Source organism: Pseudomonadota bacterium, assembly GCA_018817425.1.
Taxonomy (GTDB): Bacteria; Desulfobacterota; Desulfobacteria; order Desulfobacterales; family RPRI01; genus RPRI01.
In genome coordinates, this window is sequence record JAHITX010000014.1 from 57,672 (window position 1) to 171,804 (window position 114,133).

The 114,133-nt window shown below is 40.0% G+C and carries 109 protein-coding genes and 1 tRNA gene (1 of these 110 running past the window's edge); 33 read left to right on the forward strand and 77 right to left on the reverse strand.

The genetic code is table 11. From position 1 onward, the window contains the following. From KKC46_03300 to KKC46_03345, 10 genes are all read left to right on the forward strand, one after another. Nucleotides 1-149: the final stretch of a sigma-54 dependent transcriptional regulator gene (locus tag KKC46_03300; GenBank protein MBU1052842.1), read on the forward strand. 1,201 nt of this gene lie to the left of the window's left edge; only the last 149 of its 1,350 coding nucleotides appear in the window; the start codon falls outside the window, past its left edge; its stop codon occupies nucleotides 147-149. A gap of 96 nt (nucleotides 150-245) precedes the next feature. After that, entirely contained in the window at nucleotides 246-653 is a 408-nt protein-coding gene (flgB, locus tag KKC46_03305) for a flagellar basal body rod protein FlgB (GenBank protein MBU1052843.1), read from the forward strand. Between the two features lies 1 nt (nucleotide 654). Beyond that, on the forward strand, nucleotides 655-1,077 hold the full coding sequence (flgC, locus tag KKC46_03310; GenBank protein ID MBU1052844.1) for a flagellar basal body rod protein FlgC: 423 nt from the start codon (nucleotides 655-657) through the stop codon (nucleotides 1,075-1,077). Between the two features lie 3 nt (nucleotides 1,078-1,080). Next, on the forward strand, nucleotides 1,081-1,371 hold the full coding sequence (gene fliE / locus KKC46_03315; protein ID MBU1052845.1) for a flagellar hook-basal body complex protein FliE: 291 nt from the start codon (nucleotides 1,081-1,083) through the stop codon (nucleotides 1,369-1,371). A gap of 92 nt (nucleotides 1,372-1,463) precedes the next feature. Then, nucleotides 1,464-3,026: a flagellar M-ring protein FliF gene (gene fliF / locus KKC46_03320; protein MBU1052846.1), complete on the forward strand. Its 1,563-nt coding sequence runs from the start codon at nucleotides 1,464-1,466 to the stop codon at nucleotides 3,024-3,026. Between the two features lie 3 nt (nucleotides 3,027-3,029). Further along, a complete protein-coding gene (gene fliG / locus KKC46_03325) occupies nucleotides 3,030-4,052 on the forward strand; it encodes a flagellar motor switch protein FliG (GenBank protein MBU1052847.1) in 1,023 nt (340 codons plus the stop codon). Between the two features lie 53 nt (nucleotides 4,053-4,105). Then, nucleotides 4,106-4,843 (forward strand): hypothetical protein, encoded by a 738-nt coding sequence (locus KKC46_03330; protein ID MBU1052848.1) that lies wholly within the window; start codon nucleotides 4,106-4,108, stop codon nucleotides 4,841-4,843. 31 nt (nucleotides 4,844-4,874) lie between these two features. After that, entirely contained in the window at nucleotides 4,875-6,167 is a 1,293-nt protein-coding gene (locus KKC46_03335) for a FliI/YscN family ATPase (GenBank protein MBU1052849.1), read from the forward strand. 1 nt (nucleotide 6,168) lies between these two features. Next, a complete protein-coding gene (locus tag KKC46_03340; GenBank protein MBU1052850.1) occupies nucleotides 6,169-6,615 on the forward strand; it encodes a hypothetical protein in 447 nt (148 codons plus the stop codon). After that, nucleotides 6,612-7,154 carry a hypothetical protein gene (locus KKC46_03345; protein MBU1052851.1) on the forward strand — a complete coding sequence of 181 codons (543 nt, stop codon included), beginning with the start codon at nucleotides 6,612-6,614 and terminating at the stop codon, nucleotides 7,152-7,154. The genes KKC46_03340 and KKC46_03345 overlap by 4 nt, the downstream gene beginning before the upstream one ends. A gap of 502 nt (nucleotides 7,155-7,656) precedes the next feature. On the opposite strand, the gene KKC46_03350 is transcribed toward KKC46_03345, so the two are convergent. From KKC46_03350 to KKC46_03395, 10 genes are all read right to left on the reverse strand, one after another. Then, on the reverse strand, nucleotides 7,657-8,628 hold the full coding sequence (locus KKC46_03350) for a S49 family peptidase (GenBank protein ID MBU1052852.1): 972 nt from the start codon (nucleotides 8,626-8,628) through the stop codon (nucleotides 7,657-7,659). Beyond that, nucleotides 8,621-8,803, reverse strand: a complete 183-nt coding sequence (locus tag KKC46_03355) for a hypothetical protein (protein ID MBU1052853.1) — start codon at nucleotides 8,801-8,803, stop codon at nucleotides 8,621-8,623. Before KKC46_03355 ends, KKC46_03350 begins: the two co-directional genes overlap by 8 nt. 78 nt (nucleotides 8,804-8,881) lie before the next feature. Then, nucleotides 8,882-9,598 carry a hypothetical protein gene (locus KKC46_03360; protein MBU1052854.1) on the reverse strand — a complete coding sequence of 239 codons (717 nt, stop codon included), beginning with the start codon at nucleotides 9,596-9,598 and terminating at the stop codon, nucleotides 8,882-8,884. A gap of 171 nt (nucleotides 9,599-9,769) precedes the next feature. Next, nucleotides 9,770-12,475 (reverse strand): DEAD/DEAH box helicase family protein, encoded by a 2,706-nt coding sequence (locus KKC46_03365; GenBank protein ID MBU1052855.1) that lies wholly within the window; start codon nucleotides 12,473-12,475, stop codon nucleotides 9,770-9,772. Then, complete coding sequence (locus tag KKC46_03370) at nucleotides 12,472-13,524, reverse strand: macro domain-containing protein (protein MBU1052856.1); 1,053 nt, start codon at nucleotides 13,522-13,524, stop codon at nucleotides 12,472-12,474. The genes KKC46_03365 and KKC46_03370 overlap by 4 nt, the downstream gene beginning before the upstream one ends. A gap of 18 nt (nucleotides 13,525-13,542) precedes the next feature. Further along, nucleotides 13,543-14,193: a DUF4433 domain-containing protein gene (locus KKC46_03375; GenBank protein ID MBU1052857.1), complete on the reverse strand. Its 651-nt coding sequence runs from the start codon at nucleotides 14,191-14,193 to the stop codon at nucleotides 13,543-13,545. An 11-nt stretch (nucleotides 14,194-14,204) separates the two neighbouring features. Beyond that, entirely contained in the window at nucleotides 14,205-17,216 is a 3,012-nt protein-coding gene (locus KKC46_03380) for a DUF1156 domain-containing protein (GenBank protein MBU1052858.1), read from the reverse strand. Continuing rightward, nucleotides 17,213-17,791 (reverse strand): DUF3780 domain-containing protein, encoded by a 579-nt coding sequence (locus KKC46_03385; GenBank protein ID MBU1052859.1) that lies wholly within the window; start codon nucleotides 17,789-17,791, stop codon nucleotides 17,213-17,215. The genes KKC46_03380 and KKC46_03385 overlap by 4 nt, the downstream gene beginning before the upstream one ends. Continuing rightward, the gene (locus KKC46_03390) at nucleotides 17,788-20,871 is read right to left on the reverse strand and encodes a DUF499 domain-containing protein (GenBank protein MBU1052860.1); all 3,084 of its coding nucleotides are present in this window, start codon (nucleotides 20,869-20,871) and stop codon (nucleotides 17,788-17,790) included. The genes KKC46_03385 and KKC46_03390 overlap by 4 nt, the downstream gene beginning before the upstream one ends. Before the next feature lie 581 nt (nucleotides 20,872-21,452). Then, nucleotides 21,453-21,701 carry a DUF4062 domain-containing protein gene (locus tag KKC46_03395; protein MBU1052861.1) on the reverse strand — a complete coding sequence of 83 codons (249 nt, stop codon included), beginning with the start codon at nucleotides 21,699-21,701 and terminating at the stop codon, nucleotides 21,453-21,455. A gap of 126 nt (nucleotides 21,702-21,827) precedes the next feature. On the opposite strand from KKC46_03395, the gene KKC46_03400 reads away from it, so the two are divergent. Then, a complete protein-coding gene (locus KKC46_03400) occupies nucleotides 21,828-22,517 on the forward strand; it encodes a DUF1722 domain-containing protein (GenBank protein ID MBU1052862.1) in 690 nt (229 codons plus the stop codon). 14 nt (nucleotides 22,518-22,531) lie between these two features. On the opposite strand, the gene KKC46_03405 is transcribed toward KKC46_03400, so the two are convergent. The 34 genes from KKC46_03405 to KKC46_03570 form a co-directional block, all read right to left on the reverse strand. Beyond that, complete coding sequence (locus KKC46_03405; GenBank protein ID MBU1052863.1) at nucleotides 22,532-22,987, reverse strand: flagellar assembly protein FliW; 456 nt, start codon at nucleotides 22,985-22,987, stop codon at nucleotides 22,532-22,534. Then, a complete protein-coding gene (gene csrA, locus KKC46_03410; GenBank protein ID MBU1052864.1) occupies nucleotides 22,984-23,235 on the reverse strand; it encodes a carbon storage regulator CsrA in 252 nt (83 codons plus the stop codon). Before csrA ends, KKC46_03405 begins: the two co-directional genes overlap by 4 nt. A 28-nt stretch (nucleotides 23,236-23,263) precedes the next feature. Next, nucleotides 23,264-24,130, reverse strand: a complete 867-nt coding sequence (flgL, locus tag KKC46_03415) for a flagellar hook-associated protein FlgL (GenBank protein ID MBU1052865.1) — start codon at nucleotides 24,128-24,130, stop codon at nucleotides 23,264-23,266. A gap of 18 nt (nucleotides 24,131-24,148) precedes the next feature. Beyond that, nucleotides 24,149-25,903 carry a flagellar hook-associated protein FlgK gene (gene flgK / locus KKC46_03420; protein MBU1052866.1) on the reverse strand — a complete coding sequence of 585 codons (1,755 nt, stop codon included), beginning with the start codon at nucleotides 25,901-25,903 and terminating at the stop codon, nucleotides 24,149-24,151. Between the two features lie 2 nt (nucleotides 25,904-25,905). Further along, on the reverse strand, nucleotides 25,906-26,433 hold the full coding sequence (locus KKC46_03425) for a flagellar protein FlgN (GenBank protein MBU1052867.1): 528 nt from the start codon (nucleotides 26,431-26,433) through the stop codon (nucleotides 25,906-25,908). 150 nt (nucleotides 26,434-26,583) lie between these two features. After that, nucleotides 26,584-26,862 (reverse strand): rod-binding protein, encoded by a 279-nt coding sequence (locus KKC46_03430; GenBank protein ID MBU1052868.1) that lies wholly within the window; start codon nucleotides 26,860-26,862, stop codon nucleotides 26,584-26,586. Nucleotides 26,863-26,877: 15 nt separating this feature from the next. Then, entirely contained in the window at nucleotides 26,878-28,047 is a 1,170-nt protein-coding gene (locus tag KKC46_03435; GenBank protein ID MBU1052869.1) for a flagellar basal body P-ring protein FlgI, read from the reverse strand. After that, complete coding sequence (locus KKC46_03440) at nucleotides 28,031-28,747, reverse strand: flagellar basal body L-ring protein FlgH (protein MBU1052870.1); 717 nt, start codon at nucleotides 28,745-28,747, stop codon at nucleotides 28,031-28,033. The genes KKC46_03435 and KKC46_03440 overlap by 17 nt, the downstream gene beginning before the upstream one ends. Before the next feature lie 7 nt (nucleotides 28,748-28,754). Beyond that, nucleotides 28,755-29,510 carry a flagellar basal body P-ring formation chaperone FlgA gene (gene flgA, locus KKC46_03445; protein MBU1052871.1) on the reverse strand — a complete coding sequence of 252 codons (756 nt, stop codon included), beginning with the start codon at nucleotides 29,508-29,510 and terminating at the stop codon, nucleotides 28,755-28,757. A 5-nt stretch (nucleotides 29,511-29,515) separates the two neighbouring features. Further along, nucleotides 29,516-30,298: a flagellar basal-body rod protein FlgG gene (flgG, locus tag KKC46_03450; GenBank protein MBU1052872.1), complete on the reverse strand. Its 783-nt coding sequence runs from the start codon at nucleotides 30,296-30,298 to the stop codon at nucleotides 29,516-29,518. A 17-nt stretch (nucleotides 30,299-30,315) separates the two neighbouring features. After that, nucleotides 30,316-30,996 carry a flagellar hook-basal body protein gene (locus tag KKC46_03455; protein ID MBU1052873.1) on the reverse strand — a complete coding sequence of 227 codons (681 nt, stop codon included), beginning with the start codon at nucleotides 30,994-30,996 and terminating at the stop codon, nucleotides 30,316-30,318. 324 nt (nucleotides 30,997-31,320) lie between these two features. Next, complete coding sequence (locus KKC46_03460) at nucleotides 31,321-31,599, reverse strand: EscU/YscU/HrcU family type III secretion system export apparatus switch protein (protein MBU1052874.1); 279 nt, start codon at nucleotides 31,597-31,599, stop codon at nucleotides 31,321-31,323. Then, nucleotides 31,600-32,676: a flagellar hook-length control protein FliK gene (locus KKC46_03465; GenBank protein MBU1052875.1), complete on the reverse strand. Its 1,077-nt coding sequence runs from the start codon at nucleotides 32,674-32,676 to the stop codon at nucleotides 31,600-31,602. A gap of 66 nt (nucleotides 32,677-32,742) precedes the next feature. Then, complete coding sequence (locus tag KKC46_03470; protein MBU1052876.1) at nucleotides 32,743-33,222, reverse strand: hypothetical protein; 480 nt, start codon at nucleotides 33,220-33,222, stop codon at nucleotides 32,743-32,745. A 2-nt stretch (nucleotides 33,223-33,224) separates the two neighbouring features. Further along, the gene (locus KKC46_03475; protein ID MBU1052877.1) at nucleotides 33,225-33,527 is read right to left on the reverse strand and encodes a hypothetical protein; all 303 of its coding nucleotides are present in this window, start codon (nucleotides 33,525-33,527) and stop codon (nucleotides 33,225-33,227) included. 105 nt (nucleotides 33,528-33,632) lie between these two features. Then, a complete protein-coding gene (locus KKC46_03480; GenBank protein MBU1052878.1) occupies nucleotides 33,633-34,484 on the reverse strand; it encodes a hypothetical protein in 852 nt (283 codons plus the stop codon). A gap of 2 nt (nucleotides 34,485-34,486) precedes the next feature. After that, nucleotides 34,487-35,254 carry a FliA/WhiG family RNA polymerase sigma factor gene (locus KKC46_03485; GenBank protein ID MBU1052879.1) on the reverse strand — a complete coding sequence of 256 codons (768 nt, stop codon included), beginning with the start codon at nucleotides 35,252-35,254 and terminating at the stop codon, nucleotides 34,487-34,489. Beyond that, the gene (locus tag KKC46_03490; protein MBU1052880.1) at nucleotides 35,235-36,161 is read right to left on the reverse strand and encodes a MinD/ParA family protein; all 927 of its coding nucleotides are present in this window, start codon (nucleotides 36,159-36,161) and stop codon (nucleotides 35,235-35,237) included. Before KKC46_03490 ends, KKC46_03485 begins: the two co-directional genes overlap by 20 nt. Nucleotides 36,162-36,246: 85 nt before the next feature. Beyond that, complete coding sequence (locus KKC46_03495) at nucleotides 36,247-37,302, reverse strand: hypothetical protein (protein ID MBU1052881.1); 1,056 nt, start codon at nucleotides 37,300-37,302, stop codon at nucleotides 36,247-36,249. Beyond that, complete coding sequence (gene flhA, locus KKC46_03500) at nucleotides 37,289-39,379, reverse strand: flagellar biosynthesis protein FlhA (protein MBU1052882.1); 2,091 nt, start codon at nucleotides 39,377-39,379, stop codon at nucleotides 37,289-37,291. Before flhA ends, KKC46_03495 begins: the two co-directional genes overlap by 14 nt. Nucleotides 39,380-39,403: 24 nt before the next feature. After that, nucleotides 39,404-40,474 (reverse strand): flagellar biosynthesis protein FlhB, encoded by a 1,071-nt coding sequence (gene flhB / locus KKC46_03505; protein MBU1052883.1) that lies wholly within the window; start codon nucleotides 40,472-40,474, stop codon nucleotides 39,404-39,406. Between the two features lie 16 nt (nucleotides 40,475-40,490). Further along, entirely contained in the window at nucleotides 40,491-41,273 is a 783-nt protein-coding gene (gene fliR, locus KKC46_03510) for a flagellar biosynthetic protein FliR (GenBank protein MBU1052884.1), read from the reverse strand. Between the two features lie 8 nt (nucleotides 41,274-41,281). Next, the gene (fliQ, locus tag KKC46_03515; GenBank protein ID MBU1052885.1) at nucleotides 41,282-41,551 is read right to left on the reverse strand and encodes a flagellar biosynthesis protein FliQ; all 270 of its coding nucleotides are present in this window, start codon (nucleotides 41,549-41,551) and stop codon (nucleotides 41,282-41,284) included. A gap of 12 nt (nucleotides 41,552-41,563) precedes the next feature. Then, nucleotides 41,564-42,373 carry a flagellar type III secretion system pore protein FliP gene (gene fliP / locus KKC46_03520; protein MBU1052886.1) on the reverse strand — a complete coding sequence of 270 codons (810 nt, stop codon included), beginning with the start codon at nucleotides 42,371-42,373 and terminating at the stop codon, nucleotides 41,564-41,566. Further along, a complete protein-coding gene (fliO, locus tag KKC46_03525) occupies nucleotides 42,363-42,656 on the reverse strand; it encodes a flagellar biosynthetic protein FliO (protein ID MBU1052887.1) in 294 nt (97 codons plus the stop codon). The genes fliP and fliO overlap by 11 nt, the downstream gene beginning before the upstream one ends. 10 nt (nucleotides 42,657-42,666) lie before the next feature. Next, on the reverse strand, nucleotides 42,667-43,002 hold the full coding sequence (gene fliN / locus KKC46_03530; GenBank protein ID MBU1052888.1) for a flagellar motor switch protein FliN: 336 nt from the start codon (nucleotides 43,000-43,002) through the stop codon (nucleotides 42,667-42,669). Between the two features lie 3 nt (nucleotides 43,003-43,005). Then, complete coding sequence (gene fliM, locus KKC46_03535; GenBank protein ID MBU1052889.1) at nucleotides 43,006-43,983, reverse strand: flagellar motor switch protein FliM; 978 nt, start codon at nucleotides 43,981-43,983, stop codon at nucleotides 43,006-43,008. 9 nt (nucleotides 43,984-43,992) lie between these two features. Next, the gene (locus KKC46_03540; protein ID MBU1052890.1) at nucleotides 43,993-44,511 is read right to left on the reverse strand and encodes a flagellar basal body-associated FliL family protein; all 519 of its coding nucleotides are present in this window, start codon (nucleotides 44,509-44,511) and stop codon (nucleotides 43,993-43,995) included. Between the two features lie 3 nt (nucleotides 44,512-44,514). Continuing rightward, nucleotides 44,515-45,174 carry an OmpA family protein gene (locus KKC46_03545; protein ID MBU1052891.1) on the reverse strand — a complete coding sequence of 220 codons (660 nt, stop codon included), beginning with the start codon at nucleotides 45,172-45,174 and terminating at the stop codon, nucleotides 44,515-44,517. Further along, the gene (locus KKC46_03550) at nucleotides 45,164-45,895 is read right to left on the reverse strand and encodes an OmpA family protein (protein ID MBU1052892.1); all 732 of its coding nucleotides are present in this window, start codon (nucleotides 45,893-45,895) and stop codon (nucleotides 45,164-45,166) included. Before KKC46_03550 ends, KKC46_03545 begins: the two co-directional genes overlap by 11 nt. A 10-nt stretch (nucleotides 45,896-45,905) precedes the next feature. Continuing rightward, the gene (locus tag KKC46_03555) at nucleotides 45,906-46,655 is read right to left on the reverse strand and encodes a MotA/TolQ/ExbB proton channel family protein (protein ID MBU1052893.1); all 750 of its coding nucleotides are present in this window, start codon (nucleotides 46,653-46,655) and stop codon (nucleotides 45,906-45,908) included. A gap of 372 nt (nucleotides 46,656-47,027) precedes the next feature. Next, entirely contained in the window at nucleotides 47,028-48,695 is a 1,668-nt protein-coding gene (locus tag KKC46_03560; GenBank protein ID MBU1052894.1) for a flagellar hook-basal body complex protein, read from the reverse strand. An 80-nt stretch (nucleotides 48,696-48,775) separates the two neighbouring features. Continuing rightward, nucleotides 48,776-49,198, reverse strand: coding sequence for a hypothetical protein (locus KKC46_03565; GenBank protein ID MBU1052895.1), 423 nt, complete (start codon nucleotides 49,196-49,198; stop codon nucleotides 48,776-48,778). 104 nt (nucleotides 49,199-49,302) lie between these two features. Continuing rightward, entirely contained in the window at nucleotides 49,303-51,087 is a 1,785-nt protein-coding gene (locus tag KKC46_03570) for a flagellar hook-length control protein FliK (GenBank protein ID MBU1052896.1), read from the reverse strand. A gap of 310 nt (nucleotides 51,088-51,397) precedes the next feature. Between KKC46_03570 and KKC46_03575 the strand changes: the two genes are divergently transcribed. Further along, nucleotides 51,398-52,441, forward strand: a complete 1,044-nt coding sequence (locus tag KKC46_03575) for a hypothetical protein (GenBank protein ID MBU1052897.1) — start codon at nucleotides 51,398-51,400, stop codon at nucleotides 52,439-52,441. Next, complete coding sequence (locus KKC46_03580; GenBank protein ID MBU1052898.1) at nucleotides 52,426-53,313, forward strand: hypothetical protein; 888 nt, start codon at nucleotides 52,426-52,428, stop codon at nucleotides 53,311-53,313. The genes KKC46_03575 and KKC46_03580 overlap by 16 nt, the downstream gene beginning before the upstream one ends. Before the next feature lie 129 nt (nucleotides 53,314-53,442). Here KKC46_03580 and KKC46_03585 read toward each other — a convergent pair whose 3' ends face one another. The 3 genes from KKC46_03585 to nagZ all read right to left on the reverse strand — a co-directional run bounded on the left by KKC46_03585 (nucleotide 53,443) and on the right by nagZ (nucleotide 56,900). After that, entirely contained in the window at nucleotides 53,443-54,936 is a 1,494-nt protein-coding gene (locus tag KKC46_03585; GenBank protein ID MBU1052899.1) for a YdiU family protein, read from the reverse strand. A gap of 87 nt (nucleotides 54,937-55,023) precedes the next feature. Continuing rightward, entirely contained in the window at nucleotides 55,024-55,863 is an 840-nt protein-coding gene (locus KKC46_03590) for an alpha/beta hydrolase (protein ID MBU1052900.1), read from the reverse strand. An 8-nt stretch (nucleotides 55,864-55,871) separates the two neighbouring features. Then, on the reverse strand, nucleotides 55,872-56,900 hold the full coding sequence (gene nagZ, locus KKC46_03595) for a beta-N-acetylhexosaminidase (protein MBU1052901.1): 1,029 nt from the start codon (nucleotides 56,898-56,900) through the stop codon (nucleotides 55,872-55,874). Between the two features lie 304 nt (nucleotides 56,901-57,204). Here nagZ and KKC46_03600 point away from each other — a divergent pair, with 304 nt between their 5' ends. From KKC46_03600 to KKC46_03645, 10 genes are all read left to right on the forward strand, one after another. Next, on the forward strand, nucleotides 57,205-57,744 hold the full coding sequence (locus tag KKC46_03600) for an RsbRD N-terminal domain-containing protein (GenBank protein ID MBU1052902.1): 540 nt from the start codon (nucleotides 57,205-57,207) through the stop codon (nucleotides 57,742-57,744). An 83-nt stretch (nucleotides 57,745-57,827) separates the two neighbouring features. Then, nucleotides 57,828-58,829 (forward strand): sulfate reduction electron transfer complex DsrMKJOP subunit DsrM, encoded by a 1,002-nt coding sequence (dsrM, locus tag KKC46_03605; protein MBU1052903.1) that lies wholly within the window; start codon nucleotides 57,828-57,830, stop codon nucleotides 58,827-58,829. A gap of 3 nt (nucleotides 58,830-58,832) precedes the next feature. Next, on the forward strand, nucleotides 58,833-60,452 hold the full coding sequence (locus KKC46_03610) for a (Fe-S)-binding protein (GenBank protein ID MBU1052904.1): 1,620 nt from the start codon (nucleotides 58,833-58,835) through the stop codon (nucleotides 60,450-60,452). A 28-nt stretch (nucleotides 60,453-60,480) separates the two neighbouring features. After that, nucleotides 60,481-60,870, forward strand: coding sequence for a sulfate reduction electron transfer complex DsrMKJOP subunit DsrJ (dsrJ, locus tag KKC46_03615; GenBank protein ID MBU1052905.1), 390 nt, complete (start codon nucleotides 60,481-60,483; stop codon nucleotides 60,868-60,870). A 2-nt stretch (nucleotides 60,871-60,872) separates the two neighbouring features. Beyond that, nucleotides 60,873-61,661, forward strand: a complete 789-nt coding sequence (locus KKC46_03620; GenBank protein ID MBU1052906.1) for a 4Fe-4S dicluster domain-containing protein — start codon at nucleotides 60,873-60,875, stop codon at nucleotides 61,659-61,661. Between the two features lie 7 nt (nucleotides 61,662-61,668). Then, nucleotides 61,669-62,829 (forward strand): polysulfide reductase NrfD, encoded by a 1,161-nt coding sequence (gene nrfD, locus KKC46_03625; protein ID MBU1052907.1) that lies wholly within the window; start codon nucleotides 61,669-61,671, stop codon nucleotides 62,827-62,829. A 212-nt stretch (nucleotides 62,830-63,041) separates the two neighbouring features. Continuing rightward, nucleotides 63,042-63,893, forward strand: coding sequence for a protein-glutamate O-methyltransferase CheR (locus KKC46_03630; protein MBU1052908.1), 852 nt, complete (start codon nucleotides 63,042-63,044; stop codon nucleotides 63,891-63,893). An 824-nt stretch (nucleotides 63,894-64,717) separates the two neighbouring features. Further along, nucleotides 64,718-64,990 (forward strand): DUF1302 family protein, encoded by a 273-nt coding sequence (locus KKC46_03635; GenBank protein MBU1052909.1) that lies wholly within the window; start codon nucleotides 64,718-64,720, stop codon nucleotides 64,988-64,990. A gap of 14 nt (nucleotides 64,991-65,004) precedes the next feature. After that, on the forward strand, nucleotides 65,005-66,396 hold the full coding sequence (locus KKC46_03640) for a DUF1329 domain-containing protein (protein MBU1052910.1): 1,392 nt from the start codon (nucleotides 65,005-65,007) through the stop codon (nucleotides 66,394-66,396). A 3-nt stretch (nucleotides 66,397-66,399) separates the two neighbouring features. After that, entirely contained in the window at nucleotides 66,400-68,673 is a 2,274-nt protein-coding gene (locus KKC46_03645) for a PAS domain S-box protein (protein MBU1052911.1), read from the forward strand. 197 nt (nucleotides 68,674-68,870) lie between these two features. Here the strand turns inward: KKC46_03645 and KKC46_03650 are convergent, their stop codons facing one another. Then, nucleotides 68,871-69,716: a peptidylprolyl isomerase gene (locus KKC46_03650; protein ID MBU1052912.1), complete on the reverse strand. Its 846-nt coding sequence runs from the start codon at nucleotides 69,714-69,716 to the stop codon at nucleotides 68,871-68,873. Nucleotides 69,717-70,092: 376 nt separating this feature from the next. Between KKC46_03650 and bcmE the strand changes: the two genes are divergently transcribed. From bcmE to KKC46_03675, 5 genes are all read left to right on the forward strand, one after another. Further along, nucleotides 70,093-71,427 (forward strand): thiamine pyridinylase, encoded by a 1,335-nt coding sequence (gene bcmE / locus KKC46_03655; GenBank protein ID MBU1052913.1) that lies wholly within the window; start codon nucleotides 70,093-70,095, stop codon nucleotides 71,425-71,427. A 997-nt stretch (nucleotides 71,428-72,424) separates the two neighbouring features. Further along, nucleotides 72,425-73,666 carry an aminotransferase class I/II-fold pyridoxal phosphate-dependent enzyme gene (locus tag KKC46_03660; protein ID MBU1052914.1) on the forward strand — a complete coding sequence of 414 codons (1,242 nt, stop codon included), beginning with the start codon at nucleotides 72,425-72,427 and terminating at the stop codon, nucleotides 73,664-73,666. Nucleotides 73,667-74,269: 603 nt separating this feature from the next. After that, entirely contained in the window at nucleotides 74,270-76,558 is a 2,289-nt protein-coding gene (locus tag KKC46_03665) for a hypothetical protein (GenBank protein MBU1052915.1), read from the forward strand. Nucleotides 76,559-76,890: 332 nt separating this feature from the next. Beyond that, nucleotides 76,891-77,637, forward strand: a complete 747-nt coding sequence (locus KKC46_03670; GenBank protein ID MBU1052916.1) for a hypothetical protein — start codon at nucleotides 76,891-76,893, stop codon at nucleotides 77,635-77,637. 184 nt (nucleotides 77,638-77,821) lie between these two features. Then, entirely contained in the window at nucleotides 77,822-78,535 is a 714-nt protein-coding gene (locus tag KKC46_03675) for a VPLPA-CTERM sorting domain-containing protein (GenBank protein ID MBU1052917.1), read from the forward strand. A gap of 74 nt (nucleotides 78,536-78,609) precedes the next feature. Here the strand turns inward: KKC46_03675 and KKC46_03680 are convergent, their stop codons facing one another. The 7 genes from KKC46_03680 to KKC46_03710 form a co-directional block, all read right to left on the reverse strand. After that, the gene (locus tag KKC46_03680; GenBank protein MBU1052918.1) at nucleotides 78,610-79,704 is read right to left on the reverse strand and encodes a metallophosphoesterase; all 1,095 of its coding nucleotides are present in this window, start codon (nucleotides 79,702-79,704) and stop codon (nucleotides 78,610-78,612) included. A 48-nt stretch (nucleotides 79,705-79,752) separates the two neighbouring features. Beyond that, entirely contained in the window at nucleotides 79,753-80,373 is a 621-nt protein-coding gene (locus KKC46_03685) for a hypothetical protein (protein ID MBU1052919.1), read from the reverse strand. A 2-nt stretch (nucleotides 80,374-80,375) separates the two neighbouring features. After that, entirely contained in the window at nucleotides 80,376-81,014 is a 639-nt protein-coding gene (locus KKC46_03690) for a L,D-transpeptidase (protein MBU1052920.1), read from the reverse strand. Between the two features lie 4 nt (nucleotides 81,015-81,018). Continuing rightward, nucleotides 81,019-82,116 (reverse strand): L,D-transpeptidase, encoded by a 1,098-nt coding sequence (locus KKC46_03695; protein ID MBU1052921.1) that lies wholly within the window; start codon nucleotides 82,114-82,116, stop codon nucleotides 81,019-81,021. Between the two features lie 177 nt (nucleotides 82,117-82,293). Continuing rightward, on the reverse strand, nucleotides 82,294-82,890 hold the full coding sequence (locus tag KKC46_03700; GenBank protein MBU1052922.1) for a DUF4398 domain-containing protein: 597 nt from the start codon (nucleotides 82,888-82,890) through the stop codon (nucleotides 82,294-82,296). Nucleotides 82,891-83,437: 547 nt separating this feature from the next. Beyond that, complete coding sequence (locus tag KKC46_03705) at nucleotides 83,438-83,644, reverse strand: heavy-metal-associated domain-containing protein (protein MBU1052923.1); 207 nt, start codon at nucleotides 83,642-83,644, stop codon at nucleotides 83,438-83,440. A gap of 15 nt (nucleotides 83,645-83,659) precedes the next feature. Then, the gene (locus KKC46_03710) at nucleotides 83,660-84,616 is read right to left on the reverse strand and encodes an FHA domain-containing protein (GenBank protein MBU1052924.1); all 957 of its coding nucleotides are present in this window, start codon (nucleotides 84,614-84,616) and stop codon (nucleotides 83,660-83,662) included. Nucleotides 84,617-84,954: 338 nt separating this feature from the next. Here KKC46_03710 and thrS point away from each other — a divergent pair, with 338 nt between their 5' ends. Further along, nucleotides 84,955-86,868 carry a threonine--tRNA ligase gene (gene thrS, locus KKC46_03715; protein ID MBU1052925.1) on the forward strand — a complete coding sequence of 638 codons (1,914 nt, stop codon included), beginning with the start codon at nucleotides 84,955-84,957 and terminating at the stop codon, nucleotides 86,866-86,868. 11 nt (nucleotides 86,869-86,879) lie between these two features. Here thrS and KKC46_03720 read toward each other — a convergent pair whose 3' ends face one another. Beyond that, the gene (locus KKC46_03720; GenBank protein ID MBU1052926.1) at nucleotides 86,880-87,104 is read right to left on the reverse strand and encodes a hypothetical protein; all 225 of its coding nucleotides are present in this window, start codon (nucleotides 87,102-87,104) and stop codon (nucleotides 86,880-86,882) included. 741 nt (nucleotides 87,105-87,845) lie between these two features. On the opposite strand from KKC46_03720, the gene KKC46_03725 reads away from it, so the two are divergent. Next, on the forward strand, nucleotides 87,846-88,142 hold the full coding sequence (locus KKC46_03725; GenBank protein MBU1052927.1) for a hypothetical protein: 297 nt from the start codon (nucleotides 87,846-87,848) through the stop codon (nucleotides 88,140-88,142). Continuing rightward, nucleotides 88,090-88,965, forward strand: coding sequence for a hypothetical protein (locus tag KKC46_03730; GenBank protein MBU1052928.1), 876 nt, complete (start codon nucleotides 88,090-88,092; stop codon nucleotides 88,963-88,965). Before KKC46_03725 ends, KKC46_03730 begins: the two co-directional genes overlap by 53 nt. Here the strand turns inward: KKC46_03730 and KKC46_03735 are convergent. The 7 genes from KKC46_03735 to KKC46_03765 all read right to left on the reverse strand — a co-directional run bounded on the left by KKC46_03735 (nucleotide 88,885) and on the right by KKC46_03765 (nucleotide 98,572). Then, nucleotides 88,885-89,229, reverse strand: a complete 345-nt coding sequence (locus tag KKC46_03735; GenBank protein MBU1052929.1) for an SBBP repeat-containing protein — start codon at nucleotides 89,227-89,229, stop codon at nucleotides 88,885-88,887. The two genes, KKC46_03730 and KKC46_03735, sit on opposite strands and share 81 nt — an antisense overlap. 641 nt (nucleotides 89,230-89,870) lie before the next feature. Then, nucleotides 89,871-91,310 carry a two-component system sensor histidine kinase CreC gene (gene creC, locus KKC46_03740; GenBank protein ID MBU1052930.1) on the reverse strand — a complete coding sequence of 480 codons (1,440 nt, stop codon included), beginning with the start codon at nucleotides 91,308-91,310 and terminating at the stop codon, nucleotides 89,871-89,873. Then, nucleotides 91,307-92,005, reverse strand: coding sequence for a two-component system response regulator CreB (creB, locus tag KKC46_03745; protein MBU1052931.1), 699 nt, complete (start codon nucleotides 92,003-92,005; stop codon nucleotides 91,307-91,309). Before creB ends, creC begins: the two co-directional genes overlap by 4 nt. Nucleotides 92,006-92,035: 30 nt before the next feature. Continuing rightward, nucleotides 92,036-92,884, reverse strand: coding sequence for an exosortase K (xrtK, locus tag KKC46_03750; protein MBU1052932.1), 849 nt, complete (start codon nucleotides 92,882-92,884; stop codon nucleotides 92,036-92,038). A gap of 160 nt (nucleotides 92,885-93,044) precedes the next feature. Further along, nucleotides 93,045-95,063, reverse strand: a complete 2,019-nt coding sequence (locus tag KKC46_03755) for a VIT and VWA domain-containing protein (protein MBU1052933.1) — start codon at nucleotides 95,061-95,063, stop codon at nucleotides 93,045-93,047. A gap of 199 nt (nucleotides 95,064-95,262) precedes the next feature. Next, on the reverse strand, nucleotides 95,263-97,935 hold the full coding sequence (locus KKC46_03760; GenBank protein MBU1052934.1) for a PAS domain-containing protein: 2,673 nt from the start codon (nucleotides 97,933-97,935) through the stop codon (nucleotides 95,263-95,265). A 109-nt stretch (nucleotides 97,936-98,044) separates the two neighbouring features. Then, nucleotides 98,045-98,572 (reverse strand): LapA family protein, encoded by a 528-nt coding sequence (locus KKC46_03765; protein MBU1052935.1) that lies wholly within the window; start codon nucleotides 98,570-98,572, stop codon nucleotides 98,045-98,047. Between the two features lie 274 nt (nucleotides 98,573-98,846). On the opposite strand from KKC46_03765, the gene KKC46_03770 reads away from it, so the two are divergent. Together KKC46_03770 and KKC46_03775 are read left to right on the forward strand one after the other, a co-directional pair. Continuing rightward, on the forward strand, nucleotides 98,847-99,338 hold the full coding sequence (locus tag KKC46_03770) for a DoxX family membrane protein (GenBank protein MBU1052936.1): 492 nt from the start codon (nucleotides 98,847-98,849) through the stop codon (nucleotides 99,336-99,338). Further along, on the forward strand, nucleotides 99,335-99,862 hold the full coding sequence (locus tag KKC46_03775) for a rhodanese-like domain-containing protein (GenBank protein MBU1052937.1): 528 nt from the start codon (nucleotides 99,335-99,337) through the stop codon (nucleotides 99,860-99,862). The genes KKC46_03770 and KKC46_03775 overlap by 4 nt, the downstream gene beginning before the upstream one ends. Before the next feature lie 215 nt (nucleotides 99,863-100,077). Here KKC46_03775 and KKC46_03780 read toward each other — a convergent pair whose 3' ends face one another. The 14 genes from KKC46_03780 to KKC46_03845 form a co-directional block, all read right to left on the reverse strand. After that, a complete protein-coding gene (locus tag KKC46_03780; protein MBU1052938.1) occupies nucleotides 100,078-100,455 on the reverse strand; it encodes a NifB/NifX family molybdenum-iron cluster-binding protein in 378 nt (125 codons plus the stop codon). A 23-nt stretch (nucleotides 100,456-100,478) separates the two neighbouring features. Further along, nucleotides 100,479-101,234, reverse strand: coding sequence for an MBL fold metallo-hydrolase (locus KKC46_03785; GenBank protein MBU1052939.1), 756 nt, complete (start codon nucleotides 101,232-101,234; stop codon nucleotides 100,479-100,481). Nucleotides 101,235-101,292: 58 nt separating this feature from the next. After that, nucleotides 101,293-101,751 (reverse strand): dUTP diphosphatase, encoded by a 459-nt coding sequence (gene dut / locus KKC46_03790; protein ID MBU1052940.1) that lies wholly within the window; start codon nucleotides 101,749-101,751, stop codon nucleotides 101,293-101,295. A gap of 2 nt (nucleotides 101,752-101,753) precedes the next feature. Then, nucleotides 101,754-103,019 (reverse strand): insulinase family protein, encoded by a 1,266-nt coding sequence (locus KKC46_03795; GenBank protein ID MBU1052941.1) that lies wholly within the window; start codon nucleotides 103,017-103,019, stop codon nucleotides 101,754-101,756. Next, nucleotides 103,006-105,099 (reverse strand): polyribonucleotide nucleotidyltransferase, encoded by a 2,094-nt coding sequence (gene pnp, locus KKC46_03800; GenBank protein ID MBU1052942.1) that lies wholly within the window; start codon nucleotides 105,097-105,099, stop codon nucleotides 103,006-103,008. Before pnp ends, KKC46_03795 begins: the two co-directional genes overlap by 14 nt. Nucleotides 105,100-105,598: 499 nt before the next feature. Continuing rightward, a complete protein-coding gene (gene rpsO, locus KKC46_03805) occupies nucleotides 105,599-105,868 on the reverse strand; it encodes a 30S ribosomal protein S15 (protein MBU1052943.1) in 270 nt (89 codons plus the stop codon). A 185-nt stretch (nucleotides 105,869-106,053) separates the two neighbouring features. Next, on the reverse strand, nucleotides 106,054-106,956 hold the full coding sequence (gene truB, locus KKC46_03810) for a tRNA pseudouridine(55) synthase TruB (GenBank protein MBU1052944.1): 903 nt from the start codon (nucleotides 106,954-106,956) through the stop codon (nucleotides 106,054-106,056). A 92-nt stretch (nucleotides 106,957-107,048) separates the two neighbouring features. Next, entirely contained in the window at nucleotides 107,049-108,020 is a 972-nt protein-coding gene (locus KKC46_03815; GenBank protein MBU1052945.1) for a bifunctional oligoribonuclease/PAP phosphatase NrnA, read from the reverse strand. A 12-nt stretch (nucleotides 108,021-108,032) separates the two neighbouring features. After that, nucleotides 108,033-108,383 carry a 30S ribosome-binding factor RbfA gene (gene rbfA / locus KKC46_03820; protein MBU1052946.1) on the reverse strand — a complete coding sequence of 117 codons (351 nt, stop codon included), beginning with the start codon at nucleotides 108,381-108,383 and terminating at the stop codon, nucleotides 108,033-108,035. After that, nucleotides 108,380-108,667 (reverse strand): DUF503 domain-containing protein, encoded by a 288-nt coding sequence (locus KKC46_03825; protein ID MBU1052947.1) that lies wholly within the window; start codon nucleotides 108,665-108,667, stop codon nucleotides 108,380-108,382. Before KKC46_03825 ends, rbfA begins: the two co-directional genes overlap by 4 nt. Nucleotides 108,668-108,672: 5 nt before the next feature. Continuing rightward, the gene (infB, locus tag KKC46_03830) at nucleotides 108,673-111,396 is read right to left on the reverse strand and encodes a translation initiation factor IF-2 (protein MBU1052948.1); all 2,724 of its coding nucleotides are present in this window, start codon (nucleotides 111,394-111,396) and stop codon (nucleotides 108,673-108,675) included. A 112-nt stretch (nucleotides 111,397-111,508) separates the two neighbouring features. Continuing rightward, the gene (nusA, locus tag KKC46_03835) at nucleotides 111,509-113,050 is read right to left on the reverse strand and encodes a transcription termination factor NusA (protein MBU1052949.1); all 1,542 of its coding nucleotides are present in this window, start codon (nucleotides 113,048-113,050) and stop codon (nucleotides 111,509-111,511) included. Further along, nucleotides 113,044-113,502: a ribosome maturation factor RimP gene (locus tag KKC46_03840; GenBank protein MBU1052950.1), complete on the reverse strand. Its 459-nt coding sequence runs from the start codon at nucleotides 113,500-113,502 to the stop codon at nucleotides 113,044-113,046. Before KKC46_03840 ends, nusA begins: the two co-directional genes overlap by 7 nt. Nucleotides 113,503-113,786: 284 nt before the next feature. Further along, nucleotides 113,787-113,862: transfer RNA gene (locus KKC46_03845), tRNA-Gly, on the reverse strand. Between the last annotated feature and the right edge of the window lie 271 nt (nucleotides 113,863-114,133).

Here is a 114,133-nt window from a genome sequence, read left to right on the forward strand (position 1 = left end):
CTCTAAGAGAACTGGAAAAAAATTTTATCTTTCAGACTTTAGACAAAACAAAGGGAAACAGAACACATGCAGCTGATATGCTTGGCATCAGTGTTCGAACTTTAAGAAATAAACTTAATGAGTACAAACAAAAAATGTGTGAGCAGTAAAAAGGCACGTAATTTGCTTTAATTTATTATTATGCAACTTATAAGCTTTCTAACCGAATACTAAGCTCTTGATGGCCATTAAAAAGGAGAAATTATATGGCTCTTAATTTATCGTTTGGCAACATAATTAACTTGCTTGAAAACGCAATAGGCGTGGCGCATCAGCGGCAAAACACTATTTCCAGCAATATAAGCAATCTTGAAACACCGGGATACAAGCCGAAGGATATTGATTTTAAAGCTGCCATGGCACAGGCTATAGGGGCAGAATCGCAAATTGGTTTGTCTAAAACAAATGCCGGTCATATTGACCCATATGCCGATTCCGGTCATAAAGTTGAAGCTTTTGAGGAAGAAGCAGATTGGAATGGTGTAAACTACGTGAGTGTCGATAAAATGATAAACAAGATGACAGAAAACAATTTGATATACAAAGCTGCAACGGAAGCAATGTTAAGGAAAATTTCTCTTATAAAAGAAGTAATCAGAGAGGGAGGACGTTAGCATGAATTTTATGGAATCTTTGAAAGTAAGCGCTTCAGGGCTCTACGCTCAGAGAAAACGAATGGATGTTATTGCCGAAAATCTTTCAAATATTGAAACCACACGTACGGAAAATGGAGGTCCCTACAGAAGAAAAATGATCGCCATAGGTGCAAACCCGGTTGATGATTTCAATGAGGTATTAGGTTCGCAAATGGAAGGTGTTAAGGTTGATGCGATTGTTGAAGATAATTCTCCTTTTAAAATTGTTTATAATCCAAGCCATCCTGATGCAGATAAGGATGGGTATCTTAAGAAGCCAAATGTGGATTTGGCGGTTGAAATGGCAAACATGTTGATGGCCCGAAATGCTTTTTCCGCAAATTTGGCAGCTATCAAATCAACACGACAAATGGTTTTAAAAGCTCTTGAAATAGGAAAATAAAAAATGAACGGCATTAATTTTGACAATTTGGATCCGGTTGGTTTTCATAAGAGTAAACAAACAACTCCAAACAGCTCTTCAGGATTTAAAGAAGCCATAAAAACTGCAATCGATAATGTGGATAGCCTGGAAAAAGAAGGAGATAAATCCATTCTTAATCTCATGCAGGGAAAGGAAGAAGTCCACACAACTATGATTGCACTTCAAAAGTCCGATATATCGATGAGAATGCTTCTTTCAGTAAGAAATAAGGCTGTTGAAGCTTACAAAGAAATTATGCGCATGCAGTTTTAAATTTTTATTTCAGATGTACATCCGTTTATGCTGTAATTTATTTGCACATAATATAAATTTAGCAAACAACCAAGATAAGCAGAGCATATTTAATGAATAATTCAGTAGTTCAGTTTACGGAATTTATCAAGTCTCTACCTCCTGCAAAAAAAATCTCTATTGCCATTACTGTTTTACTGTTAATGGGAGCTTTTGCCGGTATTTTTATGATAGCAAGCCAGGTTGATTACCGGGTTCTCTTTAATAATCTTTCTGCCCAGGATGCCGGAGCTATTATAGAAAAACTGGGAGAAAAAAATATTCCGTATAAGATTGAAGGCAGCGGTTCTTTAATACTAGTCCCTTCCGATATGGTATATGAGCTGCGCCTTCAAATGGTAGGAGAAGGACTTCCAAGAGATGGCCAGATCGGATTTGAAATATTCGACAAGACCGACTACAAAACAACCCATTTTGTTCAGAATCTAAATTACCAAAGAGCCTTGCAGGGTGAGCTGGCAAGAACTATAAACTGTTTTGAAGAGGTGAAAACTTCCAGGATATTTATAGTTCTTCCCAAAGAGACTCTATTTGTAGAAGATGCAAAACCAGCTTCAGCTTCAGTACTTCTTGACTTAAAATCAAATTTACCCCCGGAACGTCTTACAGCTATAATCCATCTTGTGGCAAGTGCTGTAGAAGGACTTGTTCCTGAAGAGGTAACTGTTGTTGATACAAAAGGAAGGGTAATCTTTAAAGGTGGCAGCAATAACCAGACGAATACTTTTTTAAATAATTCACAATTGGATTATAAAACAAAAATTGAAAGTGAAATCAGCAGAAATGTTCAGAGTATGCTGGAAGGAATTATCGGATCGGGTAATGCAATTGTAAGAGTTAATGCCAATGTAGATTTTAATAAAATAAGTATGAATGAAGAAGAATATGATCCTGCGGCATCAGTTGTTAGAAGTAAAAGGGATATTGAAGAATCATCTAAATCAGGAAATGCTGCCCAAAACACCGCACCATCTGTAATTAATAAAAGAGCAGGAGTAATTTCGGGAGAATCGGTTGACCAAAACGGAAGAAAGAAAAAAGACACTCTCACAAATTATGAAATCAATAAAGTTACAAGAATAATCTCCAAACCGGCCGGAACAATTAAACGCTTATCTGTTGCCGCAGTTATTGACGGACGATATGAAACGGTTAAGTCGGATGACGGTACCGAAAAAAGAAACTATATTCCGAGAACAAATGAAGAATTAAGAAAGTTTGAAGATATAGTAAAAGGTGCAATGGGCTACGATGAGGATCGCGAAGACCTGGTTTCAGTTAGTTCCATACCTTTTTCCGAAACCTTACCGGCAGAATTTCAACCGGAATCCATAACGTTTGATTTCACGGCACTATTTAGAGAATATAAAAACATACTGATTAATCTTTTATTAATAATCGCTGTATTTTTTGTTCTGGTTAAACCATTGATTAAAATGTTAAAAAGTATCCCAAAAGAACCACTGGTGAATGTAAAGGAGATTCCATCAAATGTGCAGTCAAATGCCCAGATCCCCGGAGTAAACACAAAAGGCCAGATTGAACAAGTTATAGAAATAAGCAAGAGCAATCCTGAAAAAACCGAACAACTCATTAGGGCATGGATGAACGAGTAGAAAATGAATTTAGATACCAATGATGCCAAAAAAACAACCGGAATTCAAAAGACAGCAATTTTTTTGATGGCAATGGGTGAAGAATTTACCGCATCATTTTTCAAAACAATAGATCAAAATAATATTAAGAAAATAGGCAAATATATGTCCAAAATTACATATATTCCTGCCGATGTTTTGAATGCTGTCATGAAAGATTTTTTAACAAACTTTCAAAGTGACAAGGCTATTGGATTATCCGGCAAATCATTTTTAAAGCAGGTGGCGGATAAATCTATGGGAGAATCACCGGTAAAGGAGGTTGTAAAAGCAATAGAAAGGGAAAATGAGAATACCCCTTTTGCTGAGCTTGCTTATCTTCCTGCAGAAAACATAATTAATCTTTTTAAGGGTGAGCATCCGCAAACCATTTCACTTGTGCTATCCACCCTGCCCCAGGACAAGGCAGCCGAAATACTTTGCATGCTGCCAGATGAGAACAAAGCTGATATAGCATATAGAATATTGCACATTGGAGAAGTCAATGATGATGTTATCAGAGACCTTGACGAAATATTAAAAAAAGAAATTACCGAGATGGGGGCTGGTTCAAAAAGAAAATTTGACGGAGTTGAAGCTCTTGCAAACATTTTAAGTGAGGTAAACGGCGAAACCGAAGAATCTATTATGATGCATATAGAAAAAGAAGATATCGAGCTCGCCCAGAAAATACGGCAGAAGATGTTTCTGTTCGAAGACTTGTTAAAAATTGATGACAAAAGTTTCAGGGAGATTTTAAAAAATATAAGTAATGATGTATTTGTAAGGGCTCTTAAAACTGCTTCCGAAGAGATGAAAGAGAAAATATTCAGCAATTTATCGGAAAGAGCTGCCAATATGCTTAAAGAGGATTTTGAAGTGCTTGGCCCGATTCGTATTAAAGAAGTTGAAGATAATCAGCAGGAAATAATAAAGGCAGCAAAAAAGCTGGAAGCTGAAGGCAAAATCGTTATAGGCGGCAAAGGCAAAGATGATGTTTTTGTATAAAATGCTTATATTAACTTTATATTTTATGATTAATTGGGCAACCAGGGTATATAATGCAAATATCTCATAAAACAAACGGGGATGACCTGACACACTATGAAATGAAAGCTTTTGATTCTTTCTATACTTCTGACAAAAAAGAAACGGGGCCATTTGCAGTCATTCAACACCATACAAAAAACAATTCAGTTTTTTATCCTATAGACATTGCCGGTAAGTATCATAAAAATGAAAGCCCGGAAGAAATTATAAAAAAAGCTCAAGAAAAAGCTGTTTTGATAGAGCAGGAAGCATATGAAAAAGGCTTTGAACAGGGCGAAAAGGACGGGTTGGAACTGGGCCAGGCAAAGGCTACGAAAATTGCTGAAAACATCGAAAGTCTTTTGGAAAAAATCAGTCTTCTAAGTTCAAAGATTCTAAATATTCATGAAAGGGAAATTATTACACTTATTTGTGCTGTTGCAGAAAAAGTTATTGGTTATCAGGTAGAACTTAATGATGCTGTAATCAGAAATACAGTCATAAATGCTATAAATATGGCAACGGAAAAACAATCTATCCGTCTGAAGGTAAACCCGGAAGATTTTGAATATATCGACAATTTAAGACCGGAAATATTTCAACGGTTCAATGAATTAGCATCGGTCGAAATAATTTCAAACCCGGCAATAAAACGTGGTGGTTGTCTATTGGAAACACCATGCGGCGATGTGGATGCAAGAATAGAAACACAGCTTTTAATAATTAGTAAATGTCTACAAGAAGTATTTGGGGAAAATAATATTGATTGACATTAGCGTTGATATTAATTGGAACCGTTATATGGAGTCTCTGGATAAATGCCGACCAATGCAGCATCAGGGAAAAATCATTAAGATTTCCGGTATTATTGCTGAAGCAAACGGACCAGGACTTTGTATCGGAAGTCTTTGTGATATCGAAACTGCTCCGGGTCATGCTATTCGTGCCGAGGTTGTAGGCTTCAAAGATCAAAAACTTATACTGATGCCATTTGGAGAGCTAAGAGGTGTTAAGCCGGGCAGTAAAGTTACTGAAATAATCAACCGGGCAACGGTTCCAGTAGGAAACGATTATATTGGAAGAGTAATTGATGGATTTGGGCAACCTTTAGATGGTAAAGGGGAAATAAATTCGGATGCGGAATACCCCGTGTATGGTAATGTTATCAACCCATTGCAAAGAAGAATTATAACTGAAACCATGGATGTCGGTATCAGAGCAATAAATTCTATGGTTACCGTGGGAAAAGGTCAGAGAATTGCTATTATGGCCGGATCGGGAGTAGGGAAAAGCGTGTTAATGGGTATGATGGCAAGAAATACAGCTGCAGATGTTTCAATTATTGCATTAATCGGTGAACGTGGCAGGGAAGTAAAAGAGTTTGTCGAAAAGAAGCTTGGTAAGGATGGAATGAAAAAAGCAATTGTGATTGCATCAACATCAGATACACCGGCACTTATAAGAATAAGAGCTGCCTATTATGCTACCGCACTTGCTGAGTATTTCAGGGATCAGGGATTGGATGTTCTTCTCGTTATTGATTCCATAACCAGAGTTGCCATGTCCTTAAGAGAAGTCGGGCTTGCGGCCGGTGAACCTCCAACAGCAAAAGGATATACACCAAGTGTTTTTACCCAGATGCCGAAGATTCTTGAACGCGCCGGTAATCTTGAGGAAAAGGGCAGTATAACCGGTATCTACAATGTATTAGTTGAGGGAGATGACATGAGCGAACCTGTAGCAGATACCGTTCGCTCCATTGTTGACGGACACATAGTACTTTCCAGAGATATTTCACATAAGGGGCATTATCCTGCAATAGATGTTATGGCAAGCATAAGCAGAGTGATGAAAGATATTGTGACACCAGATCACTTTGATTTGGCGAGAAAAGTAATCAAAACGCTTGCAATATATAAAGATGCGGAAGATCTGATTAACATCGGTGCATATCAAAACGGCAGTGATTCGGAGATAGATTTTGCAAAAAAAATGATCGGGAAGATAAATGCTTTTCTTCAGCAAAAAATTGATGAAAGAACAGATTTTGATAGCAGTCTTTCACAATTGAAACAGTTGATAGGAACCAAATGAAATGAAAAAATTTAACTATAGGCTGGAAAAAGTATTGCGTTATAGAAAGTATCTTGAAAAAAAAGCTCAAAAAAGACTGAGCGATACCATATATGAGTATCAAACCAGAGAAAATTTAATCAAAGATATTGAAAACAAGCAAAAAGAGCTTGCCGGTAATTGCAATAAAGAAAAGCTTAGAGGAATGGATGTTGTGCGGTACCAGAACTATAATCTTTATTCCAGGAAATTATGCGATGATCAGGAAAGAGAACTACTTGCCTTGAAAGAAACAAATGAGTCGGTTCAACTACACAGAAGCTTGCTTCAAAAAGAATTGATAAGAAAAAAACAACTTGAAAAATTAAAAGAAGTTCAAAGAAGCAGATATATGCAATTCGCAGAAAAAGATGCACAGAAGCAATCCGATGAGATGCAAATTACCATAGGTAAAAGGGTAAATTTATGAAGCCATTAACATATATTTCATTTATTTCTTTGCTTGTACTCAAAATAGTATTTATTTCTTTGTTTATTTTCCAGACTGAATCAAGCAATTTATTATTTAACACAAAGGCAATTGCTTCAGAAAATATAACTGACGCTCCTGTAGCAACTAAACCCCTTCCGGAAATTGAGGATGAAAATAATAAAGATAATATGGCTTTTCTGCTAAAACAAAAAGCCGAACTTAAGTCACAGCAAGAAGAACTTGCGGCTATACGAGATGATATCAGCAATAAAATTGAAAAGCTAACCCGGCTAAGAGAAGAAATTAAACTCGATTTAGCAAAAATCGAAACGATTCAAAATAAAAAAACTAAACATCTGATAAAAGCATATTCTGCAATGAAACCCCAAAGCGCCGCTGAATTGGTAGAAAAGCTTGACACTGATTTTGCAGTGGAGTTACTTTCACAAATGAAGGGGGAAGCTGTCGGAACTATTTTGTCAAATTTGGATAAAGATAAAGCGGCAAAAATTACTAAAGGGCTTGTCGGAAAATAACGATTCAATGCCGTTGAATTAAGCCGGTTGTCCGGAGGCTATTTTTTTATCTACAGTTTTGTCATACTTTCATAGACGTTGTTAAGCCATATCTGATCGCATTTGGTTTTATCAAGATCATCCGGATATGAAAGATGCAAAGTATATAGCAATTGTCATAAATCTATTCCGTTTGAGACGTTATTAACTAAACTATATATATTCACCAAAAATATGGAACCACCCATTTCCGTCGTTTTGGCGAAAGCCGGAATCAAGTAAATTCAAGAGAAAAATCCTGCATGATATTCTTCATATCAAAGGTTTGGGTGAAACTGTGATATGTAATAATATCTCAACCGAAAATTTAAGAAAAATAAGCGTGTTATTGCTTGAATTAAAAGAAACTGAATAACTAAAGGGCGTACCGTACAACTCCCCTATGCTGCTACAAACATTTTTGCCCCTAAGGTGAAGTTAAGCCAGAGCGGCCCCTGTTTCCGCGATCGGCTTTAACGACTTTTTAGCCATTTCCTATTAGAGGTGGTTGCAACTGGTTCGGCGGGAGTCCGATCTGCTGATGCTGTGGGGGCCCTGCCATAATTATTTGCTGCGCTTGTAGTATGAAAGCCATACCGTTTTGATTTTCAATGATTTTAAAGGCGGGTGTACTGGAAAGTGTGTGGAAGTAAATATGATGGACAGATAAGACCTTGTCTTGGAGTTCCTGATCTGATTCTAAATCGAACACCTTCAGCCCCATTTCTTTACACTTTTCAGAGGACAAATGCCGATTATGCGCAAGGCTCACAGAGTGGTCACCAAGTTCTCGCATAATGTTGTCAACTACAGAATCCGCATCGGCGAGGCTTCTAAACATATTTCTTTTTAGCCATGCATGAACCAGGCTATTTGACCACTTAACCGCTTTTTCGCATTCTCCTATGAACGCCGGTGCATATTTCGCAATTATTGGTTGCCATACCGGTATTGTGCGCGGGTCGGCAACTATCTCATTATATGCACGTTGAAATTCCTCTATGACCCCATGCGCCGGTATTCCATTAAACTGTGGATCAACCGGCCCAAGTGATGATTGCTTTCCCATCCAGATTTCACGACATGAACAAGCGATCATTGTCCCAGCTGACATTGCCATTTGTGGAACAAAGCATCTAACATCTCCTGAGAATTTGCTCCATAGGTAGTCCACAATGGACTCCGTTGCGGCGGTATCACCACCAGGGGTATGCAGAATTAGATCAAGACCCTTTTTCACATCCACCCCGTTAATGGTTGTCATTAATCCATTCTTGTCTGTGTCATTTACAGCTACCGCTGGACCCAATTCTGGCTTCTGTAGCCACCCACTATAATAGCAAATCACATTTCTCTTCGTATATTGAGATAGGTCAGCGATGTACTTTCGACGAAGAATATCAAAGGGACTTCCGAGTTGTCCTATTTCTCTTACTAATTCTGACCAATTAGGCATTTTGCTCCTCCGTTCTTACTAAAGTACGCTCTCCATTGTTCAAAACCACCGTTTCAACAATAAGGCGGCGTTGTGGTTGGCCCAAAGGAAATTGGTCACTCGCCAACTGCAATAGGTGATTTCGGAGATCATCATTTAACTGAAAACATTCATACTGCTTTGATATGTCATTCATGGTTTTCTCTCCTATTTATTGCATGGCTAAAGTTGCTAATCAGACGCGCATCTTTTTGCGTAGGCTGAATCAGCATTGTTATATTTGTCTGACCGCGTAGTTTTCTGCTTTTTTATATGTATCTTGAAGTGTTTTTGGTAACAAACTCAAAATTGCTTCTTTTAAATAGTTTTTAGCAGCCTCCCCACCCTTGCGGTCACTGAATTGCCATCCATTTGCATTTTCGTTTGTTGCAGAGTATCGAATAATATCCTCGAAAAATGATCGGACGGATGTAAAAGCTTTATCACGATTCATAATTTCAAGATTGCAGACTATCGCACTATTAATATTTAGTTTGTCATCTATAGGCGGGCTTACATCAAGAAGTAGTAACTCATTTTCACCGCTGTACCGCCACGTCGTGGTTTTTTCAAATTCATTTAGCACATAGACAAAAGCTTGATCACTGTAGTACCATGCCATCCCATCAATTGAAGCAACAACCTGCTGATCTTGGTATAGACCTTCTGGCCAAAAGTTTCCGTAACCACAACAGAAGAAATTAATATGCTTACCAGATCTATGATGGAAATAATTCAAGTTTAAAAGGATTTCGTTTTTACAAAAAATAGTATTCGGATTACAGAATATAACACCAATAAAATTATGACGTTTTACTTTTTTATTAATTTCAGCCATAGCATTTCTTGAAACAGGATCGACTGAATCATAAAAAGTTATTCGCATTGAAGCCTTTTTAAGGTCATCATTGACTATATTTAAAATGTGTTGAAAAGAAATTGCTTCAATCACGCAAACCTCATTTTCATAAAATATAACAATATATTGAACAGTTTACTTCCAATGCCAGAAAATTCCAAAACTGACGATATCCAATTATAGCATAATGACAAATCTATTTAATATAATTGAAATTGTCAAACTGGTTCAACATCTATTCTATATTTATTATCTTCTGTCTTCTTACCAAGGGACCGAAAGTCGATCCACAACATCCCTCCGTGCCAAAACCCGTGAGCATAACTCCCAACGATCTTTATCCGGGTCAATAGTTTCCTGATACCTCATTTCAAATACATTGCGAGCTTGTTGGCGAAGATGGATATATTCGTCCATCATTTCCTCCAGCTTTTCAATGCTTTCAATCCAGTCGTCTTCGATAGTGTCCGGCAGGCCGCCAAAGATATCATAGCGGTCTTTCATGCGGCGAGAAATAACCTGGTACACCTTTTCATCCTGGGTCTCGTGATAAACCAGATTGAGCATATCCACTGTGCGCCGCGCCTGACCGAACCGTTTAATACGCCCCAGCCGCTGTTCCAGCCGCGACGGATTCCAAGGCAAATCAATATTTATAAGGGTGCCGAGAGTTTGAAGGTTCAGCCCTTCGCAGGCGGCATCGGTTGCCACGACCAGACGAATTTCACGTTTCTTTACTGCGTTTTTAATTTCCTCTCTTTCGACGGATGCGAACTCGTTTCCGCGAAATATTCCGCTCTTCCCCGTGCCTGCGTAGACACCCACTGGCTCGTCAGACAGAGATTTTGCCAGATCCTCGCCTACAGCGTATACGGTATCGTAGTATTGGCTAAAGACAATACAGCCATGCTCAAGCCAGGTCTTTCCATCTGTGCGATGTTCTGTTAGAAAATACCGAACTGCGGTGAGCTTAGGATCACGGGCTTCGGAACGTGACAGCTCATCCACAATAGTATGAAGATGCATTGCCTCTTCAGCCGTGAGCGCACTCAATGTGTCTGCCACCAACCTCATTTGTTCTTCATCCTCAAAAGTTTCGCATCGCAACATTTTTTCCGCCGTAGATCGACCCGAAGCAAAACTCGAACAAATCCGCTGCAGGAGTAACGTCTTCATGAATCCGGAAGCCTTTGTCCCTTTTTTATTAAGGGCAGCAGTGAAAGCTTCGGCTGCTTTGTAAGCAAGATCAAAGGGAAGGTTTGTCAGAAGACCGAGGCCACTAAATCCCACTCTACTATATGCTGTAGCCGAAGTATCCGGGTCCGGGTAAATATCCACACCGACCTTCTCCAGTAAGCCGGCCTCTTCCAGTGTCTGTCTGCGTCGAAGCACGGTATGACGTACGATGGGATTGTGATCGCGAAGAAAATCGGGCGCAAGAGCTTGACCGACCGCTTGCCGTTCCAGAAAGCCTAAAGATCCGAATCCACGATCCGTAAAAAAAGTATTATCAGATAGACCAAGTTGCAGTCGCAGCGATGCAAACAGTGCATCTTCAGTTACCGGTGGAAGTGGATTTTGAAGCCATTCCCAGGCTTCCTTCTCATCTGCCGGAATCTCCGTGCCTTTTACAATAGGGAGTGCTTTCTCACAATCCAACCAATGACCGAAAGGTTCGCGGCCAAGCACGACATCTGCACCAGCATTGAGAATATGCATAAGATCCCAAAGTTCATGCACCTCTGTCTGAATGGGAGTTGCCGTCCCAAGCAAAAGGTTTTTGGTGCGAGGACCGATCTGTAGCATAAAATCAAGCAGTTTGTTCGGATTATTCTTCTTCTGGCCCAATGTGCCATGACGGCGAGCCTTGTGGGCCTCATCCAGAATAACTGTTCCGTATTTGCGTTCAAGCAGATGCCTACGTTCTTCAGAACCGTGGACGATCAGACCGGTAGATACGATTGCGATGCGAAAAGGGCAGCGTGCGATGTCTTCGGCCCCGCGCGTCTTTATAATATGCCCCTTTGGATCAACCCATACTTTCTTCGTTGACAACCAAACCGCGCTCGGTATGCCGAGTTTATCAGTCAGCTCTACTTGCCATTGCAATGTGAGGGTTGAGGGGCACAGGATAAGCACAGGACCATCTTCCAGGAGTGCAGATAGCATGGCGCTTGCGGCAAGTGACAATGTTTTACCAACACCCACCTCGTCAGCCAGCAGTAAACGGGCTTTGCCGTAAATTTCCCGGTGCTGTAAAAACATAGTTACAAATGAGCGTTGCCAGGGCTGAAGCTGTTCACCACCGCGATAAATGGGACTTTCGGCGAGGGCAGCCGCAGCTAATTCTCCAGATTTTGCCTCCTCGAAGCGGATCTCCACGCGATCGGCAACGCGTTTGATTTCTTCTATAATGGCATCCGGCAGCGGATAACCGTCCTGCCAGAGGGCGGCAAACTCCTCTTCGACCCAGGCAACGCCTTCCGGCGACGGATCTTCCCACAGGATTTCATAGTTCTGATTAAAAGCACTCTTGGTTTCGTTTATGGAGCCAAGAAAACAGGTTTTACTGCCGTCGGATGCTTCGATAACCCCTGCCTTGCCGTGAACAAAAACCCTGTCTTTGGGTACGACTCTGATCTCCACGCGGCCACTGGTCAGCAGCTCATGGAGTCGGCGGTAGCGCTCACGGTGCAATAGAGCCTCAACCTCAGCATGGGCCTCGTTCCAACGCTCCTTGAGCCCTGTTTCGCGCACATGCTTTGACACTGCCACATCGGCCGCGTCAAGCTCACTGTTACAGACAATCTGCACATTAGGGATAGATGCAATCTCTTCGCCAACCAGCTCAAAAATTGAACTGCGGAAATATCCGGCAATGCGCTTATAGGATTTTGCCCCCCGAAGCCGATCAGCAAGAAAGGCATGATCGAGCCGCCGGCGGCGAGAGGAAAAACGGTTGATAGTCATAACGTCTGAGTGTGTTGTAGCCATTCTTTACGTTTCAGGATATCCCAGGCAAGCCTGATATGCTTTTCCTGAAACATTCGCTTGCGGTTATTCCAACTGTATGTTTTGCTGATTGCCTCATCTGCTGTTGCAGCACCTTCGCGATTTGCTACCCAGTGGACAGTAGATAAAAGTTCCATGCCGAATGGTGTTTCAAATCCTGAAATGAGATCCACAACACTTTGAAAATGTTTCAGAGTGGAAGGATGATCTTCAAGAAAACTTTCTGCCTGAGCAAGAACATCGGGAAGCAGATTTATCTGCCGCTCCGGATTATCTTCTGCGTCGCCGTACCCGGTTATGAAGTGTCCTTCCATAAGTGACAATACATGGCGCAGGTTCTGCGCATATGGTCCATAAGGTCCTTTGTTGTACTGAAGTTTTAACCCCTCTCCCGCTTCCTGCATAAAATACATCAATTTGTGGATCTCCAGAAGAGTCACAAAAGGGTTCATGACCGCCGCAAGATAACGACGCATCAAAACAAGCAGTGCTGCCCGACCGACAGTCAAATCCGGTGTCTTTTTGGAATGAGCCATTATTTCAGGAAGAGGCGCTCCTTTAGGTTCATAGAGCAAAACCCGCACATCAGTCAAATCCTTAAAAGCCGCCTCAATTCTGGCCCGCACATCAGCCCAGTGCAAACCGCCAAGACCGCAACCAAGCGGTGGGATGGCAATGGAATGGATACTCCTTTTACGCACCTCGGTCACAAGGGCCTGCAACCCAACTTCTATGTCTTCCATCCGGCTTTTGCCTTTCCAATGGCGTTTGGTTGGGAAGTTGACCACATAACGGGGATTATAAAGCCGGTTGAGATCATAGATGAGCATCTTGCCCGGCTGTAGTTCCTTCTTGTCGCATACCGCCTTATAACGTTTGAAATTATCAGGAAATCTATTCTTGAACTGGAGAGCAATTCCGCGGCCCATGACCCCGACACAGTTAACGGTGTTCACCAGCGCTTGGGCATCAGCCTGTAGTATGTCGCCTTGTGTCAATTCAATCATGTGTGCCTCCTTTTATATCTAAAAATACCATGTTTTTTCAATATCCACAACCGGTTTATGCCGGGCATTTTTGAGAATGGCGTTGACTTGATTGAGAACCTTTTCATTCAATACCCCGACCTTTTCCACCAGATGCCAGGGGCATACATCATGGATCAGGAATTCAGCCTGTTTCCCTTCCTGTATCTGCATATCACGAAAATCTGTTGCCATTACCGCATTCCAGTCAATTTTTTCCAAGTCCGTTAAGTCATTAAAAAAGTCGGCAAGATACCCACCGGCATTCCGGTCGGTAAATGCCCAGCGTACATTATTTTCATTTGCCCATCGTATGCTTGAGAGCATGTCCATCTGCAAATGCAGAATCGGTTCCTGACCGCCACGATAGCTCATATCCGGGTGATTATTCTTGTAAATTATAAATAACATGATTGAACGGGGGCAGAAATAAAACGGTACATATTCACCGACCCTGGTGTGTGGATGACAATGCGCCTCGATCTCAAATAACCGTCTTCGCTTGATATCGGTCATGCCAATAGATGTCTGGTCACCACCCATCCCGATACGTCGGCCATCCGCTTCTATAAAACCGGCCGCTGCAATGGAAGCCAGGTTGTCAACGTGAGTGATATGATAGATTTTCGGTTGGGCCGGTGGTGTTGTCATGCAATCCTCACTTATCCCAATCGCTGATTTTTGACCAGCTCCCTGAGCACCCTTGCGGCGCTGGCTTCTTCCGGACGAAGTTCTTCGAGGCGCTTGGCCAGGTAGTCGGCCAGCTCCACTGCCAAATCGCGCTGGGTCATGTCGCCATAATAGTTTGGAATATTTAAAGTAAGGTGAGACAGAACCTCGCTGCCGTCCATGTTATTCTCCAACTCCATCAAGGCATAGAGCACAGCACGTAACACAGACATATACAGTTCCGAGCCCTCACCCATCTCAGACTTGCCGAAATCCATTGCACTCTTGAGGCGCGCATCGTTTGCCTTATAACTGGCCAGCAGTGGCTTAAAGTCGCGCACTTTGAAGGCCTTAGCAAAATTCTGGTAGTTGTCCAGGGTTTTGGCTCCGCGGGATTCCATGTCTATCATTTTAAGATAGAAGCGTTCTGCTCCGCTGAGCTTGTCCCAGTGGTTCTTGGGAATCCCTTGAGGGACCAGGCACTGGTTGGCGGTATCCACTGCAAAGGCTATAAGGCTATCCACAAAGGTGGTTTCACCCTTTACACGTGGTCGTATCGCCTCGGTGGTCATATCGTGGCCGTCGATCACGGCGTAACGGGTAAGAACGCGCAGTGCCGCTGCGTAACCAGCCATCTGGATATCGGCATCTTCGAAAACATTCTCATCGCGGTAGAGGCCTTTAGCTTCCTGATTAAGACCGGTAAGCGACTGCACCTGTGCTTCAACTTCCTCCTGGATTTCCCAAGCCAGATCATCACGCGTAGTCTTGTGGGAACCCTGGCGTTTTCTGCAGACGAGCAGTACCGTGCCTTTGATATAGTTGGTGTCTTCCTGGATTCGTTTCATTGTTTCTGTCACGACATACCAAGCAGCGGTTACTTGCAGGCCTGAGGCCCAAACGATATTGGCCATATCAGCCCATATAGAGCCAGACTGGTGGGTAAACATGATGACCTGCAGACCGTTTTCGGCCATATTCTCGGTCATGCGCTTGTAGGAGGCTACCATCCTTCGCCTAAATTCCTCGTCCTCACCCTTAATGGCGAGCGAGCGACGACTATCCCAGACCCAGTTTGAAAACTCTGGAGGCGGGTTCTTGCGAAGCCAAGCGATAAAGTACTCAAAGATTTCCTCATACTTCACTGCATCCCCATAGGGTGGATCTGTTATATATATGTCGTTCTCGATTTCAAGCTGATCTGCTGGCAAACAAAGCACTTGGTTTTTTACAGACGAGGCAATTGGAAAGAACTTGTGCTCTGTTTTCAGTAGGTTTGCTGCAGATGCAGAAGCTCTACAGGCATAGTTTAACAATGGGTTGAGCGCTTGGTTGTCAAACACACCAGCTGTTCCACCGCCTCCACCAGCTTGAGGTCGCCATCTCGTCAAACGTGAACAGTTGTTCAGCATCTGGGTGAGTCCAAACTTCAAACCTGCGTCGCTTAGCTGATTAACCAACCCAGCCAATAACAACTGCCGTGGATTAAACATGTGATGCCAGAATGTCCAGCCACGCGTGCGAATTGGCTCGTCTGTTTTGTTGCCAGGCTCGATACGCATATCCGGCACCAAACCTTTGTCCTGCCAATCAGTGAGGTGTTCAGCTATAAAATTTTCGACAACGCTTTCGCGTTTCAAATCGTCGAATGTAACTTCGCGAAACTCGTAGTCATAGCCTTTACCCTTCTTTTTTGGACGCATCCATTGCACACAGTAAAGGCGCTCCTGGAAGATATCTTCTGGCCGTGGCTTGAAGTCGTGCTTCTCCCAAAGGCGCAAGAGGTTGTCGTTAGTGCCATCATTCTTGCGAAAGTCTTTGCGCAGTGTCGAGATCTTTGTACGGTATTTAGTTCCATCGACGGTATGGATTAGGTAAGGATCATGCCCGCGTCCGTCGGTGCGTACGGTGCCTTCCGTAGCATCAGCCAGTTCTTTATCAGTTACCCCAGAATGGATGGCAATGTCATAGCGTTTGTGCTTAGCATCCGGCACCATCTTAGCAACAATACCGTAGGCATTGCTCACAATCAGCGTCGGTAAGAGAGGCACCGTCCAACCGCTCTGCGGGCAGCGGACTTCTACGCAGTATAAAAATACCTTGGCGCGCCAGCCCTTGCCGTCTGTCTCGATGCCAAGCTCGTCCATCTTCAGCTGCACAAGGCTCACGATTGACTGCTGGTCCTTCACTATTTTTTTGCGATTTACTTCAGAACCACCGACAATGTTGAAGGCCCCCCAGGTGAGCATGCACGCCACCGGGTTGAGATCAGAGGCATAGACGTCGCAACCAAGTCGAGCTGCCTCAAAAGGGATCTGGCCAGAGCCGCAGAAGGTGTCAGCCACACGCGGCTTGTGGCCAAAACGCATAATTCCGAGTTGTTCGACTAGATCCTGGAAAGATTGGGCATGTGTGCCGAGGTGTGCGTTAATCGCATCCCAGATATGGTCATGAACTGTCTCCATTACCTCCTCTGGTCGCTGGGCTTGATTTACACGCTCTATGTAGGATGTTCTTGGCAACATCTGCACCTCCAACCGACGGCGATCAAGAATGCTGATGTCATTGCGCCACGAAACTTTTACCTTATCGTAATCCGGATTTGACCAGTCTACCGGTGCAGAATTTGGTAAAATTCCTTCTAAATTAGTAATAAAATAATCGGAGATAGAGGAGATAGATAGAGTACCTATAATTTCCTTTGGCTTGGGTTTGCGCTTCCAACGTACAGAGAATGATTCGTCGTCCATAGCCATCAGTTTCTCAAAGATTTCCAGGTCACGCGCTGCATCATTAGTTGCCGGCAGCAGGCAGCTAAGAATGCAGGCCTTGGCTAAAATGAGCGGTTTCCGACCCTTCCAGTAACCCCCTAAAGATACGAGCGTTTGGCCATGACTTGACATCCTTTCAGCATATACCTCAGCTGAGAGTTTCTGAACAGGCAGTAACCGTTCAATCAAGGCCGGGGCATCTTTCAAAGAAAATGGGATTATAGCTTCTCTCATTTCAAATCCTTGAACAAAGGTAACTCAAACAAATCTTCCTGCCGGGGTCTGGGACGGCGTTTCCTTCCGGAAGCCGGTTTCTCGCCATCGGAAAGAGCATGAAATAACGCACGCCGCCAACCGCGCTGACCATCCTCTGGCAAGCCAGCTTCGGCAACAGTCATGGAAAATAACCACCAGCGCTCCTCGGGACGCAAAGCCGCCCATTTGCTGCAAATAACACGGATCTGCTCAGAATTAGCGGTTTCCGCAGCCCATGCGAGCACACACAATTCCTTGCCGAGAAGCCGGTCCACCAGGTTTGTGCCTGTATGCCAACGACCTACCGAGACTTTCACAGCCTTAAGCCTTGTGTTGAATTCACGACGGGAAATATCGGCAATTGCAGACCAGACCGGACGCTTTAAAACCACCCGCTCCTCATCGCGCGGGATACCGGCCTCCTGGCCTTGGTAGCCGTAATCCTCGACAATCACGACGGACTCATTTTTTGCCGCCGGGATTTCAATGCGAAAGACATGAGCACCGAACTTTTCAGGAGCGCCAAAATCAATAGTTTTGAGCCTTTCGGTCATTGTTCTACATCACCTGGCTTTAGTTCAATACCAAGCTTGGAAGCAAAATTCTTGAGGTCATGCCCGGAGACAAAGTGAGCCTTGCGAAATGTTAATGTCACCGGAGTTTCCGGTGTAAACTTTTCCAGCACTTTATTGAGCAATGCCTCAAGAAACGCTGCATCCACTTCAATCTCTCCAACGTTGACAGCAATCATGTGGTTCCCCTGGCCCACGGTGAGAACGATGCCCTCAAGTGTGGCAGACTTTTCAGCAGCCTGCTTTAAACCCTCAAAGGTCTTGGCGCGCGAGTCCAGTTTGCGTCCGGTTCGGGATATGAGGAAAGCGGGCTTTAACTCGTCAATCTGTATACCCTTTTTCCCTTTGGCAGGGAAGCGGAAATCGGTCTTGGTTTCGATCCCTCCCGCCTCAGCAAATGCGCGCAGCAAAACATCGCCGTCACCGATTGGGATCGGGCCTTCGTAAACCGTTCCCTCACGTGGTTCGCTGCCATCGAGGGTATAATTAATCGTTCCTTTGGGTGCGACAAATAATTCTACATAACGTTTGCTGTCCTTTTCAGAGAGTTTATTACGCAAAACCAGCTTGTTGGACCAGGTTAACGGATCGCCGGTCTCATACTGGCCTGACGGATCACACACCAGAAAGTTCACCTTCAACGCGGCAGTGGTATAAGCCTGGTCTTTAAGTTGCGGACTGGACTCGCTGACCGGTGTGTCTTCGGAAAAGTAAATTTTTGGCGCCGGACCGGCATTCTGCGGATTGATGCGAAGACGAACCTTGCCTTCGTCATCAGGCTCAGTTTCTGCGATAACCTGAACCGAGGTTCGTTTTCTTTTTGGTTTTTTTGTAACATAACCATTTCCGAGGTCTTCCCACAGTCCGCGATTACATGCTATGGATTTGAGAGTATCCAGCCCCTTGGGTGGTAGCCATGACATACCGGCCTGTTCAAAATATCGGTCAGCTGCATCAGTCCAGCGGGTATCATCCTGATTCTCTGGCCAGAGAAGATCCTGAGCCTTGTCTCTGATAGCATCGAATTCCTTTTCTACGTCAAGATAAAGCTTCAGAGGGTTGGACGTAAGTGTCTTTTCAATCTGCTCCTCACCATTAAAGGATTTGGTGGCATCTCGGGTCATATCCAGAGCTTTGGTGGCAAGCTGGGCACATTTACCCGCCCGATGAATTGGGAAGAGCACCTTATCAAACAAGCCGAGGATAGTGGAATTGAAATCCTGTTCATAGGTTTGTTGCTTCCGTTCGAGGTCTTCCCTCTGAGGATGACCTTGGGGAATGCGGCCATCGGCCTTTTGCGCGGCAAAAAGCTGGCGTGCGGCTTTTTCCACACTGCCCATGGCGGTTTTATCACCGGTGAGAACACATAGGTTATTCTTCTGGCTCAGTCCTTCAAAAAATTTCTGGACTTCCTCCGGTGGAATCTTCGAGTCCGGGCTAACCACCAGCAAAACACGCCCTCTACGGACTCTGTCTGCAACATCTTCCAGCTTCGGCAGAGGCAGGACATCTTCGTAACATGTCTTGCGCATTGGTTTGAACATCTCCTTCAAGCGGTGCCGGATGAGTTCTTCGATCTGGTTTTCAGACGCATCGTGAGCAAGGCTTTGAAGAAGTTTAGTGAGGTTTTCCTGCCGGTCAAAGTAATAGCGGCCTTCCGGAGTGTGATGCACATACCAGGCTACTTTTTCTAATTCTTCGAAGGCTGTCAGAAATTCTGACGGTTCCCGTAAAGGCGAAACAAGACATTCAACCATCTCCTCACGGGTAAGACCTTTGACGGCATTAACGGCAGTGGAAAGGCTGGCACTGAGAAGCAGAGCGCCGATCTGGGTGGCTGCTTCCTTGCCGGTCTGGAGGTCTATTATTTGGGCATGAGCCGATTGCTGCGCATCCCAAAGATCTTTTGCTATGACATCACGCATGCCGGAAAATTCGGTCAGCTTGTCGCGAACCTCCTGGATGGAGAGGTCAAAATGCTGGGGACCAATTAGAAACACATCGTTGGCGCTGCGGTCCCAGACCGACCTGAGCAGGCGTGAGACTAGTTCAATCAGACCACGCGTCTGTTTAAATTGCTCATTTTCTTTGAAAAGTGCAATAATATTCTTAAGCCGCGGATGAAAGGGATAGGTTGCCGAGATCTCATCGGATACCGCTTCTGCGCCTCTGCTTGCAGTCTTTGACTTTGCAGCCTCTTCCAGCTTTCGACCGAAGGCCTCTGCAATGTCCCCGATTTCGGCTTCATCAGGAAGAGACTTGAAAAGACGCTTGCGTAAAATATCGTAAATTTCATTGGCGGCGAGGTCGACCGGCGTGATGTTACGTTCCTGGCGGCCAAGTTCGGCACGTGCATCCTGAAGTGCGCGATTGATAAGTTTTCCACCTGTGTCGTAGGCAGCAGTGAGGTCGGAGATAACAACGCAAACATTGTTTTTTTTACCGGCAGCTGTCAACAGGTTAGCGAATGCGCGGGTGGCGATGTCAGCAACCGTGCCGTTTCCTACCTTCTGGGTATCGAGGTAATGGAAGTACGGCGGCATCTCATCAAGTAAAATGAGAACGGGCTGGTCTCCCTCAAAGAGCTTGATCCAGTCCTTTTCGTCAGGGGCCTTGGGACCACTCGTCCAGAAGGCCTTGAATTGATCTCCTTTACCAATTTGGTTGGCTATCTCTCCCCAAAAGAAGCTATCCGGATTATTACGGCCATTAAAGGCCCCAATGCCGGCGGTTTTAAAAGCGGATATGTTCGGAAGCTCTGCACAGTATTTTTTTCGAAGTTCCGAATGCTTGGCAAGAAGACCGAATCCGACCAGAAGGTGGGTTTTACCACCGCCCATGGCTTGCTTTAGGTGAAAGATGGCCTGAGATGATGTCCCTGTCAGCCTGGCAATGCCTTCATTGATCAGGTCCTGCATGCCCTGTGTTATATAGGTCTTTTCGAAAAAAGCCGCACCATTTCCCTCTGCGTTAATCAATTCATCGAGCTGTTCGATCTGGTCGCTGAGCTTAATGGTCAGTGCATTCGGCTGTAGTTGGCAAGCATCACGAACGGTTTTCATTTCAATTGTCCTTATTAGGATTATCTATTATAGCTGGGGGTGGCAGTTCTTTATTAAACGTCCTGTGGAACATCCTTCAATAATTAAATAACTCTAATACTTATTTTACCACAGGCATACTCTCGAAAAAGTCATAAAAAACCCCTGCTATTTGGTTTGAACAACGTGTTTAAATAGCATAGGATCATACAATTCACCTAATATGATGTTTTTATATAAGTTTCGAGTGGAATTCGTATCATGAAAATTATTTTTTTTCCATCTTTTAATGATCGTAAATTTTGATTGGGTCTATTTTTTTTTAAATCGAGTTTCTTAGCAATAGTTTGAATAAAATTATTTTCAGTTATCTATCATAGCGTATCTGATAACTACTAATTTTTTTTCAGATATCTTTCCATAACCACAAGGTATCAACCGCTCAGAAAACCTGTGATATGTCTGTATGTACGAAACAATGAGAATTGAATCTTGCACACTTGTTTATGACCCTGAAATCTATTCGGGATTGATTTTACTGAGCCTGTTTGTCCTCTTTATATCCAGTTTAATGGACATATCCCAAATGTTTCCATGAGGCATTATTGGGGCATTTCCTTTTTACTTCCATAATGATTGCCCAAAATAGCAAGATAGATATCGCACCGCTCAACCTCATTCAGATATATATCGTCGGGCTTGCGGTCTTTGGCAGGAATATCTTCGAACAGAAACACATTGGATATGAACCGGCGAAGAAGAGGATCATGGGCAATGAACTCTTTAACCGCACGGCGTTCCTCTGCGAGTTCTTTTTTAGGATGATTTATTATATTGATTTTTTTTATAATCGGGTATTAGATTTAACACAATATGGCCATTATATAGTTGCAGGCGCTCACTCAATACAGCACGGTCATTAGTAAATAAATTGTTTCTTGACTATCAGCATATAATTTAGCCGGTATATAAAGCAAATGCGAATATGGGATATAAGTCCGGGATATTTAAATAACCAAAGTCTTCTTGGAGAACATCGCGAGCTTCATGCAATCGTTTCTATCATAAGCAATAACAAGAAGGGCTATGCACGTCATCCGGAAACTTTACGCTGGAAATCATTTGGATGGGCGCTTTCAAAGCGGCATTCTCTTTTAGTTTCCGAAATGAGTTTAAGAAATTTTAAGCACCATACTCCGGTTGATCTTCTATCTGCAAAAGACATTTGGCCTGATACTTTTATTGATTCCCCGGGTTCTCAATTTGGTCTTCTAAAAAATAAATACATAGACCGCTCCCCCGGAAGAATACCTCTTCCCCGAAATACAAAAGAGTTATGGGCGCATCATAAATATTCCGTTATGGCCAGAAACCCGGGTTTATATAAATTAATAGGTAAAAAAATATCAAAATTTAAAAAATATGAAGGATTCAATGAGCTTGCTTTAGAATTGACTGAAATACTTCGAATCCGGCCTGCGACCGGAAATCTGAAAAATACTACAGATCATATGTGGGGGTATGTTTCCGGCAATTTGACCAACAGGGGCACAGACTCTATGAGTTTAAATGAAATACTATCGGAAATCCAACGTTTGGCAATTATGTATAAAGAACCGTATTTAATGGCTTCCACGGCGTTGAGCGAATTGAGATCATGGCTATAAACATTAAGAAAAGTTTATTTTGATTCTGAACATCCCTGACCTTTTCCGGCAAGAGGAAATTTATGGGAGTAAGTATTATTTGAAATTACCATCTGGACCGCCTGATTATTTTTTATATTGATCAATATGGGACCAAGTAAATTGGCAGTCATTTCTTCCGGCTTTCCTTTGGGGATATTGGCAACCACATACAACTCAAGATCATCTGTTTTGATATCATCCCAGGACATAGCTTTTGCCGTCTCCTCTGCGTCAACTCCATAAGCAGGCATAAATATAAAAGGACTGGTTATAACAAAGGCAAGTATAGGATCATCTACAGACTGGTACCAGAAGAAAGGAGAGTTTTCTTTATGGCGGAACATAATAAAGCGCTTGTTTTCCGGAAAGCCAAGCATACCGAAAGGCATATGAATTATTTTATCTTTTTTTGCGTTAATTGTCCCGAATCGAGTTGTTTGTATTTTCACTTTGACTCACCATCTGGTTTAATTTTATTTAATATGGATGCAGCTATTGTAAGATCGGATTCATCTACTTCCGCAGCTTTGAGATTCTGCTCTAGTATTTTATCATATATCTCCTGACGATGAATGCTTACGGATTTTGGCGCTTCAATCCCCAGCTTGACTACAGATCCTTTGACTTCAATTATTGTAACAACAATATCATCACCGATTATAATTTTTTCATCTGCTTTTCGTGTAATTATCAGCATGATTTTCCCATGGTACTTTCCTGAGTCATTATTTCAAATAGTCTACAAGGCTTAATTGCATTATTTTGCTGGAAGAACTTAAAGCGGCCTGGTAAGCAACTTCCAATTCCTTAATTTTTATTATTGCGTCCGCTATATCCGCATCTTCGATAACTGAAAGCCGGTCTGTATTAACGATATCCAGATCCTGTAATATCTGCTCTTTAATTTCCATTCTGTTCATCTTTGAACCGATATCGGAAATCGTGTTTGTTGTGTTATTGAAATGTACGGTTAAATCATCGAGACTGCTTTGAATTCCTCCGATATTGTTGTTTAGTAAATCGTTTTTTAAATCGGTTAAATCGGCAAAGATCGTACCAAATACTTCGCTCCCATCTCTTCCCACGTTCATAGTAGTATCCGTACCTATTTTTACGGCAAAAGATTCATTGTTTCCCAAATAGGTTCCGCTCTGGTCAAATGCCTGCGAATCTGTTTTGGTTCCTGAAAATATATATCTTCCACTAACTTCAGTATTGGCCAGCGATAAAATTTCGTCTATTGTATTTTGTATTGTTGTTGCTGCTGAAGCTCTTTCGGAAGCCCCTGATGTACTGGATGCCATTTGAACACACAAGGATTTTGTATCGGAGATCAAATCCTGTACGCTGGTTAATGCGCTCTCTGAGGCGGCAAGCCATGAGTTTCCCAAAGACACATTTCTTCCCAACTGGTCTATGCCGGAAATAGCGGATTTAAGTTTTAACGCCTGGGTAAGACCGACAGGGTCATCCGATAGATCCGTGATTCGTTTTCCCGAAGAAGTAATTTCATTTGCTTTGTTCATTTCTTCAGTTATCTTGCCCAGATTGTATTTAATGGAATCATATACTCCTTTGTTAGTTATCCGCATAATAATGCTTTCCTTAATTTATTTCATACCAAGCAGAGTTTGCAGCATTTCATCCGCAGTGCTTATCAATTTGGCTGCGGCCGAATAAGCATGCTGAAACTTGATAAGGTTTGTCATTTCTTCATCCAATGACACCGCCGATATACTGTCTCTGATATCGCTCATACTGCTATAAATCACCTGGTTAAAGGCTTTAGTGTTTGAGATTCCCGCTGAAACCGTTCCGATTGAACCTACCATTGAATGATAATAATCTTCCAGTGTGCTTGTAGCAGTGCCTTCCGTATTACCATTTATCCGGTCACATGTCCAGTTAGAGATCGATATGGACTGGTTTTGAATATTAGCTATAGAAATTGCATTACCGTTATCGCCGGAAGCAAAAGTACCATCATTTGCAACTGTTGCGGCTGCAATAGTATTAATATCCGAACTGATTGCATTGCTTACAGAAATATCACCAGCAGTCGAACCTGTAAAAAAAGTGTTTACACCAAGAGCAGCCAATACATTGCTTGTGTCTTCGGAAAAGGCAAATGTATAATCTTCGCTATCGGCGCTGATTTTTAAAAAGTTACCGGTAGTAATAGATGCGCTTATATTGTCAACAGAATCAATTGCGCTTTTTAAATTTTCAAGAGTTGTTGTAGCATCTATAGTTATGGCAGTTGCACTTCCGCCTACCACGGTTCCTGAAGAATCATAAACCCATAAGTTGAATTGGCCGGTGCTAATCTTTGAATTAAAATCAAGCCCTGAATCGATAGTAGTCAATTCTTCATTTATATCTGTGACTGCATATGTTCCCGTTACTTCCGATAAAGCACTTAACCCGATACCCTGGCTATGCTGCTGATTTACCGCCCATACGAGTTCTTTGGACATAGAATCCAGATCCAGTTGGTATTTGGTAATGATCTCATCGCGCATAGTCAGCCAACCACCAAGTTTCCCTTTAGTTATATAGTCTGTAATATCGGTGGTTGATCCGCCTGAGCCTTGCCATTTTACATTATCTCCGTTTACACCTCCAAGGGCGAGATCGTTGTTGCTATTTCCGTTAACCAATACGCAACCTCTTGCTGTAACAACCGAAATAGTTCCGTTTTCCTGCTCAAAAGAATTAACATCTATATATTCCGATAACTGCGATAAAAGTTCATTACGCTTATCCCTTAAATCATTGGCTGCACCATCTGCCTCTATGCCTACGCTTTGAGCGTTGATTTTAGCAATTTCACTTGTAATCTGATTTACCTCGCCCAGCCCTGAACTTATGGCGTTAGTCAAATTTATTTCCATCTGATCCATACTGGAATTAACAATATTGAACTGTTCCGTAAGTTGAATGCTGTATTCGCAAATAGCAGTGCGCTCGGAAGAACCTGTCGGGTTGTTTGATATATCCTGCCATAAGTTCCAGTAATCAGATAACATAGCGCTTATGCTGGCATTCGAACTTTCGCTGAATCTCCCTTCAAGAACTTTTATATAGCTTTCCAGTTCTTCAGAAGAAGACAAATTGGAACCCTGACCCATTAGCTGGTTTTCAATAAACTGATCGGATATTCTTCTTATAGCACTTGTATTTACCCCCCGGCCAAGTTGCAGTCCGCCGACCGATGCGGGAAGTTTCGTTTCATAAATCGGGCTTTGCCTTGTATATCCTGGGGTATTAACATTTGCTACATTATGAGAAGTTACCTCAATGCCATAGCGCTGAGCAGCCAAGGCACTGTTTGCAATATCTCCTACCAAACCCAAGCTCGACATTTTCAGACCTCCCTGCTCATAAACATACTGTTTCTTGACTGATTATATCTGCATCTTCCATTGTATATAACTTCCTGATGCGCCTGTCCTGTTATGAGTGATATAATTTCATCAAGGAATTGAAGCGAATGCTCAATTGTATCAGTATTTACTTTGCGCATCATATCAATCTCGCTTTTAATGTTTTGCAGCGTATAATATAATTTCTGAAATCTCGGCCTATCCTTTTCCTGTATTATTTCTGTAATAAGAGCAGGATATTGTGACCATCTGTTAAAATCGGTGACCTGTTCTGATCCGGCAAAATGCTGTATTTCCAATTCAGAACGAATAGCGGAAAAAACTTTTTGCTCTGTGAAATTTATCTTTGCACATACGTTGGTTTTTTCTTTTGATATATCCCAAAGATTATCCAAATCCATATTTGCCAATACTTCTTTTTCCTTTTTAAAACAGGCAAGAAGCTCATCATAAAGAGATATCCCTTCATACAGGCCATTTTCAAGCAGCTCAATTATAGTATTGTCCATAAAGCAAATTCTCCAAATTGGTTATCGGCAAATCCAGTTTTTTTCTTAACAACCTATCTTTATAAAAAGTTATAACTTACAGTATTTATATTATAATAATGTATGTTCTTTCCTGGCTCAAACAGCCGGAAGCAAAAATCTCAAAATTTTTTATTTTCTATCCATAAGCTGCGCAAAAAGCATGTCTGCAAGACCCATCCCACCGCTATCTGCCATCTGTTCACTTAATTTTTCATCAAACATTGCATAAAGCATATTGCTCTCATGGCTCTTTCCTACTGTGCCTGATTCTGTTGCGCTGGATCTCATTGTCTTTAACATATAAGTCAGAAAAATCGATTCGAAGTCCTGGCATGTTTTTTTAAGTTTTTCCGGTGAATTTTTTTGAATATCTGTTGAAACAGGAGCCTGCATAATGTCTTTAATCATATCTCTTTACTCCTTTTAAATAATTTCCAGTTCAGCCTGAAGCGCTCCTGCTGCTTTGATTGTCTGAAGGATAGTAATAAGATCTCTTGGCGTAACCCCGATAGCATTAAGAGCACGGACCAGTTCGCCAACAGTTTTTCCACTATTTATTAATACCAGGCTTGTTTTTTCTTCATCCGCGTTTATTTCAGTATCCGGACTGACAACCGTTGCCCCACCTGGCGCAACTACCGTTCCGTTTGGCATCTGTGCAGGCGCCGCGTTTGCAGAACGTGATACCCCAAACGGCAGAGGTTGCGAAACTTCTTTTGTCTCTTTTATTTGTATATTCAAGTTACCATGAGCAACAGCAACAATTGAAATTGTGACGTTTTCTCCAATAACAACAGTGCCTGTTTTCTCGTTCACTATTACTTTGGCAACATTATCGGGCTTAACATCAAGATTGCCAAGTTTAGCAATCAAGCCGACAACATCATTTTGGTATGCTTCGGGAACCTTGATTTTAAGAGTGCCCGAATCTAACGGTTTAGCCAGATCTTCTCCGAATTGCGCCTTAATTACATCTGCAACCCTTGTTGCGGTTTCAAAATCGGGATTATTTAACATAAGAGTTAGATTGTTTCTATTCTCAAGCGACACCAGAACCTCTTTTTCAACTGTTGCACCATTTACTATTCGTCCAACTGTAGGATGATTCTTTGTTACACCCCCACCAGCTTCTCCTCCTGAGCTGAAGCCGCCAACAACAATAGGCCCCTGAGCAAGCGCATATACTTTGCCGTCAACACCTTTTAAAGGGGTAAGCAAAAGTGTCCCGCCCAGAAGGCTTTTGGCATCACCAATAGATGAAACCGTCACATCCAAATCTTTACCGATCCTGGCAAACGGCGGCAGTTCAGTGCTTACCATCACAGCCGCAACATTGTTTACTTTCATATCATCCTGGCTCACATGTATTCCCATCTTTTCAAGCATGTTGGCAAGAGCCTGAATTGTAAAGGTAGTGCCGCTCTTATCGCCGCTGCCGTTAAGACCGATAATCAAACCATAACCAAAAAGCTGGTTTGAACGGATTCCTTTAATAGAAGACAAATCTTTTATACGGGCAGAAAATCCCCTTGAAGGAATAAACAAGCACAGTAATAATACCAGCAGAAATGCTATCTTAAAACGGCCATACATAATCAATAACCCCCATCAGCCATCCAGGCCTTTGCTTATCCGCTACCGGGCCATTCCCGGAATAAGAGATTTTAGCATCGGCAACATAAGCTGAAGAAACCTCGTTTGCTGTGCTGATATCTTCGGATCTTACTATTCCGGATAGTGTAATATATTGAGTTTCATTGTTTACTTTTACTTCCCGCTTGCCATTTATAAATAAATTGCCGTTTGGAAAAACCTTTAAAACTACAGCAGATACATATGCTTTGACATGGCCGTCTCTGTTGCTGGAACCTTTTCCGTCAAATTTTGTGCCAAAAGTTGCATTTATCAGATCATCGCTTCCCGGATTCTGGGCAAGCCGCGGATTTTTTTCAGCCAGAGCCTTCATATAACCTAAGAATTCCAGTTTTGCGTTCGCAGAAGATGATCTGCTGGAACTAGTGCTGGCACTGAGGTTTGCCTCAGGATCTTCAACAATTCTTACAATAACAATATCACCTACCCGCCGCGCTCTTCTGTCAGGGAAAAGTAATGACCCTTCCGATTCAGACCACAAAGATCCTTCTGATACTTGTGGCGGCTGATAAGCATAGGGGAGCTTGTCAGGACTTTTTATTTCAACCTTTGCAGCCTGTTTAATGTATTGAGAACCAGCCGAACAACCGGTAATCAAACCAAGCAAAATGCATAATGTTGCAATGTTTTTATAAATCATTTTTCCCTCAAAAATTTACAGTAACGATAGAGCCGTTAATAACCTTTGCATAAACGCTCTTTTTGCTCATCGCATTCTGAACTCTGATATAATCACCCTTATAACCTTTTTCCAGAATTCTTCCGGGTGCTGTTACTTTTATGCTTCCATGCTCCGCAAGTATTGTAACCATATCTCCCTTGCTGACAATCGGTGTTTTCTTCAGCATCCAATCTTTAAGGCAAGCATTTTCACTTATATCGTGCTTGGCCATAAGACCGATTGCCTGATCTATATCTTTGAAAGTATCTGATTTAAGACGGGATATGTTTATTCTTTCAAGGTGTATATCTTCTTCAGCAATAATGTCTCCCTTATTTAAATTACTAGAAGCGCACACAACAGAATCGAACACATCAACCCAGCCCGAAAGTTTAACTTCCGTTTTTGGTATGTCATCCACACTGACAATGGCAATCAATCGCACATATCCTTTAAGTTCTTCACTACCTTTCTTGAATAAGTTCAAAGATACTTTTCCGGCTGGCAGCGCTTTGTTGCCGCTTACAGTGAATCTGGACAAAAGAATATCGTCATTTGGTTTTTTAAGGTGGGAACTGATAAACTTATTATAAGCTTTCCTGAATACGGCTTCGGATATAGTCTGGCTGGAATCATTAGAGATCTTTGCCCCCCGGTGATTGCCATTTGACCCGGCTTCAGAAATTGCTCCAAAAGCCAAAAGACATATAATGATAATGGTTGCGCGAACAAAGCTGTTCATTATAACTACCTCTTGATGTTGTTTGCCATCTGCAGCATATTGTCTGCAGTTTGAATCGATTTACTGGACACCTCATAAGCTCTCTGGGCCATAATCATAGCCACCATTTCTTCTACTACATCCACATTCGACATCTCTATAAACCCTTGCGCGATTGTGCCCAATCCTTCCGAACCCGGGGTACCTGATATAGCTTCACCGGAGGCATCGGTTTTTCCATAAAGATTATGTCCCTTGCTGAAAAGACCAGCCGGATTCGCAAAAGAATATAACTCAATCACTCCAACTACATTTCCTGTTCCGGAGGAGTCAAAAGTAGTCACCGTTCCGGTCCCGTCAATACTTATTGATATGGCATCGGTAGGGATTGACATTGCAGGCTGTAATTTTTCTCCGTTAGAAGTGCAAACGTTTCCGTCCTTATCCATTTTGAAATTGCCTGCCCTGGTATAAACTTCTTCGTCATTACTTATAACTTTGAAAAACCCTTTCCCTTCTATGGCCATGTCCAGTTCATTTTTTGATTCCTTGAAATCCCCCTGTATAAACATTTTTTGAACACTGACCGGCATTGTTCCCATACCGACCTGGATGCCTCCTGGGATCTGATCTCCGGAAGCAGTTGTTGATCCGCCCTGACTCATAGTCTGATACATAAGATCCTGAAAATCAGGTCTGCTTTTCTTGAACCCTACGGTATTAACGTTGGCAAGATTATTTGAAATAACATCAATCATCATTTTCTGTGCATCCATTCCGGATGCAGCCGACCACATTCCCCTTAACATAAATACCCCCTGTTTATTTAAAGCAATTCAGAATCATTGACCATTTTGCCTGTTGTCTCATCAGTGCTTTGAATTGCTTTTTGAATGGATTCATAAGTTCTGAAGGTTTCTACCATCCTTACCATCTCTTCAGTCACATTAACATTTGATTTCTCTATATAACCTTGCTTGAGACTGGCTTTCTCCGCACTTTTAATATCTTTTTCGTTTCCTGTATAAATAAAATAATTCATCCCTTCTTTTTTCAGAAGTTTTGAATCCTTAATATCAACTATAAATATTTTATCACCAGGGCTGCCGTCTTCGATAATTCGGCCATCTCCCCCGATGGCAATATCTCTTCCGGTTATAGTTATAGGGCCATTCTCTCCCAAGACCTGATCCCCGTTGCGGTTAACCAGCATCCCGTCTTTGTTAAGACCAAAAGATCCATCTCTTGAATATTTAATGCCGTTAGGCGTCTGGATCTTGAAAAAACCCTGATTCTCCAATGCAACATCTAATGAATTACCTGTGTAAACAACAGGGCCTGAAGATAAATCGATTGCAGATATGTTCTTGGAAAGATTTTGATCAAAAGATACAATATCCTGCTTAAACGCATTTGTATTTATATTGGCAAGATTGTTTGAAAGAGTATCAAATCTGATTTGCTGTATTAAAGAACCTCCAACCAAATTATAATTACTTGATATCATTTTTCACTCCACTCCCATTTGTTCCAACCGCAAAAAGTCTTTTTGCCTGTTTATCATTACTCGAAAGAATTTATTTAATATTAAAAGCAATATCGGTGCCAGAAACATATTGCATCAGGAATATAGTGTTTATTTTTTTGTGAAAATACTTGGTTATTATAAGTAAAAAAACAGGAAGCAGGAAGACATACAACTATGCTGATAATATACGAATTATGTATTTTAAAGTGTTTATGCTTGTTTACCAAATATCAATGACAGGTCGGGTAGTGAAAAAAGATAATAGAGATTAAGCTGTACCCCGTACAACAGGGAATATTTTTCCTACCCTGATAATTTTTTACCGCTTAGTGAATAGACAAATGCAAGGATTTCCGCTACAATCATATATAATTCAGGCGGAATTTCCTGATCCGGTTTAAGTTGTGATAACATCTCAACAAGATCAGGGTCATTGTGAATATGGATATCATTTTCTTTTGCAATCTGGATGATTTTTTCCGCAAGCTTTCCCTTGCCTGTTGCTATAATACGCGGCGCTTTCTCACGATCGGGAGTATATCTTAATGCAACTGCTTTATCGGATTCATTACTTGAAGACATCTATCCTACCAGATTAACATTGTTTTCTGTAGTTTGAATTATATTAAATATGAGTGGTTCATTGATAATTTCCGGCTCTTTAAGCCGGCATTCAATATGCTGTATGTAAAAACCTTTTTCCAAAAGAGTATTTCTGAAAGATTCCATACTATTTTCCAGTATTTCTACGGTTTCGGCAACTGCTGCTCCAAACATTCCGTAAAGTGTTTTGCCTTTTAAAGTAAAATCCGCTTTGATCGGACCGAGGTTTGAAAGTTCAAGAAATAAGGATATCTTCAGGGGGTTTTCATTTTCTTCCGACTCTTCAGGAATATCTTTTAACAGCTTTGGAAGCTTAAACAGCAATTGAGCAGTACAAAAATGACCATCCGGCAATAAAAGCGGCAGAGGAATAAACATTTTTCTTTCCTGTTCAACGCCTGATATATGAAGCAATTGCAAACTCTTTATGACTGATAATAATTGTTTTGCATCCTCATCATCTGTTTCTGAGATCAAGCCCAGAAGCATTCCTTTTATATCGTTTTTTATGAGCTGCCTGATTTGTTCAGGCTCTAAGGGCTTTGGCCCTATCGCCTGTTTTAGTTTCGACTCTAAGAACAAACCGGACCGGTTTATAATCTCTTTGACATATTCAGTTTTGCCGGATTTCAAAAGCTTTTTAGGCAGACTATCGATAATTTGACTATATGAGATTTCCTCAGGCGTCGAACCTTTGACGGTTGAAATTTTATCAAATACAGATTTCCATAAATTATCTTTTAAAGCAGAAAGTATAGCTGAAATATTTGCAGCTTCGGGTTTTACAAATTGAATACCAAGCGCCCTTAATTCCGGAACCGGAGTTAATTTCTCAACTTTAAAGGTCATTTCCGAACCTACTTTCAATGGAACCTGTGTTCTTGCGCTAAAATCGCGCCCTTTTATATTGATAAGCGCAGTATTTGAATCAAGAAGTTTAAGAACTCTTCCTTTAATAATTTCATTTTTAATAAACCTGGCCGTATTTGCCGAGCGCGGTTGATCTGAGTCATAAATCAAAACTCCTGAACTTGGCAGGCCGTTAATTTCTATCACAACAAACTCCTGTTTTATGACCTTTGCTTAGACTTAACGGCGATTAAGCGTTATTCTGAATGACTGCTATTTTAAGCCGGGCAGATTTTTATTCAAATCAAGAATTAATTTTACTTCGCCTTTTGGGACCAAAAGCCTGTTTGCAATTTCTTCCACATCACAGCCTTGACTATCAAGCTTTATTATTTCTTTTTGCTTAAGAAGAATGGACTTTGTATCCTGATTAGACTGGTCATATTTTTTTTCAGTATCAGAAAGGATTATATTCGCCCTGTTCAGCAACACATTAATACTATCTATGCGCTTGTCTAACTGAGCATTGATCTTTTTTATCATATCGTATTTTGCAGTAACCTGCTCAGTGAAACATCCGCTGATCTGACCCGCATCATTTAGCAAAGATTCAAAAAGTTTGATGCCTTCTTCAAATCTTTCTGCTTTTGGCATAGATCGTATTTTTCCGATCAGATATATGCAGGCAATAATCGCAAAGATATCAATGCTTATTAAGAGAATTACCAGACCTTTAATGTCAAACATCGCCATATTTACACCGTAATATCGATAATGTGTTCATCATCAAAAGGTATTGATTCATTGTCTGCCATATCTTTATCCTTTTGTTTCTGATTTTGACGTTTCTGATTTTTTCTTTCATTTTCATTCCCGATTTCCACATTCCCGCCGGCATTAGATTCCAGAACCTTTTCTTTATTTTCTTTTTTCTGAATTTCAGAATGCTGTGCAACGTATTGCTGGTTTAATTCCAGATTATCTTTCCTGACATTTTGTATTTCCTTAATAGCTGTTCCCTGGCTTAATATACTATTAATGTTTGAAGAGCTGCTCATTTTATTTATCCATTAACGGATATAATTTCCGTATGGCCTCCTTAAAACTAGTTTTAATGAAACCTCATATTCATTCTTCATCCAATGTGATTTTATGTTCCTATTTTATAAAGCATGATATTTCGTTATAAATACTTCCTGTATCCTTCCATTTTCAAGCACCGTATTAATTGCCGATTTGATATCATTCTTTATCTCAGCCACGGGTGGAAGAGACTTGACGCCTTTAATCTTATCCAGCATCTTGTCATATATTATTTTTCTAAGTTTGTTTTGTTTTCCGGTCATTTCCTCGCGCAATTTTTTTTCCTGAATATCAAAAGAAATATCAAGCAGCATGTATGTGTAATACTTGTTTTGTTCAAAAGGAACTATAAATGTATCAAATACTAATGCATAATTATCATTTCTAACTGATGTTTTCTCTATTGGTATCGGCTTATTTTCAACTTGTGGCTGCCTTATGATAAAAAAATATAAAGTTGTTGTTATAAAACATAGCATAATAACTATTGCGGATATTTTATGGACAATCGTAATTTTCTTTATCTTAAATAATGATAGTATTGCATCTACCGAAAATAATATTTTCTTTCTTTTGGAAGAACTGTTATCTAGCGGTTCTTTGTCTATTATACTATCCGGCTTTTCAGCTTCTGCCTGGATCTTTTGGATATCAGCTTTCGAGTTGTCAAGTTCATTTCCTGTTAAGCTCCCGTTACTTTGAATTTCATCAAGCTCGCTTCCAGAGAAGTTTTCGTCACTTAGAGTTTCATCAAGCTCGTTTCCAGAGAAGTTTTCATCACTTTGTGTTTCATCCAGTTCATTTCCGGCAAATTGTTCGTCGCTTTGTACTTCATCGAGTTCGTTCCCGCTAAACTTTTCATCGCTTTGCACTTCATCGAGTTCATTTCCGGTGAATTGTTCTTCATTAATATCACTTTTATTCGGATCCATGCTTAACCTTCAAAATATGCCTTCAGCTTCGTTCTTAATATGATGATAGCCTTTGAGTGTATTTGGGATATCCGTGATTCAGTCAATCCCATTATTTCTGCAATTTCTTTCAAGGTCAACTCGTCAAAATAATACAGCGAAACAACCAATTGTACCTTTTCAGGCAAATTTTCCAAAGAAGCCGCAATTACTTTTTTAAGCTCACTTTTTTTGATTTTATCAAACGGTGATGGAGTATCTGATTCCATTTTACTAACCGGTGTAATCGATGTGTTCAAAGAAGGCTCATCAAGGCTTAAAAGGTGTACATTATTCGTCCTGTTTGCCATTTTATAGTAAATTTCAAGACTGACCCCCAATTCCTGTGCAATTTCTTCATCATCAGGAGTTCTGTCAAGCTTTATCTGAAGTGCTGTTATAGCAGATTCAATTTGTTGAATTTCTTTTCTTACAGATCTTGGAACCCAATCAAGTTTTCTCATTTCATCCAGAATAGCCCCTCTTATCCTGTAAGATGCATAAGTTTCAAATTTGATCCCTCTGCTATAATCAAAATTGTCGATCGCTTCAAATAAACCTATTATGCCGGCGCTGTGCAAATCATCCTTTAAAACATGCGATGGCATTCTAATCGCGAGCCTGTCGGAGATATATTTAACAAGCGGCGCATATTTTATGATAAGTTCTTCTCTGCGACTTTCCTTTTCTTCTTCAAGGTTAAGTTGAGAAGCTTCAACATATCGATTTATTTCAGCGCTTATTGTTAACATCGGGGGCTCCGCCGATTAGTCGTTTCCAGAAAAATTTTATATTGCCGTCAATTTGCATGTTTTTATCTCTTTTTGAAATGTGATTAGCTAATAGCCTAAAGCTATTGCACGATTTGGCTTCCGGGTAAGCGCGCATTACCGGTTTTCTGCGTGCAACAGCTTCCCTTAATAAATTATCGCGAGGTATAAAGCCGGCGTACTCAATGGAAATTCCTCCCATAAATCTGTTCACAACTTTTACGAATTTGTCATAAACGGATTTTGCCTCCTTTTCATCATTCACCATATTCAGTAGTAAGTAAAAATTTTTTACTTCATATTTAAAATATAATATTTTTATCAGAGCATATGCATCAGTTACTGAAGTAGGTTCAGGAGTTACTACTATCATTCTTTCGTCAGCAGCAAGGGTGAAATACATAACATTAGATGATACTCCGGCGCCGGTATCAACAAGCAATAAATCATACTTACGATTCAACATATCAAACTCATTTAAGAGATTTATCTTCTGGCCTTCGGTAAGTTGTGACAATTCCTGAACTCCAGAACTTGCAGGTATAATATCGACGCCTTCAGGCCCTTTAACAATAATCTCGGAAAGCTCCTTTTCCCCGTTTATGATGTTTTCGATATTATACTTAGGATTGAGACCGAAAATAATATCTATATTCGCCAAACCCAAATCGGCATCAAAAATCAAAACACGATTGCCGATACGCTGGAAAGCAATAGCGAGATTAACAACTATATTGGTTTTACCAACACCGCCTTTACCACTGGCAACGGCAATAACTCTGGGACCTTTAGCGTTTTTACCCGATTCAGCTGTTTTGTCTTTTTTAAGTTTGAAAACGTTTTGAGATTTAATTTCTACCATTTGTCTCAAATTTGTCGCTTGATCCATTGAAGTAAGCTCCAGTCAAATTATTGATTATATCCCATTGTTCAGACACTTAAACACTATACAAAAATTTGGTGCGAGATTTAGATTAATTATTATTAAATAACAGCTTTGCTATCCTGCTTTTCGAAGCTTCCTCTATATCATCCGGAACATTCTGTCCGGTTGTCAGATATGATATCGGGAGCTGTTTTTTCATTAATTGATTTATAATAGATCCGTACTTTTCTGATTCATCCAGCTTCGTAAATATATATCCCTTGAAGTTAAGAAGGCTGAAATTTATTACTGTTTTATTCATCTCATCTTCTGAAGTTGCTATATTAAGAAGTAAATGAGATTGTATTTTCAAATCATCTGTCATTATATTCTTTAACTCTTCTATTCTTTGTCTGTCGTATTGACTCTGACCGGCAGTATCGATTATAATAGCATCCATATTTTCAAGCTTTCCTATTGCCGTTATCAGATCTTTCCTGTTAAACGCCGGAAAACAGGGGATTCCCAAAATATTTGCATATGTCTTAAGCTGTTCCATTGCTCCGATTCGGTAACTGTCTATAGAAATTAACCCCACCCTTTTTTTGCTTTTTAACGTAAGCTGCGCAGCAAGCTTTGCTATAGTTGTGGTTTTTCCCACACCGGTAGTACCTATCATAGCAGTAATAGTCTGTTTGCCGTTTATGGTTTCGAAAGGCTTATAAATTCCTATATATTCCATCATAGACTTTATGATTTCCGTTTTAACGGGTTTGAGATTATTCTGTGTTCCGTTATTCAATGCTCCAGCTTTTGCAAGAAACATTTTTGAATAATTTTCATTAATACCGTTTTTAAGTAATTTCGCATAAATAGATAATGCATCCGGTTTCGTTATTAATTTATCGGCAATACCTTCCGAATGATTCAAAATATATATCATTTCCTTGATGTTCATAAGCTCTGACTTCATATCTTCATAATAACCGGAAGAGGAAGCAACTGTATCAGTACTAGATGCTATTGCAGCAATTTCAAAAATTTGGTCATTTAAATTTTCTTTCAGTTTTCTGGAAGACAAAATCATAGCATCTGCACCCAGATCTTTTTTAACCAAAGAAATAGCCTCACTAATTGTCTTAGCTTTATATTTATGAATTTGCACTGTTTAATCTAACCTCTCCTATTGACGTAAATTTCATATCACTTAATAATTCGCTATGTGACAATACCTTTAATGAAGGAATAAAATATTCCACCATTTTTTTCAGATGCCTGCGTAAAGTAGGACTTGATAGAAGAATTGGTTGCATATTATGCATCATTGCTTTTTCCGATTGCTCTTTGATTGATTCCAAAAGTTGATCAGCCATATTTGGTTCTACTGCAAGATATGATCCATGTTCGGTTTTTTGAATGTTTTTTAGAAGTATATTTTCAATATCAGCTGAAATTGTTATAAGATTCAAGTATCCTTTTTCATCCAGATAAGGAGAAATAATAGAACGTGCAAGTTTATGGCGGACATATTCCGTCAAAAGTTCGGTGTCTTTTGTCAAAGGTGCATAGTCTGCAAGGGTTTCTACAATGGTCAGCATGTCTTTTATTCCAACTTGTTCTCTTAACAGATTTTGCAATACTTTTTGCACCCCACCCAAAGAAAGCAGGTTCGGCACCAGCTCTTCAGCTACTTTCGGATATGTTTTGCTGAGATTATTTAAAAGATTTTGCACTTCCTGCCGTCCCATAAGTTCCCACGCATGCTTTCTGATAATCTCGGTTAAATGAGTCGCCATTACGGTTACATTATCAACAACGGTATAACCGGCTATATTTGCTTCTTCTTTTTTGGCTTTCGGAATCCAGACGGCAGGCAGGTTAAAGGAAGGTTCACAAGTTTCGATTCCTTCAATTTTTCTGGTTGCATCTCCGGGATCCATTGCAAGATAATGGTTTACCATCAAATCAGATCCCGCAATTTTTACGCCTTTAAGAAGAATTTGATATTCGGAGGAGTTTAGCTGAAGGTTATCTCTGATATGAATAGGTGGAATTACAATTCCAAGCTCAACTGCAAACTGACGGCGAATAGAGCGGACCTTATCAAGAAATTCGCCTCCCTGCTCTTTATCTACCAGCGCAATAAGACCATATCCTACCTCGAGTTCCATGATATCAACCATAAGAAGATGTTCAACTACTTCCGGAGCGGCTTCAGTTTCTATATCTTTACTTTCAATTGCCTGCGCATCTTCAGCTGTTTTCATTTTGTTTCTATAGAAATATACTCCACCTGCAATAAAAAGGGAAAGTACCATAAAAGAAAAATGTGGCAGCCCCGGTATAAGCCCAAACAAAAAAATTGTGCCTGCGGCTAAATACATCGCTTTATGATAGGCAAAAAACTGGGCTCCGAATTCCTTGCCCATTGTATCACTTGATCCCGATCTGCTAAGTACAATACCGGCTGCGGTAGATATCAAAAGTGCCGGAATTTGTGATACCAGACCATCACCGACAGTCAGCAGTGTATAATTTTGTGCAGCATCAACTATAGGGAGCTGTTTTTGAACCACACCTATGATAAATCCGCCAAGTATATTGATCAATGTTATAATAATACCGGCAATAGCATCCCCTCTGACAAATTTAGCCGCGCCATCCATGGCTCCGTGGAATTCAGCTTCTTTAGCTATAACTGTTCTGCGCCTTCTGGCTTCTTTTTCATCTATCATTCCTGCATTTAAATCGGCATCTATGCTCATCTGCTTGCCGGGCATTGCATCAAGGGTAAATCTTGCTGCAACTTCTGCGATTCTTGAAGCACCCTTGGTAATTACAATAAAATTAACTATGACAAGTATTATAAAAATAATCATACCTACTACAAAGTTGCCGCCTACCACAAAGTTACCGAACGACATAATAACTTTTCCTGCTGCATTCGTACTTTCATTTCCGTGCAGAAGTATTAACCGGGTTGAAGCCACATTTAAAGACAATCTGAAAAGAGTTGTAAGCAACAGCAATGTTGGAAATATTGAGAAATCAAGCGGTGTAAGAGTGAACATGGAAATAAGCATAATGGTAACTGCAAGAGTAATATTTATAGCCAGAAGAAAATCAAGCATCATAGGTGGCACCGGAATGATCATTACCAGAAGAATTCCGATAACCCCTGCAGCTGTTAATATTTCACTGCTTGACGCAGCACCTGGTTTTATACCTGCAACTTCTTCCATTACTTTTCGCTCCACAAGTATAATTTATTTATTATATTTGCCTTTTAATTTGTAAATATACGCCAGAACCTCGGCTACAGCCTGAAATAATTCAGTCGGAATTTCACTTCCGATTTCCACAAGCTTGTATATATTTCTGGCAAGCTCCTTGTTTTCTACCACCGGCACATTATGCTCTGCGGCAAGGCTTTTAATACGTCCGGCAATTTCACCCGCACCTTTTGCCACTAGTTTAGGAGCATTCATATTGAGACTGTCGTATTTAAGTGCAACCGCAAAATGAGTCGGGTTCGTTATAATCACATCTGCCTCAGGAACTGCCTGCATCATTCTTTTTCTGGCCATTTCCATTTGAATAGTTTTTATTCTTGATTTGACCAGCGGATCGCCGTCTGTCTTTTTATATTCATCTTTAATTTCCTGCTTGCCCATTTTTAATTTTTTTTCAAACTCCCATTTTTGATAGCCATAATCAAGTACCGCAAGTACTGCCATAGCAATTGAACAACGCAAAAATATTCTGAAAACAATGGAAAAAATATATTGAAAAATAGACCCGATTCCCAACTCTCCAAGCATGGAAACATTATCCATTTCATGTATTATTGTTAAATAAGCCGTTACCCCTATTATGATAAGCTTTACGATTGATTTGGCCAACTCCATTAATGATTGCATGGAAACCAATCTTTTTAATCCTTTCAAAGGATTTAACTTTGAAAACTTGGGCTTAATCGGCTCTCCCGAAAACATGAAACCAACCTGCATTACATTTGACAAAACAGCCCCGATAAAAACAGCAGCAAGCAGAGGACCTATGATCACAAGAAATGAAAAAATAAATTGTTGAATAAATTCTAAAACACCGGTAACGCTCTGGTCATTTATCGTTGGATTGGAAAATATTCCTTTCATCAATTCATGGATATTGGAAAGCATAAAAGAACCGAATGTTCCCATAGCAAACAGTCCTGAGAAAAGAACAACAACAGAAGAAAGTTCTTTGCTTTTAGCTACCTCTCCTTTATTGCGTGTTTCTTCTCTTTTTTTAGAAGTAGGTTTCTCGGTTTTTTCTTCGGTTGACTCTTCAGCCATTATCTATCCTTACAATCTATCCATTGATCAAAAACATCGTCTTTATTAACTGTGTGTTTAAATTACCCAGATATTTTTCTATAAAATGCAGCATTACCCATAATGATATGCCGAAAAAAATCAGACCCGTTGCTATCTGAACAGGAAACGCCACTACCATGACATTCATCTGAGGCAAAAGTCTGGTAATAAGGCCGAATGCAATCTGAATGAATAAAATAGTTGCAATTACAGGTGCACCTATCTGAATCGCTATAGAAAACATTTCTCCGGATCTTTTCAAAACCTCAGTAAAGACCTGTTTGTTTATGTGTACCGAACCCGGCTGTATGATTGCAAAGCTTTCTCTGATCGCATTAAATATTATATGGTGTCCGTTTAAAATAAGAAAAAGTACTATGGCAAGTAAATAAGCTATATTGGAAAGAATAGAAGACTGAATACCGCTTTGAGGATCTAAAACATTTGCTATGGAAAACCCTATTTGCATTCCGGCTATTTGACCCATAATGCGGATACCTTCAAAAAATAGCTGGACAAGCAATCCTAAAATCAATCCTATTATCAATTCTCCGATTATCAGGATGCCCATTCCCAATGGTGAGTCGGGATATACTGCCGTGTAAGGACCGCTTACAGGAAAAAGTATAATAGCCAATATAATCGTCAAACCGGCTTTTACCATAACCGGAATAACTTTGGAACTAAAGAAGGGCATCATAAATAAAATAACCCCTATCCTTATAAGGATAAAAAGAAATATCTTGATTTCGCTATATTGTATATTAAGCAGATCCATATAGATTGTTACCTTATAAAATTCGGTATTTGTTCAATAGCGTTTATTGTAAAAGTCATGATATGCCCAAACATCCAACCTCCGAAAATCATAATTCCAAAAAATATGGCGAGTATTTTGGGCACGAATGTAAGCGTCATCTCATGAATCTGAGTTACAGCCTGAAAAATACTGATTATAAGACCTACCGTAAGCCCGATAAGTAAAATCGGAAGTGAAACCAATATTGTTGTTTTAATTGCTTCCTGCAAATAATTTATCACAATGTCAGGCGACATATATTCCTCTTTCTAAAGAAAACTTTTTACCATGGAGGTTACTATCAGGTTCCATCCATCAACCAAAACGAAAAGCATTAGTTTAAACGGCAATGATATCAGAATAGGCGGAAGCATCATCATTCCCATACTCAGCAAAACGCTTGCTACAACCATATCAATAATCAAAAAGGGTACAAACAAAACAAATCCGATAATAAAAGCGGTCTTAAGTTCGCTTATAACAAAAGCAGGTATAAGTGTTGCCATAGAAATGTCTTCCGGCGTTTTCGGCTTTTCGGCTTTAGACATTTTTACAAATATTGCCAAATCTTTTTCCCGTGTCTGTTTGAACATAAATTTACGAATTGGAAGCATAGCCTCTTTGATAGCTGTTTCCTGCGAAATTCTCTTTTCCAGGTACGGTTGCAGAGCATTGTTGTTGATCTCCTGCCATTGCGGCATCATGATAAAAAAAGTCAGAAACATTGAAAGACCGGCTATTATCTGATTTGATGGAGTCTGCTGGGTTCCAATACTTTGCCTTAAAAAGGAAAATACTATAGCAAGCCTTGTAAATGGAGTCATCATTATCAAGATAGCCGGCGCAAGGCTTAAAACGGTCAATAAAAAAAGGATTTGAATCAGTACTGACACCTGTTCAGGATTATCTGCTGACTCAACGCCTATAAGCAATGAAGGCAATGCAATATCGGCTGCCGCTACGCTTTTTGCTCCCAGTATTAACAGCATAGCAACAATGATAGAACAAAATAATATATTATTTATACCCTTTTTACTTGATTGCATAAAAGTTGCGGTATTTATATATTTATTTATCATCTTCATTGCTATCCTTTAACCTGGCCAGACAATTTATAGAGTTCGGTGTAATTCCGATCAAAAGCCTTTCACCCGATATTTCAATTACCTGAATTTTTTCTTTAGGTGATAGATGCATTGATGAAATAACCTTGATAAGTTGTTCTTTACCGGCCCCTTTTTGAAAAAACATAAACCTTTTCATAATATAAAGAACCGAAATTAAAACGGCCAGCACGATAGCGAGCATAGCTGCTGTCTTTAAACCCGTACTTAATAAATTGACCTCGAAAATTCCGTTCATTGCAAATCCCTTATGCCAAAGATTTAATACGTTCGGTAGGGCTTATAATATTTGTTAGTCGTATAGCGAATTTATCTTCCACAACCACAACTTCGCCCTTTGCAATAAGTTTATCGCATATGAATATATCAATAGGATCTCCGATATTCTTATTTAATTCTATAACCGAACCCTGGCCCAACTGGAGAAGGTCATTTATAAGCATTTTGGCCTGTCCCAATTCCACCCGGATTTCGAGAGGGATATCCATAATAAGATCCATATCATATTTTTGATTTGACTCTATCTCTTCCATATCCTGTACGTCATTACTATCTGCACCGTTATTATCATTTAATTTATCCATTTTTTACTCCGAATATACTGTTTCTGCTATCCTTATTGCCTTCTTATTGTTCATTGACCCAACATAACCTTTAAACTTATTTATATCTTCAACACTTACAAGAACCGGATCATCTACTTTCTGGCTCGTAAGCAGTACATCATTTGTTTTCATCTCAAGAAGTTCGCGGCCGGTTATTTTTATTCTGCCCAGTGTACATTTTAAGTTGACCTTCAAATCCTTAATTTTATTTTCTATGTGCGGCCGCCATGTATGGTCTGCCTCAACTTTTTCACTCCGAAAATTATCTTTAAGTTTTTCCCCAATCGGCTCAATCACATCATAAGGCAGACAGATAGTCATTCCTCCGGTAAAATTACCTACATTTACAGCAAACTTTGTAGCAATAACCATATCTGTGGGTTTAGCGATCCCTGCAAATTGAGGATCCATTTCCGTACGTACGCAAACCATCTTCAAATCCTTGATATCAGCCCAGGCCTTTTGCAAATCCGCCAGTATAATATCTACGATCCGGCTTACTAACTTTTTCTCGATAGCAGTAAAGCCTTTTCCTTCCAGTTTTACATGGCTTAAGCCTTTTCCTCCGAAAAGGGTATCCACAAAAGCAAAAACCAGCCATCCCTCAAAAACCAGAAGTGCAAACCCCTTAAGGGGTTCCATTTTAAAAATATTAAGACTGGTAGGCACAGGAAGAGACCGGCAAAAATCACCAAACTTGATCGAATCAATATCATCAATACTTACATCGGCTGATAAACCAACAGTGTCAGGAAGGCTTTCGTTTATAAGATTAAGAAACCGTTCATTTATCATACCCAAAGCCGGCAACTTTAAATGATCCGGGCGACTTTTTTGTGCAAAATCATATAAAGGATTTGCCCCGCCTGTTTCCGGAACATCGGTTTCGGTTTCAACACTTCCTTCGTCTATCCCGCCTAAAAGGGAATCAACTTCATCTTGTGATAATATATTCGCCATAGCTATTTTCTATTGCACTACAAATTCTGTGAAGTATATTTTATAAACAACGTTTCCACCCAGAGCCTGATTAATTCTCGCCAAAAGAGTCTGCTTCAAATCCAGTTTCCCCTCAACAGTATATATTTCTTCAAAAGACCGGCTGGACAGCAGCATTAAAATAGTATCTTTAAGCTGGGTTTTATAATTTTCCAGTTTTTTCTTTTCCGCTTCTCCCACAACTTCTAGTTCCATGGTTATTTTAAGATATTTTTTGCCTGTTCCGGCGTTGTCCATCAGGTTGACTATAAATGATTCAAGCGGGAAAATATGCCGGGCTTCTTCAGTATTCTGTCCATTATGTTTCGAAGTGCTTTCTGAGGCTTCCGCTTTATGACTATCATCGCCGCCTTTTTTCATAAACATACTCCACCCGAAAAACCCGGCGATCCCTATAACCAATACTGCCCCGACTATAATCAATAACTTGCCCATTGGTTTTTTCGGGCTTTCCTTTCCTTCATCGCTGTTTTCTTTTTCTTCCGCCATATTTTATACCTCTTTATGTTTAAATATTATTTCTACTCTTCTGTTTAAAGCTCTGTGCTTTGAGCTGTTATTAGGAAACAATGGACGGGATGCCCCATAACCTCCGACATGAAACCGGGATTCAGGCAGTTTTTTATTTTTTATGAAATAGTCCAGCACGGAAATACCCCTGTATCCCGCAAGTTCCCAGTTAGATTCGTATTTGCCTGATTTAAGAGGTAGGTCATCGGTATGACCCATGATCATAATTTCATTTGAACAGGATTCAATTACAGCGGCAATTGAATCAAGAATCCGGTAGTTTTCCTTCCTCATTGTAAATTTTCCCGTATCAAAAAGTATATTTTCACTAATTGTCACCACAATCCCGCGCTCATCTTCTTTAATGCCGACAGGCTTGTCGATATTTTTAAGTGCTGCTATAATATTTACATACTCACCATTTTTGACATAACCCGGGTATGTTGTTCCTCCTATTGATTCTTTCAGACAGTTTAAAGTCTCTTTTAAAGATTCCCGGTTTATAGAAGACATTGTAAGGATCATTACAAAAAAAGTAATGATAAGCATAATAACATCCGAAAATGTTACCATCCACCCATCTTTGTTTATTGCTTCATCGCCGTTTGCTGCTATTTGTCTTCTTTTAATATTAGTAGACATTGAAGTTAAATCTCTTGTAAGTAAAGTTTCCAGAAGGTGTTTCGGAATATACTTTTTTAACAGGCAAAGCACCTTGAAATATTATCTCGACTCTTCTGTTTTTCTGCCTTGATTCGGATGTATCGTTAGAATCTTTCGGACGCTGGCTTCCGTTTCCATAAGCTGTTATTCTGTAAGGCTTTATCTTGCATTCTTCTATGAAATATTTTTGTAATTGAACAGCCATCAGAGTAGAAAGTTCCCAGTTGGAACTATAACCTTTTTCCTGTGCATCACAATTATCAGTATATCCTATAATCAAAACCGGATAATCTCCCTGATTGATAAAATTTCCCAGTTTTATCAGCAAAGCAATTGACTCCGGTTTAAGAACATGTTTGTTTGTATAAAAAAGAGATTTTTCTCCTATTGTAAGTATTTCTATTCCTGTTTTGCCTTTTATTCCGATGTTTTTATTTATCTTTTTATCCAGCCCGCTCATAATATTTTCCAAATGTTTCTTTTGATCAATTATTGCAGGAGAAGAAAAAGAATTATCATCAGATCTTCCAAACGACTTGCCCAAAGAGTTTATAGCGGTATACTTTTTTTTTTGATTAAGTGTTGCCATTGAATTAAGTAAAATAAAAAATGTCAAAATAATCATAAATAGTGAGACCGTAATAGCTGTTCCAACGTTTCTTACCGTATCGTTACCGGTGTTATTTTTTGTTATAGCCATAATCGAAACCCTAACGGCGGCTAACGGGTACAAATGCTTTTAGTTTCTCTTCAAGAATCCTGGGATTATCCCCGTTTGAAAGCGAAATAACTCCCTGAATCACCATTTCTTTCGTCAATATTTCTTCCTTGCTTCTGGTTTTAAGCTTTCCGGCAATGGGAAGACATACGATATTAGCCATTATAGAACCGTAAAAAGTAGTAAGAAGAGCAACTGACATTGATGGTCCTATTTTACCGGGATCATCCATAGACTGAAGCATTTGAATCAATCCGATCAATGTACCTATCATTCCCAGGGCAGGCGCGTAGGTTCCCATAGTTGTAAATATTTCCGCCCCAAGGCTGTGGCGGTTTCTTATAAAATCAATCTCTGTTTCCAGAATATTTTTTATCTCAACAGGCTCTAAACCGTCTATTGAAAGCTGAATTGCTTTTTTCAAAAACTCGTCATCTAATCCGACAAGTTCTCCTTCCAGTGCAAGCAGCCCTTCCCGCCTGACTTTGTTTGCATAACCGACAAAGGCCCTGATCAATCCTTCACTTTCTGTGTTCTTGGAAAAAAATGCATTTTTTACCACTCTGAAAACACCAAGGATTTCACTTAGAGGATAGTTAATCATTGTTGCTCCAAGTGTACCTCCTCCAACAATCATTAATGCCGGAAAATCTACAAACAGCTTAAGTCCACCGCCAATGAAAATTGCGATAAATACAAGCCCGAATGCTGAAAAAATACCCAAGACTGTGGCTATATCCATAATATCTCACAACTGTTGAGCCAGTTTCAAAACGCCCCATTTTGGCCGATCTCTGCGTTGGGCTCAAATCTCAATCCTCGAAATACTAAATGTATTCCTGTGGTTGAAATTTTCTCCCGCCTTGAGCTTGACCAAACTGAAACGTTTTGAAAGTGGCTCTGTAATTTAAAATTAGCTATCGTTTTTGATATACAGCAACCTTTATGCCAATATAACACAGCCTGGGGATATATTTGAACGCTTATAATAATATCAATATAACAAGATGTTATATATAAGCAGATGAGGGGATGGGGTTGTGTTTGAAGGAGTTTTCGTCAAAGAACAGGGCGGTTGTCAAGATATTGGCAACCGCCCTGTTATGGAATGAAATTAACGTTTTAAATTAATAAGTTCTGAAAGCATTTGGTCGATAGTCGTAATAATTTTAGAATTTGCCTGATAACCTCGCTGGGTGGTAATCATCCTGACAAATTCTGTTGCAAGATCAACATTCGATTGTTCAAGGGAGTTGGGGGAAAGACTTCCAAGTCCGTTACTGCCGGGTTTTCCGGTAATTGGTTCACCGCTTAATCGTGTTTGACTGAAAAGACTGCCGCCTTCCTTATACAACCCCTGTTCATTTTGAAATTTTGCCAGCGCCACACGATAAAGAGGAAGTACCTGGCCGTTTGAATATTCGCCTGTAATAACACCGTCCGTGCCGACTGTTATGCCCTGGAGATCACCGGCTCCGTATCCATCTGCAGATTGAAAGATCGTTGATGAAGCGGATGAAAATTGTGTTGTGGATAAGGCATCGTTCGCCCACTCACTTCCATTAAAGCGGCTTCCGAAGTCAAGTTTAATATTCATTGGAGAACCTGCGATAAATTCAGGGGTAAATGTAAAATATCCTCCGTTTGCAATAGCATCGGTATTGCTTAAAGTCGTCCATGTGCCGTCCCCACCATTCAATTCACAGGATATACTGTCGGTAAGTCCGGAAATATCTCCTGATGTTCCATTGAACTCTATGGTTCCTCTGGCCAAAAGCCCTGACTGGGTCGAATCTGTAATTGTTCTTAAATCTTCTGAAGGATTAACCGTAACAATATATTCCCATACCGGATCGGTGGCTGTTGCACCTTTATCAAAATATATTGTTACATCGTGGGTACTGCCTAGAGAATCATATACCTGAAGGGTTGTCTGATATGAATAGTCTGTATCCACTATATATTCGCCGTTAACATCCGACCCGTCCCATACCGAAGAAAGGGCTGTATTTGGTAAGTTTGAGGTACCGTCTGATATATAAGGATTTACAAATGTACTCCCCACCAAATCGAAAGTGTCCGTGGTAGCGTTTGCAACCGTCCAGGTTCCGTTTGCTTCTGTTGTTCCAACAACCCCTGATATGGTAACTATATCGCCATCGCTATAACCATGACTTGCTGCCTCAATTTCTATAAGCCCACTACCATTATTAGCTGTATCGGTTATGCCTGTAGTCGTACCAGTAGTTGTATTATTGGTTGAACTTGAATCAAGATTCATAATCATGCTCAGATTGCTGGTTTCAGCTGGCGATGAAGTGAATGAAGATAATGTTATATCCATTATTGTGCCCTGATCCTGACCGGTTGCCTCATCCAGTTTCCAGCCCTGTGAAATGAAGCCGGAAGGATTTACGAAATTACCGTCTTTATCGAAACTGAATTCGCCTGCTCTGGTGTAATAATTACTATTCTCGGCACCTGGGTCTCTTACCATAAAAAATCCGGCACCGCCAATGGCAAGATCTGTGCTTGAATCGGTGGATTCAAAAGATCCCTGGGAAAAACTGCTCGAAATATCAGCAAGTGAAGTACCGCGCCCAACCTGTGCCGAACCACCTGTTGTTGCTACGGACTGGCTTAATACATCCTGAAAAGTTACCCTGCTTTCTTTAAAACCTACAGTGTTTACATTGGCGATATTATCTCCGATTACCGTCATTGCGTTTCCAAGGGCATTTAGCCCGCTGATGCCGGAAAAAAGTCCGCTAGATATTGACATATATTTCCTCCTTGTTATTTATGAATGTGTATAATGGTTTATTTAGAACGGCACAGTAAATTTGCTTTTTATTGAAGCCGTTAACTGTTTTGTTGTGTAATCTCAACAATCTGATCAGGTGTTACCTTGTTTTCCCCTACCTTCAGGTATGCAATACCGCCCTGATAAGTAATGCCTGTAACTTCTCCGGTCGCATCGTTAATGGTTTTAACAGTTTTCCCGATATAATCTAATAAGTTATCCTGGTTGCTCGCAGAAAGAGAATTCTGAATTCCTGAAAGTGTTGAGTTCATATTGGTTAGTTGTTCAAGACTGCTGAATTGTGCCAGCTGGGCTGAGAATTCCTGGCCTTCCATAGGGTTTAACGGATCTTGATATTTTAACTGAGTAACCAGTAAATTTAAAAACTCATCTTTGCCCATTTCTTTTTTCGCTTGCGTAGATGCCGATGAACTATCTCCGGTGCCACTTAATTGATTATAATATGTTGAGTCTACTATCATACACACCTCTTTCTCATGTTTTTAAGGTTTTGCCATATTGTGCTGTTTTGTAAAAAACGGCAAATCGTCATACCGGCGAAAACCGATATCTGGAACATATATAATTAAGCTGTTAAATTCAGCAGATTATCTTTGGATGCTTTGATCAAAACGTCAGAAGATATTTCTTCCTTTATATTATCATTTAAAAATAAATTGCCGCCTGTTTCCTGCTGTTGTTTTTGCTCCCGGCCATATCCCTCATTTAGATCCGTTAAAGCACTGCCAAAATTAGAATCAACCTGAATATCCAGCCTGTCCAGCTTAATGCCCTGGCTTGCAAGTACATTTTTCAGATCATGCGAATTAGCAAGAAGCACTTCCTTTGCAGAAGCACTTTCTGCTACCATTTTAAGTTGCAAAACACTGTCTTTAATCTCCATAGATAATTTCACACTGCCAAGCTCGGGTGGAGTTAATTGCAGATTTATAATCCTGTCACCCCTTGCAACAGACTTTGAAATTTGTTTTCCCAAAAGCTCCATAGTATTTGCCGGCAGGAAACTATTGCCCGAACGACGCTCCAGTGCAGAAGACAAGGATTCAAATTTAACAGCAGGTGCACCTTCCTGAAGAATGTCATTAGATTTTAACTGCACGTCTTTGATATTCTTTTCGGGATTAACATCCTTTATATCCGAAATCTTGCCCAAAACATCCTGCCTTGCAGTATCGGTATTTTTAATACCCTGATTGCCATAGTCAGTTCTATGAGTTCCTGTCTTTTGTGCAGATTCCGATAATTGGTTATCTCGAAAAATATGACTTGCACTTTTTTTCTTTTCCTTACCTTGCAAAACTTCCGATTTGAGCTGTGAAAGAGACGGACTGTTTAATTTGAGTTTATAATCTTCATCAGGAGTTACCGATCTTTCGATGATTTTGTCTATAGATACTTTTACATCCATTGGTAATTTATCGGCACTGGTTTCTGCTTTTAAAATATTTTCCTTAAACCGGAAATTATTGTTTTTTTCGGCTGTATCAGCATCAATTATATTACGCATATTATGATTTTGTGATTCTTGAAGAGTTTTAGTTTGCCGGGTTGTTCCGGATATGTCATTTTCGAATTGTTCCAGTGCAGCAATAAATCTATCTATCGAAACAAGGCCGGTTTCTTTATCGGGAGTAATCTTAAGTCCTAGTTTCTCATGTTTTTCCAAAAATTTGGCAGCAGAAATTTTTTCTTCCATCTCGCTGGTTTCTTTATTGGGCCTGTTTTCCAATGTTTTTAATTGTACTATAAGCTTATTTAAATCCAGACCGCCGGAAGCTGACCGGGCAGCGTTCAACACATTATCAGCATCCTTAAGACTCAAGCCTAAGTCTTTTAAAGCGGATTCAATACCTGGCATTACCGATGGCTCCAGGTAGACAGGATGATCAGATTTGTTTTTTCCTGAAGAGTCAGAGGCAGAGGAAAGTAAATGCGTTTCAATCTCGGAAAAAATATCAGATAGTTTTATCTTCCCGTCAGGATTATTTTCCAACAGTTTATCAATGCATAGTTTTGCATCAGTTTTACTATAACCACATTGTGTTAAAAAAAGATTTAAGGTATGGATATCTGACTCTTTCAAATATATTTTTTCTAAAGATTTTCCCTTTTCTAAAAGGCCCGTTCTCAATTTCTCAAGATAACTCAGATTGCTATTTTCTTTCTGATTAAGTTTTATTGATTGAGCAGTTTTTTTGCTTCCATCAGTTTTAAGGAAATTATGCATTGATTTTTTTATTAAGGCTTCAAAATTATTTGCCCCGTTTAACTCTGTCTGCGTTGTTGGGTTTGTGCTTAAACTGCCAAGTAAATTAAGTATAGATTTGGCTATCATTATATTTGTTATCATTTTGAGAAACCCTTTAATAAGTAAGTTTGCAATACATAGAGCAAGCAACGTACCAACTTTTAATATTATTTTATTATTCATTTATTACTTGTAGTTATAAATTATTTGTTTAATTTCTTGCCAAAATAACTGTTTGATAAAGGGAAAATATATTCCGTGTATAAAAGACAACATAGGAAAAAAATTCCCCATTATCCCATTTCTTGATAAACAAAAAAGTTTCTATTGGATTTAAAAAAAGTCCTAAAAATTAACTGGCCAGATGATAGAGTTCATTGACATTTAAGACTTCTTTTCTTATCTTGAATTCATGGAAAAATATACCCTTATTGATTCAAGCCAGGATAAAAAAAGAAAACCGGAAAAAGCTGTATCCATAATGTTACAATCCAGTTCCTTATCAATGATATTTCTATCAAAAACATATTGCCTTTTAGCGCTTCTCATAATCCTGTCTCTATTAGGTTGTGATAACAATGGCTTTAATGAACACAGTGAAAAACCCGTCATATCAGTTGGATGGGGGGCTAAAGCAGGAAAATTCGGACTTGCAATTCCTGATGAAGGAGAAATTGTCGGGCCCCGTACATTTAATATAGACGATAACGGATACATTCATATTTTTGATTCTATAAAGAAAAATATAAAGGTGTTTAATGGGGAAGGCATCTTTCAGAAAAGTATAGGCTCGGATCTACCGGGATACTCATTTGTTGTCTATCGAGGAAACTATTATCTCCTGGACGGCGAAAGCATCTATAAATATACCCTTTCCGGAATACCTGTAGAAACTTACCCAATCGCCCCGGAAATAACTCTTTACGAGGGTTATGGCCAATGGATGCGTATTGATGGTTATGGTGATCTATATATAAGATCTAAAGGCAAGGCCTATAAAATCCTGAAAGGCATCGGGCGGCAAAATACCGTGCTTTCAGGAGAGGAACAATTCAAAAGCGAACGCGGTGGTACCCCTGACAAATCAGGATCATTCTGGTTTACTATAGCCAAGGATAACATAAAACGTTTTAAACTCTGCGTGCATGCTAAAAACGGAAGCTTTATAAATGAATTCCCGATAGAAACAGAAGATATCTTCGGCTCAGTAATATTTCTTGACCAGGATGAAAAAGGAATCATATATCTGGAAACCAAAAGAATTGGCACAAATGGTGTTACCCATCTTGAAATCAGACGGTACCGTAGAAACGGCAGGCTCATCCAGAGCATTGAATTACCTAACAAGTACTACACAACCATCTATAAAAAAATAATTATTGATAAGAAAGGGGACATATATCAACTTCAAACAACACCATCAGGGGTGAAAATCATAAAATGGAACAAATTATGACAAGCAGGAATATATCGTTTGCACTGATTGTTTCTGCATGCCTATTTCTCTTGACGGTTTCGGGTTATGCAGAAGACATCACAAGAGATGAAATTATGGCGAATGCATTTTCATATTCAAATGTCGAGTGGCTCTGTGCAAAACAAAATGCCCGAAAAGACTATAATCTCTTAATTCCGGGGAAACTGTACAAAGGAGTGCCATATAACTGGGGCGGCTTTGATTCAACAAACAAATTTATAAATAAAGTTAAAAAAGGGGCTGTCGCCGGAAATTACAAGAAAAAGTGCGGTAAAAAGCTTTGTGTTCGTGAAGATTTTGCCGGTCTTGATTGCTCCGGCCTGGTTTCCCGCAGCTGGGAAATTAGCAGATACACGACAAAATCATTTCCCGGCATCTCGATAAGAATTCCTCAGGAACTTCTCCAACCCGGAGATATTTTAAATTCGGAAAACAAGCATGTCATGCTGTTTGACAAATTCGACGATGATAACCAGATGTGGGTCTACGAATCCGCTGTCTGGGTAAGAAAGAAAAATGCCCCCCCTGCCGGTGTTGTATACCGGACTGTGGATATCGGCGATGAATACGTGCCCCGGCGGTATTACAAGTTTATCGAAAAGGGAGACCGTGTAAAAACAGATAAAACTATTTTAGCCCTTCGTGAATTAAAAGGTAAGAAAAAGCTTTACGTTCCTGCCGGAACAATAGGTGAAATACTGCAAGCCCCCAAAATCAGAAGCAATGATCCGAAATTGCATACACCTTTAGATGTCTGGGTTTACGTGAAATTTGAAAACGGTCAGGAAGGCTGGGTCACAATAAGACATCTGGCCTTGATTAATACAAAAAAGGAAACTGCACAAAATTAAGGGGTAAACGAACGGCATATAAATTTATTTCTAAAAGTGATAAACCATGCTTGCTAATAGTACTACTCCGATAAATCCGGCCCCCCATGCTACAACCACCATAAGAACTGCAGCGGACCCGTACAGTCATCAGGTTCCGCAAAAAGTTTTATAATTTTTATCACCGTCTTTGGGCAGGTCTTGATACTCGTTTGTTTGCGGCAGCACTTCATATGGTGAGCGAAGAACCTGAAGAAGTTTCTCTGCCGATGCGGCCTTGCCTGTCTGCACACAGTCTTTAATAACTTCTTCAACATGATGATTTCTTGGAATTACCACTGAATTGTTTTGCCGCATCAGTTCCTGTACTTCTAGTGTAACTACGTCTTGCTCACTTAATCTTTTTTGCCAAAGATCAAAACACTCCTCAAGTTTGCTATGCATCAAAGATGCTGAATCTTCAGATGTCAAAGATTTAGTTAAATGATCAAAAGTTAACGTGTAGTCTAAGCGCTTTTCCTTGAGCCGGTTTAAAACAGTATCTATCAGTTTTTTATCTTCCTGATTAAATGATATCAGGCCAAGCTTTTTTTTCATCATTTTCGTATACTCTTTTTCAAACCGGCCGGGAAATTCCGATATCATTGGATTTACCTGATCTAAAGCTTTTTTAGTGTCGGGATTAATGAGAGTTAACAGGCATTCAGCGAACCGGGCTATATTCCAGTGTAGAATTGAAGGCTGATTGCCAAAGGCATATCTACCCATAGTATCTATAGAGCTATAAACGGTTTCGGGATCATAGATTCCCATCATTGCACATGGACCATAGTCGATGGTTTCTCCGGAAAGGGTTATGTTATCGGTATTCATGACACCGTGAATAAAACCGACCCTCATCCAATCAACAACTAATTGAATCTGCTTTTCAATGAATTTATCAATAAGCATAACATATTGATTTTGTCCTTCTGTAATCAATTCAGGATAGTGACGCTTAATAGTATAGTTACACAGAGTTTTGAGAGATTGAAGATCACCCCGGGCTGCGAAGTACTGAAAAGTGCCGATACGTATATGACTTGAAGCAACACGAGTAACGACTGCTCCCGGTACTTGAGTTTCACGAAAAACCGTTTCTCCGGTAGTTACAACTGCCAGACTGCGTGTTGTAGCAATACCTAAGGCTTTCATGGCTTCACTCATAATAAACTCCCGTACAGCCGGACCAAGGGCACAACGCCCGTCTCCTCCTCTTGAAAATGAGGTGCGGCCGGAACCTTTAAGCTGAATGTCAAGCCTTTGCCCGAATTGATCTAATACTTCTCCGAGAAGATGCGCTCTTCCATCTCCGAGTTGGGGAACAAAACCACCAAACTGATGGCCTGCATACGCTGTTGCAATGGGTTCCGATCCGGGCAGTATTTGATTTCCTGAAAAAACTTGTGCCAGGGTATGCGAATCATTTTTCAATTCATCCGAAATCATTAGCTGCTTAGCCAGGGTGGAATTCCACAAAAAGAGTTGCGGATCACGAACAGGTGCAGGCCGTATCTTTTCGTAAAAAACCCCATCTAATTTTGCGTAAGAATTTATAAAATTCAATTTAAACCTCCACGAGGAAAATATAACGTATATGGGCATCCACCAGTTGCTTGGAATGTCTTTATGCTGCTATAATTATTTAATGATGCGATCCAAATTGACCTAAAGTATACCATTTGTCTTATTTTAAGAAAGATTTTTTGTGAGAAAAGATATAACGGCAGATGTAAACGCATCATTGCGATCACCGGCAATCATATGCCCTGCTTCCTTAACATCAACATACTCGGCACTTGGCACTGTCTTTAAGAAGGCTTGTGCACCGGCTTTGCTCACCACATCGCTCATTCGGCCGCGAACAAGCATAATAGGTACATCGATAGTCAAAGCTGCGCGCTCATACCGTTTTGTATCGAATTTATCATTGACTTGTTCATCATCGGATATGATGGCTGGATCCCAGTGCCATCTATATCGACCATCAAAACCAAGTCGCAGGTTATTCTCCAAACCGCTAAGATCATCCGGACGTGATCGATAAGGAAGATAGCCTGAAACGGCAGAGGCAGCCTCTTCAAGCGATATGAAACCATCAGGGTAACTGCGCATGAACTCAAGAATGCGCTCCCGGCCCACCTGCTCAAGTTGTGGCGCAACGTCAACCAGGATCAAGGCGCTACATACAACTTGCGGTGCTTCTCCTGCCGCTATAAGCGATGCCAAACCGCCAAGCGATGCGCCAACCAAAGCTACGGGCTGCCCGATGAGATCCACCACGGTGCGCAGATCTTTCGCATAGGCATCGATAGAATAATTACCATCAGCTGCCCAGTCGCTATAACCGTGGCCACGAAGATCAAGATTGATAGCCAGAAACCCGGCTTCACCGAGCACACTCATTGTATTGCCCCAGGAATATCTGGTTTGACCACCGCCGTGTAAGAGCAGCACCGGCTTACCGTTCCACAATCCCTCTACATCCGCGGATAATTCAAATGAATCCCCAACTAAAAAACGTACAGCCATTTATTACCTCATTCGGAATCGTTATTTACAGTGTACGATAAATATTTCTCTTTATACAAAAGTATACGGCTTACTGATTTTTCAGCTTCCACCTCTATCTCGTTAAAATCGCGCATATTCTTTTTTATTTCCTCAAAGGCGTATTCAATATTTGGTCCTGCATGGCATATCAGCGCCATATCGATTCCGGCATAAAGAATTTGTTTTATAACTGTTTTAATATCAAAATTATTTATTATAGCCCCCATGTCCAGGTCATCGGTCATAACAATACCATTGTAACCCATTTGTTCGCGCAAAAGCTTTTTTGCTATCTTTTCGGAAAGGCTTGCCGGCCATTTTTCATCGATGTTTGAATAAAGTATGTGAGAAAGCATTATTGCCGAAACATCATGTCTTATAGCTGCATAAAACGGTATAAGATCAAAAGATTCCAGATCACTAAGTCCAATATCAAGAACAGGCAGTTCAAGATGGGAATCAGGAACAGTTCTTCCTATACCTGGAAAATGTTTGGCCACAGCCATTAATTTTCTTGCCTGCATGTTCTCTATGACTGCAACACCCATTTTTAAAACCCAGTATGGATCAGAACCAAAAGCCCTGCCGGACATTATGCTGTTAATGCCTTCCGGAGCAACATCCAGAACAGGAGCCATATCCATATTAATTCCAACCCCAAGTAATTCATTTGCAATTGTCTGTGCAAAAATAAAGGCATCATTTTCGTTTTTTATCTCAGGATTTCCAGAAAATCGGGTAAAAAAAGGCTCTTTGAGCCTTGCAACCTGACCGCCTTCCTGGTCAATAGAGATTATCAGGGGAGGTTGATTACATGATCTTGCATAAGCCTGAGCTGAATCACAAAGATTTTTTATCTGTTCGGGTGTTTGTACATTTTGTGAAAAAAGTATTAACCCCCCGACTTTCACAGTATCTATAAGAAACATCAGCTCATGAGATAATTGTGTTCCGTTAAAACCTGCCATGAGACGCTGACCCGCAATCTGTGCAATAGAAAAATCGGAAATATTCATTGTCTATTCCTGCATAACTATATAAGTATTTATAAAAACTTAATGATTTTTATCTGAGTCCCTATGGTTGACTTAAATCATACAATGCAAAAAATCAACTTAAACTCATATTACATTCAAAATCCCAAAATCCTTTCCAATAATTCACAATTTCCTGAAAAATAGTTTCTTTTATACTTGACATGAATTTTTATCTTGACTATAGAATTTGCGCCAAGTGGCGTTATTCCAAGGTTTTTGGAAAAAATACTATAATAAATGAATATTATCTGATATGTCAAAGAGTTGAGGTTGGTTTTTATATATGAAACTGGAAGAGCTGTTAGCCCAAAAGAAAAAAGTTATTATCGATAAATGGTTTGATGCTGTTGTCAACACCTATCCTTCCGATACTTCCAGATTTATCAAAAGTCAGAAAAATCCTTTTGCCAATCCTGTAGGAAGTACAACCCATAAAGGTCTTAGCGTTTTGATGGATGAACTTCTTGGTGAAATGAATGCTGATACAATAAATTCATTTCTTGACCCGATTATAAGGATCAGGGCTATTCAGGATTTTACACCATCAGGAGCGGTTTCTTTTGTATTTTCTTTAAAAGATATAATAAAAGACCAATTTAAAGATAAAGAATTTAATGATCATAGCATGTTAATAGAAGTAATGCAGTTTTATAGTAAAATTGATTTAGTCGCAAAGATAGGTTTTGACATTTATATGAAATGCAGAGAGAAAATTTATCATATAAAGGCAAACGAAGAAAAAAACAGAACCTTCAGAGCGTTTGAAAGAGCCGGTTTGATTAAAGAGATTCCGGATAATGAAACGGAATCTCAATTGATTTAACAATGATTAATATTAAAGCTTAAGTGGCTGACTATTGTATTGATAAAGCGGCTGTCTTAAGCCATGGAGCGAGGTAATGTTAAATGGTTAAGTGCATGTTCTCACTCACTGTAGTAGTTATTTTATCGGTGCTTGCCTTTGTGGGGGTAGAGACGTCCGGTTACACAGCGCAATTTGTTTTCGGGATTGTAATACCGTACGCAGCTTTTCTTGTCTTTGTTATTGGAGTAATAAACCGTGTAGTCGGATGGGCGCGGTCTCCGGTACCTTTTGCAATTCCAACTACTGCCGGTCAGCAAAAATCTTTGCCGTGGATTAAACATGCAAGTCTGGATAATCCGACCACAACCAAAGGGGTTTTCGGCAGAATGTTTCTGGAAGTATTTCTTTTCCGTTCCTTATTTAGAAATACGAGAACCCAGTTAAGCGATGGACCCAGGATTTCTTTTAATCTTGAGATTCTTCTCTGGCTTGCCTCTCTGGCTTTTCACGCATCTTTTTTCACGGTTTTAGCAAGACATTTAAGGCTTTTTACTGATCCTGTGCCATCTGCTATACAACTACTTGAAAAAGTTGACGGGATGCTGCAACTTGGTGTGCCGGGAATATTATTGTCGGGCTTTGTTCTTCTTTTGGCTGTTTCTTATCTTCTTCTCAGAAGGATTGTCGAACCTCAGGTAAAATACATTTCACTCACCCAGGATTATTTTCCTCTGTTTTTGATTATAGGAATAGCTGTAAGCGGAATATTGATGCGTCACGTATTCAAAGTAGATATTATAGGCGCAAAGCAGCTTGCAATGGGTCTTGTCACATTTCATCCTATAATTCCTGAGGGTATCGGCGGTATTTTTTATGTGCATCTCTTTTTTGTAAGCACATTACTTGTCTATTTCCCGTTCAGTAAGCTTATGCACATGGGTGGTATTTTTATGAGTCCTACAAGAAATCTGCCGTGCAACACCCGGGCGGTCAGGCATGTAAATCCATGGAATTATCCTGTACATACTCATACATATGAAGAGTATGAGGACGATTTCAGGGAAAAAATGATAGATGCTGGACTGCCGGTTGAAAAGGAGTAACTAATGTCAGACCTTCCAAAAGATAACAATGAACTGATAGAAAAAATAAATTACAAGCCTACTAGTAAAGATTGGATGGATGTACCCGTAGAAATCAGAAAGGGTATGTACTGTTATGCTTCAAATCCCAAAAGCGTGGAATATCTTAGCCTGCCTAACGCACGTGCATGGAATCCGCTTGATGAGGACTGGAAACTTCCTGTAAACTGGAAAGAGATAGTCCATAATGCTTTCAAGGAACGGCTTGATAAATTTCGTTCTTTTAAAGTTTTTATGGATATATGCGTAAGATGCGGAGCATGCGCCGATAAATGCCATTTCTTTATAGGTACGGGTGATCCTAAAAATATGCCGGTTTTAAGAGCCGAACTTCTTAGATCGGTTTACAGAAACGATTTTACCACGGCAGGAAAACTTTTAGGCAAGATTGCCGGAGCGCGCGAGCTTACTTTGGATGTTTTAAAAGAATGGTGGTACTATTTCTTTCAATGCACCGAATGCCGACGCTGCTCAGTGTTCTGTCCTTACGGCATTGATACCGCGGAAATAACAATAATGGCCAGGGAGATATTTAATCTGCTTGGGCTAAATATAGACTGGATCGCAACTCCCGTTGCAAATTGTTATCGTACAGGAAACCATCTTGGAATCCAGCCGCATGCTTACAAAGAAATGCTGGAATTCTTTGTAGATGATATAGAAGAAAAAACCGGAGTGGTGGTAAAGCCTTCATTTAACAGGAAGGGCGCAGATATATTATTTATTACCCCATCCGGTGATGTTTTTGCCGATCCTGGTACGTATACTGCCATGGGTTATCTGATGCTCTTTCATTATTTAGAGGAGCAGGGTCTTAATATTACATGGAGCACCTACGCTTCAGAAGGTGGAAACTTCGGTTTTTTTACTTCCCATGAGACGATGAAGCGTCTTAACGCAAAAATGTATGCCGAAGCAAAACGGCTTGGTGTTAAGTGGATACTCGGTGGTGAGTGCGGGCATATGTGGCGTGTTATAACCCAGTATATGGATACAATGAACGGTCCTGCGGATTTTCTTGAAAATCCGGTTTCTCCTATTACCGGTACAAAGTTTGAAAACGCCAACTCAACAAAAATGGTACATATTTCCGAATTTACGGCCGATCTTATATATCATGGGAAACTAAAACTTGATAAAAGCCGTAATGATAATCTCAGCGTAACTTTTCATGATTCATGCAATCCGTCCAGAGGCATGGGGATGTTTGAAGAGCCAAGGTATGTTATAAAAAATACCTGTAATAAATTTTACGAAATGCCGAGTAATACAATCAGAGAGCAGACTTTCTGCTGCGGCAGCGGTTCCGGTCTTAACGCCGGTGAAGACATGGAGTTAAGGATGTGCGGCGGTCTTCCAAGGGCCAATGCGGTAAAGCATGTTCACGATCAATTTGGTGTAAATATGCTTGCTACTATCTGCGCAATTGACAGAGCGGCTCTTCCGCCTCTTATGGATTACTGGGTTCCTGGAGTAGATGTAACCGGAGTTACCGAGTTGGTTGCAAACGCCTTGATAATGCCGGGAGAGAAAGAAAGAACTGTTAACCTTCGCGATGAACCGCTTCCAGGAATGGAGGAGTAAAATGTCTCACGAAAAAGAAGATAAAAAGATGTATAATAAAGGTGAAGTGATAACCGGAATTGTTATATTTTTAATTATTTTCACTTTTCCCTTCTGGTATAACATGGGAAAAGCAACCCCGGTTCCTGAACCTGTACTTACCGAAAAAGCCAAGGCTGCGGTTGAGTGCGTTGAGCCAAAAGCTTACATGAAAACCGAGCATATGCAGGTTTTAGATAGCTGGAGAAGTTCGGTTGTAAGGAATACAAACAGAATTTATATAAACAAAAGTGGCAACAAGGAATTTGAAATGAGTTTATCCAATGGTTGTCTGGATTGCCATTCAAATAAGGCAGAATTTTGTGATAAGTGTCACACCTATGCATCGGTAAGTCCTTACTGCTGGGATTGCCATATCGATAATCCGAAGGAGAAATAGTGATGGAAAACAGCAGAAGAAATTTCTTAAAGATAGCTGGAATTTCAGCACTGGGCCTGACTACAACCCCTGTTTTGGATGCTTTTGCAGTAGATATAGATACCCTGCTTGTTAAACCGATTGATGCAGCTCCAAAAGAGAATGCTCTTACTGCCAAAAGATGGGGAATGGTCATTGATACCAGAAAGATTAAATCGGAACATGATCTTGAACCAATGATTGCTGCCTGCAATAAAATTCATAATATTCCGGTTCTGGAAAATAAGCGGCATGAAATAAAGTGGATATGGGAAGAAGAATTCAAACATGCTTTTCCCACTTTAGAGCATGAATTCGTAAATGAGCGTATAGAGCATTTGCCTTTTCTGGTTCTTTGCAATCAATGTAAAGATGCCCCATGTGTCAGGGCCTGTCCGACAAAGGCAACTTTTAAACGTGAAGATGGAATTGTTATGATGGATTTCCATAGGTGTATCGGTTGCCGTTTTTGCATGGCTGCTTGTCCTTATGGATCAAGAAATTTCAATTTCAGGGATCCAAGGCCTTTTATAAAAGAAACAAACAAAAAATTCCCGACAAGAATGAAAGGCGTTGTTGAAAAATGTAATTTTTGCGCCGAGCGTCTTGCTGTAGGGTTACAACCGGCCTGCGTAGAAGCATCCAACGGCATTATGATTTTTGGAGATCTGGAAAATCCGGAATCTCAAGTCAGACATTTATTGAAAACTAACTATACAATTCGACGCAAAGTGGCTCTTGGTACCGGGCCTTCTATTTATTACATCGTATGAGGTGGTTATGCTTGAATTAGCACTTAAAGGAAGTAAAAAATATTATGGATGGATTGCAGTCCTGCTTACCATTATCGGCATAGGAGTAGGTTGTTATTTATGGCAGCTAAGCTTCGGCCTCGGTCTTACCGGAATGAGCAGAGATGTATCATGGGGGTTTTATATTGCTCAGTTTACATTTCTTGTCGGTGTTGCCGCATCAGCCGTAATGCTGGTTTTGCCTTATTATCTGCACCATTATAAGGCCTTCGGTAAAATTACAATTCTTGGGGAATTTCTGGCTGTATCTGCAGTAAGCATGTGTCTCCTTTTTATCATAGCAGATCTTGGGCAGCCCATGCGTGCCTTGAATGTAATTTTGTATCCTACGCCCAATTCGATTCTTTTCTGGGATATGATAGTATTAAACGGTTATCTGTTTTTAAATATAATAATTGGCTGGCAGGTTCTTCAGGGAGAAAGAAACGGTGTTGCTCCACCTAAATGGGTAAAAATTCTGATTTATATATCAATACCCTGGGCAGTCAGTATTCATACCGTCACAGCGTTTTTATACTGCGGTCTTCCCGGCAGAGGTTTCTGGCTTACAGCAATACTTGCTCCAAGGTTTCTTGCTTCGGCATTTGCAGCAGGCCCGGCCTTTTTGATTCTTCTTTGCCTTCTTGTAAGAAAACTTACAAAGTTTGATCCGGGAAAAGAGCCGATTCAGACCCTTGCTAAAATTGTAACTTACGGTATTCTATTAAACGTATTTTTCTTGCTATGTGAGGTTTTTGTAGTATTTTACAGCAAAATCCCCGAACATATGGATCATATGACTTATCTGTACGCTGGATTGCATGGACATGGAGTTCTTGTGCCGTGGATGTGGGCATCTGTCGCTCTGATGGTGATTTCCATTATCCTTCTTATAAATCCTGCTACAAGGAAAAAAGAGGGGATACTTATGATAGCATGTATCTGTGTATTTTGCGGTACATGGATTGATAAGGGACTTGGCATGATTTCAGGAGGCTTTGTACCATCTCCGTTGCATCATATTACCGAATACGTTCCATCAATGCCGGAGATAGCCATTACATTAGGCGTTTATGCTGTAGGATTTTTAGTACTGACAATCCTTTATAAAATAGCTACAACGGTTAAGGAGCAACTGCAAGGCGTATAGAAAATATACGATAAGCTAAATCAAAAAAAAGATAAGGGGGTTATCCAAATCAGGGGTAGCCCTCTTTTTTATTTCCAATAGATGTCTTTAGTCATAATCTTTTGATTTTTCGTACTTAATGTTTTATAAGAAATGCCTGCCAGCAAAGTTGATCGTTTAAAACCCATTAAATACGGGTTAAGTGCATTGATTATTCGGTGTAAATAAATGCTATGACTATTGAAGAAAACAATAAAACCTCATCTCCAACAGATGATACAATGAAAAAAATCTGTGTTCTTTTGCGGACGCAAACAGGCCACGATTTTTCCCAGTATAAAGATATTACCCTGATTCACCGTATAAAACGTAGGATGGCTTTACACCAGATCAGAAAGCCGGATCAATATTTTAGATTTATGTATCAAAATAAGGTGGAATCGGATGCTCTCTTTCACGACACCTTTATCGGTGCTACAACTTTTTTCCATGATCCGGTTGCTTTCGAAATAATTAAAAAAAAAGTAATCCCTAAACTTTTTTCAAATGAAACATCCGAAGGAGTTATACGGATCTGGGTCTGCGGTTGCTCCACCGGCGAGGAAGCCTATTCCATTGCAATTCTGGTTCAGGAATATATGGAATCCATTAAAGAGTCGTATAAAGTGCAGATTTTTGCCACTGATATTGACAAGTATTCTATTGAACAGGCCCGAAGCGCAATATTTCCCTCAAACATCGATATTGATGTATCCCCTGAAAGACTGGCTCGTTTTTTTATCCATGATTCCAAAGAAGGCTTCTATCATATCCGAAAATCTATCCGGGATCTTCTTGTTTTTTCCGAACATGATGTGACTAAAGATACCCCATTTTCAGAATTGAATCTGATAAGCTGCCGCAATACGCTTCTTTATATGGCCAGAGATCTTCGTTCAAAGTTGATTCCACTTTTTCATTATGCGATTAAACCTGGCGGTTTTCTTTTTATGGGAACATTAGAAACGGTGGAAGAATTTGTGACGACATTTGAAACTGTCGACAGCAAATGGAAAATTTACCACCGTAAGGATATTCATTCTTAGCTAACAGCACATGGCAAGTCATAGTAAATTTTTCCTGGTGATGGAAATAGTCTTAACATCCCTAAAATGTCTCCGAAGACTGTTTTATTGACATGTTTTTTTTCCAGTGTAATAATAACAGCAATATATGTAAATAAATTCTATTCCGGCTAAAGCATATAACTATACTTTTTAAAAACAGACTTTTTCCATAGACTAGTTATATAGCTTGAGCAAATAACAAATTAAACCACATCAGATGTTGTCGACGATAAAAATTTTCACGTATTCTCAGTATTATTGAATTTGCCGATATTAAAAGATAATGCGAGTATGGGGAATTTGCGATGGATGACGGCTATCGGCTGCTACGCACTTCATACTTGATCGAGGACTTTTCAAGGGTATCATACATCATTTACGGACGTATGGATATTATGTAAAAAGAGAGGCCGCTCTGACAAGATGAAAACTACTCGAAGCGTAGCTCTGTCACGTCACCGATATTTAATAATCATCATTATTTTATTGGGATCCATAGGTATGATGGTATCGTTTACACAACCGATCTACGCTTTTCCAATTTTAACCGACTTAGAGGATATGAAAATAAACTGGAACAATTCTCTGCGATACAACTGGGGTTTGAATGGCGTCCAAATCGCATCCCGGAAGGGGGCACCTATTTTGGAGTCGATAGTGTGAATGAAGGCCCCAATGTGAACCGTCTTTCCGCTATTGAAGGTGAGTGGGGCGACGTGGGAGTAGGACTGAAGTGACGTACGGCTTGGCTGGACGGCACTATCGGGTTTTATGCGCGTCACTTTAATGATAAAAGTGGATGACTGGCGCAAGCGGCCGGTGGCGGTAAGACACGGGCGGTATATGCCAGGAAAATCGGGCTTCTTGGGGTGACACTGGCGAAGAATATCGCCGGATCTTCCATTGGCACTGAGGTTTCCCATCGCAGCAATGGCCCTTTGATCAGCAACAGTGCGGCCGCCAGGCAATCGAACGGCTATAAAGGAGCCAGGGGAGATACCTGGCATGCCCTGATCAACAGCGAAATAAGTTTCGGGCCCAGCCCATTGTATCATTCTGCTCAGTTTGCTTTCTGATGAGAGGAGATTATATGTCTATAGTGAAATATTTATCTATCGTATTATTATTTCTTTTTCTGGGAGGAACTATATACTTCAACAATGCCCGGGCCGGGGTCAGCGTTCCCGAAGCACTCCAGCTCGGCACCTCTTTGACTCCTTTCGGCGCAGAAAAAGCGGGTAATCGTGATGGCACCATCCCCCCCTACACTGGCGGCCTCACGGAAACGGACATTCCCGCAGACTTCAAAAAGGGGTCAGGACGTTGGACCGATCCTTTCCCCAAGGAAAAACCGCTTTATTCGATTTCCAGCCGGAACATGGCCAAATATGACAAAAAACTCAGCGAAGCCAGCAAAGCCTTGTTAAGGAAGTATCCCTCTTATCGCATGGATATTTATCCCAGCCATCGCAGCGTTGCCTATCCGTCCTGCGTTTTGGAGAACTCGCGCAAGAATGCCACCAGAGCCCGCCTAATCAATGGCGGCCTTACTGTAGATGGTGCTATCGGTGGCGTTCCCTTCCCTATCGTGAAGAACGGCAATGAGGCGATGTGGAACCATCTGCTGCGTTACAACGGCCATGCCGTCAAGATGCGTGCCTCCACCTGGTTTGTAACTACCAAGGGCGTGGCGATCAATTCCGCCGACATTAACGCCCACTGGCAAAATCCCTACTACAATCCGCAGTGGACACTGGCGGACTTGAAGAAGAATGGTAACTATTACGATCAAGCCGCATACAACTTCATCGGCCCTCCCCAGGCCTTCGGCAATGCCTCGTTGACCACGGACAGCCTCGACCCGGTTAAACAGCCGCGCCGCGTGTGGACGTATTCCGCCGCCAGCCGACGCATCCGCATTGCCCCTGATTTTGCCTATGATACTCCGGTGGCATCGGTCGGCGGAGTTGTCACCTATGACGAACGCACACTGTTCATCGGCAAACTGGACATGTTCGATTTTAAGTTGCTTGGCAAACGGGAGATGTTCATCCCCTACAATAATTACAACCTGCTGTTTCAGGCCACCTCGTCCCAGTTTCTTACGCCCAGGCATATCAATCCGGATTTCGTGCGCTGGGAATTGCATCGCGTTTGGGTGGTGGAGGCAAATCTTAAAAAGGGCCAACGCCATGTCATTGGCCGGCGCGTCTATTACTTTGACGAGGACTGGGGCGGCGGCGGCATGTGCGATGCGTATAACAACATGGGCCAGCTCGTCAAGGGTCTGTTCAACATGTTTACCCAACTCTACGATATCCAAACTCCAAATGCGCGCAACTATTGGGCCTATGACCTTATGTCGGGCATCTACTCCTTTTCCTTACACCTTGGCGATCCGGGCATGGGACTCTGGCCGCAGCCGGAAGGATTCCCGAATCTGCTCTTTACACCCGATGCGTTGCCGAACCGGATGAGGTGATTTATGACCTGGCTTCCATCTCGTTTATGGACTCGATTGCATTTAACTATCCGATTGATGATCATTGTGGCCTTAAGCATGATGGCTGTGGCAATAGGTGCCTCATATCAAGCCTCCCGGCACATTGTCCAGAAAACAAAGACCGAGTTAACAAAGCGATGCAATCAGCAAATGGATATGTTGGAGTCCATCGTTCTTGCCACCTCATTTGCTGAAAAAAAAAGCGGGCGTAATTTCGGCTTTGAGGAACTGGTAAACATTCTCGGTAAATTCAACTATGGTCCCGATGTAAGTCAGGTCAGTTTTCGCGAAACCTCGGATGTGGCTGCCTTTAACCAGGATATCACTATTAAGCTTGAAGCCCCTTTGTTCTTCTCCCGCTGGTGCGGACATTATACAATTAAGTTCAATCGACCCATTATTATTCAAGGGGAATATTACGGGCTCCTGACCCTCTCCATGTCGCCCAATCGCTTTATTAACGAAGCTTGGGAAAACTACGAGTATCTGTTGCAGGTCATACTCATTTCCCTTTTGATAGTTTTGTCCATCATATGGGTTGTTTTGCGTAAATCATTACGCCCGTTGAGAACTTTGGCTAAAGCCAGCAAGTCCCTTGCCAAGGGTAATTTGTCTATCCGTGTCCCGGTAATAGGCAGCCCTGAGTTGCGGACTGTTATTGTAACCTTCAACCAGATGGCCTCAAGTTTCCAGTCAACACTAACTGCGCTTCAGGAGAGTGAGGAAAAATATCGAACCATTCTTCAAACTATGGAAGAAGGTTATTATGAAATTGACCTTGCAGGCAACGTTACCTTTGTCAATGATGCCATGTGCAGAATTATGGGTAGCCCAAAAGTTGAGTTGATAGGGATTAATTATTGCCAATACATTTCGCCGGAGACAGCTAAAGAAGTGCATGAAGTATTCAACAAGATTTACGCCACTGGTGAACCGGTAAGAAGCCATGAGTGGGATATTATAAGACCGGATAACACAAAAATATATATAGAGTCTTCTATAGCCACAGCGAGAAGTTCAGAAAACCAGGCCACCGGTTTTCGGGGGGTTGTTATAGATATTACGGAGCGCAAACAGGCCGAGGCCGAAAAAGAGACGTTGCAGGCCCAATTTCTGCAGGCTCAGAAAATTGAATCAATAGGCCAATTGGCTGGAGGCGTAGCACACGACTATAACAACATATCAACTGTCATAATCGGCAATGCTGAAATTGCTCTGCAAAAGGTGGACGAGAATGATCCTCTGCATGAAGATCTCGTAGAAATTCTCACGGCAGCAAAACGCGCGACGGATATTACCAAACAATTGCTGGCTTTTGCCCGTAAACAAACCATTGCTCCCAAGGTGCTCGACCTGAATGTTTTTATTCAAAACATGATCAAAATGCTCCGGCTGCTTATCGGGGAAGATATTGATCTTGCCTGGTTGCCCGGAGAAAAAGTATGGTCGGTTAAAATTGATCCTTCCCAGATTGATCAAATCATGGCAAATCTCTGTGGTAACGCCCGAGATGCTATATCAGATATTGGCAAGGTTACCATCGAAACGCGAAATATCAGCTTTGATGAGGACTACTGTGCTGATCATGCAGGGTTTGTTCCCGGAGAGTATGTTTTGCTCGCTGTAAGCGATAATGGCTGTGGGATAGCACAGGAAACCCTGGACAAGATTTTTGAACCGTTTTTCACCACCAAGTCCATTGGCTATGGTACAGGAATGGGCTTGGCTACCGTTTATGGCATTGTCAAACAGAACAATGGTTTCATCAACGTTTATAGTGAACCGAATAAAGGAACGACCATCAAGGTTTATCTGCCAAGGCATACAGGCCAGGCTGTCGATACATATAGTGAAAACACCTTAGAAATTCCGTTAAGCCGGGGTGAGACAGTATTGATAGTTGAAGATGATATTTCTATCCTGAAACTTGGGAAAAGAATACTCGAATATCTGGGTTATGCCGTACTGTCCACTAACAGTCCAAGTGAGGCCATGAAGTTGGCCGAAGAGTACGCCGGCAAAATTAATCTTCTAATAACGGATGTTGTTATGCCCGAGATGAATGGCCGTGAGTTATCCAAACAACTGCAAAGCCTTTATCCCGATCTCAAAATCCTTTTCATGTCCGGTTATACAGCTAACGTTATTGCCCACCGTGGCGTGCTGGAAGATGGCGTTAGTTTCATGTTAAAGCCGTTTTCTCACAATGACATGGCCTTTAAGATCAGAGAAACACTGGATGAAGCAAAGAGCTAAATTCATGTTTATTATCCGAAACATGAGCTTGAAGAAAAATAAGGTGCAGGCGAATTCATCAATTATACTTCTTGTTTTTTCCGAACATGATGTGACTAAAGATCCTCCATTTTCATAAATTGAACACGATAAGTTGCCGCAACACGCTTCTTTATATGGCCAGAGATATTCGTTCTTAGCTAACAGCGCATGGCAAGTCATGGTGATTTTTTCCTGCTGATGGAGATAATCTTTACATCCTTAACAGGTTTACTTCCCGAACCAACCTTTACTTTTCCGATATTGTCGAGCACATCCATTCCTTTTACTACTTTGCCAAAAACGGTATGTTTACCTGCAAGCCAATCGGTGTCCACCAGATTAATAAAAAATTGTGAGCCGTTAGTATTTGGGCCTGAATTTGCCATAGCCAGACAACCACGTACCGGCGCGTGTTTCGATCCTTTTTCTGTATAGACATAGCCTATATTTTCATAAGCCCCTTTGATGGTAAGTTTTTCAAGGCGGACTTTAAATTCTTCTTTTCTTTCATCGAATTCCTTTTGCGACCTGATATTCATAGCTTTAAAAATCGGTATGGTAAGATTTCGCTCGAAATCCTGCTGGCTGCGAATCATCAGGAAACTGTGAGGCCCTTTACGGTTATCAAATGCGTTTAAGTTATCCAAACCTAAAGCGGTGGCATCAATTTCATCGGTAAAAGTATAACCTGGGCCGCCTGTTCCGATACCCAAAGGGCAGCCGCCCTGAATCATAAAATCCTTTATTACCCTGTGAAAAATAAGTCCATCATAAAAAGGATATTTTACTTTATTACCTGTTTTAATGTCTTTAAATTCAATTGTGCCTTCTGCCAAGCCGATAAAATTGGCAACCGTTTTTGGAGCTTCATCTTCAAACAATTCCACATCAATGTCTCCCATGCTTGTTTTAATGACATACACAGGATTTTTAATCTGCTTCTTTCCTTCAGTAAACCCAATACTACTACCGGTAATAACTACACAGAAAATTATAATTATGGTAAAAATTATGTTTTTCATTATAAACTCCTTTTCTTTATATTTGATATGAAATTGTTATTTTCTTATTATAAGTATCAAAAATTATTTAACAAACATATTTTATATATAAATCAATTCTCCCTGGCATAAGCCCTCGATTATTCATGTTGAATTAATAAAAAAAAAGTGTTAAAGAAAAATAAAGTATTATTGTTCACTATACAAGCTGTTTTATTTTGGTGGTTTCTGGAATAAATAATCCATTATATATTTTTAGTTTTTATACTTTTAAAAGGATTTAACATGACCAGATACAAATAAAGCCCCGTTCTTCATATAATTGAAGTGCGGGGCTTTTATGCTTTATAGGCAGGCTGTTTGACTTTTGTTATGTCAATAGAACAAGGAGGAGACAATGCGGCGAAAATATTTGCAGTTATGTATTCTTATTGTAATTGTTATGTCATGTACTTCTTTAGCTTTGGCATCAAGCCTCAAAGTTGCATTATATCCCTATGTGCCAAGAATTGCCCAATTCAAGAGCGTTATATCTGAAAATTGGAAGTTATTACATCCTGATGTGGAAATTATCTGGGTCGAGGGATGGGACGGCGGTTATGCTAATGACCCGCAAGATGATTATGATCTTTTTGTTTTCGATGCTACTTATCTTACTTATTTTATAAATAAGGGACGGCTCTTGGGCATGAATCAGTCTCAGGTTAATAATATTGCCGATTATTTACCGTTTGCCATAAATGGTATGCTTAAAGGCAACAAGTATTGGGCTATCCCGCAATTAGGCTGTACCGAATATCTGATATGTAAAAAGGACGACCAGCCTTTGCTTAAGGCTTCCAATATGTCAGAAGTTGTTGCGGCTTTAGGAAAATGCTCCTACCATGGAGATATTCCACCTGAATCAACCGGACTTATGATGGACTTTTCCGGCGGGACCACAAATGCAATCTATTATGTTAAAAGCCTGGAGGAGATAACAGATGAATTCCCGGTGCCTTTGCCGCAAGATCCTGGTCATATTAACATTTATGCCATAAACAACCTTCGTACAATCCTTGCAACTGCCAGTTTGCGTAACGCATGGTATTCAGGCGAATCATACCAGCGAGGATTGTGGTACGGTCAGAATCATGGCCGCGCCTATGTCGGTTTTTCCGAGTCTTTAACTCAAATTCCGCAGGAACAATTGCCAGATATTGCTATGAAGGTTATGCCATGGTCCGATAATCCAGAAGGCGTAAAAGATCCTCTCTTTTATTGTGATGTAATCGGCGTTAATCCAAATACTTCAAAGCGAAATGTAACGGCCTTGGCTATTGAACTTGCAAATCTCATGGCATCCACGCAGGTCATTGTGGATTGCTTTAAGTCAACAGATACAAAAGGTCCACAATATCTTACCCCGGTGCGCAATAGTGCTATGAACCAGCTTGCCGATATCTATCCTGCTTATGCGATCATCCGTAATGCTGTGAAAGCTTCCGGAGATCCAATCCTGCTCGATTTAGGTAAAGATAGTCGTAACTGGATTGCCAATATGAAGAATACTATTAAGCACATGGTTATTGATGATCTGCAATGCTATTGCGACAAACAGGCCGGACCTCCTATGGATAACCAAAAAGCACAGATAGTATGTCCGGGTGTATGTGGCGATAACAACTGGAACGGCCAGTGGACTAATAAGGGTAGTTATTCTGTTTGCGGGTGCTTTTGCGGTGTACATTAGCAAATCAAAATATATAAAAAGTAAAAGCAATTTTTATTTTAAAATCGTTTTTCTGCATTCAGAACTTATAATGGCACACTATTGATGATCTTTTAAACCGGGCCTGGAGTAAAAAGTGGGTAGCCTATACCAAGCGATCTTTTGCAAGTTTAACGAAATTTTACTATAGAATACAGCTATGTGATTTTACTGCGGCGGGACAATTTATAAAACGCTATTCGTTATACTTAAGAATAAAAACGAAAGATAGAATTATGACCCAATCAACGCATCAGATAATTGATAGCCCCGCAATGTGTGAATCTGACTTTATCCGGATTTTGTGCTTAAGGACAAAAACAACACATAACAAAACGAGTGAACCAGACGGGATAAACTTGGCGGTTTTTGTTAAAATCTGTGTTTCACGATAGGTTATAGGCCCGCTGGTTACTCTCAGGTTCGGCGAGAAATATCCCAATGTCCGATTATCTGAAATTAACTATTGGACTTTATGCCCAGTATTCCCATCAATTCAAGCGCGCGAGGACCACTGTCTATTCGTTTTTTAAAACTTTGATTGATTTTTCCATTTGGACCAAAAGCTTCACTAAAGAAATAGCTGCAAAGTATTGCATGGGGTTTCCCCTTAAATTGCTGTCATTTTATCTTGACACATATGGCTTATCTTGCTACGAATTTCATACTATTTTATCTTGAAATGTGCAATTTTCAGGCATCTGTTTTTGGATAAGATACGGTTAAAGATAAAACAAACAGGGAACAAAAGATGAAGACACATCATATATGTGCAGCGGCGGCATTGGCCTTTGGGGTCCATTGACGTTCAGCTGCTTTTCTATACAACTATAAAAAGAGACTGAATGCCATGGGCCGAAACTCCGGTCTGTGGTTTATTTACCCGGATCGGAAAATGATTCGGGTTTTTTGTTATATTCTATCTGCCAACGGCTTTGGTGTAAGTCTTACTTAATAAAACTTGAATGGGGATAAAAGAATGGAAAATAAAATTCGTTTTGCCGATCGCATGAACCAGCTACCGCCTTATCTGTTCGGGATGATCAATAAGATAAAGATGGAAAAACGCTGGAGTGGAGATGACGTGATTGATCTGGGCATGGGCAACCCCATCGACCCTACCCCGAATCAGGTTACGGAAAAACTATGTGAGGTCGCAATTGATCCGAAGACACATAGATACCCGGTTGCCGGAGGCATGAAGAACCTGAAAAGGGAGATAGCTCTTTATTATGAACGCCATTACAATGTTTCCTTAAACGGGGTTGATGATGTGATTTGTACCATAGGCTCAAAAGAGGGGATTTCGCATCTATGCCTTGCTCTGCTTGGTCCGGGGGATACCGTTCTTGTTCCTGCCCCCGCATTTCCGATTCATGTTTATGCTGCTGTGATCGCAGGCGCAGGTGTTTTACGGATTGCACTTGGTTCGGAGGAGGAATTCTTAAAACAGCTGACAAGCATGTGCAATGCCCTGTATCCCGGCCCAAAACTGTTGATGTTAAACTATCCCCACAATCCGACAGGGATAGTCACAACGAAGGATTTTTTTAAAGAGATCGTCAAGCTTGCCCAAAAGTATAACTTCATGGTGGTAAATGATTTTGCTTATTCGAAGATCACATTCGACGGGTATGTGGCTCCCAGTTTTCTCGAAGTCCCTGGCGCACTGGAGGTCGGAGTGGAGTTCGGATCTTTTTCCAAATCATACAACATGGCCGGTTGGCGTCTTGGATACTGTGTTGGCAACAAGGAAATGATCGAGGGACTTGCCAAGATCAAGGGTTATTATGACTACGGGATCTTTTCGGCGATTCAGGTAGCCGGAATTGTTGCAATGCGCGACTGCGACGATAGTATTATAGAACAGGTAACAGTTTACCAGAAACGCCGCGATGTGCTTTGCGATGGGCTAATCCGTATGGGATGGACTGTACAGGTGCCAAAGGCCGGTATGTTTCTCTGGGTTGCTATCCCTGAACCGTATGCCCGGATGGGTTCTGTTCGGTTTGCGGTGGAAATGATGAACCGGGCAAATGTTGCGGTTGCTCCAGGCGCTGGTTTTGGAGAAGAGGGGGACGGTTACCTGCGTCTTGCGCTGGTGGAGAACGAAAACAGGATCAAACAGGCATTAAAGCAGATGCGTCGCGCACTAACAGAGCTTGACCATGAAATTGCCGCCGGGACATTCGTACTGGAAAATACCGGTACCGGCCTGTAATCTCCAAAAAATAATTGCCTGTGAATACTGAATTTGTAGTGGGGTATTCGGCATTTCAACTATTGATGGGCTCATAAAAAGTAGGAAAATACCTGTTTTGTCATGCCGGACCCGATCCGGCATCCAGCAATTTCAAAAGGTTCCGGATACCGGCTTTCGCCGGTATGACGGTTTGGGACTTTTTACGAGTCCATCACTATTGACACCGGACAATAATCTATCCTTTTTTCCATTTTTTTTCAATCTGTAGGGTATCTGTAGGTAAGGATGCTATATATTCATATCATCATAGCCGAGCATTCTCGTAATCCATTCGATATTTCATCCGGAAAAATCGCGGCGCTCAATTTTTTATACAACGACTGATGGGCTGTTATTCTCTTTGAGTATATTGGAACATGAGAGGATATATCTTGCGATAAGCTGTTACCCCTCTTGATATGGCTTCGTAATCGGTAGAAGCATTGCAGATCGTTATTGGGTGAGGATATCAGGTTGCTTTGGGAGAATCTTGCGGTTGGGCTCCATTTGCAAGTAGTTTCTTGCAGGCTTTGACCGAACCGCATTAATTTATTTCAATCATCTTAATTTTAGGAGGTGCTCATGGAAAGAAGTAAAAGAAGTAGTAAATTGTTGGCCAAACCAATTAAAGATGAGAGGGCTGAGTTCAGACTCAGACTGAATGTATCGGTTCCACAAATCGATATGGAAGATATGCCGAATATAATGGCATACGCTTTTGATTCGAAAAACCGCCTGGTGGATGTAAAGCAGATCCTTGATAATAAAGGAGAAAAAGTAGAGTTCAATATCAAAGACCAAAGGATTAATGATAAAGTACGAGTGATTGTAGGGCCTCAGTTAGACGTAAGCGAGATGGACGATAAGCTTTGTATTGCAAAAAAACTGCCAAACGGCTCCAAACCCAAACCGATGATAACTCCCAAAAGGCTTCTTTCCAAAGGAGGTATTGAAACAAAAGTCCGCTTGAATCAGACGAACATAGACAGAGAAATCATTCTGCAAAAGGAAGCAGTGATGAAATGGATTTTCTGCAAATGTACCGTGAAAGGTCGTCTTGTTAAAGAGATGGAGCTGCCGGATGGTACTATCAAGAAAATGGGGGTTTACCAGGCATGTATATTTATTTGGGAGGTTGACCGTTGGTATTTAATTCTTCAGCAATTGCCTGAACGTGAACTTTTAAGAATCAGGGATGACCTTATTCGTGTTATAGAAAAATGGCCGCCGGAACCCTGGCCGCCGGAACCTGACCCGTGGCAGTTTGTTGACACACCTCGTATTCAACCGAAATATAACCAGCCGCTGGAGATTGTGAGAAACAAATCCGGTTTTTCAGCCGATATGGAAATATCGGTCAGGCAGAAAAAAAGGCAGGAGCTGGATTCGATTTTCACAGCCCAGTCAATAGTTTCTTTGAGAAGAGAAATGCTTGCAAAAGCGGAGCTTCTCATTCCGTATTTATGCCATTTCCAATGGATATATTCATATCTGCATAAGGATTTTTTAACCTGTACCTGTACCGATGCGGAAGGCTATTTTGAAAGAGACATTTATTATCTTTGCAGTGGTGATAAACCGGATCTGTATTTTACCGCCTATCAATGCATTGATGGAAACTGGGTGACATTGTATGACCCGGGGATGCGCTGCCATGTCTATTGGAATTATGCGTGTGGAACGGATGTTCTTCTGGTAACAAAAGAACCCGGAGCCAGGGTTTCCTATGATGACAATATTGATCCTCCATCCGGAGTGTACACCTGGGTTGAGCCTCATGGAATCGGCGGTGTCAATCTTTTTGATATCGACAGTACCAACGGTACGATTTCTTACCCCTATAACGGCCATCAGTTTCAAAATGCGCCTTTTGGCGCTTACCTCGGATTTAAAATGGGACGCAGTAACAATATACCAAATACTGATGTCTTCTATTACCGTATACAATATAGAAAAGGTACTTCAGGGGAATGGTTTGAATCCTGCGAACCGGTTACCCGGCATTATATCCATGAAGAAAATAATAAAATCACCTATCCTACGGTATCCCTTGGGCCTTTTCCTGTAAACGGAATGCATTTATATCGTTTCAGGCCGGACACTCCCTATGAGCTTGATAACAGCCTGGATCAAATTAAAGATCAATGGCCTGAAGAGACCTGGTTCGGATCTGATATGTATGCCGGCTATCTGAATACTACCGGATTTCCGGGAGGAACAAATACTGCTCATGGATTATATCAGGTAAAAATTGAAGTGTATAATTTTGCAGGTAACATCGTTCAACCGTATATCACAAATCCTAAGTTCGAATTTATCATGCCAAGCACAACGGATTCTGATACGGAAGCCACTGATACCATTTTGGCTCCGGGCGCTTATCGGGATGGGAACGGGTTTATCTTCAACCTCGCCATTGACAATCGCTCCTGTTCGGCATCCATTGATATACCGGTGGTTGGCGGTATTGCTCAGGAAACATTCGGATGCGGATTTCTGTATTACGATGAGGGAGATAATGTCAAAATCTCTTTCCATGCCACTCATCCGGGAAACAATGCTCTTGTCAGTTTTACTTTGCAACGCGGGGATACCGATCCGAGCAACATGGGAATGAGTTTGAGCTATGAAGAGGTATCAAGCGCTCTTTATTCCGGAGGTTATACAAATCTAAATGACGGTGATTTTAAACAAACCGTTCCTGTAGGAACGCTCCTTGGGACATGCACGAATGCAGCGTTTGCAGAACGTCTGTATGTTTATGCCAAGGCATTTAATGGGTGGCACCGGATTGCTTATTATGACGGGCGGTATTATGACGCCAGCGCCCTGAATGCATTTGCTTTAGCTTTAAATGATGACGAAGAATAACTATCTGGCGCATGTCCGGCTTTGTTATAATACAAAGCCGGACATGCTGGTATGCGTAATAAGAAAAAATACTGTTTCTGTATAAGGCGTATCCGGTAAAAGTTGTTTTGTTACTTTTGATGAATTCGTAAACAGACCCCAAAGCGTCATACCGGCGAACAGACTGTGTCGTAATTCATTTTTTTGTCATTTCGAAGCGAAGCGAGAAATCTTGCTTTAAATCAATTCAGCACTTTAAGATTCCTCACATACGTTCGGAATGACATTTTTTCTAATTGTGACACAGTCTCGAAAGCCGGTATCCGGAAACTAAAAACAATGAGGAAAGAATTATGAAAAAGACTATGATATGGCCGGTATTTATGATTCTGTTACTTTTAGCCGCAGTTGTGCAGGCCGATCCGGTTCAAGACAACAGCCTAAATACATACAAGGCAGGCTGGTATCCCAATTACTACAAGCAAAAAGGTCCTATGACTTGTCCTGAAACCTGTAAAATCTGGATTCAAGGGGTTCCCGAACAGGAAATGAGCGTAGCGGCAAAAACTAAAAGTATAAATGTCTGTAAATTCGGATATGATAAACCGATAAATAAACCAATGCGTGATGGTGGTTTTCTTTACGGCAACCAGTTTGATAAAACTCCGGTTTGCTATACTGCTGGCATGAGCAAAAAAATGCAAACAAGCGAGAAGTATTATTGTTTGTGTATTGCAAAGACAACATCCGGGTGCAAGGGCTCCGATTTGGTTGTAACTGAAATCAAACAACCGGAATGGGATCACATCAACAATAGAAGCATTATTAAAGCAGTGATCAAAAACATCGGCAGCAGCGGGGCTGGAAAAAGTATTGCACGTGTAATCGACCTATCACCTGCGCAACCGATTGGAGTTCCTGACAATGCTATCGCTGATACACCCGCGTTGGCACCAGGTGATAGTACGACCATAACCTTTTACCTGCCGTATTGGGTTTATGATCCCAACGCTGATTTGGAAGTGACTGCGGATTATAAAAATGCGGTTGAAGAGTGTGATGAAAAAAATAACAGCAAAACATTCAGTGATGGGGGATAGCGTCTATAGAATAGTCTATAGAATAATAGAATCGAAAATAAGTGGAGTATGCCATTTATCTTGATATAATAGGACTATTTTGCTAAGCACCTTTATTATAAAACAATTTCTCACCTAAATTATATACATTGCAATATAAAAAGTTTTAATCGTTATACTTGAAGTTTTTAAACGGAGGGATTCGATGAAAAAGTTATGCTATTTTGCTGTATTATTTCTGTTTTCAGTTATTTTTATTAGCTCAACTCAAGCGGATGTCACAAATTATGGTGTGACAATCGACAGGCGACAAGAGGGTGGAACATTTACGAATTATTTTTGTACGGATGTTTGGGGTACAGGCATTACTTCGATAAATATTACTTCTCCATCAAGTAATATTTATTCACTTTTGTACGAACCATCGGAAGCACAATGGGCCTTTGATAAAGCAGGCGGTAGTGAAATTTTTAGTGAATTTATAGATGGAACCTATGTTTTTAATGTTATTTACAATGATGATAGTACTGAATCTTTTGATGTAGATTTTGCCGGAACGTATCCTCCTTATCCGGAGCTTGTATCTATAAATTCTGCAAATATAGTATGGAAACAATGGCAAACGCCAACAGATCCCATAGGGATTGAGGTTGGAATCGAGTCCGAATATGGCGATGAGTTGTCAGATTGGTTGCCGTCATCCGGTACTTCGTATTCTCTTCCAAGCGGTTTTTTAAAAGATAATACATTATACGATATTAATATACTCTTTTTAAGTAGCAGTTACCCTAATGCACATAAAAATAGTGAATTAGGGTTAACTTATCATCACAATCCCATTCCAATTCCAGGGGCATTTTGGCTTTTAATCACCGGATTGGCAGTTATCGTGGGTATCAGAAAGAGAGTCAAGACGTAACAAGAATTTTCTGCAAATAAGGGCGGAGGCAAAATCGGCTCCGCCCTTTTTCATATCCTGATCTTGTGTTCCGATTACTTAGAGCGCAGTGTTATTTGAAGTATTTCACCAGGGCGAAAGAGTCTCATGCGTGGTCCCCATGTGCCGGTGCCGCGGCATACGATAACAGCCATACCGTCAACAGTATATTGACCCTCCATGAGAGGATAAAATAAGCGTACAAGATAACCAAACGGCCATATCTGCCCTCCGTGGGTATGGCCGCAAAGCATTAACCCCACCCCGGCTTCTGCCGCTTTATCGGTATCCCATGGAGTATGGGAAAGAAGTATTGTAGCACCTTTTGGGCGGTCTTTTAAAGCTTGATGCACCGGATCAATGTTATATCCTTTTCTGCTAATGATTGTAAGATCATCCACTCCGGCAACAATAAACCCTGGTTTGACTTCTTCCCAGCGATTTCTCAAAAGATTAACTCTGGCATTCTCAAGAAGCTGCTTGCCAACATTGCCGTAAAATTCATGGTTGCCTGGTACAGCAAACACACCCAAAGGAGCTGAGAGCCGCTTAAATGGTTCAATTAAATCATCATCAATTTTGCCGTGTCCTTCAAATGTATCGCCAAGCAAAACAACAAGGTCTGGCTTAAGATTTTCTACCTGATCTATTCTATCATTCAGCCATTTATTTCCAAGCAATGATCCCAGATGAGTATCGGACAGTCCCGCAATGACTGTTTTATCCATATCATGGGGAAGGCCGGGAAGTGTGACTTCATATTTTTCAATGACTGGCGCCCGAAGACCTTGATAGAGTGCAAATGCAGATAGTACTATTCCTGCCAATAGAGCCCATCCGCGCAAAAGAGTAGCTATACGCGGGAAAAATGCACCAAAAAGGGTTATGATATCTACTGCCAGAAGAGAAACAAACAGCAGAAACAAGACAGCCATCCAGTTCATTCCGGCAAATTCGAGAATATATGCAAAAACTCCTTTATTATTGTGCCCGATAAGGCGAGCCGATAAAAACAGCGCCCATAGAAATATGCCTGTTCCTATAAGGATTAACCGGGGTATATGCTTTGTTATAAACGGGACAGAAGATGCACAACGGAAAACATAAATATGCATTAATGTTATAACAGATATAAGCATGATTCTGAACATGATTTCTCCTGGCAAAAAATAATCGGGAGTTTCTGAAAATGTTAAAGGTCACATATTCACGATTACGTCTGAATTTTCAGAAAGCGACCAGTAAATTGCTCTGGCATCATTTTCATTTAAAACTATATAGAAGGTTGTAAGCGGAGCGCCTTTTAAAGCTTTTAATATCATGGAGACCGGTCGAGTAAAAAATTTTGAAGATTCATAAAAAGCATTTCCTATTGTCGATATAAATCCCTCCGGTAAAGGCCTTATAAAAAATGTTACTCCGCTTTCAAAAACTATTTTAAATCTGGACGGCATATCTGTTAATTCAAGGGCATCTAATTCGAAGGAGTCCTTATTGCTATTACTGCCGGGGCGTATTGTTTCCCTTTCCGGTTTGATGAGAGTGCTTTTATTTTTAACTTTAAATATACTTACAGCAACAGGACTTCCCCAGTAACCGGATTTCTGTATATTTATTTCCTTCAGATTAATTCCTCTGGACTTTATATATATTTTATTTTCCTGTATATCAAAAACAAAATAAATATCCGGTTTGCGGGACAGTTTGATCTCTTCTTCAATTACCTTATTTTGTTTGATATAATTTTCATAGACGTTTTCGTCGGCATGCGCCTGAATGGAAAAGAAAAGTAGCAATATTGTTAATAGTCCGGATATCATAATTAAAATATATAGATCCTTGTGCCAATCCCTGCCGTCTTATAAACGGTTTTGAGGTCTTTATTGCCGACTCTTATGCATCCGTGAGTAACATTTCTCCCGAGCAGCCTTGTATAAAGTGTTCCATGAATGAAATATCCGTTTCCGAAACCCAGTGCATAATCGCCGAGAACCCCTTTTTCTATTCTTTTATTAGGATCTTTTGGTATTGCTCCGCCTTCTTCAATGAAGGCCCAGTCAGGCTTTGTCCATAAAGGTGAGGTTTGTTTCGATCTTACTTTGTATTCGCCGACGGGTGTGTCAAATACCCATTGTCGTTTACCGGAAGGATCTTTAAGCATATTCCCGCTTCCGCAAGATACAATTGCTTCAAAGATAGTTTTATTGCCTTTTTTAAGATAGAGCCTGTTCATGCTGCTGTCTATAACAATATAAATACCATGGGGATTATAACTTGCCAATTTTCGCTTAAGAGCCGAGTTTTTTTGCTTAAGTATGTTCAGGCTGGGTTTATGTTCCGTTTTTACTTTATCACCGGGGGAGCTTTTGCAAGTTCCGAGGTAATATCCGACAGACTCTATAGTCAAAAATATTATAAACAGCGCAATAAGTATTTTAATTAATTTCTTGTTGCCACCCATTATTTCAAAAACCTTCTGCGGCCGAGGAGAGTTTGTTGTTGCGGCCGATTGCTCCGACAATAGTTACAGGGGTACCTACGGGGACTATATTGAAGAGGTGATCGATTTTATTGTTATCCATTGCTAAGCAGCCATAAGTCATACTGTTTTTCCCGCCGCCGTGTATTTCTATAAGTCCGCCTATTTCGGCTCTTGCCGGGATAAGCCCTTTTTTCTTTGCCTGAATGAAATTTTTTCTGTCTTCCTCATTAGGGTAATTTAACAATAATGCCTTATGGTAGCGGCTCTCAGAATTTTTCTTTATTATCCTGTATTTCCCTTCAGGGGTTGAGTTGTCGCCTGCCCGTAGCTTATCAAGGGAGCCGTTGCGTCCGATTCCCACATTGTATATCCAAGCCGGTATTCCTTTTTTATACAGCACAAGGGTGCGTTCACTTTTATTTACGATAATTGCAGGAGTACCCTTTTTTTTTGATTCGGCAATTGTTTCATCAACCATTTTTTGCCATTTTCTTATATGAGTTTTATCTGAATAACGGTTTAATATTGGTAATATTGCGTTTTCAGATGCCTTGATATAGCCTGATAAATTATTTAATTTTTTTTCGGCAGTTTCATAATCTTTATTGTTGAACCGGGTTATTGCTTCAGACAGAAGAAGCTCGGCTTTTATAAGATCTTTTCTTGCGAGCCTTCCTTCATTTATCATTTCTGTCAGTTCTTTAATAGTTTCTATCCTGTTTTTTTCATACGATATTTGATTGGAAATTTTTTCATTTATTATTTTTTTCTTGTTTATAATATTTTTCTGTAACAAATAGCCTGTTAATAATATATTTTGCAGTTCGGATTTAACCGTGCCGTAATCCTGAAACAATACAAATCTTGCTCTTTCCCTTATAAGCTCATCTTTTGCCGTTTCAAACGATATTTTATAGTTATTATACTCAACCGGAGCATAGATTTGGGCTCCTATCCTCCATAAGTTATACTCCTGTTTTTCAGCTATTTCCAATTCAGGAGGAATCTGCTTGTCCTTACAACCAGTTAAAAATATAGCTATGGATAATATCAGAACTTTTATTATGGCATTTTTTATCATCAATATCAGTGTAAAAATTAAATTTTAGTTTATTACCCGATGTGAAAGATTTGTTTTAATTTTAGACTTAAGAGGATCTTATAAAAAATGAGTTCTAAAATCGAGGTACGGGCGATTTTAAAAAAAATCGCCCGTACCCATTGTTATATCAGATTTATAATTTTATTAAGGTGTTAATTATATCTTTTGTCCCACCTTTTCCATAGCCGTTTTTACCTGGTCTGAAATGCCGGTTGCCTTGTCTTTGATGGCGGTAGCTTTTTCGATAGCAGTATTATAGTCGGCGGAATCAATTGCAGTTTGTACTTCAATCAAAGAATCTTCCATACCTTTGAGATCGGCCTTAAATGCCTCTATATCAGCCATTGAGCCTTTTCCCTTGGGAGCTTGATCTAAAAGACCCTTGGCTTCCTCTATGGAAGTTTTTGCGGCTTCCTGTGCTGCTGTTGCATTATTTTTAGCCTCTTCTTTTTTAGCTTCCAAATTTACCTTAAGCGCATCTGCATCAGCTTTTGCTTTAGCCAGAAGTTCTTTGGCCTTGGTGTAATCTTTGAACGTTTTGTCATTCTGCAATTTGATTTCATCTTCTGCAGCCTGCATTGCATAATTTACATTTTTTACTTCTTCAGGCAGATATTTTTCGGCATCTTCTGATTTAGCAGCACTTACAGCAGTTTTTGCTGCATTAATATCTTCCGTAGGCTCTTTTGCACAGGCTGAGAATAAAAAAATTGCAGCCATTATCAATACAAGATATTTCATGATACTATTCATAACACTTCTTCCTTCCAATAAAAAATTACTTATAAATTAATTGTTAAAATATTTATGATCTTCTATGATTTCATATGTTAAGCTTTTTTTGTGTTTTTCCTCCTTTCGCGAGGGAAAAAACGCTGATGTATTGTGAATTATTACCAGGCAGGTGAAGCCCTTGTGGCATCCATGTCTGAAATGATAAAAAAACTACTGAAATTATAATGAAAAGCCTCGTAATAAAATTTGATCAGGAAAAGAGAATGGAAAACTGCCGTTAAGTCCTCGGGTTGGACCGGGTTGTATACCGAATCGAAATGCATTAACAGCTCGAGCCGGAAATAGCACATATGGCTTTTTCTTTCAAAAAAATTGTAACTAAAAAAATTAGGTGAAACTAAAACTTGAAATTGATTGCTGCGTAGCTGTGCAATAAAACCATATAAACAATAGGTTATCGATTTCTACGAGCATTTAAATATGATTTTCGGCTGAATTATAAGTCAGAATTTTGTATTGTCAATCTGCATTATGAATAATTTTATAAAATATTTGAGTGCGAGGATTAATCCGCTGCCGGATAATTAATCTCCTTGAGAGTGGTCTTAATCTTTTCCAGTGTGGCAGGTTTTTTCCATTCAACGGTTATTTCTTTTTTCCCATGGTCACCTTCTATCTTAGAAACACCGTCAATTGTACTAAGCTCATTTTTTATGGCCATTACACAGTGCTTACAACTGATATTAGGTATCGAAAATGATTTTTTCTCCATAGCACTCCTCCTGTCTTAGTTAATCTGGAAATTATGTACAGCAAGAAAGAGTTCAATATCTTTAAAGCTCAAAGCAGAAACTGTCAGGGGAATGGACTTTCCTTTAACAGTAATAGATCTTTCATCCTTAACAGGAAAATTTTCCGGCAGCATGCTGTAAAAATTTGAATTCATAACAACATCAGCACCAATTTCTTTAGAAGCTGATTCCAGCCTGAAGGCAACATTAACAACATCCCCCATGATTGTATTCTCTAAACCGATTCCAACAACAGCTTCTCCCTGATTTAACCCTACGCCTATTTTAAGAGGTTTTTTTAGTTTTGGAAATTTTTTATGAAGTGATGTTGTAAATTTATTAAGTTCAATGAGTGTTTTCAACGCCATAAACAAACTTTCCGTATCGCCTGAGTCAACTTCCCACTCTGCCAGTACGCAATCGCCGATGAATTTATCTACAATACCGGAATTATTCTCAACAATAGCCTGAACTCCCTCGAACCAGCCAGACATTAGTTCAGTCAGTGTTGTAATCGGAAGGCTTTCGGACATTGCTGTAAAATCTCTGATATCGGAGACAAGAACGACAATGGAACGGATATCTGTTCTGATAAAGTGCATTGTTTCATCATAATCAAAAGCAGTATCAGTGGTATTCTGTGTTTCATCCGGCCTTTTTTTATCCTGTATGAAACAAATTGTGTTATTGCCGATAGTAACCGTATCCTTATTTTTCAGTAAGACAGGAGCGCTTATTCGCCGGCTATTATGATATATGCCGTTTCTGCTGCCGGTGTCCAGAAGATAATATTGCCTTTTTCCTATAGAACGTATGATGCCGTGGTTTCTGGATACAAGCGGGTCTTGAAGGCATATGGTACTTGATTTGTCCCGGCCTATGGTCATAACATTGGAACAGAATAATTCTTCTTCTGTTTTATCTTTGCGAGTGATTTTAAGAATAGCTGACATATTAAGCATTATCCCTTATTTTAACCACTATCTGGAAGTGGGTTGCTAAATACTATGCTAATTTCTCAAACAAAACACGTTATGAGGTATATACTTTTTTGTTATAGAACGGTATTTGTACCACTGTGATTAAATATATATGGTCGATATCAGAACAAATATTCAATGTCAATAAATTATAAATAGTTAGGCGGAATACAAATTTATCTTGACCATCACCGATATTTCACCTAAATATTTGATGAATTTGAACAAAGCCCTAAAGCTCTCTGTTTTAGCCGGAGAGGGTTTAAGGTTAAGATAAATCCGATAAAATATCATCAGCAGGATTAATTATAATGGTTAATATTACACTTCCAGACGGCAGCATTAAGAGTTTTGAAAACCCTCTGTCGGGTCTTGATATAGCAAAAAGCATTTCGGAAGGACTTGCCAGAAATTGTGTGGCAATGGAGCTGGACGGAAAGCTTGCCGATTTGGATACTATTGTTTCAAAAGATTCCAAAGTCCGGCTTGTTACCACAAAAGACAAGGAAGCGCTTGATTTATTACGCCATAGCGCAGCCCATGTCATGGCCCAGGCAGTTTCGCATATTTACAAAGATGCGAAACTTACTATAGGACCTGTGGTAGAAGACGGGTTTTATTACGACATAGATATGGAGCCTGTTTCAAAGGAAGATTTTGACAAGATCGAAGTTGAGATCAAAAAAATTATAAGCTCAAAAATTCCATTTAAACGCAGGCAGGTACCTAAAGAGGAAGCCCTGAAATTTTATAAGGACGAACCTTATAAGCTTGAACTTATAACTGATCTCCAGGATGGGACTATATCATTATATGAGCAGGGCGATTTTACGGATTTATGCCGTGGTCCCCATTTGCCACATACCGGATTTATAAAGGCCATAAAACTGACCAAAGTTTCAGGTGCCTACTGGAGAGCGGATCAGAACAAAGCCCAGTTGCAAAGGATTTACGGGACAGCTTTTTTTACAAAAAAAGAACTCGACGATTATCTTTATTTCATAGAAGAGGCCAAAAAGAGAAATCACCGCAAAATAGGTATGGCGCTTGATCTGTTCAGTTTCCATGACGAAGCCCCCGGAATGCCCTTTTTTCATGCAAAAGGCATGAATGTGTGGGAAGCGCTTATAAACTACTGGAAGGCCGAACACAGGGCAGCCGGTTATGTTGAGACAAAGACTCCTATTATGTTGAACCGCTCTTTGTGGGAAAGAAGCGGGCACTGGGAAAATTACCGTGAAAACATGTATACAGCCGTTGTGGATGAAATAGAATATGCCATAAAACCTATGAACTGTCCCGGCGGGATGCTTCTTTTTGGCATGAAACCGCATTCATATAAGGATTTGCCTCTTCGATCCGCAGAAATAGGTCTTGTTCACAGGCATGAATTAAGCGGAGTTTTATCCGGCCTGTTCAGGGTCAGGGCTTTTCACCAGGATGATGCGCATATATTTATGACTCCCGAACAGATAGAAAGTGAAATTCTTGGAGTGTTAAAATTAGTTGAACGTATTTACTCTACATTCGGGCTGAGTTTTCATCTTGAGTTGTCCACCCGTCCTGAAAAATCCATAGGAAATGATGAACAATGGGAAATGGCTACAAAAGGTTTGCAGTCGGCTTTGAATGCCTATGGGATGGATTATAAAATAAATGAAGGTGATGGTGCTTTTTACGGACCAAAGATAGACATTCATATAAAAGATGCTCTCGGAAGAACATGGCAATGCGGAACCGTGCAGCTTGATATGGCACTTCCTGAAAGATTTGATCTTAATTATATAGATAAAAATAATGAAAAATGCCGCCCGATAATGATACACCGGGTTATTTACGGTTCTATAGAGCGATTTTTCGGAATATTGATTGAGCATTTTGCAGGCAAATTACCGCTCTGGATGGCGCCGGTTCAGGCTGCATTGCTTCCAATAAACGACGAGCTTATCCCATATGCATCTGAAATCAGGGATATACTTGAAAAAGAAGGGATACGCACCGAACTGGACAGCAGAACCGAAAGTCTGAAAAAGAAAATAAGAGATGCCCAGTTAAGCTATGTTCCGCTTATAATCACATGTGGGCCAAAGGAGATGGAATCAAAAACAGTTTCCGTAAGGAACTTAAGCGGCAAGATCAAGTATGGGGTTACAATTGATGATTTTGTAAAAATTGTACTTTCTCATGTCAAAGAACGAAAGCTTGATCTTGAAATATTTGAATAAAGATTTGTACTTCAAAAACTGCCCCAACCGGAACGGTGACTACCATCTACTGTTTTGACATCGAATCCGTGTAAGTTAGCCCACGTTCTTCCTCCTGCTTCGAGAGTGCCGGAACCGGAATTGAGATAATCTTCTGCCATGGATTGATCTCCGTATTCAAGCAACACAACAACAAGTTCATCCTGGGAACCTTCGATTCCCAGCTTTATCGCCAGTAAAACGAGACGGGTTTGCATATCGGGATGGGCGACAACTTGCTGGCATAGCGAAATCGTGACAGCTTTCTTGTCTAAAGCCTGGAGACGGATATACAGTTTCCAGCCCTCACCCCTGTCTGTCCAATATTCCTGGTTAGTTAATAATTCCCCGGCGCTAACCCGACATTCGCGAAGAAGAATAAATCAAAATATATTTAAAAACATACAATTGTTTAAATTCAGCCAGTTATAAACTTTGCCAATAATTGGTCAAGTTTGCATACCACATAACCCACTTAAATTATTGACCCTGAAAGTTTGGGAGCCATATGTAGTACCTGTATAGATTGCTGTATATTATATAAATATCTTGGCCTATGCTTTTAAGTCTGCTCTAATTCCGATGGATTACTACCATAGGAGACTAAAATGTTTTTCAGAGAATAAATATCAAAGAATTCAAAACAGCCAATCCTTCAGTTGGTCGAAAACATATGCATGGAAAGTGGGCCAAGGCAGAAATTGGTCGTATCTTTAGGTACACTGATTAAAATTCCAAAAGAACAACGACAGGAAGTCGCGCGGATTGTAAAGGGTGTAATTAAAAGTGTTGGTAGGGCAAATAATTGATCTTTAAAATATATCATATTGGAAACAATGCGAATAGTTGCTTAAGAATAACTTGCTGTAATCATTAAATAATTCTATACTTTTTAATTTGACTAGTGTATAGGTCGGTTTAGGCAACCAAATTAATAACTTGTGAAGGAGGAACTGCCGATGACTGACCGCCAAAATGATAGCTTGGAAAAGAGATTAAACAAACACCCCCATCTCAAAAATAGAATTGTACAATTCTTGGAAATCGTAGAAAACCCTGATGGAGATTTAAAAAGAGCCGACGAAGCTGAAAAAAGAGTGATTGAAGAATTGCGTAAAATGGGTAATGAAGTATTGCACGATTGGGCTGTAGGCAGAGAAAAACAAGAAGCAGAAGCTGGAAATAAAAAGGGATTGGTAAAAAATGGTAAAAAAAATAACTTGGCATACAAGTTATGGGGAAATATCTGTTTTTGAGAGAACTTTTTTAGATAAAGGGAAGTTGCATAGACCTTTTTCGTATACGGCAGAAGTAACAACCCGCTGCTATTCGCTTCCTTTGCAGCGTATCATCACGGACTTTGGAGCAGATGTATCATTTCAAAAGATATCTAAAAAACTAATAGAGCATTATGGAATAAGTGTTTCTGTCAGTTCAGCGCAAAAGATCACAGAGAAGCATGCTGAATCCATTAAGAGAATAGAATATCTACATAGAGATATACCCGAAGATGATGGGGTAAAATGTTTGATATGTGAAACAGATGGAACAATGATTCCAATAGTGGATACTGTTGAAAAAAACGGAACCTCTGTAGACAAACGAAAGACTCGTAGCGTTCGATGGAAGGAAGCGCGTTTAGCTTTTGCCCGGCAGAAAGATAAGGTTGATCGGATATTTAGTGGTACACTTGGTTTGACAGATATGGCCGGAGACCATCTATTTGATTGTGCTGTTAGAGCTGGATTCGGGGGTAAAACAAAAGTACATTGTGTTGGTGACGGAGCCCCATGGATTGCAGAACAGGTAGAAAGAGTATTCGGCAATCATGGGAATTATTTAATCGATTTTTATCATTTATGTGATTACATGGCAGCAGCTTCTAAAAAGTGTTTTCCGGAAAATCCGGATGCTTGGCTGGATCAACAAAAAAAGAGAATGGAAGAAGGAGCTGTCAATGAAGTATTGAAGTCTTTGTCGTTACATGAAGAACCGAAATCAATACAAGACAAAGATGCGCCGGTTCGTTGCTGTTTGCGCTGTACCACCAAATTCCTTTATCCAAATATATTTGCCTAATCTATCAAACTTTGCCACGTAGCGCTTGAGGCCGCCCTCAACAAGGTAAACATTACCATTACTGTCTGCTGCAATGGATCTTATTGAATGAATCCCATAGCTACCAATGTATGTTGACCAAACCAGTTTTCCGTTTTCGTTGAACTTCGCAAGAAATGCCTCGTGAGCGCTTTTCGCTGTTGGTTGTATTGCATTGACTGTTGGGAAATCTGTGGATGAGGTATGACCAGCTACATAAAGGCCACCAGAGCTGTCAACTGCCACTCCTGATACCACGTTGTGAACCGAAGGATAAGAGCCATAGGCATCAGAGCCACCGAGATGAGTCGCCCACTGCAGTTTTCCATCAGGCGAGAATTTGGCAACTATACCGCTATAGTCACCCTGTCGCTTTTCTTGAATAGCATTTAATGTTGGAAAGTTATCCCAGTACTGGGTATACCCACCGATGTAAATATTCCATCACTGTCTACACGAATACAGTTTGCACGGTCATCGCCTTTACCACCAAGGTAGGTACTAAAAGCTATCTGAGAACAAGATTTTCTTTCAGCAAGCGAAGATCTTTTTAAACGAAAAACTTGCTGCTATTGCAGATGTAACAGCTATAAAGCTTAGTGATATAATAACAAGCTGTATTATGAATCTATCAGGAAAGTATTTCATCAAAGCCATTCTCAGCCCCCTATAATTTATTCTATAAGTTTCTTTATAACTCTAAAAATATCTTCTTAAGATTTATAATATTAAAGCACGTAATATTGAGTGATACTGTTAACAACAAGAAGTAAAAACAACAACCCGATAGACAACATAACAGGCCTGCAAGGAACTCTTCAAAAAATCGATAACATCAATTGTTAATTAATCATAAAGTTTATGGCCAAGTGTTAAATTATGAACTCTCAATTTTTTCCAGTTATAGGAAGAACCATTGTTGCAACTACTCCTTTGCTGGAACGGTTTTCAAGAAACACATCTCCATTATGAAGTATTGCCACTTGTCTGGCAAAATTTAAACCCAGGCCAGTACTTTTCTTTCCAGTATCAGGCCGTTGAAGAGAAAAGAATTTATCGAAAATTTTATCACCGGCATAATCCGGGATGCCGGGGCCGTTGTCTGCCACTTCAAAAATCACATTATTTTCTTCGGTTCTGGCTGTTAATTCAATCTGCTCATGGGGCATACTGAAATCAACTGCATTCTGGATAAGATTGGAGATGGCCTGATGAAGTAAAAATGAATCCCCCTGGATAAATATATCTTCTTTTATTTTAAAATTTATACTAACTTTTTTTATGGAAATGCTTGCTTTCTTGCTTTCAAGTACGGTTTTTACCAGTGAATGAATAGTCAATGTCTCAGATTTTTGTATGCTTTTTAAGTTTTCCAGAACCGATAATTCCAGCATCTGATCAACTATTCCCTGAATTCGATTGGTCTCAAACCTGATGTTTGCCAAAAACTGCTCGCGTTTATCAGGCGGCATATCTTCTTGTAGTAATTCCGCTGCTCCGCGAATGCCTGATAACGGGCCCTTTATTTCATGGGTTAAATTCTGAATATATTGTTCTACATATTTTTTGCCTTCCAAAGCCTCCTGCATTTTTATAAAAGCATTTCCGAGCTCTCCGACTTCGCTTTTATCAAGTTTAGGAAAAGCCGGTCTTTTTCCTGCTCCAACACCATTGGCATAATTGGTTAACCGTATAATCGGGCGGGTTATCCAGATCGAAACCAGATATGCCATAAATATTGCTGCCAAAAGAGAGATGGCTCCGATTCCTATAATCCGGGGCTTGGCCCTTCTCAAAAAATTATTGATATTCGTGGTTGGTTTTGCAACGGTTAGTACTCCGGCGATTTTGTTATTAACCATTATAGGTGCAGCCACATGCAGAACAGAAGAGTTTGAGTCATCTTCATTTTCCAAAGTGGACCTTGCTCCATATCCGCCAACTAAAGTCAAATAGACATCCCGCCAGTTGGAATAATCTTTACCCAATTCGTTGCTGCTATATGAATTAAAAATTACTTTTCCGGAATTATCTGTAATATAAACCCGGATGTCCACTTCCGTTTTTAAAAGGTCGTAGATTCCGGCAGAAAGATTTCGTGCATAGACATTTTTAAATGCTTTATCAAATTTTTCAGGATTAAAACTTCCTGATTCCATTTCAATCCCCACTATTGAAGCAAGGATATTGGCCTGATCAACAAGCGGATCTTCAACTCCTTCTAAATAACGGATGCGAAGATTATCAAGTATCCAGTTTATGGGAGGATAAAAGCAAACCACAAATATCAAAAGAGAACAGATAAAGATTCTTACTCCTAATTTCATAAGCCCTCTTTCAGTGAATATCCCGTTCCACGATGTGTTACAATAGGCTCGATTTCACTATTAATACTTTTAAGTTTTGCACGAATGTTTTTAATATGGGCATCAACGGTTCGATCCATGCTGGCTTCAGGTTCGTCCCACACAAGATCCATAAGCTGATCACGAGTATAAACTTGCCCCGGTCTTTGGATGAATGTTTTTAAAATATCATACTCATAACGGGAAAGCTCAATCGGCGAATCGAAATAGGTTATACGACGTTTTGATTCGTTAATTTGGAATGTTTTTGGTTGCAATGCTTTGGGCGAAGGAACCTGGGCATTTGAATTTGATACGCGCCGCAATACAGCTTTAACCCTTGCTGTAAGTTCTCTTGGGCTAAATGGCTTAACCACATAGTCGTCTGCGCCGATTTCAAGACCTACCACACGATCTACTTCATCTGCTCTGGCCGTTAAAAAAATAATGGGGATAGTATAAGTCTTTCTGATTACTTTGCACAGTTCAAGACCATTAATATCCGGCAAACCAATATCAAGTATAATAAGGTCCATCTTCTTTTCAGATAATAGTTGCATGACAGGGTTGCCGGATGAAAGGCAACTAACATCAAACCCGTCAGTTTCAAGAGCATACTGGATGGAATCTATAATTGTAGGTTCATCTTCAACAATAAGAATTTTTGGCTTCATGATATTAGTCCCTGTTTAGAATGTGTCGAAATCTTACGATTGCAGTTTGTCAGAATTATCAGGGTATAAAAGTGTACGAATACCGGGTTTTTTATGGCTTGCAATTTTATCTTTTAATTTCACATAAAACAACTGAAAACAGAAAAAAGCCAGGCAGATGAATGAACATATAATTATTACCACAGCAGTATATTCTCCAAAAAGATTTATGCTTTTCTTATACCAGCCGTTTATTAATGGAACCCCCAGCATGATGAGCCAGTACCATATAAGGGGAATCAAAATACTAAGATTTTGTTTCCCTTCAAACGGCTGCATAGGTGTTTTGGTTTCTTTGGGTTTCTTTTTCATAAGATTAAGTAGATATTTATTGAGAATTAATCGAATAGTAAAATAGGCGATATAAAGGCAGGACACATAAATAATAATTCCTGCCGCCAGATGAATCCGTGATGGCGTAAACCATCCCATGCTAAATCCCGATTCATACAAATTAATTGATATGATAATTCTAACTGTATTTACAACAAGTGTTAGCACAAAAGCTGCTGCAAGACTGAAAAACAGCCACAAGAACTTTTCCGTAATATATCTCAAGCGATAAATCCCGTAAAAGGCTATCATGCAAAAAGATATGATCAAAAAATTTACACCTGCACAAGCCGGAGCTATGATAACGTGATTTTCGCTACAGATAAAACCCTGACCTTTTTCCAGTTCAAAAGTAACCGGCATAAACATTTCTATCAGATTTGCAGTAGGAGCCAAAATCCAGACCAGATCACCGCTATCCGCATGGCTGTAATGATACTTAAAGCCAAAAGCTATAACCAGTGCAATTGTATAGAAAACAAGCTTTTTGGGGAGAAGATATCTTTTCAAAAGAACCTCTTTTATAATTTTGTATGTAAGGGTTCAAGGATTCGAGGATTCCAGGGTTCAAGGGTAATAATGAAAAGGATTTCCTTTGATCACTTAGCCTCATGAATCCCTGGACTCTCAGTCTATCGGCTTACACCAATGGCATTTGATTAATTCATATCTAAATTTTCGGTTTTTTTAACCCCACCTTTTTTAACATAAGAACTCCACCCGTAATAAAACCAAGTGCAATAATCAAAAGCAACATATCCGGTTCCGGAACACTTGCCATACTACCACCTACAGCAAGATTTGATACATTTTTTGGTAAAGGCAGAGGTTGGTTTACATCCTCACTTTGTCCTTCGGGATTGACCACAACTTCACGTACTGCTACAAAAGAAGTATTTGTAGTAAGCAGATTATATGAAATTCCTAAAGAGGTTACTTCTTTTTTGTTTTCTTCACTGTTATAATTGAAGTTAAAATCCGAAAGCTGTGCAATACGGGTCCTTGCCCACAAATATTTAAGCGCATGATTTGTTTCCAAAGGTTTGGCTTCGGATACATTGATTGTTTGAACATATTCTCCCGATCCGCTTTGCCCGCTAACTTCGATAACACCCTTCGCATTATTCCGGTATTTTCCGAAAACAACTACCGGCCTTTTTGCAAAAAGATCGGGAATACTTTCAGGTTCAATATCATATGCTTCAAACCCGGATTTGTTTAACGAAATGCCGGTTAAAACAGGAGACTGGATATATTGCCTGAATTTTTCTGCGACAGGATAGGCTTCTTCAGGCTTTGTAACAACAAAGGGTTCTCCCAGTCCTGCTTTGGCAATGCCTTCTATTAGGTATCTATTTACACTGCTTCCAATACCGAACGAAAAAACATTTGTCCGGTTAAGATTATTATGAATCAGGTCAAACACATCTTTTTCAGCAGTGATATAGCCGTCTGTAACGATTACAATACTTCTTGAAAATGATTCATCTTTGTCAATATCCATTGCCTTTTTTAATGCCGCATACAACTCGGTTCCGCCACCACCCGACTGCCCATCAATCAATCGTATGGCCTGATTAATATTTTCCTTATTTGCAGGCAAAGAAGTAGAAGACATCAAATTTGATCTGCCTGCAAACAGAATCACATTAAATTTATCGGTTGGCTTAAGTTTTCCGATAAGATTTTTAAGAAGTATTTTGGAAGTATTTAATGGAAAGCCATGCATGGAACCTGACACATCAACGACAAATATATACTCACGCCCTGGGATATTTTCAGGCAGTATTCTTTCCGGAGGTTGTACCATAAGCAGAAAAAAGTTTTCATCTTTACCTTCATAAAGCAAAAGCCCTGACTCTATTTTTTCACCAGCCAGCCGGTATTTTAATATATAGTCGCGGTTTCCTGCAAAATCTTCAGGATCTTTAAGAATGATGTCGGCAATGGAATCGCTTTCATATTTAATATTGGTTGCATGTGATGTGCAAATTACTTCCTGAAGAGCAATCCCTGTTGAAACATGGGCGTTAATATTAAAATGTGTCCGGGGCAAAGATCCTTCTTTAAGATAAGGATTTTTAACCCACAGATCGGTTTCAGGCGAATTCGCTTCTGTCTGGCTTGAGTAACGGGGGCCAACAACCGTTGGGTAAATAAATGAATAAATGCCGTCTGTCGGCACCAGAAGCTCCGTATAACTTAATTCAACAAGTATGGAAGTATTCGGCATGATATTGGCTACATTCATTGAAAATACATTAGGTCGCTGCTGTTTTAAAAGCGATGCGCTTTTACCCTGTTTTTTAGCTGTATCAAAGATTTTTTGGGCTGCTTGCCGTTCTTCAATCTTTGCGGTTATTATCTCGTCTCCAACCATCATTTTCATGCCGTGCACAGCAGCCCGTGTGGACGCCGGAAAAATATAGCGCGCACTAATGGGTTTTACCCCATTGTTTTTATACTTTTGGGTAACAACCACCTCTGCAATCACACCGGTTATATTAACTTTCACGTCCGTTTCTTCAAGCGGGAAATTATCAACAGACGTATCACCGTTTTCGACATAAAAATACGGTGAAAGCGTTTTGTCTTCTTTGCTTTCCGCAAACCCTGTTTGGCAAACACAAAAAACAATAAATCCTGTAATAAGAAAAACCCAGCATCTTTTAAATTTGATATTCATCATAACCCCCTTTTGTTTGAAAGTTAAAAGCTGCAAACTTGATATTTTCAATTAATGGGGATTATGGATTTAAAATATGAAATGATTATGAAATGATTATGAAATTTTGAAGAAAAAAATTAGGATAGAAAAGTTTAGGGTTTAATATTAAAACTTACTTATACTCCTGTAATAATATATCATATGCAATGGGAGCCGGGCTCTATTCGTTTTTTAAATTTTTATACCAGTCCTCTTTTCCATACATTTCTTTTACACATACCGGGCACATGCTATGAGTGAATGAGGCATCTGTGTGAGTTTCAAGGTAGACCTCTATCTGGCTCCAATAACCCTTATCGGTACGGATATTTTTGCATTTTGAGCAAATAGGCAATAATCCTTTCAGCGTTTTGACATTATTAAGAGCCTTTTGAAGTTCCAGGATCAATTCCTCACGTTGTTTTTCAACTTTTTTGCGTTCAGTAATATCTAAAAGACACCCTATCTTTTTGATGGGGACACCACTATCATCTGTTATCGTTTCCCAATAAGATAAGATAACTCGCTCTTCGCCATCAGGCCGGATAATTCTGAATTCTTTCGGACCGATTATGTTCCCAACTTCCATCGCTTGGTCTTTTTTTTCAATATCATCTCTGTCATCCGGATGAATCCATTGGGTCAAATGATCTTCGGGTTTAACTTCATCCCTGCTAATACCGAAAATCCGGAATATTTCATCGGATCTTATGTAGCGATCATTAATTATATCATATTCAAATGATCCGAGATGCGCAAGCTGCTGGGCTTGAACTAATAAATTTTTACTCTGCCGGAGTTCTTCCTCCGCCTTTTTACGTTCGGTGATATCCAAAACAGACCCTATTATTTTACTTGGCATGCCGTTATCATCCATAAATGTTTTTGAATTGGCAGAGACAACCCGCTCTTCGCCGTCAGGCCTGATTATTCTGAATTCAAACAGATCGGTGCTATTTCCTGTTAGCGCCTGTTTAAACTGCTTTTCCACATCATCCCTGTCATCCGGATGAATCCATTGATACAAACGATCTTCGGGAGCAACTTTATCCCGCTTAATGCCTAAGATCATGAATAATTCATCAGACCGTTTGAAGCGATTTGTTTTTATGTCGTATTCATATGATCCTAAATGCGCAAGCTGCTGGGCTTGGTTTAATAAATATTCACTCTGCCTGAGTTCATCCTCAACTCTTTTACGTTCGGTGATATCCAAGAGATAACCTGTTCTTTTGATGGGTACTCCGCTATCATCAAATGCTATCTCCGCATTGGCAGAGACAACCCGCTCTTCACCGTCAGGCCGGATTATTCTAAATTCAAAGACCCCTATTTTATGCCCTGATTCCAATAGTTGAAAAATCTTATCTAAATGATTCATATCATCCGGATGAACACATTTGATTAGACGTTCTTCGGGATTAACTTCATTTTGTTTAATACCTAAAATCCGGAATAATTCATCAGAGCGTTCAAAACGATTTCTGCTCCTATCAAACTCATATGATCCTATATGCGCAAGTTTCTGGGTTTGGTTTAACAGATTTTCCCTCCGCCGGATTTCTTGCTCAGCTCTTTTATGTTCTGTGATATCCAAAACATATCCTATGAATTTAACCGGGACACCTTTATCGTCCAATATTATTTCTGACTTGGCCGAGACAACCCTTTCTTCGCCATCAGGCCGGATTATTCTGAATTCAACCGGTCCCGGGTTATTTACTGTTAGTGACAGTTTAAACTGCTTTTCTACATAATCCCTGTCATCAGGATGTATGGTTTTGATTATACGCTCATCGGAAACAACTTCATGCCGGTTAAGACCGAAAATCCGGAATAATTCATCGGATCGTTTGAATCTATTGTTAATCATATCGTATTCATATGATCCAAGATGTGCAAGTTTCTGGGTTTGGTTTAACAGATTTTCCCTCCGCCGCAACTTCTCATCTGCTCTTTTACTTTCGGTAATATCCAAAAAATACCCTATCATCTTAATCGGTATGCCACTATCGTCCAATAATATTTCAGAATTGGAAGAAACAATCCGCTCTTCGCCGTCAGGCCTGATTATTCTAAATTCAACCAGACCGACTCTATTCCCTGCTAACAGCAGCTTTATCTGCTTTTCAACATATTTCCAGTCATCAGGATGAATTCTTTTGATTATATCCTCTCTGGAGTCAACTTCATCCCGGTTAAGACCGAAAATCCGGAATAATTCATCGGACCGTTCGTAATCGTTAATCTTTATATCCAGTTCGTATGATCCAAGATGCGCAAGCTTCTGGGCTTGGGTTAACAAATATGCCCGCCTCCTGAGTTTTTCTTCCGCATTTTTACGTTCGGTAATATCATAAGAGATAACCATTAGAATTGAGTAAGTACCATCTTTATCTTTTATGGGTTGCGCATGAGACCAATACCATCTTTTTTTGCCGGAAAATTCAATGGGGATTTCATAATCAGCTGGTTGTCCTGTCTCAATAATATCAAGATTTTTTTTAACCAGGTCTTCAGCCATAGGAGATACAATGATTTCCGTTAGTTTTTTTCCTATAAGACTTTCGGGCTTAACGCCAATAATCTCAGCTGTTTTCCGGTTCATGAATATGAGCCTTGATTCTCTGTCATAAACATGGATCGGGTTGTTATAAAGATCGATTAGCTGTCGATATAAGTTATCAGCATGCTGTTCAACCTCTTTGAATCCTGTAGTATCCGAACGGATACCATTGCCCGCTGTATCTTTTGTCGGATCCGCATGCATACGTATTTCTTTTAATTCAATTAATTCTTTTTCTAATGTATTTACCTTTTGTACTAATTCTTCATAGGTCGGCTTCCTATCCATTATAAAACCCTCCAATGGGGTGAAAATCTCAATGAATAAAGAGCATATTTAGTGGGAAGCAGAAAAGAAAAAATGAATGAATGAATGAATGAAAAATCTTGCTAACATATCATATCTCTTTTTCTTCATCGGCAATATCAGGAAGTAAGTTGGGAGTCTGGTCATCATCTCCTCTTTCAAGCCGATCATCCATTTCACCAATATATGCTGCAAGTGTGTTTCCCGACTGTTCTATTGCAGTTATGAGGTCTTGATTAAGCTGATCTATTTTTGCCTGCATAGCTGCATTCGATTCTTCGTTTAAGGCTGTTTGTTTTGCTATTTCTGTTTCCATGAAGGTTCGCAATTCAGTAAAACGCGAAGTCTCGGCCTGGTCTGCAAGTTCACGATTGGCCTGTAGTTCACGTGCATGGCGACGAGACTCAAATAGCACCGATGTTTGCAGATAGATCATAAAAACAAGGAACAAGACTGTTAGAAAAGACAAGGCTCCAAGCATGACTAGTCCAAGCGGTGCCTGAACTGCGGTAAAACCCAGGGAAAGAGTTGTAGGTGTTGTAAATGTGGTCCAATTAAGTGCAGCAAAAGCGGCAATTACTGCCAGGGCGACAAGCAATAACAGCGTATGAATTTTCATATTGACCAATCTCCTTAACAATCGTTAATTAATGATAATTTTGAAATTATATTAATATATCAACATATTTTTTGCAATAATATGTTCGGCCTTCGTATTTTTTATCCTTTTAATAAGCATAAATAAAAAGTTATCTTATAGTATCTTTCACTTCCAGGAGATATTTATATAATCTCTTTCTCATGGGGTATTGCATTTAAATTATCGATTGGACTTTTAGAATTTCGCCTTGGTATTATAAAATCGTTAAACATCAAAAACAAAAGAGAACCAAATGAATAACAAAGTTTTGAAATGGTCGTATCCTGTCATTCGCTGGGCTATTGCTATAACTTTTGTGTATGCCGGGGCTTCAAAACTACCTGATACCGAGGCATTTTCCGAATTAATTGGTGCTTACGGACTTGTACCCGAAAGCATGGTTCCAATAGTAGCCGTCCTGCTTCCTATTTTGGAAATTTTGGCCGGTATCGGACTTGTTTTTGATTTGCGCGGAAGCCTTTTTGTTATTACCGCGTTGTTGCTGCTTTTTATCGGGGTGTTGGGATATGCTGACTACCTGGGATTTGACATAGATTGTGGATGCTTTTCGCCGGGTGATCCCGAAGCAAAGGCGTTTCATGGGTTGAGAGCTGCAATTTTAAAAGATGGTGTATTGGTGGGTTGCTCTGCCTATTTGTATCTATGGCGAATAAAGACTTCGCATTCACCAATTAATATTTTGGGGACAACTTTTAATAAAATGTTACAAGGAGTTAAATCATGAATAAGCGATGGATTAATACAGTGATTATAATTATTGCCGCAATTTTACTGATGCCCTTATCCTCTGTGGCAAAAAACAAATTTGAAAAAGAGGTCGATTTAGAAGCCAAAGCGGTGAAACTGGTGAAAGAAGTGCAGCAGGGTGGATATGATGTCATTACCACAAGCGAACTTAAACAAATGAAAGATGATAGAAAAGACATGGTGATCGTTGATACCATGCCATACAAGGATAGCTACAAAAAAGCCCACATCCCCGGCGCAAAACAATTTCTTTTTCCAATACCCCTAATGGAAAAATGGGATAATGCGGAAACAAACGGCAAAACAGAACAAGACTTTGCTGCCCTGCTGGGGCCGGACAAAGATAAAATCATCGTGATTTACTGTGGATTTGTCAAGTGTACCAGAAGCCACAACGGAGCTTTATGGGCCAAGAAACTAGGATACAAAAACGTGTACCGGTTTCCGGGAGGCATTTTTGCATGGAAAGGTGCGGGATATGATGTTGAGAAAGTAAAATAAAGCGATAGGCCATGCTGTATGTTGCTTCAATGTAAAGCTCATCTTCTGTGTATATCCGGGTGAAGTGGAAATGCCCGCCACTGTGTGGCAATTTTATATTCTTTCTGAAGCTGTTCAATACGTCCGGTAATGAAGTAACACCAGGGTCAGATGTAATCGAAAAATATCTCAAGTGTTAAATATGCAGGCATTTCTTTTGTCCTTAAGTTTTTTTGTTAGTGTCCGCATTCACCGCCGGCATGACCGCCACAGGCATGTTGTATAGTCATTTCAGGCATTATGGTACTTTGAAATATTTTGAGATTTTCTTGAACTGAACCTTTATTCGCCCTATAAACTTTGATTCCCATTTCATTTAATTTGTTGATAGCTCCTGCTCCAATGCCGCCAACAATGATTACATCAACCATTTGTCCATCTAATGCTTTTAAGGGGCTGCACTTACCGTGCGCATGGCCCAAATCCTGATTGTTAATTGTATAAGTAGATTTTGTTTCTGTATCAAAAACCACAAAGCTCGGGGCTGTGCCGAAATGCCCGAACACTTCACTATCCAGTCCCTTATCAGATTCCACGGGAAAACATATTTTCATTTTTTATAATCCTTTTTATTTATTTACGAGGAATTAATAATAGCACCGCATCTGTCCTGGCGTGCTACATCGATTTTGGCTTTACAGCATGTCAGGGCGCAACCTACCACGCTTAGCACTTTTTCCGGGGTATTGTTTGTTTCACTTATATGGGATAAAATCACATGTTCGAGGTTATTGTGCTGGATTTCCTGTAGCAGTACTTTTGACTCCTGGTTTGATAAATGGCCCGAGCGGCTTTTTATCCGCTGTTTTAACGGCCAGGGGTAGGGGCCGTTTGTAAGCATTTCAGGATCATGGTTTGCTTCAAGAACAAGTATGGAACATTTTTTCAGATTCTCTTTTACCATTGTAGTTGCAATCCCAAGATCAGTTGCAATTCCGATTTTTGTTTTGTTTTTAGATACCGTAAATCCTGACGTATCTTTTGCATCATGGGATAATGAAAAAGGATAGAAAGAAAGACCATTTATATTAAAGCCCGTACCGCATTCAAAATTTATAAATTCAGCAATTTTTCCAAGAAATGAAGATGCGGCTTGTTGGGTTTTATGGCTTATATACACAGGGATGGAAAACCTGCGGGAAAGTACTCCTACACCGCTTATATGATCGGAATGTTCATGGCTTACAATAATTGCGTCAAGATTATCGGGAGCAAGATTGTTTGCTTTCATCCTTCGTTCAATCTCAATACCGGACAATCCGGCATCAATAAGAACTGATGTGTGGCCGTCTGAAATATATATTGAATTTCCCTTGCTGCCGCTTGCAAGCATGCAAAGCTTAAGATCTGATGATTTATCGGGTTTTTTAAATGAAGTATTTTCCTTCACATTATACTCCGGTATGCCCGAAACCTCCTGTACCGCGCTTTGTCTCCTCAAGACTTTCAACAAGCTCTATTTTTGCCTGGTAAACCCGCTTTAATAGCATCTGGGCAATTCTGTCTTTGCGTTTGAAAGTATAATCCTTATTCCCATGGTTAATTACTGCTATTTTTATTTCACCACGATAATCCGAATCTATGGTGCCTGGAGAATTTATCAGGCCTATCCTGTGATTAACGGCAAGCCCGCTTCTTGGGCGTATTTCAATTTCAAATCCTTCGGGAATAGATACTGCAAAACCGGTAGGTATCAGGGCGATGTCTCCTGGTTTAACGACAACATCTTTTGCAAGACAGGCATATACATCCATACCTGCGCTATTGGGTGTCATATAGCACGGTAAAGGGATATCAGCATCTTTATCAGGGTTTAACCGTAAAAAACGTATTGTAGGTATATTTTCCATTATTAAGAATTTAAAACATCCATAAACTGTTTTTTATCTGCAACAGGTCCAAGAACGGTTAGTGAAAGATTAGCAGGATCAAAAAGCAAATTCGCCAAATCTGATACTGTATCTTTTTTTACCGATTCGATTTTGTCGATTACTTCCTGAAGCGGAATATGGCGATTAAATATTATTTCGTTTTGCGCCTGTCTGAACATCTGATTATCAGTACTTTCGGAAGCAAGAAGCAAACAGCCTTTTGTATACTCTACCGATTCTTTAAGTTCGCTATCACTTATAGTATTTTCTTTAATCTTTTTAATTTCCTTTATAATTAAAGCTGCTGCATCAAGGGCATTATCCGGATCAACCGCAGCATAGGCACCAAACATACCTGTATCTATATAGGAGGAGATAAAAGAATATACTGAATAGGCAAGACCTCTTTTTTCACGTATTTCTTGAAAAAGCCTTGAACTCATATTGCCGCCGAGTATTGTATTTATAAGTGAAAAAGCATATCTTCTTTCATCTGTGAGAGGCAAGCCTTTATATAAAACACATATATGAGCCTGTTCAAGATCCTTGTCAAATATATTAGCACCTTTTTGCACATCAGGATTTATACGTTCAGGAAAAGATGAAGTATTTTGATAAGATTCAAAAACCGGGCATACAATATCTAAAATATTTTCATGTTCTATGTTTCCGGCAACAGAAATAATAATCCGGGAGGGCTGGTAACGTAAGGTAAAAAACTCTTTTATTTTTTCCGGCTTAAAATTAATAATATTTGAGCGTGTCCCAAGTACTGAAGACCCGAGAGGATTGTTTTTGAAAAAGCATTGGCCGGAAAGATGATGTATATAATCTTCCGGAGAATCTTCAACCATTCCTATTTCCTGGATTATCACAGGGCGTTCTTTTTCAATTTCTTTGATATCGAATTCGGAATTTAAAAAAATATCAAAGAGAAGATCACTGGCAGTTATAATATGGGATGTTATTACTTTGGAATGATAACAGGTTGTCTCCATGGAGGTGAATGCGTTTGTGTTTCCCCCCATGGAGTCAAATTCTTTGGAAATCTGAAATGCCGACCTTTTAGCTGTACCTTTAAAAAGCATATGTTCGATAAAATGGGAAAGACCACTTTCTTCCTCCGATTCATCGCGAGCCCCTGAGTTTACCCATATACCCATTGAAACTGAACACGATTGGGGCATGTTGGCAGTAATTACTCTGATGCCGTTTGAAAGTACGGTTTTATTTTCAGGCCGGTTCATTTTCATCTTCTAAAACGGCCTTATGGCTTAAGCGGATTTTGCCGTCTTTGGATATCTCAAGAACCTTAACTTTAATTGTGTCCCCTTCTTTTACTATATCCGAAACCTTGGTTACTCTTCGGGTTGCAAGCTGAGATATATGCACAAGGCCGTCTGTGCCGGGCATAATCTGCACAAAAGCGCCAAAATCCATGATCTTAACCACGGTTCCGTCATATACAGCGCCGATCTCCGGTTCTTGTGTTATATTGTTTATAAGATTTAAAGCGGCAGCTCCGTCTTCTTTAGATACAGCTGCAATTTTCACAAGACCGTAGTCGTCAATTTCAACGCGGGTGTTTGTTTCGCTCTGTATAGATCTGATTGTTTTCCCACCAGGGCCAATAATTTCCCTGATCTTGTCAGGATGAACCTTTACGGTGAATATAGCCGGAGCATGCGGGGATATTGCTTCCCTGGGCTGGTTAATAGCTTCCAGCATCTTTTCAAGGATATGAATTCTGCCTGTACGTGCCTGCTCCAAGGCACTTTCCATTATAGATTTGGAAAGCTCATGAATTTTTATGTCCATCTGAAGAGCGGTTATTCCTTCCCGGGTTCCTGTAACCTTAAAATCCATATCTCCGGAATGATCTTCATCTCCAAGTATATCGGAAAGAATTACAACCTGATCTCCTTCTTTAACAAGACCCATTGCAATTCCTGAAACCGGCGCCTTAATCGGGACTCCTCCATCCATTAAAGCCATAGACCCTGAACAAACAGTGCCCATTGATGATGAACCGTTTGATTCGAGAACTTCGGAAACAAGACGTATTGTATAATCAAAGTCTTCTTTGGCCGGAAGTATTTTTTCTAAAGCACGGGTAGAAAGGCCGCCATGGCCAATATCTCTTCTGCTTGGTCCGCCAACGCGTTTGGTTTCGCCAACTGAATAAGGCGGAAAATTATAGTGCAGCATAAACGGCCTTAATTCTTCACCGCTTAATGTTTCAACTCTTTGTTCATCAGGACCTGACCCAAGTGTCAGTACTGCCAGAACCTGTGTTTCGCCTCGAGTAAAAAGAGCACTGCCGTGTGGTCTTGGAAGCACGCCTACTTCGCATGTAATGGGCCTTATTTCATCATATTTTCTGCCGTCTAAGCGCTGACCTTCGTTAACTATAAGGGCCCTGGTTATTTTTTTCTGTAAACCATAAAATATCTCAGAAAACTCATCTTTGCGTTCGGTATACTCAGCGCCAAGTTGCTCAAATAATTCGGCCTTTAGGGTGCGCATGGCAGATTGTCTGTCGATTTTTCCCGGTATAAGAAGAGCTTCGCGTATACGGGAGGCAGCAATGGATTCAACCGTTTCTTCAAAAGCGTTGTCTTTTTCTTTTTCGGTGTAATTTCTTTTTGGAAGTCCGTTGGTTTCTCTTAGCTTATGTTGAATGTCAATGATAGGCTGCATAGCTTCATGGCCGAAAAAGATTGCTTCAAGCATATCTTTTTCGCTGACTATGTTGCTTCCGCCTTCAACCATGACTACACCGGTTTTTGAGCCTGCAACGATAATATTTATATCGCTGCCCTCGCACTCATTTATTGTCGGGTTTGCAATAAATTGTCCGTCTTTTCTGATAACCCTGACACTGGCAATCGGTCCGGCAAAAGGTATATCGGATATTTCAAGAGCGGCCGATGTGCCTATCATAGCAAGTACATCAGGATCATTTTCTTGATCCATTGATAAAACTGTTGCAATTATCTGAATTTCGCAACCGTAACCTTTGGGAAACAAGGGCCTGATTGGCCTGTCAATAAGACGCGAAGTCAGTGTTTCCTTTTCCGAAGGTCTTCCAATCTCTCGTCTGAAATAATTTCCGGGTATGCGCCCTGCCGCATATATTTTTTCCTGATATTCGACGGAAAGCGGCAAAAAATCCCTGGGACGTTCATCATATGAAGAAACTGCGGTAACAAGAACAACAGTATCACCGTATTGCACAGTCACCGATCCTGACGCCTGTTTAGCCAGTTTGCCAGCCTGTATGCTAAGAGTTTTTCCCCCTATATCGGCGCTATATGTGTTTATCATAAAATTCTCCTAAATAATAATTAACATTTGTCATTGTAACGTTATGATTGCTGAAACGAATTTATTGTGTAATGCAGAGTTAACAACCTTTTACAGAACGGATTTTATACAATAATCTATTCATGAAAGATGAATCTAACCTGCTGAGCCAGTTTAAAATGCCCCATTTTGGCCGATCTTAAGCGTTGGGTTCAAATTTCAATCCTCGAAATACTCAATGTATTCCTGCGGTTGAAATTTTATCCCGCCTTGAGCTTGACCAAACTGAAACGTTTTGAAAGTGGCTCTGCTGTATAGAATAATAACTTCAGAATGTATTCCTTTGCAGCAATTTAGAATAGAGGTTTAAGAGCTGTATGGTCATATAAACCTCTATTGACTTTCGATACCCATTTTTATCTTTCCGGATATTTAAGAGAGTGGAACGATGCTACGCTCATTACCGGCAGGCATATTTTTTCGGCTCGTAAGGATCTGCACTTTGAACTGATCAAAAAAATTATCTTCTCAAACCAAGAGTAGTAATGATTGTCCTGTAACGTTGTACATCTTTGTTTTTAACATAATTTAAGAGTCTGCGCCTTTTACCTACAAGCATGAGCAAGCCTCTTCTTGAATGATGATCCTTGGCATGAACCTTAAGGTGTTCGGTAAGATAACTTATTCTGAAAGTTAATAGGCCCACCTGTACCTCCGGAGAGCCGGTATCGCTTTCATGTAATTTATATTTTTCGATCAATTCCTTTTTATCATCTGTTTTAAAAACCAATTTCTTTTTGCCTCCTGTTTTCTATCTGGAAATAACTATTTGATTATACATTGTTAACTATTATTTTATAAACCATATTACAGATTAAAATTGACAAAAATAATATTCTTTTTCTTTATATACATTTATAAATACAAACAAACAACAAATTTTATTCAGTAAAAAGCCTGTTTTTTTATCCTGGTTCAATTATTGTTAATCACACAACAATAGATAAATTTATTTCCGATCTTATTTAAAATGGCCAAAAGATCGTTATTGTTGTTTACAATTTTAATAAAGCTATCCGTTTTGTTTGTTTGTACTAAATTAATATCACGTTCGGTAATTAATTTACCATGGGATAACTTTTCGATCAATATATCATCGGCTATATATCCGGGGATATGTTTAAGTGCATCAGACATGTTTAACAAATGTTTCGAAATATTACCCTCTTTTGATATAATTTCCTCAAGGATATCAATAGATAGAGCCTGGTTTATGTTTAATCCGCAGCTTTCAATTCTTCTTAATTGACTAAGATGTCCACCGCATCCAAGAGATTTTCCGATATCTGCGCATAATGTTCTTATATATGTGCCAGCCGAGCAAGACACTTCAAAAAGAACTTCAGGAAGATTTATATTAATAGGTTTTATATAATGTATGTCAATTTTCCTGGGCGGTTTAAGAATTGGCTTGCCTTGTCTTGCATACTTATAAAGAGGAATTCCCTTATGTTTTAAAGCTGAATAAGCCGGAGGAACCTGATCGATGCTTCCTTCATATTTTTTAAAAACCGCTACTATATCTTCTTCCGAAAAATTCAAATCCTTGCTTGTTGATATAACTTCACCTGTAAAATCCTGTGTATCTGTTTCAATCCCTAAACACAGCCTGGCAATATATTTTTTATTTCCTTCAAGAAAAAATCTTGAGATTTTTGTTGCCTCATTTATGCAGCATGGCAATACTCCCGTGGCAAAAGGATCGAGAGTGCCTGTGTGTCCCACTTTCTTTGCACCTGTCAGTTTTTTTATAATAGAAACTGCCCTTGCTGAACTTATATCAGCAGGTTTATCAATAATTAATAATCCGCTGTTAATTTTTATACACCCTTTAAGCAGAGTTGGCGGGGTTTAAAACCCCAACCTACTACCATATCCCTTTATATGCCGCCACTGTTGTGAAGCTATAGTTATAACTTTTCAGCAAACCTCATAATAATTGTTTTTAATTCATCCAAACCGGTTTCAAGATTAAAACCTGCCGCACTGAAGTGTCCGCCCCCGCCAAAGGATAAGGCTATATCCGTAACATCAATGGTTCCATCCGAACGCAGACTTACATGAAAATTCTTAATACCTTTTATTTTGCTTTTGCTGTTTCTTTTTTCCTGAATAAGAACAGCAACTTTTATACCTTTAATACGTTTAGCATAGCTGATAAGGCCATCAATGTCTTCAGATTTAGTTCCGGTCTCGTTAATCATATCCGAGGTTATGGTCATCATTGAAAGTTTGCCGTTTTCTGATATTGCAATGGAATCAAGAGCAAGGTTTAAAAGACGGATGCGTCCTAAAGAATATTTTCCATAAACATTTTGTGCGATTTTATAGGGATCTGCTCCGTAAGCTATCATTTCTTCACAAATTGCGAAAGCCGGTCCGTTTGTATTTGAAGCCCTGAAAGACCCGGTGTCAGTTAAAATGGCCGTATATATTGAAGTAGCAATTTCTTTATTAATGGGAATATTCATCTTTTTTATTATACGATAAACTAATTCTGCCGTTGAACAAGCTGATGTATCGACAAGCCGACAGGTTCCATAACCTGTGTTTGTTACATGGTGGTCTATATTAATAATAACCGGAATCGTCGCTACTGCCTTTGCAGATTTTCCTATGCGCTCTAAATTTCCGCAATCAAGAATAACGGCCGTATCAAATTCATAAAGCTCATTAATTTTATATTTTATGAGTTCAGTCCCAGGGAGAAATCGATAAACCGAAGGAATGGAGCTTTCGTTCAACAAAAATGTTTTCTTATTAAGAAAACCAAGAGCAAAACCAACGGCAAGCAAAGACCCTATTGCATCACCATCCTGGTTTATATGAGAAGTGATCAGCACATTAGAGCTATTTATCAGATGTTCTATTATGCGGTCCATTATCCTTTGTGTTTATGAGTCCATTTTTATTGACTTTAGAACGTTTTCAATCCGTTCTCCATAATCATATGATTCATCATAAAAGAAAGAAATCTCAGGCATATATCGCAAAGAAAGTTCGCTTGACAAAGAGCGTTTTAAAAATCCGGCGGCGCTTTTAAAACCTTTTAATGCTTCGTCAGCATTAGTTTTGCCGCCGGTTGTGGTAAAATAAATGCGCGCAATTTTGAGATCTTTAGACATTTTGACATCAGTAATTGTCGTCATTTCAAGACGAGGGTCTTTTATATCTTTTAACAGTAGTGCAGATATAATTTTTTGTATCTGCCCGCCGACTCTTTCAGCCCTTGAAAAACCTGTCATATATTGATTAACTCCATTTCAGTATTTACAATTTCGGCAAGACCCAATTCATCAGCAAAGCTAAAAGCTTTATCTATTTTGGAATTAACCATAGCCTTGTCATTTCCTACAAAGGCTATGCCTATTATTGCTTCCTCGTAAATATCATTTGAGTCTACTTCTGCAACCGATGCGTTGAAATTGTTCTGTAGTCTGCCGATAAGTGATTTTACAATTTTTCTTTTGCTTTTCAGAGAGCGGCAGTCATGAAGCCTGAAAGTAATTATTCCTAGACCGACGACCATATTTATTATTCGAATTCCGGTTTAACTTCTTCTATATAATAAAATTCAATTACATCATCAACTTTTATATCATTATAATTTTCTATGCCGATTCCGCATTCAAATCCGGTCAAGACCTCTTTAGCATCATCTTTAAATCGCTTTAAAGAAGAATTCTTTCCTTCGAAGCATACTATACCGTCTCTGATCAGGCGTGTTTGACGGCCACGTTCTATTTTACCATCTAAGACATAACAGCCTGCAATAGTACCAAATTTAGGAACATGAAAGACTTCCCTGACCTGGGCTCTGCCTAAGAATTTTTCTACAAATGTCGAAGCCATCAACCCGACTATCGCATTCTTTATATCCTTAATTACATTATATATTATATTGTAGTAACGAATATCAACGTTTTCTTCGTTTGCCATCATTTGTACTTTGGAACTGGGACGGACGTTAAAACCAAGGATAATGGCATTTGAAACAGCTGCAAGAGATACATCAGATTCTGTAATGGTTCCGGTTCCGGAATGAATTATATCAATTTTAACTTCATCGTTTGACAATTTGTTCAGCGAATCTCTTATTGCTTCTATAGAACCGTTAACATCTGCTTTTACTATTAAGGTCAGACTTTTGATTTTGCCTTCCTGAATCCGGTCAAATAGATTTTCAAGGTTAAGTCTGCTTGTTTTAGCCAACTCTTTGGAACGCTGTTTCTGAATCCTGTAAGTGCTGACCTGTTTGGCATCCTTTTCATCGGCAAGAGCTACAAGTTCATCCCCTGCCATAGGCACACCCGAAAAGCCTACAACCTCGACCGGAATTGACGGGCCGGCCTCGTCTATTTTCATACCCCTGTCATTTAAGAGTGCCCGCACTTTACCATAATGTATTCCGCAAACAACGGATTCGCCTAAATGAAGCGTTCCTTCTTTTATCAGTACTGTTGCGACAGGCCCTCTTCCGGAATCCAGATTGGCTTCAACCACATGGCCTACAGCAAGTTTATTTGGGTTAGCTTTTAATTCAAGAACCTCTGCCTGAAGAAGAATCATTTCAAGCAAATCGTCTATTCCGATATTCTGTTTTGCAGATACTTTAATAAAAGGAGTGGTACCTCCCCATTCTTCCGGCGCAAGATTATGTTCAGCCAATTCACGCTTAACACGATCCGGATCTGCTTCAGGTTTGTCCATTTTGTTTATAGCAACAATTATCGGAACAGCAGCTGCTTTTGCATGATTAATAGCTTCTACGGTTTGCGGTTTTACTCCATCATCGGCTGCTACAACAAGTACAACAATATCCGTTATTTTTGCTCCTCTTGCGCGCATAGCTGTAAAAGCTTCATGGCCGGGAGTATCCAAAAATATTATCTGTCCGTTATCGGTTGAAACATGGTAAGCCCCTATATGCTGAGTGATGCCTCCAGCCTCTGCTTCTGTTATTTTGGTTTTGCGTATTACATCCAAAAGAGAGGTCTTTCCATGATCAACATGGCCCATTATAGTAACTACCGGGGGTTTGCTTACAAGAGCGCTGGGGTCATACTTCTCTTCTTTTAAATAGTTGCTTTCTTCAAAAGATGCACGTTCGACTTCATAACTAAATTCGGCTGCAACCAGTGAAGCAGTATCATAATCTATTGTTTGGTTTACAGTCGCAAGCACACCTAAGCCCATAAGCGTTTTTATCATTTCACTCGACTTTATACCCATTCTTTTTGCAAGATCGGATAATACAATTGCGTCATCAATTTTTATCCGGCGTTTTATAGCTTTTGGTGTAGTTAACTGTGTCTTTTGCCCATGAGAAGCCTTAACCTTAGCTCCTTTTTTTTCTCTACGAATTTTGGGTTCCGGCGAAAAAAGATCTTCTGCTTCAACTATTTCTTTTTTCTTAAAAGGTTTCTTTTTGGTTAATTTTTTGTCCCTGAAATCGGGTTCTTCTTCGCGCTTTTCCCTGCCTTTAACTTTCTTTTTATCAGAAACAGCTTCTTCTTTTTTTGTAACCGCAGCTGTAGAATCAGTTTTCCCCTGAAAATCCGGGGTTATTTCAACCGTCTTTTTGATGTGTCCACCGGTTTTATTCTTATATTCCAAGGGCTTGGCCTGTTTTGAAGCATCCGTTATTTTAGATATTTGTTCCTTTGGCGGTTCCGTTTTAGTCGGAGCAACTTCGTGTGAAAGGGGATGTTCTTGTATTACTTCCTCTTTCTTTTTAACCTCAGGTAATTTAAGGATTTTTGCCGGTTGTTCTTTTTTGGCTTTTTTAAGTACTTTTGCGGGGGGGGCAGTCTTTTTAATCGGCTGTTTTTGGGTCTCGGCAGGGGGCTTAACCTCCGGCTTTTCTTCCGTAGACGGCTTTGTGACTTCTTCGACAGCTTTTTCGATTATGGGTTCGGGCGCCTGCTCTTCCGAATCAACTTTTTCAACAGCCTTCTCTTTTTGCTCTTCAGGTTGCATTTCAGGCTCTATCTCAGATGTTGTTTCAGGTTTCGTTTCTGTCTGCTCCTGAACAACAACTTTTCGCCTTCTGATTATCGTAGGCTTAATGCGGACTTCAGCCACTTCTTCCGACTTTACGTTACTATTTAAGCCGGCTTTAATTTTTTTAACTGTTTCTTCATCCAAAGAACTAACGTGGCTCTTAACGTAGATATCCATATTTCTTATCTTGTCAAGAAGAGCCTGGTTCGTCATATTAAGATCTCTGGCAAGTTCGTATACTCTGATCTTTGCCATGCAGCCCCCCAAATATTGTTATTAACCGGTCTTTCACTAAATGATTATTATATTTACAGCAACCCAGTATTTTATTGCACATAAACTATATTTGCAAAAATTTATATGGTAGTTATAAATTCTTATTGTCGATGCCAGAATTTTCTTCTTCGGTACTTTTAATGTCACCGATGTCAGAATTTTCTTCTTTGGTACTTTCAATGTCACCGATGTCAGAATTTTCTTCCTCTGCACTTTTATTGTCATCGATGTCAGAATTTTCTTCTTCGGTACTTTTAATGTCACCGATGTCAGAATTTTCTTCTTTGGTACTTTTAATGTCACCGATGTCAGGATTTTCTTCCTCTGCACTTTTATTGTCATCGATGTCAGGATTTTCTTCTTCGGTACTTTGATTGTCATTGTTATCATTGCCTTTGGAAATTGCTTCTGCTGCAAAATCTATCAATTTCTCGGCTTTTTCTTTGGCGATACCTTTTATTTCCATCAGATCACTTGCGGAGGCGTTACTGATTTCCTCTACGGATGTAAAACCTTTTTCAATTAATAAATTGGCAAGATTTATTCCAACTCCGGGTAAAGATACAAGAGAATCATAACCGTTTTTCAATACCGCATCATAATGTGATTCACCTTGAACATCTATGTTCCAGGAAGTCAACTTTGAAGCAAGGCGTACGTTCTGGCCGCGTTTGCCTATAGCGATGGAAAGGGAATCATCAGGGACTATCACTTCCATAGCATGACTGTCTTCATCAATAATAACTCTTATTATTTCAGCCGGAGCCAGGGCATTGCATACATATTTAGCCGAATCAACATGCCATGGTATTATATCAATTTTTTCACCTCTTAATTCCTGAACAACATTTTGAACCCGGCTTCCCTTCATGCCAACACAGGCACCTACCGGATGTATATCAGAATCAGTTGAAGATACGGCTATTTTGGCCCGAACCCCCGGTTCACGCACAGTGCCCATTATCTTTACAATTCCTTCGCTTATTTCAGGAACTTCTGTTTTAAAAAGGTTTGCCAGAAAATTCGAATGCGTTCTGGAAAGAACAATTTGAGGGCCTCGTGAATCCTGAAGTACATCCATAAGAAGCGCTCTTAAGCGTTCACCACGCTTATAGGTCTCTTTTGGGATTTGTTCATGAATCGGCAGAATGCCTTCTGTCTGTCCGAGGTTCACGATAATATCTCCGGAATGTTCAATTCGCTGAACGATGCCGTTTATTATTTCACCTTTACGGTCAATGAAACTTGAATAAACAGCATTTCTTTCAGCATCTTTCATTTTCTGTATAATGACCTGTTTTGCAGATTGGGCGGCTATTCTTCCAAAAGCTGTGGTATCCATTTTTGTTCCGAGGCTATCCCCAATTTCACATTCCGGATCCAGTTTTTGCCCTTCTTTAAGACTGATCTGCGTTATTTCATCCGTAACGGTTTCAACTACTTTCTTAAACTGAAAAGCTTCGATATCACCGCTTTCTTCATTATAATTAATTTCTATATCGATTTTATTCCCATATTTTTTTCTTGCAGCGGATTTTAGCGCTTCTTCAATTGCCGTAATGAGAACACTTTTATCTATACCCCTGTCCCGGCTGACTTGATCAACAACACGTTTTATTTCTGATATTAGCATTTGTTTGCTCCGTTATAGTTGAAAAGCTGTGCCTTTGTGATTTCCTTATAAGGGATTGCAACAGTTTTGTCATTAACGATAATATTAACAAAACCATCATTATAGCCAAGCAGAACCCCTTTGAATTTTTTTTGTCCTTCAAGAGGAACAAAAGTGCTGATTGTTGCCATATTGCCTTTAAACTTCTCAAAATCCTCCGGCTTTCCTAATGGGCGATTAGCGCCGGGCGATGAAACTTCAAGGCTATACGGCCAGCCGGTATTCAGATTAACATCCAGAATATCACTTAACTGGCGGCTTACCCAGGTGCAGTCGTTTAGTGTAATCCCACCTTGTTTTTCAATATAAAGACGAATTACGATACCTCCTGTTTCCCTCTGATATTCAGCATGAATTAGCTCCAAACCTTTTGAATTGCATAGCGGATAAGCAAAATCTTTAACTTTAACCATTATTTCTTCCCGTGTCATTGGGCTGATAAGTTTTGTTTCCGTTTTGCGCTTTTTCATACAATCAAATAATTATTAACAAAGATCCTTTTGAAATAAGAATAGTTCGCCAAAATAATAAAATAAAAAACGGGCTATCGCCCGTCTCCTTATGAATATGATACTTCTTATAAAAAATGGATCGTGAAAAACTACATGGTTCTGAAAGCAAACATATTCAAAAAGTATCTCCAAAATGCATATTCATCGACCCTGCCTAAAAGCCTTTTGATAAGGCGAATTTTACCTGGAGCGGGCAACGAGATTCGAACTCGCGACTCCAAGCTTGGGAAGCTTGCACTCTACCAGCTGAGTTATGCCCGCCCACGAAATGCCATTATTTATGACAGTTTTTTACTAATGTCAATAGTTTTTGAAGTTCAATCCAGGGTAACCGCATTTAGAATTTAATATAACCGGTTGCCCCCTTCAACAAGAGAATAACTCACTTGCGATCTTTTGCCGCTAAGAGCTTTAATCCTTCGGTTTGTTCTAAAAACAGCTGCATATGAGGATAGGGAATCTCGATACCCGCTTTGTCCAATGCACGTTTGCCTTTTTCAGTATATTCCCACATAAGGGTATATTTCAAAAG

Bases quoted from the DNA above. Each gene is read 5' to 3' on its own strand.
- flgB (MBU1052843.1), top strand. From the start codon at position 246: ATGGCTCTTAATTTATCGTTTGGCAACATAATTAACTTGCTTGAAAAC.
- flgC (MBU1052844.1), top strand. From the start codon at position 655: ATGAATTTTATGGAATCTTTGAAAGTAAGCGCTTCAGGGCTCTACGCT.
- fliE (MBU1052845.1), top strand. From the start codon at position 1,081: ATGAACGGCATTAATTTTGACAATTTGGATCCGGTTGGTTTTCATAAG.
- fliF (MBU1052846.1), top strand. From the start codon at position 1,464: ATGAATAATTCAGTAGTTCAGTTTACGGAATTTATCAAGTCTCTACCT.
- fliG (MBU1052847.1), top strand. From the start codon at position 3,030: ATGAATTTAGATACCAATGATGCCAAAAAAACAACCGGAATTCAAAAG.
- KKC46_03330 (MBU1052848.1), top strand. From the start codon at position 4,106: ATGCAAATATCTCATAAAACAAACGGGGATGACCTGACACACTATGAA.
- KKC46_03335 (MBU1052849.1), top strand. From the start codon at position 4,875: ATGGAGTCTCTGGATAAATGCCGACCAATGCAGCATCAGGGAAAAATC.
- KKC46_03340 (MBU1052850.1), top strand. From the start codon at position 6,169: ATGAAAAAATTTAACTATAGGCTGGAAAAAGTATTGCGTTATAGAAAG.
- KKC46_03345 (MBU1052851.1), top strand. From the start codon at position 6,612: ATGAAGCCATTAACATATATTTCATTTATTTCTTTGCTTGTACTCAAA.
- KKC46_03350 (MBU1052852.1), bottom strand. From the start codon at position 8,628: ATGCCTAATTGGTCAGAATTAGTAAGAGAAATAGGACAACTCGGAAGT.
- KKC46_03355 (MBU1052853.1), bottom strand. From the start codon at position 8,803: ATGAATGACATATCAAAGCAGTATGAATGTTTTCAGTTAAATGATGAT.
- KKC46_03365 (MBU1052855.1), bottom strand. From the start codon at position 12,475: ATGACTATCAACCGTTTTTCCTCTCGCCGCCGGCGGCTCGATCATGCC.
- KKC46_03370 (MBU1052856.1), bottom strand. From the start codon at position 13,524: ATGATTGAATTGACACAAGGCGACATACTACAGGCTGATGCCCAAGCG.
- KKC46_03375 (MBU1052857.1), bottom strand. From the start codon at position 14,193: ATGACAACACCACCGGCCCAACCGAAAATCTATCATATCACTCACGTT.
- KKC46_03380 (MBU1052858.1), bottom strand. From the start codon at position 17,216: ATGAGAGAAGCTATAATCCCATTTTCTTTGAAAGATGCCCCGGCCTTG.
- KKC46_03385 (MBU1052859.1), bottom strand. From the start codon at position 17,791: ATGACCGAAAGGCTCAAAACTATTGATTTTGGCGCTCCTGAAAAGTTC.
- KKC46_03390 (MBU1052860.1), bottom strand. From the start codon at position 20,871: ATGAAAACCGTTCGTGATGCTTGCCAACTACAGCCGAATGCACTGACC.
- KKC46_03400 (MBU1052862.1), top strand. From the start codon at position 21,828: ATGCGAATATGGGATATAAGTCCGGGATATTTAAATAACCAAAGTCTT.
- csrA (MBU1052864.1), bottom strand. From the start codon at position 23,235: ATGCTGATAATTACACGAAAAGCAGATGAAAAAATTATAATCGGTGAT.
- flgL (MBU1052865.1), bottom strand. From the start codon at position 24,130: ATGCGGATAACTAACAAAGGAGTATATGATTCCATTAAATACAATCTG.
- flgK (MBU1052866.1), bottom strand. From the start codon at position 25,903: ATGTCGAGCTTGGGTTTGGTAGGAGATATTGCAAACAGTGCCTTGGCT.
- KKC46_03425 (MBU1052867.1), bottom strand. From the start codon at position 26,433: ATGGACAATACTATAATTGAGCTGCTTGAAAATGGCCTGTATGAAGGG.
- KKC46_03430 (MBU1052868.1), bottom strand. From the start codon at position 26,862: ATGATTAAAGACATTATGCAGGCTCCTGTTTCAACAGATATTCAAAAA.
- KKC46_03435 (MBU1052869.1), bottom strand. From the start codon at position 28,047: ATGTATGGCCGTTTTAAGATAGCATTTCTGCTGGTATTATTACTGTGC.
- KKC46_03440 (MBU1052870.1), bottom strand. From the start codon at position 28,747: ATGATTTATAAAAACATTGCAACATTATGCATTTTGCTTGGTTTGATT.
- flgA (MBU1052871.1), bottom strand. From the start codon at position 29,510: ATGAACAGCTTTGTTCGCGCAACCATTATCATTATATGTCTTTTGGCT.
- flgG (MBU1052872.1), bottom strand. From the start codon at position 30,298: ATGTTAAGGGGAATGTGGTCGGCTGCATCCGGAATGGATGCACAGAAA.
- KKC46_03455 (MBU1052873.1), bottom strand. From the start codon at position 30,996: ATGATATCAAGTAATTATAATTTGGTTGGAGGTTCTTTAATACAGCAA.
- KKC46_03460 (MBU1052874.1), bottom strand. From the start codon at position 31,599: ATGTCTTCAAGTAATGAATCCGATAAAGCAGTTGCATTAAGATATACT.
- KKC46_03470 (MBU1052876.1), bottom strand. From the start codon at position 33,222: ATGGCGATGTTTGACATTAAAGGTCTGGTAATTCTCTTAATAAGCATT.
- KKC46_03475 (MBU1052877.1), bottom strand. From the start codon at position 33,527: ATGAGCAGCTCTTCAAACATTAATAGTATATTAAGCCAGGGAACAGCT.
- KKC46_03480 (MBU1052878.1), bottom strand. From the start codon at position 34,484: ATGGATCCGAATAAAAGTGATATTAATGAAGAACAATTCACCGGAAAT.
- KKC46_03485 (MBU1052879.1), bottom strand. From the start codon at position 35,254: ATGTTAACAATAAGCGCTGAAATAAATCGATATGTTGAAGCTTCTCAA.
- KKC46_03490 (MBU1052880.1), bottom strand. From the start codon at position 36,161: ATGGATCAAGCGACAAATTTGAGACAAATGGTAGAAATTAAATCTCAA.
- flhA (MBU1052882.1), bottom strand. From the start codon at position 39,379: ATGGAAGAAGTTGCAGGTATAAAACCAGGTGCTGCGTCAAGCAGTGAA.
- flhB (MBU1052883.1), bottom strand. From the start codon at position 40,474: ATGGCTGAAGAGTCAACCGAAGAAAAAACCGAGAAACCTACTTCTAAA.
- fliR (MBU1052884.1), bottom strand. From the start codon at position 41,273: ATGGATCTGCTTAATATACAATATAGCGAAATCAAGATATTTCTTTTT.
- fliQ (MBU1052885.1), bottom strand. From the start codon at position 41,551: ATGTCGCCTGACATTGTGATAAATTATTTGCAGGAAGCAATTAAAACA.
- fliP (MBU1052886.1), bottom strand. From the start codon at position 42,373: ATGATAAATAAATATATAAATACCGCAACTTTTATGCAATCAAGTAAA.
- fliO (MBU1052887.1), bottom strand. From the start codon at position 42,656: ATGAACGGAATTTTCGAGGTCAATTTATTAAGTACGGGTTTAAAGACA.
- fliN (MBU1052888.1), bottom strand. From the start codon at position 43,002: ATGGATAAATTAAATGATAATAACGGTGCAGATAGTAATGACGTACAG.
- fliM (MBU1052889.1), bottom strand. From the start codon at position 43,983: ATGGCGAATATATTATCACAAGATGAAGTTGATTCCCTTTTAGGCGGG.
- KKC46_03540 (MBU1052890.1), bottom strand. From the start codon at position 44,511: ATGGCGGAAGAAAAAGAAAACAGCGATGAAGGAAAGGAAAGCCCGAAA.
- KKC46_03545 (MBU1052891.1), bottom strand. From the start codon at position 45,174: ATGTCTACTAATATTAAAAGAAGACAAATAGCAGCAAACGGCGATGAA.
- KKC46_03550 (MBU1052892.1), bottom strand. From the start codon at position 45,895: ATGGCTATAACAAAAAATAACACCGGTAACGATACGGTAAGAAACGTT.
- KKC46_03555 (MBU1052893.1), bottom strand. From the start codon at position 46,655: ATGGATATAGCCACAGTCTTGGGTATTTTTTCAGCATTCGGGCTTGTA.
- KKC46_03560 (MBU1052894.1), bottom strand. From the start codon at position 48,695: ATGTCAATATCTAGCGGACTTTTTTCCGGCATCAGCGGGCTAAATGCC.
- KKC46_03565 (MBU1052895.1), bottom strand. From the start codon at position 49,198: ATGATAGTAGACTCAACATATTATAATCAATTAAGTGGCACCGGAGAT.
- KKC46_03570 (MBU1052896.1), bottom strand. From the start codon at position 51,087: ATGATAACAAATATAATGATAGCCAAATCTATACTTAATTTACTTGGC.
- KKC46_03575 (MBU1052897.1), top strand. From the start codon at position 51,398: ATGGAAAAATATACCCTTATTGATTCAAGCCAGGATAAAAAAAGAAAA.
- KKC46_03580 (MBU1052898.1), top strand. From the start codon at position 52,426: ATGGAACAAATTATGACAAGCAGGAATATATCGTTTGCACTGATTGTT.
- KKC46_03585 (MBU1052899.1), bottom strand. From the start codon at position 54,936: ATGCCCATATACGTTATATTTTCCTCGTGGAGGTTTAAATTGAATTTT.
- KKC46_03590 (MBU1052900.1), bottom strand. From the start codon at position 55,863: ATGGCTGTACGTTTTTTAGTTGGGGATTCATTTGAATTATCCGCGGAT.
- nagZ (MBU1052901.1), bottom strand. From the start codon at position 56,900: ATGAATATTTCCGATTTTTCTATTGCACAGATTGCGGGTCAGCGTCTC.
- KKC46_03600 (MBU1052902.1), top strand. From the start codon at position 57,205: ATGAAACTGGAAGAGCTGTTAGCCCAAAAGAAAAAAGTTATTATCGAT.
- dsrM (MBU1052903.1), top strand. From the start codon at position 57,828: ATGGTTAAGTGCATGTTCTCACTCACTGTAGTAGTTATTTTATCGGTG.
- KKC46_03610 (MBU1052904.1), top strand. From the start codon at position 58,833: ATGTCAGACCTTCCAAAAGATAACAATGAACTGATAGAAAAAATAAAT.
- dsrJ (MBU1052905.1), top strand. From the start codon at position 60,481: ATGTATAATAAAGGTGAAGTGATAACCGGAATTGTTATATTTTTAATT.
- KKC46_03620 (MBU1052906.1), top strand. From the start codon at position 60,873: ATGGAAAACAGCAGAAGAAATTTCTTAAAGATAGCTGGAATTTCAGCA.
- nrfD (MBU1052907.1), top strand. From the start codon at position 61,669: ATGCTTGAATTAGCACTTAAAGGAAGTAAAAAATATTATGGATGGATT.
- KKC46_03630 (MBU1052908.1), top strand. From the start codon at position 63,042: ATGACTATTGAAGAAAACAATAAAACCTCATCTCCAACAGATGATACA.
- KKC46_03640 (MBU1052910.1), top strand. From the start codon at position 65,005: ATGTCTATAGTGAAATATTTATCTATCGTATTATTATTTCTTTTTCTG.
- KKC46_03645 (MBU1052911.1), top strand. From the start codon at position 66,400: ATGACCTGGCTTCCATCTCGTTTATGGACTCGATTGCATTTAACTATC.
- KKC46_03650 (MBU1052912.1), bottom strand. From the start codon at position 69,716: ATGAAAAACATAATTTTTACCATAATTATAATTTTCTGTGTAGTTATT.
- bcmE (MBU1052913.1), top strand. From the start codon at position 70,093: ATGCGGCGAAAATATTTGCAGTTATGTATTCTTATTGTAATTGTTATG.
- KKC46_03660 (MBU1052914.1), top strand. From the start codon at position 72,425: ATGGAAAATAAAATTCGTTTTGCCGATCGCATGAACCAGCTACCGCCT.
- KKC46_03665 (MBU1052915.1), top strand. From the start codon at position 74,270: ATGGAAAGAAGTAAAAGAAGTAGTAAATTGTTGGCCAAACCAATTAAA.
- KKC46_03670 (MBU1052916.1), top strand. From the start codon at position 76,891: ATGAAAAAGACTATGATATGGCCGGTATTTATGATTCTGTTACTTTTA.
- KKC46_03675 (MBU1052917.1), top strand. From the start codon at position 77,822: ATGAAAAAGTTATGCTATTTTGCTGTATTATTTCTGTTTTCAGTTATT.
- KKC46_03680 (MBU1052918.1), bottom strand. From the start codon at position 79,704: ATGTTCAGAATCATGCTTATATCTGTTATAACATTAATGCATATTTAT.
- KKC46_03685 (MBU1052919.1), bottom strand. From the start codon at position 80,373: ATGATATCCGGACTATTAACAATATTGCTACTTTTCTTTTCCATTCAG.
- KKC46_03690 (MBU1052920.1), bottom strand. From the start codon at position 81,014: ATGGGTGGCAACAAGAAATTAATTAAAATACTTATTGCGCTGTTTATA.
- KKC46_03695 (MBU1052921.1), bottom strand. From the start codon at position 82,116: ATGATAAAAAATGCCATAATAAAAGTTCTGATATTATCCATAGCTATA.
- KKC46_03700 (MBU1052922.1), bottom strand. From the start codon at position 82,890: ATGAATAGTATCATGAAATATCTTGTATTGATAATGGCTGCAATTTTT.
- KKC46_03705 (MBU1052923.1), bottom strand. From the start codon at position 83,644: ATGGAGAAAAAATCATTTTCGATACCTAATATCAGTTGTAAGCACTGT.
- KKC46_03710 (MBU1052924.1), bottom strand. From the start codon at position 84,616: ATGTCAGCTATTCTTAAAATCACTCGCAAAGATAAAACAGAAGAAGAA.
- thrS (MBU1052925.1), top strand. From the start codon at position 84,955: ATGGTTAATATTACACTTCCAGACGGCAGCATTAAGAGTTTTGAAAAC.
- KKC46_03720 (MBU1052926.1), bottom strand. From the start codon at position 87,104: ATGCAAACCCGTCTCGTTTTACTGGCGATAAAGCTGGGAATCGAAGGT.
- KKC46_03725 (MBU1052927.1), top strand. From the start codon at position 87,846: ATGACTGACCGCCAAAATGATAGCTTGGAAAAGAGATTAAACAAACAC.
- KKC46_03730 (MBU1052928.1), top strand. From the start codon at position 88,090: ATGGTAAAAAAAATAACTTGGCATACAAGTTATGGGGAAATATCTGTT.
- creC (MBU1052930.1), bottom strand. From the start codon at position 91,310: ATGAAATTAGGAGTAAGAATCTTTATCTGTTCTCTTTTGATATTTGTG.
- KKC46_03755 (MBU1052933.1), bottom strand. From the start codon at position 95,063: ATGATGAATATCAAATTTAAAAGATGCTGGGTTTTTCTTATTACAGGA.
- KKC46_03760 (MBU1052934.1), bottom strand. From the start codon at position 97,935: ATGGATAGGAAGCCGACCTATGAAGAATTAGTACAAAAGGTAAATACA.
- KKC46_03765 (MBU1052935.1), bottom strand. From the start codon at position 98,572: ATGAAAATTCATACGCTGTTATTGCTTGTCGCCCTGGCAGTAATTGCC.
- KKC46_03770 (MBU1052936.1), top strand. From the start codon at position 98,847: ATGAATAACAAAGTTTTGAAATGGTCGTATCCTGTCATTCGCTGGGCT.
- KKC46_03775 (MBU1052937.1), top strand. From the start codon at position 99,335: ATGAATAAGCGATGGATTAATACAGTGATTATAATTATTGCCGCAATT.
- KKC46_03780 (MBU1052938.1), bottom strand. From the start codon at position 100,455: ATGAAAATATGTTTTCCCGTGGAATCTGATAAGGGACTGGATAGTGAA.
- KKC46_03785 (MBU1052939.1), bottom strand. From the start codon at position 101,234: ATGCTTGCAAGCGGCAGCAAGGGAAATTCAATATATATTTCAGACGGC.
- dut (MBU1052940.1), bottom strand. From the start codon at position 101,751: ATGGAAAATATACCTACAATACGTTTTTTACGGTTAAACCCTGATAAA.
- KKC46_03795 (MBU1052941.1), bottom strand. From the start codon at position 103,019: ATGAACCGGCCTGAAAATAAAACCGTACTTTCAAACGGCATCAGAGTA.
- pnp (MBU1052942.1), bottom strand. From the start codon at position 105,099: ATGATAAACACATATAGCGCCGATATAGGGGGAAAAACTCTTAGCATA.
- KKC46_03815 (MBU1052945.1), bottom strand. From the start codon at position 108,020: ATGGACCGCATAATAGAACATCTGATAAATAGCTCTAATGTGCTGATC.
- rbfA (MBU1052946.1), bottom strand. From the start codon at position 108,383: ATGACAGGTTTTTCAAGGGCTGAAAGAGTCGGCGGGCAGATACAAAAA.
- KKC46_03825 (MBU1052947.1), bottom strand. From the start codon at position 108,667: ATGGTCGTCGGTCTAGGAATAATTACTTTCAGGCTTCATGACTGCCGC.
- infB (MBU1052948.1), bottom strand. From the start codon at position 111,396: ATGGCAAAGATCAGAGTATACGAACTTGCCAGAGATCTTAATATGACG.
- nusA (MBU1052949.1), bottom strand. From the start codon at position 113,050: ATGCTAATATCAGAAATAAAACGTGTTGTTGATCAAGTCAGCCGGGAC.
- KKC46_03840 (MBU1052950.1), bottom strand. From the start codon at position 113,502: ATGGTTAAAGTTAAAGATTTTGCTTATCCGCTATGCAATTCAAAAGGT.